Source organism: Streptomyces sp. P9(2023), assembly GCF_032436795.1.
GTDB lineage: Bacteria > Actinomycetota > Actinomycetes > Streptomycetales > Streptomycetaceae > Streptomyces.
Genome location: NZ_JAUPWM010000001.1, coordinates 453,391 through 565,974 on the forward strand (window position 1 = coordinate 453,391; position 112,584 = coordinate 565,974).

Genomic DNA, 112,584 nt, shown 5'->3' on the forward strand with positions numbered 1-112,584 from the left:
GAGGTGTGGAGTCACACCCGGCTGATCGTGGACGTCGTGCCGGGGCGGGGCAGCGGATTCTCCCTGGAGGCGCCGGAAGGCGTCCGTTTCCTCATCCGTTCCCGACTGGTCGATTCGTATCCGGATCGCCGTCACTGACGTCTGATCAACTCTGCCGAAACTGCGGAGAAGTGACGGGACGCCAGGGAGCAGACGTGCCGGTTCCGGTTTCGCGCGCACGCGTGTTGTGCACCGTCCTGCTGGCCTGGTGCGCCCTGCTCGCGGGCGCCACGCCCGGCGCGGCCGAGGCCACCTGGACCGAGGTCGCCCGGGGCGTCGCGTACCGCGCCTTCGACGTGCCGGGGGCCGCGGGTCCCGCCCGGGTCCATCTGGTCTCGGTGGATCTGAAGGCGCCGGGGGTCGGCGTCGACCTGCTCACGCCCGGAGCGGTCGCGGCGCGCGCCCGGCTGTCCGAGCTCGCCGACGCGCGCGGCGCGGTCGCCGGCGTCAACGGGGACTTCTTCAACATCACCGAGACCCAGCACCCGGGCGTCGAGCCGACCGGAGCGCCGGTGGGCCCGGCGATCGGCGGCGGGCGGGCACTGAAGGGGGCCGTGCCCACCGGTCAGCGGTTCGGGCCCGCGCTGCCGCCGGGCACCGGCACCCGCGAGGTCCTGGGCGTGGGCGTCGACCGGCGGGCCCGGCTCGGCCGGCTCACCCTGGACGGCACGGTGTCCACGCCCGACGGGCGGCTCCCGCTCGGCGGGCTCAACCAGTACGCGCTGCCCGTCGGCTCGGTCGGGGCGTTCACCGCCGACTGGGGCGCCGCCTCCCGCGTCCGCGCCACGTGCGGTACGGACACCGACCGGGCCGCGCCCTGCACCACCGAGACGTACGAGGTGACGGTGCGCGACGGGCGTGTCGTCGCGGTCGCCGACCCGCCCGGGCGCGGCCCGATCGCCGAGGGCACCGAGGTCCTGGTGGGGCGTGAGGCGGGCGCCCGGCGGCTGCGGGCGCTGGCCGTGGGCGACCGGGTCCGTGTGGGACACCGGCTGGTCGCCGAGGGTTCCCGTGTCCCGTACATCTTCGCGCTGGGCGGCTATCCGGTGCTGCGGGCGGGCGAGCCGCTGCCCGGCCTCGACACGCGCACCGCCGCCGTCCGCTCGGCTGCGGGCGTCGCGGACGGCGGACGCCGGCTCCTGCTGCTCGCCCTGGACGGGGGCCCCGGCTTCCGTACCGGGCTGACCATCGCCGAGCTGGCGGCGGTGCTCGACCAGGTGGGCGCGGTCGACGGCTTCAGCCTCGACGGCGGAGGCTCGTCGACGCTGGTCACCCGCGACCCGGACGCCCCGGCGGTCACCGTGCGCAACCACCCAGCCGGGGGTGTCGAGCGGCCGCTGCCGAACGGCATCGGGATCTTCGCCCGGTCCTGACCGCGACCGGCGCCCACGACGGACACGTTCCGTCACCGAGCGAGGGGCGCCCGCGCTGGCTAGCGTGGGTCACGGCACCCCATCGAGACCTCCATCGAAACCCCCATCGAGAACCCCATCGATCGGAAGAGAGTCACTGTCATGGCCGCACGACCTGAAGGCACACCGGTCTGGACCGACGCGATGTTCACCGACGTCGAAGGAGCCAAGACCTTCTACGGCGACGTGCTGGGCTGGACCTTCGGTGAAGCCTCCACGGAATTCGGCAACTACACCCAGGCGTACCGCGACGGCAAGGCGGTCGCGGCCGTCGTCCCGCCCATGCCGGGCCAGGACGGCGAACCGCAGTCGGCCTGGTGTCTGTACTTCTCCTCGCCCGACGTCGCCGCCACGGCCGAGAAGATCAAGAGCAGCGGCGGCACCGTCCTCATGGAGCCGATGGCCGTCGGCGACTTCGGCTCCATGTGCCTCGCGCAGGATCCGGCCGGGGTCACGTTCGGCATCTGGCAGCCCGGCAGCCACGAGGGCTTCGAGCTGGAGGGCGAGACCGGCTCCTACGTGTGGGCCGAGGTCTTCACCCGGGAGCCCGAGAAGTCGGACGCCTTCCTCACGTCGGTGTTCGGCTACAACGCCAAGAAGATGGCCGACGACACCATGGACTACAAGGTGTTCGACCTGGGCGGCGAGACGCCGGTCCTGGGGCGGATGAAGATGACGCCGGAGGAGTTCCCGGCCGAGGTCCCCTCGTACATCCAGATCTACTTCGCGGTCGACAACTGCGACCAGGCGGCCGACAAGGCCGTGAAGCTCGGCGGGCAGAAGGTCTTCGGCCCGATGGACAGCCCCTTCGGTCGGTTCGCGGCGATCATGGACCCGCAGGGTGCGGCGTTCGCGGTGATCGACACCAGGACGACCGTGGGAGAGATGCCCGAGATGATCTGAGCGGGACAGGACGGTGCCCGGGGCCGCGTACGCGCACCCCGGGCACCGTCGTACGTGCTCCCTCAGCCGCCGTCGCGGACGGCGACGATCCCGTTGAAGACACCGACGTACGCGGTGCCGTCGGGGCCGATGGTGATCGGCGCCCAGTTGTTGTCGTAGGCGGGGCCGGTGCCGGTGAGCCGACGCCAGGCGCGCTCGCCGGTGCGGAAGTCGACGGCCGTCAGGTACCAGGCGTCGACACCGAGGGGGTTCGGCTGCTTCTCGTAGAAATAGAGCAGGCCGTTGGCGGTGGAGAGCTTGGGGACGGTGGAGGGCGAGCGGACGTCGCTCTCCCAGACGGTGTCGCAGCCGCTGCCGTCGCGGCGGACGTCGATCCGGGTGGCGCCGCCGACCACGCTGCGGCCGAAGGTCAGCGTGGTGGGGTTCTCGTAGCCGTAGTTGTTCTCGACGACGAGGCTGTTGCCCCAGCTGATCAGGGAGTTGTCGGTGGTCGAGGCGCCGGATCCGAAGACCGGCACCGTGCAGACCAGGCGGTCGGCGGCGGGGACATCGGTACCGCGCCGGTAGACCAGGACGTTCATCCGGTCGTCGGCGTTGTCGGTGATCGCGACGTACTTCTCGCCGTCAGGCCCGGCGCCGAAGAGGTCGGGCGTGGTGCCCGAACCCTGGTTCACCGAGCCGGGTTTGGTGCCGGTACCCCGGTCGTACGTCTGGCGCCACTGGATCCGCGGCGTGCCGTCCGGCTCGGCGCGGAAGCTGTAGAGGGCGTGGTCGGAGACGATGGAGACACCGTCCGCGGCGACGGAGAACGAGTTCTGGATCTCCTCGCCGTCCAGCCGGATCGAGCGGAGCGTCCCGGTGGCGGGGTCGACGGTGCCGACCCGGCCGAGCCGGGTCACCCACCAGACGCGGCCGTCGTAGTCCGGCATGACGGAGGTGATGGGGTCGCAGACGCCGCTCGGGAAGAGGTTGGTCCAGCTGACGCAGTCGTGCGGGACGTGCGGGGTGAGGTCCCAGTCGTTCTCGACGACGAACTCCCAGGCACCATCGGCTTTCTGACGGTGTGCGATCCGCAGGACGTGCTGGCGGGAGTCGGCTAGGACGACCCGGTCCCGGTCGTCGAGGTAGAAGTAGGCACCGCCGGAGGTGTCCTTGAAGATCCTCGCGAAGTCGAGCCGGGTGATCGCCTCCACGGTCGAGGAGCGCTGCGGCAGTTGGTACTCGGCGAGCGTGTCCAGGGTCCGCGGGTCGAGCAGCTTGAGCAGGAAACCGGAGAACGTGCCGCAGACGGTGAGCAGCCGGCCGCCCGCGTCGAAGGTGGCCGTGGCGCACTCGCCGCCGACGGCCGCGATCTTCTCGCTGGAGACCCGCGGGTCGCGCCCGAGCGGACCGGAGAAGGGGTGCGTACCGCTGCCGGACCCGTCGGCGTGCATCCCGCTGCGCCCGTTGGGCGCGAGATACGGATGCTGGTCGGGCGCGTCGCCCGGCACCGGCCGCGCGGTCGCGGGCGCGCCCTCGTAACGGTCGACGAGCCGGTGGCCGGGCGCCAGGGGTATGTCGTCGGCCAGGGCGGCGGGGGTGACGAAGGCGAGGGCGATCACGCTGGACACGGCGAGCAGGGCGAGCGCGCGGGCTCGTCTCGTGGGGGTGGTCAATGCGGCTCCTCGGGTGCGTACGTCGGTCGCGCCGGCGGCCGACGTTAGGCCCGAGTCCGTGAGATGTACATGGAACTGCCGCTGGTTTCACGGCCACTTGACGCTGGTGAAACGTTCGCGCGGAGCGGTGCCGCGAAACGTTACGGCTTGAGGCTGCTGACCACGTTCGCGGTGGCGGCGACCCCGTTCTGGATGGTAGGCGCCATGCTCGTGCCCGCGAGGAAGAAGCCGAGCAGGGCGCAGACCACCGCGTGGGTGAACTTCAGGCCGCCGTTGCGGATGAAGATCACCGCGAGGACGAGCAAGAGAAGTACGACAGAAACGGACACGGCCATCGCCCACACCCTCCTTGCGCCGCGCCGGAATCGCGGCGTTCGGCGGCCAGTGTGGCGCAGCGGGGGCGCCGTCCGGCCGTACGGCATGTCGGCCGAACGGGTGAGATTCGCGGTCAGCGGTTCAGGAAGGACCGGAGCCCGGCGAGGTCGTCGGTGTTGATGTGGTCGACGCGGGCGGCGCGCAGTTCGCTCCAGAGCGCGTCACGGGCGGGTCCGGGCGCGTCCGGGGTGGCCCAGAAACGGACCCGCTGTCCACGCGCGTGGGCGGTCCGGACGATGGTGTGCAGCCTGGCCCGCTCGTCGGTGGGGAAGGGCCCTTCGCCCCTCCAGCCGAAGGACTGGGTCCAGTTGGAGCTGATGAGCGGGATGAAGGAGGCGGGCGCGGGGGTTTCGGCGGCGAGGTCGTCGAGCCGGCCGTCGTAGAAGGCGTGGCGCACCCGCTGGGCCGCCATGGGGACGCGAGCGGCACGGTCACCGGAGATGACGGGCATCACGGCACCGAGGTGCACGTGTCCGGCGGTGGCGGTAGACAACATCCGCCGGTACGACCGGAGTTGACGGTCGAGCTCCTCGTACGCGGCGACTCCGTCGGCCTTGATGTCGATGATCAGCTGCACGGGACGGCGGTAACCGCGGTACACGTGACCGTGGTTGGCACGCACGCGGGCGAACAGCGGGTCGAGGTAGAGGGAGCGAAGGGTGCGGCTCGGGTCGAGCTCGGCGGGCTCGTGGGCGACGAGCAGCTCCCCGTCCACGAGGAAGATGTCGGCCTCGACGCTGGTGAACCCGTGGGCGAGGGCGTCATGGAGGGGCCGCGCGTGCAGATAGTCGTTGTGCGCGTGCGCCTGCGGCAACGGACGTACGCGGGCGGCGACGGCGGTACCGGGCAGCGCGAGGCCGGCGGCTCCGGCGGCGAGGGCGACGACGGCGGTACGCCGGGACAGGTGCGCCATGGGGCGACTCCGGGGGGTGTCGGGACGAGTGACCCGTACGAGTATGGATACCTCGACACCTCAACGGACCTGCATGGACCAAGAGTTGGCCGCCCGGACGCCGCCCGGCGACCGTACCGCCGCCCGGGGTTCGCCGGGGCGGCGTGGGGGCGGCGGCGTCGGCGGGCGCGACAGAGGCCGGGCTGGGGAGCCCCGACGGACCTGTCCCGGCGGCGCGGCCACCGCGGACCTGTCCCCGGCGGCGCGGCCACCGCAGCCGGGGCCGCGGTGGCCGGAGCGGGCCTGGCTACTCGGCCGCGCCAACGCGCGGGCGGCGCACAGCGGACGCGTTCGACCACCGCGGCCGGGGCCGCGGTGGCCGGTGGCCTGGGGAGCGGCGGAGGCCGTCCAACCCCCGGACGGCGGCCGGGCCGGGAGCCGGTCGGTCCGTCCTCGGCCGGGCCGGCTAGCCCGCCCCGGTCGGCCCGTCCTCCGCCGGTGCGGGCTAGCCCGCTGCCCCGCCTGAGGGGACGGGGAGCCGGCCACTGGCACCTGCGCCGGACGCGCAGTCGGACCACTCGACCGTGCGGTCGCACCAGCGGGTCAGCAGAACGCGGTCGTGGGCTACGGCGAGGAGGCCCGCGCCCGATTCCGCGCGGTACGTCTCCACTGCCGCGACCAGGGCCGCCGTTGTCGAGGCGTCCAGCATCGCCGTCATCTCGTCGCAGATGAGCCAGCGCGGGCGCAGCACCAACGCGCGGGCCAGGCAGGCGCGTTGGAGCTGGCCGTCGCTGACCTCGTGGGGGCGGCGGGCCAACAGGTCGGCCGTCAGCCCCACCGTCGGGGCGAGTTCGGCGAGACGTGCCTCCGCCTCCGCGCGGCGGCCGGTGGCGCGCAGGGGTTCGGCGATCAGATCCCGCAGCCGCAGGCGCGGGTCGGCGGACATCCGGGGCTGCTGGAACACCACGCCCACCGCCGTGCGCAGCGACCGGGGCGCCCGGTGGCGCCAGCCCCGTACGCCCTCGCCGTCGATCGTGACCCGGCCCGCGTCCGGGCGGTGGAGCAGCGCGGCGACCTTCGCGAGGGTCGACTTGCCGCAGCCGCTGGGGCCGAGGAGGCCGACGGACTCGCCGGGTGCGACCGTGAGCGTGGCGCCACGGAAGACCGGGGTGCGGCGGTCGTATCCGGCGGTGATGGCGTCGAGTTCAAGCACGGGGGCCTCCGGGACGAAGAACATCTGTGCCTCCGGCGGGTGTCCGGGAGGCCGGGCGGCCGGCTCCGTCGCGGAGCACCGCCACCGCGCCGGACGCGGAGAGCGGGCCTGCGGCCGCGGCCTGGCCCCGGGCCAGGTCCGGTGTCCGGCCTCCCGGCCTCGGACTGGGCCACGGGCACGGGCACGCGGTCGCCCGCCCGACGGGAGCCGGGGAGGGGGCCGTGACCCGGACCAGCGGCCTCGTGCCCGCAGCCGACGCGACCCCCGTCGCACCGCTACGCATCGTCGCACCGCCCCTCCGGGTGGTGGCAGGCCACGCCCGCGAGCGGCTCCGGCAGCGTGTCGCACGCGTCCGTCGCGAGCGCGCAGCGCGGGGCGAACGCGCAGCCCGGAGGCAGGGCGGTCAGCTCGGGGGGCATGCCCGGGATCGGGGTGAACGCGCGGTCGGGCAGGGCGTTCAGGAGGCCCCGGGCGTACGGGTGCCGGGGGCCCGGCTCGCCGAAGAAACGGTGCGCGGGCGTGGACTCCACGATCCGGCCCGCGTACATCACGGCCACCCGGTCGGCGATCCGTTCCGCCGCCGCGAGGTCGTGGGTGATCAGGAGCAGCGCCCGGCCGTCGTCGGCGTGGCGGCGCAGCTCGTCCACGGTCCGCTCCACGAGGTCGCGGTCGAGGCCGGTGGTCGGCTCGTCGGCGAGGAGGAGCGGCGCGTCGCCGATCAGGGCGAGCGCGGTCGCGGCGCGCTGGGCGAGGCCGCCGGACAGCTCGTGCGGGTACCGGTCGAGGTGCCCGGCCGGGAACGCGGCCCGTTCCGCCGCCTTCTCGGCTGCCGCGCGGCGCTCCCGCCTCGGGACGCCCGTCAGTTCGCGGACGGTCTCCGCCAGCTGGGCGCGGACGGTCCGCACGGGGGTGAGGTGGGCGGCGGGGCTCTGCGGTACGAGGCCGACGCGCCGTCCCCGTACCGTACGGGCCAGGGCCTTCTCGTCGGCGGCGAGCAGGTCGACGCCGTCGAGCAGCGCCGTGCCGGACGTCTCGGCGTTGCCGGGCAGGAGGCCGAGGAGCGCGGAGGCGAGGACGGACTTGCCGCAGCCGCTCTCGCCGACGAGGGCGAGGCACTCCCCCGCCGCCAGGTCGAAGTCGGCGTCGGTGACGGCGGCGACATGGCGTCCGCCGCGCATCCGGAAGCGGACGGAGAGCCCGCGCACGCTGAGGACGGCCTCGTCGGCGCGTTCGGCGGTGACCGCCTGCAGGGCCCGTACGACACGCGAGTCCGGGGTCGGGGCGGTCACAGCATCAGCTCCGATCGGCGGCGCGGGTTCAGCCGGTCCCGCCACGCTCCCGCGAGCCCGGCGATCGCGAGCGTCGGCACGATGAGGAGCAGGCCGGGGAAGAGCGTCGGCCACCAGTCGCCGGCGAGCAGCGAGGAGCGCGCGGACTGGACCAGGTTGCCGAGGCTCGCCTGGTGGCTGGGCAGGCCCAGGCCGAGGAAGGAGAGCGCGGACTCGTGCCACATGGCGTGCGGCACCATCAGGACGGCGGCGAGTCCGGCCTGCGGCAGGACGGCGGGCAGCAGATGACGTACGGTCACCCGCCACCGCGAGGCCCCGCCGGAGATCGCCGCGTCCACGAACGGACGGGAGCGCAGCGAGAGGACCTCCGAGCGCACGATCCGGGCGGTCGACAGCCAGTGGGTGAGGGCGACGGAGACGATGACGGGCCATACGCCCGGCCGGAACATGGCCACGATGAAGATGCCGAGCAGCAGGTGCGGTACGGACGAGAAGGCGTCGACGATCCGCATCACGACCCGGTCGGTCCAGCCGCCCAGGGAGGCGGCCGCAGCGCCGACGGCGGTGCCGATGACGGTGGCGACGAGCGCGGCGACCAGGCCGACGAGGAGCGAGATCCGCAGCCCGTAGACGCACCGGAGCAGCAGGTCGCGGCCGACGTCGTCGGTGCCGAAGGGGTGCTCCCAGGACGGGGGCAGCAGCTTCAGGGAGAGGTCGACGGCCTGTTCGTCCAGCTGGACGATCGGCGGGACGAGGAGGACGGCGAGGAGGACCGCGCCGACGATCCCGGCCGAGGACCACAGGCGCAGCCGGCGGGTACGGAGTTCAGCCATCGAAGCCCACCCTCGGGTCGGCGAGCCCGTACAGCAGGTCGGAGAGGAGGTTGCCGAGGAGGACGGCGGCGGTCGCGAGCACGGTGAGCGCGGCGAGCAGCGGGAAGTCGACGGAGGTGGCGGCCTGGACGGTCGCGGCGGCGATCCCGGGCCAGCTGAAGACGGTCTCCACGAGCAGCGCCCCGGTGATGAGTTCGGGGACGCGGGAGCCGACGAGGGTGAGCATCGGGAGCATTCCGGAGCGCAGGGCGTGGCCGAGCAGGACCGTCCGGTCTCGCAGGCCACGCGCGCGTGCCCCGCGTACGGGGTCCTCTTCGAGGGCGTCGCCGACGCCCTGGCGGACGTACAGGAAGAACCAGGGCAGTTGGGAGATCCCGAGGACCAGGGCGGGCAGCACGAGGTGCGTGGCGACCTGGTCGAAGGTGACGGTGTCGCTGGCGGTGTCGGTGAGTCCGCCGGCGGGCAGGGCGCCGAGCTTCAGGGCGAAGAACCAGATGGCGAGCAGCCCGAGCCAGAAGGCGGGGGCGGCTTCCAGGGTGTACGCGGCGGAGCTGACGGTCCGGTCGAGGAGGCCGCCCCGGCGGCGCCCGGCGAGGACGCCGAGGCCGGTGCCGAGCACGATCGCGAGGAGGAAGGCGGTGGTCGCGAGCAGCACCGACCAGCCGATCCGTTCGGCGATGACGTCGGCGACGGGCCGGCGCATGACGCTGGAGTCGCCGAGGTCGCCGTGGAGCGCGGCGGTGAGCCACTCCCACCAGCGGGTGGTGAGCGGCAGGTCGACGCCGAGGTTGGCGCGGAGCTGGTCGAGGTTCTCCTGCGAGGAGGTCAGCCCGGCGGTGCCGGCGTAGGCCTTGACGGGGTCGAAGGGGGAGGCTTCGGCGACGGCGAAGACGGCGAAGGTGACCGCGAGGAGGACGGGGACGGCGAACAGGGCTCGCCGTCCCGTCATCCGGGCCATGGCCCCCCAGGGGAGGCGCCGGCTCACTTCTGCGCGCCCTTGGGGGTCCAGGCCTCGACGTTCCACCAGGGCCCGGACGCGAGGCCGTGGTCGTGCGGCTCGGTCTGGGTGGTCAGGCCGCCCCAGCTGTCGTTCACGACGTACAGGTGGTCGATGTGGGTGAGGAAGGTGTAGCCGGGGTTCTTCACCAGTTCGCGCTGGACGACGTCGTAGGCGGCGCGTCGCTTGAGGGGGTCGTCGGTGCGACGGCCGTCCTCCAGGGCCTTGTCGACGGCCTTGTTGTCGTACCAGGCCATGTTGTTGAAGCCGTCGCCGCCGAGGCTGGACATCAGCAGCAGGTACTGGTCGAAGTCGGGGTCGCCGGGCGATCCGCCGCCGGCGAGGACCGCGTCGGCCTTCATCCGGGGCTCGATGACCTCCCAGGTGCCGCCCTGGGTCTTGATGTCGATGCCGGCCTTCTTGGCGTCGGAGGCGTAGGCGAGGGCATGGTCCTGGCGGAGCTTGTCGCCGGACAGGTACCAGAGCGGGAACTCGGCCCGTACGCCGTCCTTCACGCGGATCCCGTCGGCGCCGGGCTTCCAGCCGGCCTCGTCGAGGATCTTCTTGGCGGCGTCGAGGTCGTGGCGGCGCTCGGTGCCCTTGGCGAACCACTCGCTGTCGGTGGGGACGGGCCCGTACGCGGGCTTCCCTGCGCCTTCGAGGATCTTGTCGACCATGGCCTGCCGGTCGACGGCGACGTCGAGGGCGCGGCGGACGGCGGTGTCCCCGGTGACCTTGTTGTGGGTGGGGAGGGTGACGGTCCGGTAGTCGTACGTATTGGCGGTGTACGTCTTCTTCGCCTTGTCGCCCTTGAACCCGGCGGCGAGGTTGGGCGGCAGGATGGCGCCGTCGAGGTCGCCGGCGCGCAGCCGGGTGGCGCGCACGTCGTCGTCCTTGATGATCGCCATGGTGAACTTCTTCACCTTCGGCTCGCCGCCCCAGTAGGTGGGGTTGGCCTTGAAGCTGAGCTTCTCGCCCTTGGACCAGTCGGTCAGGACGTACGGGCCGGTGCCGACGGGCTTGGTGGTGAAGGCGCCGGTGTTGACGTCCTGCTTCCCGGCGACGTGCTCGGGGGCGACGGCGAGGACGGTGCGCTCGGCGAAGGGCGCGTAGGGGTACTTCAGAGTGAAGACGACGGTGTCCTCGCCGACGGCCTTGACGTCCTTGAGGGCGTCCAGCTCGGTCTTGGAGGGGTTGTTGGTCTTCGGGTCGAGCACGGTCTTGTAGGTGAAGACGACGTCCTTGGCCGAGAAGGGCTTGCCGTCGCTGAACGTCACGCCCTTGCGGAGCTTGTACGTGTACGTCAGCCCGTCCACGCTGACCTGCGGCAGCTCGGCGGCGAGGGCGGGCCGCAGCTTCATGTCGGTGTCGAAGGCGAGGAGGCCGTCGAAGACCTTGGAGTTGCCGTCCTTGCCGTAGCCGAGGAGGGGGCTGAGGGTCTCGGGCTCGTACGCGATGCCGACGACCGCGGAGTCCTTCGGGCCGCCGGAACCCGCGGCGGTCCCGCCCGGGTTCGAACAGGCCGCCGCGGTGAGGGCCAGGGAGCCGGCCAGCGTCACGGCGGCCACGCCGCGTATGGATCGGGCCGTCATCGTGCCCACACCCCTCTTCAAGATCAACCGTTATTGCGAACAACTCGCAATTAAACAGTATGTAAAGGGGTGCGGGCACATGGGCCCCTTACCGCGCGGTCACGCGGGCGCCGGGAGACCGACCAGCGCGGCGATGGCGTCCTGGTGCCGCCCCGCCGAACCGAGGGCGATCTGGTCGGACTTGGCCCGCTTCAGGGCCAGGTGGGCGGGGTGCTCCCAGGTCATGCCGATGCCGCCGTGCAGTTGCACACACTCCTCGGCCGCATGGACGGCGACCTTCGAGCAGTACGCCTGGCCGACGGCGATGGTCAGCGGCGCCTCGGGGCTGCCGGTGGCGAGCGCGTCGGCGGCGGCGCGGGCCGCCGCCCGGGCGTTCACGATCTCCAGCCAGAGCTGCGCCATGCGGTGCTTGAGCGCCTGGAAGGAGCCGACGGGCCGGTTGAACTGATAGCGGGAGCGGGTGTGGCGGACGGTCTCCTCCAGGCACCACTCGGCGAGCCCGAGCTGCTCGGAGGCGAGCAGCCCGGCCCCGGCGAGCAGGCCCCGCTCGACGGCTGCGGTAGAGGCGGCCGCGTCGGCGAGGAGGGTGCCGGATCCGGAGCCCGTGGTCACCGCCGCGAGCGGGCGGGTCAGGTCGAGCGGGGACTGCGGCGCGATCGTGGCCTCGGTGGCCGGGACCGCGTACAGGCCGTCCGCGCGCGGGACGAGGATGACGTCGGCGGCGAGGGCGTCGGCGACGCCGGTCACCGTGTCGTTCAGAGCCGGTTCCGCGCCCGGCGCCGTGGACAGGGGCAGCGCGAGCACCGCGACCGTACGGCCGGCGGCGAGGTCCGCGAGCAGCTCGGCGACCGGGGCGCTCGCGGCGTCCAGGGCGAGCAGGGTCTCCGTCGCGATCACCCCGCTGGTGAGGTACGGCGCCGGGGTCACCGCGCGCCCCAGCTCCTCCAGGACCACGGCCGCCTCGCGGTGGCTCGCGCCCTGGCCGCCCAGCTCCTCGGGGACGAGGAGTCCGGCGGCGCCGATCTCGCCCGCGAGGGACTTCCAGAGGCCGGGGACGTACGGGTCGCCGGTCTCGATCCGGCCGAGCAGCACGCTCGGGTCGGCCCGGTCGGTGAGCAGGGAGCGGACCGCCGACCGCAGGTCGTCCTCGGTCTCGGAGTAGAGGAGGTCAGTCATCGCGCGAGGTCCTTCCAGGCGACGTCCTTGTCGTTGCGGGGCTCGGAGGGCAGGCCGAGGACGCGCTCGGCGACGATGTTGAGCAGGACCTCGGTCGTACCGCCCTCGATCGAGTTGCCCTTGGAGCGCAGATAGCGGTAGCCGGCGTCGCGCCCGGTGAAGTCGACCAGTTCGGGGCGGACCATCGTCCAGTCCCCGTACAACAGCCCTTCCTCTCCGAGGAGTTCGACCTCCAGACCGCTGATGGCCTGGTTGAGACGGGCGAAGCCCAGCTTCATCGCGCTGCCCTCGGGGCCGGGCTGTCCGGCGACCAACTGCTGGCGCAGCCGCTCGCCGGTGAGGCGGGCCACCTCCGAGTCCACCCAGAGGTCGAGCAGCCGCCGGTGGAGGTCGTGGGTGCGCAGCTCGGGGCGTTCGCGCCAGGTCGCGGCGATCGGGCCGATCATGCCGCCCTCGCGCGGGATGCGGGCGCCGCCGATCGAGACCCGCTCGTTCATCAGGGTGGTCTGGGCGACCCGCCAGCCGTCCCCGGTCTCGCCGAGCCGGTGGGCGTCGGGGATCCGGACGTCGGTGAGGAAGACCTCGTTGAACTCGGCCTCGCCGGTGATCTGGCGCAGCGGCCGCACCTCGACGCCCGGGTCGGTCATGTCGCAGATGAAGTACGTGATGCCCTTGTGCTTGGGCAGGTCGGGGGCGGTCCGGGCGATGAGGATGGCCCAGCGGGCGACGTGGGCGCTGGACGTCCACACCTTCTGGCCGTTCACCACCCAGTCGCCGGTCTCCTCGTCGCGGACGGCGCGGGTGCCGAGCGCGGCGAGGTCGGAGCCGGCGCCGGGCTCGCTGAAGAGCTGGCACCAGACCTCCTCGCCGACCCAGAGCGGCCGGAGGAAGCGCCGCTTGACCTCGTCGGAGCCGTACGCGAGGAGGGTCGGCGCGGCCATGCCGAGGCCGATGCCGATCCGGCGCGGGTCGTTGTCGGGGGCGTCTGCGGCGGCGAGTTCGGCGTCCACGACGGCCTGCAGGGAGCGCGGGGCGTCGAGTCCCCCGAGGCCCTCGGGGTAGTGGACCCAGGCGAGCCCGGCGTCGAAGCGGGCGCGCAGGAAGTCCGTACGGTCCGTGGAGGCGGGCGGGTGGTCGGCGAGCAACCGGCGGGTACGGGCGCGCAGTTCGTCGGCGTCGATAGCGTCGGCCATCACGCGGCCCCTTCCGGCAGGACGACCAGGCGGCCGGTGGTGACGCCTTCGCTGACGCGCTGCACGGCGTCGGCCGCGCCCTCGAACGGGACGCGCTCGCTGACCAGGGGCTTGATCAGGCCCTTGGCGGCGTACTCGGTGAGGGTCTCGTGGCAACGCAGGATCGCCGCCGGGTCCTTGAGGTTGTAGAGGCCCCAGTGGAGTCCGACGATCGAGTAGTTCTTGACCAGGGCGTGGTTGAGGGCCGGCGAGGGGATGGACCCGCTCGCGAAGCCGACGACCACGATCCGGCCCTCGAAGGCGACGACCTTCGCGGACTGGGCGTAGGCCGCGCCGCCGACGGGGTCGTAGATGACGTCGGCGCCCCGGCCTCCGGTGGCCTCCTTGACGGCGGCGATGACGTCCTCGGAGCGCCGGTCGACGACGACGTCGCAGCCGAGCGTCCGGGCGACCTCGGCCTTGTCCGCCCCGCCGACGACTCCGATGACGGTGGCGCCGGCCGCCTTGCCGAGCTGGACGGCGGCGCTGCCGACGCCGCCCGCGGCGGCGTGCACGAGCAGCGTCTCGCCCTCCTTGAGGGCGGCGCGCCGGTGCAGGCCGAACCAGCCGGTCTGATAGCCGATGTGGAGCGCGGCGGCCTCGGCGTCGTCGAGGGCCTCGGGGGCGGGCAGCACGGCCGCCGCGTCGGCCACCGCGTAGTCGGCGAAGCCGCCGTACGGGAGGGCGGGGGTGGCGATGACCCGCCGGCCGTCCTCGGTCTCACCGCAGATTTCCACCCCGGGGGTGAAGGGCAGCGGCGGCCGCACCTGGTACTGGCCCCGGCAGAGCAGGGCGTCGGGGAAGTTGACGTTGGCGGCGCGCACCTTGAGGAGGAGCTGCCCCGCGCCGGGCGTGGGCGGGTTGACCTCGTCGCGCTGCATCACCTCGCCCGGCTCGCCGTTCTCGTGCACTCGCCATGCCTGCATCGCGGTCCTCCACCAGCCGTCGTCCGTACTGCGCGGTCGGTCGCATACTAAGCGGTCGCTTGTCGGCCGCGGAACCACCTTCCCGGTACTTCTTCGACGCTCGGTACGTCTTCGATGCTCAGCACTTCTTCGATGCTCGGTACTTCTTCGACACTCAGGACTCCTTCGGCTCCGAGGACTGCTTCGGGCGGGCCCGTACGTGCATTCGTTCGCCCTGCGGCCCGAACAGGCTCAGGAACTCCACCGGCCCGTCGGACGTGGGCCCGAACCAGTGCGGTACGCGGGTGTCGAACTCGGCCGCCTCCCCCGCCCCCAGGACGACGTCGTGCTCTCCCAGGACGAGCCGGAGCTTCCCGGACAGCACGTAGAGCCATTCGTACCCCTCGTGGACGCGCGGGTCCGGCTGCTCGTACGGCTTCTCCTGCACCACCTTGTACGCCTGGAGGCCGCCCGGCTGGCGGGTGAGCGGGAACATCGTGCGGCCGTGCCGGACGATCGGTTTCCCGCGGACCCGGGGATCGCCGACCGGCGGCGCGCCGACCAGCTCGTCCAGCGGCACCTGGTGGGCGCGGGCGATGGGGAGCAGCAGCTCCAGGCTGGGCCTGCGCTGACCGGACTCCAGCCGGGAGAGCGTGCTCACCGAGATCCCGGTCGAGGCGGACAGGTCCCCCAGGGTGGCGCCGCGATCGCGGCGGATCCGGCGCAGCCGTGGGCCGACCTCGTTCAGCACGGTGTCGATGCGGTCGTCCCCGGTGCCCGGTGTCTCTGCTTCCGTCATACGTCCATCATGCCTCGCGTTGCGGAAACGGCAAGAATGTTTGTCATCCCGCCGACCCGGAGCGACGCTCCCGGGCATGAGCGAGAACACGAACGAAGCGCAGAAGTACGACGTCGTGGTGGTCGGCGGCGGCGCGGCGGGGCTGAGCGCGGCCCTCGTCCTCGGCCGGTCGCGGCGCCGAACGCTGGTGGTGGACGCAGGCGAGCCGCGCAACGCCCCGGCCGCCCACATGCAGGGCTACCTCTCCCGGGACGGGATGAGCCCGGCGGAGTTCCTGGCGACGGGCCGGCGCGAGATCGCCGCGTACGGGGTGGAGTGGACGGCGGGCCGGGTGACCGGGGCGGTACGGGACGGCGGCGACGCCGACGGTTTCGTGGTGACCGTGGACGACGGCCGCCGGGTCCTGGCGCGCCGGCTGATCGTCACCACCGGGCTCGTCGACGAGCCGCCCGCGATCGACGGGGTCGCCGAACGGTGGGGGCGGGAGGTGCTGCACTGCCCGTACTGCCACGGCTGGGAGGTCCGCGACCAGGCCTTCGGGGCGATCGCGCACCCCGTCTTCGGCGCGCATCAGGCGCTGATCGTCTCCCAGTGGTCCGCGGATGTGACCCTCTTCCCGCACACGTACGGGCCGCTCCCCGAGGAACAGAGCGCCCAGGTGGCGGCGGCCGGCATCGAGGTGGTGCCGGGCGAGGTGGCCGGGCTCGCTGTCGAGGACGACCGGTTCACCGGCGTACGGATGGCCGACGGCCGGTTCGTGGCGCGTGACGTGCTCTTCGTCGGCACCCGGACGACGCCCCGGGACGGACTGCTGACCGCGCTGGGCGCCGAGACCCGCGCGACACCGCTCGGCCCGTTCGTGGCGGTGGACGAGACGGGCCGGACGAGCGTGCCGGGCGTGTGGGCGGCGGGGAACGCGACCGGCGCCCACGAGCAGGTGATCAACGCGGCGAGCGGGGGCTACCGGGCCGGCGTGGCGATCAACATGGAGCTGATCATGGCGGACCTGGACCGCAAGGTCGCGGCGCTCACGGTGGCCGGCTGACAGGGGCTCGGTCTACGGCGCCCCCCCTCGCGGTCTGCTGACGGGGCTTCAGTTCTCTGCCGCATCACGCTATCGATGCGGCATGACGAACGCAGAGACCGAGACGGATCCGCCCGGACTGCCCGCCCCTCCCCCGCTCGGCGCGAGCGCGCTGCCGCCGGGGACGTACGAGGGGAGGGTGGTCCTGGTGACGGGCGGCGGGACGGGTCTCGGGAAGGCGATCGCGGCCGAATTCGCCCGGCTCGGCGCGGAGTTGATGATCGTCGGCCGGACGGCCGCCCGCCTTGAGGCCGCGCGGCGGGAGCTGACGGAGATCGCCGGGACCCGGGTGGCGACCGCCGTGTGCGACATCCGCGAACCCGGCGCGGTCGCCGGGGCCTTCGACGTCTGCGAGGCGGACCTCGGCTCCCGGCCGGACGTCCTGGTGAACAACGCGGCCGCCAACTTCCCCGTTCCGGCGGAGGAGTTGTCGCCGAACGGCTGGCGCGCGGTGGTCGACATCACGCTGACCGGGACCTGGTTCATGACCCGGGAGTTCGCCCGGCGCCACCTCGCCGCGCGGACCCCCGGGTCCGTCGTCAACGTCGGCGCCTCGTACGCCTGGACCGGCGGCCCCGGCTTCGCCCACTCGGCGGCGGCGAAGGCCGGCGTGAAGAACCTGGTGGAGACGCTGGCCGTGGAGTGGGGGCCGTACGGGATCCAGGTCAACGGTCTGGTCCCGGGGCTGATGCCGCACGAGGACATGACGGCCGACATCCGGGGCGCGCTGGCGCGGGCGCCGCTCCAGGATGCCCGGCAGCCGGCGCTGCGCGTCGGGTACCCGCGCGAGCTGGGCTGGGCGGCGACCTTCCTGGCCTCGCCGTACGCGCGGTTCGTCTCCGGGCACACCCTGGTGGTGGACGGCGCGAACTGGCAGCGCCGCCTCCTCGTCAACGACCCGGTGGTGCCGGTCCGCGAGCAGCTGGGGCGGGGCCGGTTCGGGGAGTGACGCGCGCTGGTCCACGCGGATGAACCCGCGCGACTGGGGCTGCGGGGGCGGTGGAGAGCGGCGAGGATCGGCGAGGGTTGGCCTCGGACGACCTCCGCCGAAGACGGCCTCCACGGACACGGAAAGGCAGGGCACAGCACATGCTCGGTACTGACTTCACCACGGGATCGCCCAGCTGGGTCGACCTGGGCAGCCCCGACACGGAGGCCGCCAGGGCGTTCTACACCGCCGTCTTCGGCTGGGAGTTCGCCTCGGCCGGGCCTGAGGCCGGCGGCTACGGGTTCTTCCAGCAGGACGGGAAGACGGTCGCCGCGCTGGGCCCGCTGACCGAGGAGGGGGCGGACAGCGCGTGGACGCTGTACTTCCAGACGCCCGACGCCGACGCCACGGCCAAGGCGACCGAGAGCGCGGGCGGAGCGGTACGGGCCGAGCCGATGGACGTCATGGACGCCGGGCGGATGGCCCAGCTGACCGACCCGGCGGGCGCACAGTTCGCTGTCTGGCAGCCGGGGACGACGAAGGGTCTGGAGAAGACCTCCGAGGACAACACGCTGTGCTGGGCCGAGCTGCACGTGCCCGACCCGCCGGCGGCGCTCGCGTTCTACCGGGCGCTGTTCGGCTGGCGCTCGCAGGAGATGGAGGCGCCGGGCATGACCTACCGGGTGCTGTCCACCGCCGAGGGCGACCAGCAGGACGCCTCCTTCGGCGGTGTCGCCGAGCTCCAGGAGGGCGGGGACCACGCCCGCTGGGTCCCGTACTTCGGGGTCGCGGACGCGGACGACATCGTCGCCCGGTCCCAGGGGAACGGCGGGTCGGTGATCATGCCGGCGGCGGACATCCCCGACGTGGGCCGTATCGCCTGGCTGGCCGACCCCTTCGGGGCCGCGTTCGCGGTCCTGAAGCCGGCGCCGCAGCAGTAAGCAGGTCAGCCGCCTTCGAAGCGTGGGTTCCGGCGGGCCGCCTTCGCCGCGTAGCCCTCGCGGGCGTCGTCGGAGGAGAGGGTCAGGGCGGCGGCGGCCGCCGTGCGGTCGAGCGCGGCGGCGAGGCCCTGGTCGGCGTAGGCGTCGATGTTGCGTTTGATCGCGCGGACCGCGAGCGGCGCGGCGGCCGCGATGGCGGCGGCCGTCTCGCGGGCGGTTCGGTCCAGCTCGTCGCGCGCTGTGACGAGCTGGACGAGCCCGAGCCGTTCGGCGGTGGCCGCGTCGATCCGGCGGCCGGTGAGCGCCAGGTACTTGGCCCAGCCCGCGCCCGCCTCCCGGGCGATCCGCAGATCGCCGCCCGCGTCGACGGCGACCCCGAGGCCCGCCTCGGGGAGCGCGAACACGGCGTCGTCGGCGGCGATCCGGATGTCCGCCATGAGGGCGAGCTCGAAGCCGAAGCCCAGGCAGAAGCCCTGGACGGCGGCCACGACCGGCTGCGGCAGCCGGGCGAGGACGGCGAAGCGCTCGTGGACCCAGCGGATGCCCTCGTCGTACCGCTGGATCTTCTCGGCGGTGGTACGGCCGGTGATGCCGCCGCCGGGGGCGGTGACGTCGATGCCGGCACAGAACGCCCGCCCTTCGGCCCGCAGCAGCACGGTCCGTACGCGCTCGTCGAAGCGGATCCGGTCGGCCATGACCCCGAGCTGCCGACTGGCCTCCCAGCTCCACCCGTTGAGCTTCTCGGGCCGGCAGAGGGTGAGCACGCCGATACCACCCTCGACGGCGAGCGCGAGCCGCGCCTCACCCTCCGGGATCTCCCTGTCGAGCGTGTCGATCACGCCGGCCCCTCCTGACACCTAACTGACGCACCGTCAGAGACGGGGTCAGGCTAGGGGGTCAGCACTGCCAGAGGAAGGCCGCGCGTCGGCATCCGTCGCTCCCGGCCGTCCACGGGCCCGAACGTGTCCTCCTCGCCGTACGCCTCGGTCATGACGGCAAGGCTGGGCGACACCGCTGACAGCGTCCCCGAGCGGTGTTCACCGGGAGAAGAGTTCGAAGGCGACGCTCGGCCGGCCGCCGTACCGGGCCGCGAAGCGCTGGTTGTTTCCGGCCAGGAAGGTACGGACGTACTCCTCCGGGTCCTGGTCCGTCAGTGCCTCGATGTACGCGCGGTGGGCGAGCAGGGACCGTACGGACCGCTCCTCGCCGGGGGCTGCGTCGACGGCGTGGGTGGGGGTGCTCGATCCGGCGACCGCCACCCAGCGGACGCCGTCCCAGGGCTCCAGGCCCTGCTCGGCCAGTTCGGGGAAGATCCAGCGGTTGCCCGCGTCGCCCGCCGCGTCGAGGGTGGCGCGGCCGACGGCGACGTGGTCCGGGGTGTTCCAGAACCCGCCGACGCCCGGGCCCCAGGTGTCGCGGTGGTTCAGGGTGAGGATCAGTTCGGGGCGGTGGCGGCGGATGGCCGCCGCGATGTCCCGGCGCAGACCGAGCCCGTACTCGATCACCCCGTCCCGGTGGTCCAGGAACTCCACCGCCGACACCCCGACGACCTCCGCGCTCGTCCGCTGCTCCCGCTCGCGCACCGGGCCGCAGGTGGCGGGATCGAGCGTGTCGATGCCTGCCTCGCCACGGGTGGCGAGGACGTAGACGACCTCCTTGCCGGCGTCCGTCCAGCCCGCGATGGCGGCGGCGCAGCCGTACTCCAGGTCGTCCGGGTGGGCGACGACGGCGAGTGCGCGCTGCCAGTCGTCGGGCATGTCGGCGAGGTCCGCCGTGGTGTTCGTGTCGCTCATGCGCGCAGGATACGGCCCCTCAGCCCCGGATCACTCCGGAAAGGATCACCGAGCGCGAGGCGTGGCGGGGCCGGTCCGGGTTCAGCCCACGTCGTGCCGCGAGCGTCACGGCGAGCCGCTGGGCGCGTACCAGAGCGGCCACCGGATCGATCGCGTCGGCGGCGAACAGCGCCCCGGTGGCCTCCACTTCGTCGCGCAGCCCGGCCGGCTCCGGTCCGAGGCAGCAGACCAGGCTGGTGCGGTCGCTGATGACGATCGGGCCGTGGCGGTACTCCATCGCCGCGTACGACTCCGCCCAGGCGCGGGCCACCCCGCGCAGCTTGTGCGCGGCCTCGTCGGCGAGTCCGACGGTCCAGCCGGTGCCGAGGAAGGTGAACTGGCGGCGCCGCTCCCAGGCGTCGGGCAGCGGTTCGTAGAGGGCGAGTTCGGCGTCGGCGATCGAGGGGCCGAGGTCGACACCCAGGCCCGCGCGCAGCAGTTGGAGCGCGGTGGTGGCGAACCGGGTCTGGGCGACGGAGCGTTCGTCGGCGAAGCCGAGGCCGATGACCCGGTCCGCGTGGTACGCGGCCGGGCTGTCGGGGACACCCGTCAGGACGAGCGTCGGGACGCGGCCCGCGGCGCGGGCGAGCAGGGTCGCCACCTCCGTGGTCGAACCGGAGCGGGTGAGCGCCACGATCCGGTCGTACCGCCGCCCGAGCGGGGTCTCGTCGGAGGCGGGGAACGCGTCGGTCTCGCCCGCGCCGAGGGACTCGCGCAGGGCGGCGTAGGCGCGGGCCATGAAGTACGAGGTGCCGCAGCCGACGACGGCGACCCGCTCCCCCTGTCGGGGTAGCAGCTCGGCGTGGTCGGCGGCGGTGTCGGCGGCCCGGCGCCAGCAGTCGGGCTGGCCGGCGATCTCGGCACTGACGTGGGTGGTCATGTCCGGGTCCTCTCCTCGGTGCGCACCGCTCCGGACGAGTTCTATCGTCCGGCGCGTGGCCGCGCCATGAGCAATCAGGACGTACTTCTTGGACTTTTGCGCGCGGCCTCGGCGGGCCGGTCCGCGCCGCAGGAGGCCCGGACGACCAGCCGGGGGCGCAGCTGCACCTGGTGCAGCGGGGAGGCGTCGCCGTCGGCGAGGCGGCGCAGCAGGATCTGCGCGGCGAGCCGGCCGACCTGGAACTTGGGCGGCGAGACGGCCGTGAGCGGGATCTCGGCCACGTCGGCGAACTCGTTGTCGTAGCTGATCAGGGCCAGGTCACGGGGCACGTTCAGGCCCGCGCGGCGGGCGGCGGCGAGGACGAGGGCGGCCTCGCGGTCGCCGAAGCAGAGCCCGGCGGTGGCGCCCGCCGCGCGGAGGGCGGCGACGGCCCGGTCGGCGCCCTCGGGGTTCCAGCCCTCGCGGGTGTCCCGTACGTGGAGGGGCTCGGGGAGGCCGAGGTCGGCGACGGCCCGGGCGAAGCCGGACTCGATGGGCGCCGTGGTGGGGGCGTCGGAGCGGACCAGGAGCGCGATCCGCTCGTGCCCCAGCGCGCGCAGATGGCGTACGGCGTCGTAGGCGCCGCCCTCGTGGTCGGTGCAGACGTGCTCGGTGGGGTCGCCGGGGCCGTACGCGGCGAGCCGGCGCTCGACCAGGACGGCGGGGACGGGCAGGGCGAGCAGGTCGTCGGCGCGGCGGCCCGGGTCGCTGGCGGTGTGCAGGGTGGGGACGAGGAGCAGCCCGTGGACACCGGCGGAGAGAAGCCGTTCGAGCGCGGCGTCCTCCTCGGCCGGGTCGTAGTGCGAGCAGGCGAGGACGAGCCGGGCGCCGGCGGCGGCGAGTTCCCGCTCGATGCCCTGGAGGACGCGCGGGTAGTAGAAGAAGGTGTCGGGGACGAGGACGCCGACGATCCGGCGGTCGGCGGCGCCCGTCGGCGGGTCCGCGGCGGGCTGGGCGGCGAAGGTGCCCGCGCCCTGGCGGCGTTCGACCAGGCCGAGGGCGACCAGGTCCTCGTACGCCCGGCGGACCGTGGTCACCGAGAGTCCGGTCTCGACGGCCAGGGCGCGTTCGGTGGGGAGTTTGGAGCCGGGGGGCCAGGTGCCGTCGAGGATGCCGCGCCGCAGTTCGGCCATCAGGGCCCGGAACTTCAGCTCGCGTCCCGACGCCGGAACCTCGCTCCGTACCAACCCGGCCCCCTCCGAACTCACCCCGATTGCTGACCGATCGCGCGGCGCATGCTACCCCCGGAGCCGCCTCGGGCAGCCCTGACGGTCAGAGGTCGCCCCGGGCGAGCGCGAGCAGCCGGTCCAGGACGCGGGGTCCGCCGGCCCGTACGCCGTCGTGCTCGAACTCGTCCGTCACCCAGGTCCGCAGGCCCCGGATCGCGCGGGCGGTCTCCAGCGAGTGGGCGGTGTCGACGTACATGTCGTCGTGGTAGACGGCGGCGGCCACCGGCACCTCGTTGGCGGCGAGCCGGGCCGGGTCGTAGAGCGGGGCCCAGTCCGTGCGTTCGGCGAGGAGGTGGGCGGTCTCGCGCAGCGGGCGGAGCGCGGGGTCGGTGTCGAAGTGCCAGGGGTGGACGGTCTCGCCGGTGAAGAGGAGCGGCCCGTCGCCCGCCAGGGTCTTCTCCGCGTCGAACTCGGGGAACTCGGCGCGGACCCGTTCGGCGGCCCAGCCGGTCGGCCCCTGCCCTTGGGCGTAGATGGCCTCGTGCAGAGCGGCGTAGAGCGGGTGCCCGGCGTACGAGAGCTGGGCCTGGACGTTCTCCAGGAAGGCGTCGGAGAGCGCGGGGCCGACGGGGGTGGGGACGAAGGCGTCCTCCAGGAGCAGATGGAGCTGGTGGGTGCCTTCGCCGCCGCCGAGGAGGATGCCGAGGGACTGGAAGGCCCTGGCGGTGAGCAGCCCGCCGTTGGGGAGGGCCGCCGGGCGGTCCAGGAGGTGGGCGGCGATCCGGCGGGCGCGGGCGACGTCCTGCGGGTAGCGGGCGTAGTGGGCCTGGACCTTGCGCCGGATCCGGGGGAAGGCGGCCCGGTACACCTCGTCGGCGCCGGCGTGCAGGGAGGGCAGCCCGCCGGTGACGAGCGCGGTGCTCAGGCCCTCGGGGGCGGTGGAGAGGTAGTGGGTGACGCAGAAGCCGCCGAAGCTCTGGCCGAGGACGGTCCAGGGGGCGCCGCCGGTGACGCGCTTCCGGACGAGCTCGCAGTCCTGGACGATCGCGTCGGCGCGGAAGTGCGCGAGGTAGTCGGCCTGCTGCCGGGGGGTGCCGCGCAGCGGCAGGGTCTGGCGGGTGGCGGGGGTGGAGTGGCCGGTGCCGCGCTGGTCGAGGAGGAGGACGCGGTACTCCTGGACTGCCCGGCCGAGCCAGGCCTGCGGGCCGATGAAGCGGCGGGCCCCGAAGCCGGGCCCGCCCTCCAGGTACACCAGCCACGGCAGGTCCGCCCCGGCCTTGTCCCGGGCGACGACCTCACGGCCGTACACCTCGATCCGCTCGCCGTCGGGGACCGCGTGGTCGAGCGGGACGGTGAAGCGGTGGTCGGTGAGGACGAGGCCGGGCTGGCGGTAGCTGGTCAATGCTGCTCCTGTTCGATGCGCCCCCGCCCGTCCAGTCCATCACAGGGGGCGGGGCGGGGGCGCGTCGAGGGCCAGGGGATCAGCGGATCACCGGACCGGTGGTCAGCAGGGCGGTCGGTCAGGAGGTCGGGAAGTTGTCGGCGGACTTGATCCGGTCGCGGATCCAGACGCCGGCCTCCTTCAGGGACGAGGTGCCGGTCCAGGGACCGTTGGCGTCGCACGTGCCGGTCTTGAAGACCGCGCCCGAGCGGTGGTCGTCGGAGAAGTTCCAGTTGGACCAGCTGATCTTCTTGCTGGCCATCAGGTCGATGTACTTCTGCGACATGGTGAAGTCGTTGGCTCCCTCGCCGGCGTAGTCCTGGGTGCCGAACTCGGTGACGAACATGGGGATCCGGTCGGCGGCCCGGGAGAGGGTGTTCAGGTACTCCTCCCGGTGCGACATCGCGTAGAAGTGGAACGTGTACATGACGTTGGTGGCGTTGACCGGGTTGTTCACGACCTCGGTCTCGCTGGCGCCGTCCGAGACGCCGAGGGAGGACCAGGCGCGGGTGCCGAGCAGGATCGGGGCGTTGCCGTCGATGTTCCGGATCACCGGGATGATCTGCTCGTGGTAGCTCTTGATCTTCGACCAGGTCACGCCGGACGGCTCGTTGGCGACCTCGTAGAAGACGTTGTTCTTGTTCTTGTGCTTGGTGGCGATGTCCGTGAAGAACCTCTTGGCGTTCGCCAGGTTGGCGTTCGGGTCGCCCGGGCTGAGCATGTGCCAGTCGACGATCACGTACATGCCGCGCGCGGTGGCCTGGTCGATCAGCGTGCTGGCGAGGTTGGTGAACTTGGTCGGGTCGGTCTCCCAGCCGTCCTCCTGGACGTAGGTGGAGACGCGCAGGACGTCGGCCTTCCAGTCCGTGGCGAGGGCGTCGAGGGACCCGTTGGTGAGGCACTGCGGGTACCACTGCGTGCCGTGGCTGGACATGCCGCGGAGCTGGATCGGGTTGCCGTACTGGTTGCAGAGCTTGACGCCGCAGACCGACAGCTGGCCGTTGACCTCGACGGGGGTGCCGGTGGCGGGCGGCGGGGTGGTGGCGGTGTCGACCTTGATGTGGTCGACGTTCGGACCGCCGTTCGCGGTCGTGGCGGTGGCGCGGATGGTGTTGGCGCCGGCCTTGAGGTTCACCGTGAGGGTGGTGGTGGCCCAGGTGGTCCAGGCGCCGGTGCCGGCGAAGGACTTGCCGGCGGCGGCCACGGTGCCGTTGACGGCGATGTCCATCGGGCGGCTGGTGGTGGTGCCGTTGGCGTGGCGCAGGGTCAGCGTCGCGGAGCCCGCCTGGGCGGCGTTGACGTTCCACTGCACGTAACTGCCGGTGACGTTGTCGTAGTTGACGAATCCCCCGCCGGTGAAGCCGGTGTGGTTGGACTCGACCACGCCCTGGGAGACGGTGGCGGTCTCCGCCTCGTGGGTGACGGGGGCCGCGACGGCGGCGGGAGGCGCGACGGCCAGACCGAGGAGGAGCGCGGCCGCGGCGGTGCCGGCGGCGGCCAGGGAACGCAGCCGGAGACGTGCCGTTCGGGGGGATGTCATGGGGGGCTCCCGGGACGGGTATTGGAAGGAAACTTTCCTAACGAAGGATGAATAGCAGCACTGCCGAACGGCCCGCAAGGGTCATGACAAGAGCGGGTGGCACGCGCCCCGAGTGGTCCCCGCCCCCGTGCGCCCGGCCCGCACGCCTCCTAGCGTGGATCCATGATCCGGTTCGAGCAGGTCAGCAAGGTGTACGCGGACGGCACGACGGCGGTCGACGGCCTGTCCTTCGAGGTCTCCGAAGGCGAACTGGTCACCCTGGTCGGCCCGTCCGGCTGCGGCAAGACGACCACGATGATGATGGTCAACCGGCTCATCGAGCCGACCTCGGGCCGGATCCTCGTCGCCGGGCAGGACATCGCCTCGGTCGACCCCGTCAAACTGCGCCGCGGCATCGGGTACGTGATCCAGCAGGTCGGGCTCTTCCCGCACCGCACGGTCCTCGACAACACCGCGACCGTGCCCGCGCTCACCGGCTGGAAGAAGGCGAAGGCCAGGGCCCGCGCGGCCGAGCTCCTCGACCTGGTCGGCCTCGACCCGAAGACGTACGGCAACCGGTACCCCGCACAGCTCTCCGGCGGCCAGCGCCAGCGCGTCGGCGTGGCCCGCGCGCTCGCCGCCGACCCGCCCGTGCTCCTGATGGACGAGCCCTTCGGCGCCGTCGACCCGGTGGTCCGCGAGCACCTCCAGAACGAGTTCCTGAACCTCCAGGCCACCGTCCGCAAGACCGTCCTCCTGGTCACCCACGACATCGAGGAGGCCGTCCGGATGGGCGACCGGATCGCCGTGTACGGAGCGGGCCGCATCGAGCAGTTCGACACCCCGGCGGCCGTGCTCGGCACGCCCGCCACGCCGTACGTCGCCCGGTTCGTCGGCGCCGACCGGGGACTGAAGCGGCTCTCGGTGACCGAGATCGAACCGGACGACCTGGAGCAGCCGCCGGTCGCCCGCCTCGACGAACCGGCACCGGAGGCGGCGGCCCGGCTGCGCGCCGATGAGGCCCGCTGGGCGGTCGTGCTCGGCCCGCACGGCGATCTGCACGGCTGGGTGTCCGCCGAGACCCTCTCGCTCGCGGGCGAGGAGGGCACGGTCGGCGACCTCGCCCGCCGGATGGAGGCCTGGGTGCCGCTCGGGGCCCCGCTGAAGCAGGCGTTCAGCGAGATGCTCCAGCACGACGCGGGCTGGGTCGCCGTCCTCGACGGGACGCGCTTCCTCGGCGTCCTCACCCCGGCCAAGCTCCACGAGGCGCTCCGCCGCTCGGTGGACGCCGACGCGCAGGGTGTGGCGCGGGACGAGGTGGAGTTCGACTCGGTCGCGGACGCGTGAGGGAGGGCGGAGGCTAGCCGGGGATGAGCTTCTTCTCCTGGAGGTAGGTCCGCGCGACGTCCTCCGGGAGCCGGCGCCAGTTGTCCACCCGCTCGTTCATGAGGGCCAGATCGGCCGTGGTCAGAACCTCGTTGAGGCGGCCGAGGGCGTTCGTCACGCCCTCGCTGCCGGCGCGGGAGCGGTTGACGACGGGGACGATGTAGTCGGCGTTCTGGAGGTGCTTGTCGTCGGCGAGCAGCACCAGGCCGAAGTCGTCGATGGTGGCGTCGGTGGTCGTCGTCAGGACCATCTGGTCCTGACCGCTCTGCACGGCCTGCTTGGCCTGGGTGGTGCCGACACCCTTCGGGTCGACGCCGGTGATGTCGATCCCGTACGTCTCGCGCAGCCCGGGCGCGCAGTACGGCCGCTGGACGCACTCGTCGCCCGCCGCAAGGCGCACGGGCAGCTTCGCCGCGCCCAGGTCGCTCAGGGTCCTGAGCCCGTGCTCCTCGGCGTAGGCGGCCGTGACGGCGAAGGCGTTCTGGTCGACGGCGCGCCCCGGGTCGAGGACGGTCAGCCCCCGGGGCGTGGCGAGCCCGCGCAGCGCGGTCATCGTCGCGGCCAGGTCGGGCGAGCCGACGGTCGGCGCCTCCGGCCCGTTGGCCTTGGCGTTCAGCCAGTCCGCGAAGGTGGCCGCGTACTCCGGTACGACGTCGATCTGACCGCTCTCCAGGGCCGGTTCGTAGATCTCCCGGTTGGTGACGGAGAGGATCTTCGTGCCGTATCCGGCCTGTTCGAGGAGCAGCGCGTACATCTGGGCCAGCAGGTCGCTCTCGGTGAAGCCCGCCGATCCGACGGTGAGATGGCGGCTGTCGCCGGGCGGTGCGGTGACCTCGCCCTGGTTCTCCAGGGAGGGCCCGGTGGCACAGCCGACGAGGGCGAAAAGTGCCATCGCCGCCGGGGCCGCCCGGCCCCTCATGCCGCGCTCCCCCGCGCCCAGTCCGGGGCGAGGCGCTGCGCGCCCTCGAAGACGCCCTCGACGACGAGCGCGAAGAGGGCGACGAGCACGGCGCCGGCGACGACCTGCGGGGTGGAGGCGAGGTTGAACCCGGCGGTGATGATCCGGCCGAGCCCGCCGCCGCCGGCGAGCGCCGCGACGGTCGCGGTGGCGACGAGCTGTACGGCGGCGATCCGGACGCCGGTGAGGATCAGCGGCAGCGCGAGCGGCAGTTCCACCCCGAAGAGCATCTGCCGGCCCGTCATGCCCATCCCCCGCGCGGCCCGTACGACATCGGCGTCGACGCCGCGCATCCCGACGTACGCGTTGGTGAGCAGCGGCGGGACCGCGAACAGGACCAGCGCGATGATCGTGGGCCAGCTCCCCCACGTGCCGATCGGGCTGAGCAGCAGGAGGACGAGGACGGCGAAGGTGGGGACGGCGCGGCCGATGTTGGAGAGGTTGACGGCGAGCGCCCCGCCCTTGCCGAGGTGGCCGAGGACCAGCGCGACCGGGAGCGCGATGGCGCAGCTGATCGCGAGGCAGACGACGGTCAGGTAGAGGTGCTCGGCGAGGCGGTGCCAGATGCCGTTGTCGCCGGACCAGTTGGCGGCGGTGGTGAGCCAGTCCCAGGTGGCGGTGAGCGTGTTCACGCGGCCTGCCTGCGGGTCCAGGGCGTGAGCAGCCGCTGCACGCCGAGGAGGAGCAGGTCGGCGGCGATGGCGATGATCACACAGAGGACGGAGGCGGTGAGGACCTGCGCCTTGAAGTAGGTGTTCATCCCGGAGTAGATGAGGTTCCCGAGGCCGCCGTGGCCGACGATCGCGCCGATCGTGACGAGGGAGACGGCGGAGACCGTGGCGATGCGCAGCCCGGCCATCGCGGCGGGCAGCGCGAGCGGCAGCTCGACGGTGAGCAGCAGCCGGACGGGACCGTAGCCCATGCCGCGCGCGGCCTGCCGGGTGTCCTCGGGGACGGCGCGGAGACCGGCGAGGATGTTCCGTACGAGCAGGGTGAGGGAGTAGAGCACGAGCCCGGCGATGACGAGCGCGGCGCTCAGCCCGTAGGCGGGCAGGAGCAGCGAGAACATGGCCAGGGACGGGATCGTGTAGAGGATCGTGGTGACCCCGAGGACGGGCCCGGCGGCCCAGCGCCAGCGGCGGGCGGCGACGGCGAGCGGGACGGCGAGGACCAGCGCGAGCACGACGGAGACGACGGTCAGCTGGAGGTGCTGGACGACGGCGTCGCCGAGGATCTCGCTCCGGGAGGACAGATAGTCGCCGCAGATCCACTCGTTGCGCGCGAGGCAGTCATCGGGAGACGCGGTCATCCCCCCATTCCAGGCCCCGCCCCAAAACGCTGCACCCCGACCGGGCCGTTCGGGGGCGGGGAGGCGGGCGGGGTTGCGGCGGGGCGCGAAGGCGGGGCGGGGGCCCGGGGCCGGGACCGGGCCGTTCGGGGGCGGGGTTGCGGCGGGGCGGGGCGGGGTTGGCGGGGCGCGTATGCCGGGCGGGGGCCCGGACCCGGGGCCGGGCCGTCGCGGGCGCGAAGGCGGGGCGGGGCCCGTCGCGGGGCGGTACGCCGGGCGGGGGGCGGACCGGGGCCGGTCGTCGCGGGGCGCGTACGCCGGGGGCCCGGAAGCGGGCGGCGTACGCCGAGCGGAGGCCGGACGCGGGCGCGTCGGGCGGAGGGCCGGATCCGGGCGGCGCAGGCCGACGACGACCCGGTCGGTCCGGACGCGGGCGGGGCATACACCGGGCGGGGACGGGCGGCCCAGACACGGGCCGCGCACACCGGACCGGGCCGGTCCGCCCAGCGCCGACCGCGCTCGCCCGGCGGAGCTGGTCTCCGCACGCGGCCGGCCCGGACGCGGGAGCGTCGGGCGGAGGGCCGGATCCGGGCGGCGCAGGCCGACGACGACCCGGTCGGTCCGGACGCGGGCGGGGCGTGCGCCGACGGGCCGTCCGCCCGGACTCGGGCCGCCCAGCGCCGACCGCGCACGCCCGACCGAGCTGGTCTCCGCGCGCGGTCGCCCCGCACCACGGCCGCCGGGCGCGTACCGCGCCCCGGCCGCGTCACCCTGGCGCCACCTGGCGCCGGTGGGTGTCATCCTGGCACCATCGGCTGCGTACGGGCTCAGTCGGGGTGGCGCTCCTGCTGGTCGTCGGGCCAGGGTTCATGTTCCTCGCGGAGGGCGCGTTCGCTGCGCTCCTTGAGGCGCTCGCCCTGGTCCCGGAGCCGGGCGGCCTCCGCGGGGTCGGTGCTGCGCCGGGCCCGCTGGAGGAGGTTCTCCGCCCGGTCGCGCTCGTACTGGGCGTGCGCGTGGGCCACCTCACCCTCCCGCCTGCTCTCCCGCCCCTCGTCGTCGCGCCCCCTGTCGGGCCGTCCCGTACCGCCGTGTCCGGACATCGCGCACCTCCTGGACCCGCGGCTTCCCGCGCCGCCGAAAGGGAAACCCGCCACCCGCCCCGCGCACCACCATGACACTTGCACTGGCGTCACCATGGTGCCACGATGGCGTCACGCGGCACCCTCGCCGTCCGCCGTTCCCGCCCCCCAACGAACCAGAGAGGCCCGCGCCTGCCATGACCGCCACCACCACCCTCATCGCGGCACTCACCGACCCGCCCGCCATCCAGGCCGTCGGACTGCGCAAGGCGTACGGGGAGAAGCGGGTCCTGGACGGGATCGACCTCCGGATCAGGCAGGGCACCGTCTTCGCGCTGCTCGGCCCGAACGGGGCCGGCAAGACCACGACCGTGGGGATCCTGTCCACGCTGATCGGCGCCGACGGCGGCCAGGCGAGCGTCGCCGGCCACGACCTGGTCCGCGACGCCGACGGCGTCCGCCGCTCCATCGGGGTCACCGGCCAGTTCTCGGCCGTCGACGGCCTGCTGACCGCCGAGGAGAACCTCCTCCTGATCGGGGACCTGAACCACCTCCACCGACGCGAGGCCCGCCGCCGGACCACCGCCCTCCTGGACCGCTTCGAGCTCACCGAAGCTGCCCGCGAGCCCGTTTCCACCTTCTCCGGGGGCATGCGCCGCAAACTCGACCTCGCCATGACCCTCGTCGGCGACCCGCGCGTCATCTTCCTCGACGAGCCCACCACCGGCCTCGACCCGCGCAGCCGCCGCACCATCTGGGAGATCGTCCGGAGCCTGGTCGCCGACCAGGGTGTGACGGTCTTCCTCACCACCCAGTACCTCGAAGAGGCCGACCAGCTCGCCGACCGCGTCGCCGTCCTCGACCGCGGCCGCCTCGTCGCCGAGGGCACCTCGGACGAACTCAAGCGCCGGATCCCCGGCGGTCACATCCGCCTCACGTTCGCCGACGACACCCGCCTCGACTCCGCCGCCGCGCTCTTCCCCGGCTCCGCCGCCGACCACCAGAACCTGACGCTCCGGATCGCCGGCGACGGCAGCCCGCTCACCCTGCGGGCGGTCCTCGACGTCATCGACCACGCCGGCATCACCGCCGGGAACGTCACCGTGCACACCCCCGACCTCGACGACGTCTTCCTCTCCCTCACCGGCGCGGCCCCGGCAGCGGCCTGACCGGCCACCTCCCCCGTACGGAACGACGACGACGGCCCGGCCCCCCCGCACGCGGGGGCCGGGCCGTCGTGATACGGCTCGCTACTCCTGAATGACGGACAGCACGTTGCCCGCCGGGTCGGTGAACCAGGCGATCGCCACCGGGCCGCCCTCGGGGCCCGGGCCCCTCACGATGCCCTTGGCGTCGTGCTCGAACTCGGGGTAGCGCTGCAGGGACACACCCCGCTTGGCCAGCTCGTCGGCGGCGGCCTCGACGTCGTCCACCGGGAAGTTCAGGATCGTGAACGACGCGGGCGTGTGGTTCTCCTTCGGGTAGACGAAGACCTGCGTGCCGCTCCCCAGCTTGAGGGTGAGCAGCTGCATGTCCCCCGATCCGCCGGCCTCGACCTGAAGGCCGAGGGTGTCGCCGTAGAACTGACGGGCCTTGTCGAGATCGTCGACCGAGAAGCCGCTGAACGCCTTCGACTGTCCGAACATGCCGTTGTCTCCTTCGCGTGTGCCGTTCGGGAATTCCGAGGGCACACCCAGCGGACCACCATCCGGACGCCGGACACGCGGGCTCGCGTCCGGATGGTCGCCGCCCGTCACTCTCAGGGAGCTCAGAGAGCTCAGAGCGCTCAGAGCGCTCAGGGAGCGATCGGCAGCCGGCGCTTGTGGTCGGTGAGCTCGTAGCGGCGGACGATCGAGGCGTACGCGGCCTCCCCGACCGGCTTGCCCTCCAGGAAGTCATCGATGTCGTCGTACGTGACACCCAGCGCGTCCTCGTCGGGCTTGCCCGGGTCGAGGGTCTCCAGGTCGGCCGTCGGGGTCTTCCACACCAACCCGGCGGGGGCACCCAGGGCCTCGGCGCAGGCCCGCACGCGGCGCTTGGTCAGGCCCGTCAGCGGGACGACGTCGGCGGCGCCGTCGCCGTACTTGGTGAAGAAGCCGGAGACCGCCTCCGCCGCGTGGTCGGTGCCGACGACCAGGCCGTCGTGGGCACCCGCGACCGCGTACTGCGCGATCATGCGCTGCCGTGCCTTGATGTTGCCCTGGACGAAATCCTGGTGGTGGGCGTCGCGGAAGGTCACCCCACCGGCCAGGCAGGCGTCCAGCGCGGCGTCGCTCGACGCCTTGACATCCACGGTCAGGATCCGGTCGGCGGCGATGAAGCCCAGGGCGAGCTGGGCGTCCTTCTCGTCGGCCTGGACACCGTAGGGCAGCCGCATGGCGTAGAAGGTGGCGTCGTGGCCCGCCGCACGGGCCCGCTCCACGGCGAGCTGGCAGAGCCGGCCGGCGGTGGTGGAGTCCACGCCTCCGCTGATGCCGAGGACCAGGCTGCGCAGCCCCGTCGAGGTGAGGCGCTCGGCGAGGAAGGCGACCCGGCGCTCGATCTCGACCAGCGGGTCGAAGGTCGGGGACACCTCGAGTTCCTCGGCGATCTGCTGCTGCAGGGCGGTGGACGCCGCGTCGGTCACGTCAAGCTCCTCGGGGGTGTTCGGCGGTTCGTAAAGGGCCAGGTCGACTCTATGCGGCCCGCCGCACGAGCCACGCACAGACCCTCATACGCACGGACGGGCCCCGGGCCCCGGGCACCGGGGAATCACGTCCGGACTCTTTACGCCCCTGTCATGCACGGGTAACTTTCGCTCTCGCAAGCGCTTGCTGCAAGTTACTGAGTGATCTTTCAGCATCTGCCGCGGCCCCCCGGCGTGGCCCTGCTCCGGAGAAGAGACGCATGCGACGCACTATCCATCGACGGTACGGACGCGCTCCGGCGGCGGCCCTGGCAGCCGCCTGCCTGCTCGGGATGCTCTCCGCCGCACCACCCCCGGCCGAGCCGGCCGCCGTACCCGCGGCGCCCGCCGCGGCCGAGGCGAACACCGCGACGGTCTTCTACTACACGAAGACGAAGAACTGGTCGGCCTACAACCTCCACTACGCGCCCGACGGCGGCGCCTGGACCACCGTCCCCGGCGTGGCGATGGAGCCGGCCTGCACGGACTGGGTGAAGAAGACCGTCACCCTGGGCTCCGCCGAGGGGCTTCGGGCCACCTTCACCAACGGCACCGGCACGTGGGACAACAACGGCGGCCAGAACTACGACCTGGGCACGGGCACCGTCACCGTCAAGGACGGGGTGGTGGCCCACTCCGACCCGTGCGCCGACGGGCCGACCGAGCCCGGCAACCAGGCCACCGTCTACTACTCCACCGCCGCCCTCGGCTGGACCACCGCCAATCTGCACCACGCCCCGGCCGGCGGCGCCTGGACCACCGTCCCCGGCATCGGCATGGACGCCGCCTGCACCGGCTGGTGGAAGCGGACCGTCGACCTGGGCACGGCCACCGCCATGAGCGCCGTCTTCAACAACGGCAACGGCGTCTGGGACAACAACAACGGCGCGAACTACTCGCTCCTCGCCGGCACCACGACGGTCAAGGACCGGGCCGTCACGAGCAACGCCGCGGACCCCTGCGCCGCCGAAGTCCCCGACACCCAGGCCCCGAGCGTCCCCACCGGGCTCGCCGCGAGCGCCGACGGCACCTCCGTCGTCCTCACCTGGCAACCCGCCGAAGACGACCGTGGGGTGACGGGGTATCAGGTGACCCGCACCGGCGGCACACGCGGCACGGTGGTCACCGATGTCGGCTCCACCGTCTTCTCCGACACCGGTCTGGAGGAGCGGACCGCCTATACGTACACGGTCAAGGCGCTCGACGCGGCCGGGAACGTCTCGACCGCCTCCGCCCCGGCGCAGGCGACGACCGGCGCCGCGCCGCCCGCGGCCGACCCGGGCCGCCCGCTCGGCACCGACCCGCGCAAGGACCCGATCTACTTCGTCCTGACCGCCCGGTTCAACGACGGCGACACGTCGAACAACAGGGGCGGCAGCCAGCACACGAAGTCGGGGAACGCGGCCAACGACGACCCCATGTTCCGGGGCGACTTCAAGGGCCTGGTGGACAAGCTCGACTACATCAAGGGCCTCGGCTTCTCCGCCGTGTGGATCACCCCGGTGGTGCTCAACCGGTCCGACTACGACTACCACGGGTACCACGGGTACGACTTCTACAAGGTCGACGCCCGTCTGGAGTCGGCCGGCGCCTCGTACCAGGATCTGATCAATGCCGCCCACGCCAAGGGCATGAAGATCTACCAGGACGTCGTCTACAACCACTCCTCCCGCTGGGGCGCCAAGGGCCTGTTCACGCCCAAGGCGTACGGCGTCCGCGACAGCCAGTGGAGCTGGTACTACGACGAGCCGAACTCCTCCTTCGAGTACGACGGCCTGACCGTGGAGCCGAAGTCCGGGAAGTCGTACTACAACGGCGACCTGTGGTCGACCGCCGAGCCGACCGGCAACACCTGCGTCAACTGGGGCAAACCGACGCAGTACACCTCCCCGGAGGGCTATCGGATCTATAACTGCCAGTGGCCGAACCCCACTTCGGGCATGTTCCCGAAATCGCTCTACCACCAGTGCTGGATCGGCAACTGGGAGGGCGAGGACTCCCGTTCCTGCTGGCTGCACGACGATCTGGCCGACTTCAATACCGAGTCCGCGCCCGTGCAGAACTACCTGATCGGCGCGTACGACAAGTACATCGACATGGGGGTCGACGGCTTCCGGATCGACACCGCCGTCCACATCCCGCGCACCACCTGGAACCGCCGATTCCTGCCCGCCATCCAGGAGCGGGTCACGCAGAAGTTCGGTGCGGAGGCCGCGAAGAACTTCTTCGTCTTCGGTGAGGTCGCCGCCTTCGTCAACGACAAGTGGAACCGTGGCTCGGTCAACCACTCCGCCCAGTTCTTCACGTGGAAGGAGCGCAAGGAGTACGCCGCCGACGACACCGCGGCCGCCCTGGAGATGTACGACTACGAACAGCAGCAGGGCACGGCGAACCAGCCGACGTCGAACAACGCCTTCCTGAGCGGCAACAGCTACCACGAGCCGGACCGCAGCCGGTTCTCCGGGATGAACGTCATCGACATGCGCATGCACATGAACTTCGGTGACGCGCAGAACGCCTTCGGCAACGGCAAGGACTCCGACGACAGCTACAACGACGCCACCTACAACGTCGTGTACGTCGACAGCCACGACTACGGGCCCAACAAGAGCAGCGAACGGTACGCGGGCGGCACGGACGCCTGGGCCGAGAACATGTCGCTGATGTGGACCTTCCGCGGCATCCCGACGCTGTACTACGGCTCCGAGATCGAGTTCCAGAAGGGGAAGAAGATCGACTGCGGTCCCACCTGCCCGCTGTCGACCACGGGCCGCGCCTACTTCGGCGACCATCTCGCCGGGGACGTGAAGGCGTCCGGGTTCTCCACCGTCGAGTCGGCGAGCGGCGCCGTCGCGCAGACGCTCGCCCAGCCGCTGGCCCAGCACCTCCAGCGGCTCAACCAGATCCGCCGGGCGGTCCCGGCCCTCCAGATGGGCCAGTACTCCACCGAGGGCATCAGCGGGTCGATGGCGTACAAGCGCCGGTACACCTCCGGCGGTACGGACAGCTTCGCGCTCGTCACCGTCACCGGTGGCGCGACGTACACGGGCATCCCGAACGGCACGTACACCGACGCCGTCACGGGCGACCGGCGCGTCGTCACCGACGGCACCCTGACTGTCGCCGCGCCGGGGAAGGGCAACCTGCGGGTGTACGTACTGAACGGGCCCGGCCGGATCGGAACCGCGGGACCGTATCTGAAGTAGCGGCCACACGGCCGGACACGGAAGCAGTAGACGAAGGCCGTACGCGAAGGCCGTACGCGAAGGCCGTACGCGAAGGCCGTCACTTGTCGGCGTCGGACGGACCGAGGTGCTCGCCCGGGCGGGCGAGCTCCTCCACCGCGTCGGCGCCGACCACCGCGCCCGTCGACTTCTTGGCGCGCCGCAGCCGGCGCTCCAGCCAGCCGGCGAAGGTGGTGAGCGCGAAGTTCAGGATGACGAAGATGACGGCGACGATCGTGAAGCTCGCGATCGTGTTGGCGCCGTAGTTCGCGCTCATCGGGCGTACGGAGGCGAGGAGTTCCGAGAAGCCGAGCATCGCGCCGCCGAGCGCGGTGTCCTTGACGATGACGACGAGCTGGCTGACGAGCGCCGGGAGCATCGCGGTGACCGACTGCGGCAGCAGCACGTTCGTCATGGTCTGGCCCTTGCGCATGCCGATCGCCTTGGCGGCGTCGGTCTGGCCCCTGGGCAGCGAGAGGATCCCGGCCCGGACCACCTCGGCGAGGACCGACGCGTTGTAGAGGACGAGTCCGGTGACGACCGCGTAGAGGGGGCGGTTCTCCGGGCTGATGTCGGTGAACTCGGAGTAGGCGGCGTTGGCGAAGAGCATCAGGATCAGCACCGGGATGGCGCGGAAGAACTCCACGACCGTGCCGGCGGCGCCGCGGATCCAGAGGTGCTCGGAGAGGCGCCCGATACCGAGGATGGCCCCCACCGGCAGGGCGATGACCACGGCGAGCGCGGCGGCGATGAGGGTGTTCTTCAGGGCGGGCAGGAGGAACGTCGTCCAGGTGCGGGAGTCCGTGAAGAACGGGGACCATTTGGCCCATTCGAGCTGGCCCTGATCGGCGAGGGTCGCCAGGACCCACCAGATCAGGCCGGCGACGGCGAGCAGGAACAGCAGGGTGTAGAGGAGGTTGCGCCGCCTCGCGCGCGGGCCGGGGACGTCGTAGAGGACGGTGGGCTTCTCCTTCATCGCTTCACCGCCACCTTCTTGCTCACCCAGCCGAGGAAGAGCCCCATGGGGAGCGTGAGGCAGATGAAGCCCACCGCGAAGATCAGCGAGATGAGGATGAGCTGGGCCTCGTTCTCGATCATCTCCCGCATCAGCAGGGCGGCTTCGGCGACGCCGATGGCAGCCGCCACGGTGGTGTTCTTGGTGAGGGCGATCAGGACGTTGGCCAGCGGTCCGACGACCGAGCGGAACGCCTGGGGCAGCACGATCAGGCGCAGGATCTGGGGGAAGTTGAGGCCGATGGCACGGGCGGCCTCGACCTGGCCGAGGGGGACGGTGTTGATGCCGGAGCGCAAGGCCTCACAGACGAAGGCCGAGGTGTAGGCGATCAGTCCGAGGACCGCGAGCCGGAAGTTGATGGTGGTGAAGTCGTCGGCGCCCATGTTGACGCCGAGGGTCTGGAACAGGCCGAGCGAGGTGAAGACGATGATGACCGTGAGGGGGATGTTGCGGACGATGTTGACGTAGGCGGTGCCGAAGCCCCGCATCAGGGGGACGGGGCTGACGCGCATGGCTGCCAGCAACGTCCCCCAGATCAGGGAGCCGATCGCGGAGTAGACGGTGAGCTGCACCGTCACCCAGAACGCTCCCAGCAGGTCGTAGCCTTCGAGGAAGTCGAACACGGCGCCCCGCTTACTTGACGACGACGCCGATCTCCGGCGCGGGCTCGTTCTGGTACTCGGCCGGGCCGAAGTTCTTCTTCACGGCCTCGTCCCAGGCACCGTCGGCGACCATCTTCTCCAGGGCGTCGTTGATCTGCTGCTTCAGTTCACTGCCCTCCTGGACACCGATTCCGTAGTTCTCGTTGCTCATCTCGAAGCCGGCGAGCTTGAACTTGCCTTCGAACTCGGGCTGCGAGGCGTAGCCGGCGAGAATCGCGTCGTCGGTGGTCAGCGCGTCGATCACACCGTTCTCCAGGCCGGTGAGGCACTCCGAGTAGCCGCCGTACTCCTGGAGCTGTGCGTCGGGGGCGATCCTCTCCTTGACGTTCTGCGCGGACGTGGAGCCGCTGACCGAGCAGAGCTTCTTGTTGTTCAGGTCCTCGGGCTTGGTGATGGAGTTGTCGTCCGCGCGGATCAGCACGTCCTGGTGGGCCAGGAGGTACGGACCGGCGAAGTCGACCTTCTCCTCCCGCTGGTCGTTGATCGAGTAGGAGGCCGCGATGAAGTCGACATCGCCGCGCTGGAGCATCGTCTCCCGGTCGGCGCTCTTGGCCTCCTTCCACTCGATGTCACCGGGATCGCGGCCGAGCTGCTGGGCGACGTACGTCGCCACGTCGACGTCGAAGCCGGTGTAGTTTCCATCGGGGGTCTTGAGCCCGAGGCCTGGCTGGTCGAACTTGATTCCGACGGTGATCTTGTCGCCGCCGGAGGCGGATCCGCCTCCCCCACCGTCGTCGCCGCAGGCGGCCAGGGAGAAGGAGAGGGCGAGCGCGGCGGCCGCGGCTACGCCGGCCTTGGTGAGCTTGCGAGCGTTCATGGGGTCACCCCTGGGGGCTGCTGGGCGCGGGGCGGCCGCGGTCAGTGGTGCAGGATCTTCGAGAGGAAGTCCTTGGCGCGGTCGCTGCTGGGATTGCTGAAGAACTGCTCGGGTGTCGTCTCCTCCACGATCCGGCCGTCCGCCATGAACACCACTCGGTTGGCGGCCGAACGGGCGAAGCCCATCTCGTGGGTGACGACGACCATGGTCATTCCGTCACGGGCGAGCTGCTGCATGACCTCCAGGACCTCGTTGATCATCTCGGGGTCGAGGGCGGAGGTCGGCTCGTCGAAGAGCATCACCTTGGGATCCATCGCGAGGGCGCGGGCGATCGCGACGCGCTGCTGCTGGCCGCCGGAGAGCTGCGCGGGGTACTTGTCGGCCTGGTTCGCGACCCCGACCCGGTCGAGGAGCTCCCGGGCGCGCTGCTCGGCGGCCTTCTTGTCCTTCTTACGGACCTTGATCTGGCCGAGGGTGACGTTCTCGAGCACGGTCTTGTGCGCGAACAGGTTGAAGGACTGGAACACCATGCCGACATCGGCACGGAGCGCGGCGAGCTCACGGCCCTCGGCGGGCAGCGGCTTGCCGTCGACGACGATCTCGCCGGAGTCGATGGCCTCCAGCCGGTTGATGGCCCGGCAGAGGGTCGACTTGCCGCCGCCGGACGGGCCGATGACGACGACGACCTCACCCCGGCCGACGGTCATGTCGATGGATTGGAGCACATGGAGCTCGCCGAAATGCTTGTCGACGTTCTTCAACACGACGAGCGCGTCGGGCATGGCAGCCTCCTGGTCGCCGTACTGGGCCACCCTCCTCACGTTCATGCTCCGCCCTCGGCGGATCCGCCGCACTCCGGAAGCGCCGGGCGGGGCCCTGGAGTCCGTAATGAAAACGGTTGTCAGTCGACCGCGATCAGCCGGGCGAGGTGGGTGAGGGCGAGGGCGTAGCCGTGGGCGCCCGCTCCGCAGATCACGGCGTCGGCGACACCGGAGACGTAGCTGTGGTGCCGGAACTCCTCGCGCCGGTGGATGTTCGAGAGGTGCACCTCGACGACGGGCAGTCCGACGGCGGCGAGGGCGTCGCGCAGGGCGACGGAGGTGTGGCTGTAACCGGCGGGGTTGATCACGATGCCGCGGTGGGCGGTACGGGCCTCCTGGACGGCGTCGATGAGGACGCCCTCGTGGTTGGACTGCCGGCACTCGACGCGGAGGCCGAGGCCCTTGCCGGTGTCGTGGCAGAGGCGCTCGATCGTGTCGAGGGTGTCCGTGCCGTAGATCGCGGGCTCGCGCAGGCCCAGCAGATTGAGGTTGGGCCCGTTGAGGACGAGGACGGGGGCGGCGGGGGTGACCATGGCGGTGCTCCTCTTGTACGAACTGGTGGGTTCAGTACATCGGACCCACGGGGCCCGTCGGGGGCTCCTCCGCAAGGACGCGCTGGGCCACGGCGAAGGCCGCGACCGCGGTCTGGAGCAGGACGGCGCCGATCTCCTCGCGAGAGGGTCGGGTCGGTCCACACCTCGCCCCAGGCGTAGCGGGTGATGAAGTCCTGGAACGGGGCGGTGAAGGCCGTCTGGCGCGCCTGCGCGCGGTCCACGTGGGCATCGCCGAGCACCTCACGGCGGACCGCCATGCCCCGCTTCGGGCCGCCGTCGGTGAGGTGGCCGCGCAGCGCGGCGAGGACGGCCTCGCGACGACGGGCGTGGGCGCGGTGATCGTCGCGAGCCGGTCCCTCAGGTCGAAGGCGGCGAGCGCGTCGCAGCAGGCGGCGTACGCGTCGGGGTCCGCCCGGCGGTGGTCGTCCACCAGCCTCGGCACGGTGAAGCCGGGGGTGAACCAGCGGGCGTCGGCGCCCGCCGCCAGCGCGGCGAGCCCTTCGCGGCGCACGGTCGCGGCCCGCTCCCGCCAAGGCGCGGAGCCGCCGAAGTGGGCGGAGGAGCACAGGACGGCGAGCCGTTCCACCCCTTCGGGGTGGTGGGCGGCGAGGTGCAGACCGATCGCGCCGCCGAGCGAGACCCCGGCGTACGGGAAGCGCTCGGCGCCGAGCGCGTCGGCGAGGCCGAGGACGAGCGCGGCCAGGTCCGCGACGGTCGCCGATGAGGGAGGCCGGGGAGCCGCCGTGGCCGGGCAGGTCCCAGCGGACCACCCGGTGGGTGGCCGACAGCTCGGGTGCGACGGCGTCCCAGAGGCCGGTGGAGGTGCCTTCGACGCGGTGGTGCGGTCCTTCGTACGGCGGCGGGGCGGGGGTGGTGGTCACGGTCGCTCCAGGGCGCGGTCCGTCGGGGCTCGGGCGGAGCTGGTGCAGCGGGTGGCATCGGTGAGCTCGCCGCGATCGACGTCCTTCAACTTCCCTGTCGCCGCCAGGAGTTCGGCGAGCGGGCGCGCCTCCGCGCGGGCGTGCCCCGCTCACCGCCGAGGACCAGACCCAGTCCATGAGCCTGCTGCTACGGGTCTCGGACGCGGCGGGGCGCCTGCGGGACCCGGCGGAGCCGCTCGCGTCGTGACGTTGCCCGGGAGGCTCAGACCTCCGGTACGCGGGCGAAGCGGCCCGCCGTGCGCAGGTCGTCCTCGATCCGGGCGACCGCGGCGCGCAGCTCGGGCAGGACCTCGCCGACGCACTGCTCGACGGTACGGCGGCTGCCGTGCATGGCCACGTTGACGGCCGCGACGACCGTGCCGGCACGGTCGCGCACCGGTACGGCGATCGAGCGGAGGCCCTGCTCCAGCTCCTCGTCGACGAGGGCGTACCCCTGTTCCCGTACGCGCTCCAGGACGGCGGCGAGCTCCGCGCCGGAGGTGACGGTGTACGGGGTGAGGGCCCGCGGCTCGATGTCGGCGAGCCACGCGGCGCGGGCGTCCGGCGGGAGGTCGGCGAGCATGACCCGGCCGAGCGAGGTGGCGTGGGCGGGGAAGCGGGTGCCGACGGTGATGTGGACGCTCATGATCCGGCGGGTGGCGACCCGGGCGGTGTAGCGGACGTCGTGGCCGGCGAGGACCGCGAGGGACGCCGAGTCGTGGACGCGCCGGGACAGTTCGGCCAGGTGCGGCCCGGCGATCTGCGGGAGCGGCAGCCGGGAGAGGTACGGGAAGCCGAGCGCGAGGACCTGGGGGGTGAGCCGGAAGAGCCGTCCCTCGACGGCGACGTACCCCAGGTGCTCCAGGGTGATCAGGGCGCGGCGGGCGGTGGCCCGGGCGAGCCCGGTGGCCTCGGCGACCCCGCTCAGCGTCAGGGCGGCCCGGCCCTCGCCGAAGGCGGTGAGGACGGTCAGCCCACGGGCGAGCGACTCGATGAACCCGCGCCCGAGCTCCTGCTTCGAGACCCGCGTCCAGTCGGCGAGCCCGGGGGCGGGCGCCGGGGCGGCGGGCGGCGCATCGGTCGCCGCCGCTCGCCTCAGCGACTCCTCCCACTCGGCCGTCGCGGCGCGCAGGCGCGGAAGCACGGTCTCGCGGAGGGAGTCGGCGGTGTGGCGGCTGGTGTGGCTGACCACGCTCGCCACGCAGACGACGGCGCCGACGGCGTCCCGTACGGGGAGGGCGAGGGCGACCAGTCCGGGTTCGATGAGCTCGTCGTCCAGCGCCCAGCCGCGCTCGCCGGCCCGCGCCGCACGGGCGGCGAACTCCGCCTCGTCCGGCCCGGCACCGGGCGGCACGGCGGGGAACGCGGCGTTACGGGGGTCGGCGGCCCGGCGCGCCCGCCAGCGGTCCCACTCCGCCACCGTCCAGTGGGCGGCGAACAGGGCCCCCGGGGCGGTCCGTTCGGCCGGTAGCGGGTCGCCGATACGGAAACTGAGCGACATCGCGCGCCGCCGGGTGGCCTGGTGGACGAACCGGATGCCGTCACCGTCGGCCACCGCCAGCGAGACCGACTCGTCGAGCGCGTCGGCCAGCGCGTCCGCCGGGCCGCCGAGCAGCCCGGGGAGCCCGAGGGCCGCCAGACAGGCGTTGCCGAGCTCCATCAGCCGGGGGGCGAGGAAGACGTCACGGCCGTCGAGGCGTACGTACCCCATGCGGGCGAGCGTGCCGGTCACCCGGTCGACGGTGGAGCGGGCGAGGCCGGTGGTGCGTTCCAGCTCGCTCAGGCTGAGGGCGCCGTCGGCATCGGTGAGCCGGCGCAGCACCGTGATCCCGCGCATCAGCGGCGCGACGGCTTCCTGCGGCACGATTTCGGTCGGCGGCATGGCCCTCCTTGGACGGATCTCACCGGACGGATCGCGCCGTTGACAGCCGGGCACGGTCGGCGCACACTCACCCCACTCCGAGGTGAAGTTTTCTTCACTATACGAACATGAGGTCGGATGGGCCAGATGCACACCACCGTCGGCATCGTCGGCGGCGGCCCCGCCGGGCTGCTGCTCGCCCGCCTGCTGCACGTCGCGGGTATCGACAGCGTGGTCCTGGAGTCCCGCGACCGCGCCTACGTCGAGCAGCGGCAGCGCGCCGGAATCCTGGAGCAGGCGACCGTGGACGCGCTGCGCGCCGCGGGCGCGGGGGCCCGGCTGGACGCCGAGGGACTCCCCCACGACGGCGTAGAGCTGCGCTTCGCCGGGCGGGCCCACCGGGTGGACTTCCCCTCGCTGACCGACGGCCGCCGGGTCTGGGCGTACGCCCAGACCGAGGTGGTAAGGGATCTGATAGCCCTTCACCTCACCGACGGCGGGCCGCTGTTGTTCGGCTCGGAGGTGAGGTCGGTGGAGGGCGTGGACACGGACCACCCGGTGATCCGGTATGTGCACGAGGGTCGAGAGCAGATTCTGACCTGCGACTACGTGGTCGGCTGCGACGGTTTCCACGGGGTCGCCCGCACGGCCGTGCCGGAGCGGGAGCGGACGACGTACGAGCGGACGCATCCGTACTCCTGGCTCGGCATCCTCGCCGAAGCCCCGCCCGTGTACGAGGAGTTGATCTACGCGCACTCCGAGCGGGGCTTCGCGCTGGCGAGCATGCGCTCGCCCGCCGTGAGCCGGCTCTACCTCCAGGTGGCGAACGGCACCGACCCGGCCGACTGGTCCGACGAGCGGATCTGGGACGAGCTCGACGCCCGCTTCGCGCTCCGGGAGGCGCCCGGGTGGCGGCTGGAGCGCGGTCGGGATCACCCAGAAGTCGGTGCTGCCGATGCGGAGTTCGGTGACGGAGCCGATGCGGTACGGGCGGCTGTTCCTCGCCGGGGACGCGGCGCACATCGTGCCGCCGACCGGCGCGAAAGGGCTCAACCTGGCGGCCGCCGATGTGATCGTCCTGGCGCGGGCGTTCGCCGACCGGGCCGCCACGGGTTCGACCGAGCTGCTCGACGCGTACTCCGACACGTGCCTGCGCCGAGTGTGGCGCGCCGAGCACTTCTCGTACTTCATGACGACGACGCTGCACCGCGATCCCGCCCAGTCCGGGTTCGACACCCGGCTGCAGCTGTCCCAGCTGGAGCGGATCGCGGGCTCCGGGCACGCGGCCGCCGAACTGGCCCAGAACTACGTGGGGTTGCCGCTCGACGCGCCGGCGTGAGCCGGGATAGGCGAGGTCGTCCGCAGCGCAGAGGCGTAGATCTCGTCGGGGTCGAGCCTGCGCAGCTCCTCGGCGATCAGCTCGGCCGTCGTACGGACCTTGAGGGCGAGGACGCGGCTGGGCTGGCCGGGGATGGACAGCCGCGCGACCGGGCCCTCGGGCCGGTCGATGCGGATCTCGCCGTCCGGTGTGCCGAGGCGCACGGCGGTGACGACCGGACCGGCCGTCGCGACCCGCTCGACCGGGACCCGCAGCCGGTCCTCCAGCCAGCGCGCGAGGAGTTCGGCGCTCGGGTTGTCCGGCTCGCTCTCCACCGCGGCGGAGACGACCGTCACCGGGGCCTGGTCGAGGGCGGCGGCGAGCATCGAGCGCCACGGGGTGAGCCGGGTCCAGGCGAGGTCGGTGTCGCCGGGGGCGTAGGAGGCGGCGCGGACGTCCACCGCGGCGAGCGGGTCCTCGACGGCGTACGCGTCGGTGATGCGGCGCAGGGCGAGCGAGCCGAGCGGGTCCTTGGAAGGGACGGCCGGGGCGTCGACGGGCCACCAGACGACCACGGGCGCGTCGGGGAGCAGCAGCGGCAGGACCACGGAGTCGGCGCGGGCGCCGAGTTCGCCGTACATCCTGAGCAGCACGGTCTCCCCCGAACCGGCGTCGCTGCCGACCCGGACCTCCGCGTCGAGCCGGGCCTCGTGGCGGTGCCGGGGCGAGCGGGCATGGCGCTTGATGGCGACGAGCGTGCGGGACGGGTGCTCGCGGGAGGCCTCGGTGGCGGCCTTCAGGGCGTCGTAGGCGTTCTCCTCGTCGGTGACGATGACGAGCGTCAGCACCATGCCGACGGCGGGGGTGCCGACGGCCCGGCGGCCCTCGACGATCGCTTTGTTGATCTTGCTGGATGTGGTGTCCGTGAGATCGATCTTCATGGCCCGCGCCCGTTCCCTCCGTCGCGTGCGATCGCCGTGGCGCTTTTCCCCGAGCCTACGCGCGCGGCGGCGTTCCCGCTGGCGCCGGGGGGTCACGCAGGGTGCGCACGCTCCGACGACCGGGGTCGCGACGCCGCCGAGGTGGAGCACGAACAGGGCTGCCGTACCGGCGAGTTCGCCGCCGTCTGGGCGCCGCCTCGCGTCCGGGGAGAGGACCGCGCACACAGCGCCCGGGCGCACCGTCACGAGAATGAACGCACCAGGAGGCCCAGGCGAACTGGCGTGCGAGGCCCCTGCCGGGAGATCATCACCGGCATGACGACAGAGATCATCACCGCCGCCACCTCGGGCACCTGGACGCTCGGAGACCTCACGGTCAACCGGATCGGGTTCGGTGCGATGCGCCTGCCGCAGACCGGGGAGGCCCTGGTCGAGGACGCCGTGCCGCGCGACCGGGACCAGGCGGTCGCCGTCCTGCGCCGGGCGGTCGAGCTGGGCGTCAACCACATCGACACCGCCGCGTTCTACTTCTCACCCCTGCGTTCCGCCAACGAGCTGATCAACCGCGCCCTCGCCCCCTACGGGGACGACCTGGTCATCGCCACCAAGGTCGGGCCGGGCCGCGACCCGGCGGGCCGGTGGCTCCCGCACGCCACCGCCGGGGAGCTGCGCGGGCAGGTGGAGGAGAACCTGCGCCAGCTCGGCCGCGACCACCTGGACGTGGTGAACCTGCGCGTCGTCGGCACCGATTCGATCGCCGAGCGGTTCGGCGCGCTGGCCGACCTCCGGGCGGCCGGTCTCATCCGCCACCTGGGCCTCTCCAACGTCCACCCGCACCAGGTGGCCGAGGCCCGCGCGATCGCCCCGGTGGTCTGCGTACAGAACCAGTACGGGATCGGGGTACGGCCCGACCACGACGCCTTCGTCCGCGAGTGCGGCGAACAGGGCATCGCGTACGTGCCCTTCTACTCCATCGCCGGCACGGGCCGCGAGAGCGGCGCGGCGGGCGCGGCGGACGAGGAGGTGCTGGCCGTCGCCCGGGCGCACGGGGCGAGTCCCGCGCAGGTCCGGCTCGCGTGGACGCTGCACCGGGGTCCGCATGTGCTCGCCATCCCCGGCACCGGCGACCCGGACCACCTGGCCGCCAACGTCGCGGCCGGCGCGCTGCGCCTCACCGCGGACGAACTGGCCTCCCTGGACGCCCTGCACGCGCGCGGCGCATAAGTACAGGCGGCGACGACAGCGCTCACGCGCGCCCCGCGGCCTTCTGGCTACGGCGGGACAGGGAGTCGACGACCACGGCGGCCAGCAGCACCGCTCCGGTGATCATGAACTGGACGGCGTTGCTGACGCCCATGATGTTCATGCCCGACTGGATCGACCCGATCACCAGCGCGCCGAGCAGGGCGGACCAGACCGAGCCGCGCCCGCCGAACAGGCTGGTGCCGCCGATGACGGCGGCGGCGATCACGTTCATCAGGAGGTTGCCGCCGCCGGAGGTCTGGCTGGCGGACTGGATCTGACCGGCCAGGAAGATGCCGCCGACCGCCGCCATCGCGCCGGCGATCGAGAAGACGGACATCCGGACGAAGGGCACGCTGATGCCCGCCCGGCGCGCACCCTCGATGTTGCCGCCGACGGCGAAAATCTGCCGCCCGTAGGAGGTGCGGCGCAGCACGAAGTCCACGACGACCAGCAGGATCAGGAAGATCAGCAGCGCCAGCGGCAGCCCCTGGTACTGGTTGAGGATGTAGGCGGCGACGAAGGCTATCGCGGCGATGACGACCGTACGGATGACGATCTCGGCGATCGGCCGGAACGGCACCCTGGCGCGCTGGCGCCGCCGGGCGTCGAGGAGCGAGGCGGCCAGGAAGAGCCCGACGCCGACGGCCGCCGTGATGTAGGCGGCGGCCGGGCTGTGGAAGATCGTCGAGTACAGCTCGGAGACGATGCTCTCGCTGGGGATGTTGACGGTGCCGCTCGTGCCCAGCACCTGGAGCATGAGGCCGTTCCAGAAGAGGTTGCCCGCCAGGGTCACGACGAACGCGGGCACGCCGACTTTCGCGAAGAAGAAGCCCTGGATGAGGCCGACGGCGGCTCCGCCCGCGAGGGCGACGAGCAGCGCCAGCCACTGGTTCATACCGTTCAGGACGTTGAGGACGGCGAAGATCGCGGCGCACAGGCCGCTCACGGATCCGACGGAGAGGTCGATCTCGCCGAGCAGCAGGACGAAGACGATGCCGATGGCGATCATCCCCGTGCCGACGATCTGCTGGCTGAGGTCGGAGAGGTTCTGCGCCGAGAGGAACGTGCTGTCCAGCGTGCCGAACACCGTCCAGATGATGATCACGGCGACGACGACGGGCAGCGAGCCCAGCTCGCCGCTGCGCAGCTTGCGCTTGAACTCACCCAGGTACCCCTTGAAGCCCTCCTCGCGGACGATCAGCCGGGTGTCGACGGCGGGTACGGCGTCATGGGCCGGCTCCTGGGCGGCGCCGTCGCCGGGTCCGGGGGCGGAGGGGTCATGGCGGCCTCGGTCACGCCTCATTGCTCCTCCTCCCGCTTACGGGCCTGGCGGCGCGTGACCGCGCTGTCGCTGGCCCCGGTGATGGCGGAGATGATCTCCTCGGTGGTGGTGGAGCGTCTGTCGAAGAAGCCGTTGTTCCGGCCGAGGCGCAGGACGGCGATACGGTCCGCGACGGCCATCACGTCCACCATGTTGTGGCTGATCAGGATGGTGCCCAGGCGCTGTTCGCGGAGCCGCTCGACGAGGTCGAGGACCTGGGCGGTCTGCTCCACGCCCAGCGCGGCGGTGGGCTCGTCCAGGATGACGACCTTCGGTGCGCCGATCAGGGAGCGGGCGATCGCCACGGTCTGGCGCTGGCCGCCGGAGAGGGAGGCGACGGGGATCCGGACGCTGGGGATCCGGATGGAGAGGGTGTCGAGCAGTTCGCGCGAGCGCTGCTCCATGCCGACCTCGTCGAGCACGCCCCAGCTCTTCAGCTCGCGGCCGAGGAAGAGGTTGCCGACGACGTCGAGGTTGTCGCAGAGCGCCAGGTCCTGGTAGACGGTGGCGATGCCGAGGTTCTGGGCGTCATGGGGCCGGTGGATGGTGACCGGCCGGCCCTCCCAGGCGATGACGCCCTCGTCCGGCGGGTTCACCCCGGCGATCGCCTTGACGGCGGTCGACTTGCCGGCGCCGTTGTCGCCGACGAGCGCGACGACCTCACCGGAGTGGACCTCCAGATCGAACTCCGAGAGGGCCTGCACGGCGCCGAACCTCTTGGAGATCCCCCGCAGACTGAGCACAGGTGTTTCCGGCACGGTCAACCGCCTCCTACCCGGCCCCCGTTGGGCTACGGCTGGGACTCGTACGGCTGGGACTCGTACGGCTGGGACTCGTACGGCTGGGACTCGTACGGCTGGGACAGGTCTCCAGGACCCGAGGCTTCCTACTCCAGACCTGCCTGCTCGCAGGCGGCCGCGTAGGTGGGTGTGCAGATTTCCTGGACCGTGTACAGACCGTCCTTGACGACCGTGTCCTTGATGTTGTTCTTGTCGACCACGATCGGGGTCAGCAGGTTGGCCGGGACCTTCTCGCCGCTTCCGCTGGTGACCGTGGTGGGCGTCAGGGACTCGGGGAGTTCCTTGCCCTCGGCGAGATCGACGGCCATGGTGGCGGCGATGTCGGCCTCAGGCTTGTACGGCTTCTCGACCGTGATGGTCTGGGTGCCGAGCAGAATCCGCTGGATGGCGTCCAGTTGGGCGTCCTGACCGGTCAACGGCACGTTGATGCCGGCCGACTTGAGTGCGGTGGCGATACCGGCGGCGAGACCGTCGTTGGCGGAGTACACGCCGACGATGTTGTCCTTGCCCAGTGCGCTGATCGCGCCCGACATCTGCTGGTTGGCGTTGTTCGGGTCCCAGTTGGGGGTGTCGTACTCCTTGCCGATCTTCACCTTGCCGTCGAGGACGGAGTGCGCACCGGCCTTGAACTCGGCGGCGTTGGGGTCGGTGGGCGAGCCGTTGTGCATCACGATCTGGCCGGTGTCGGCCTTGTCACCGAGTGCGTCGAGCAGCGCCTGGCCCTGCAACTCGCCGACCTTGCGGTTGTCGTACGAGACGTAGGCGTCGACGGGACCCTGCGCGAGGCGGTCGTACGCGACGACCTTGACGCCCGCGTCGTTGGCCTTCTGCACCGAGGACTGGATGGACTTGGAGTCCACGGCGTCCAGGATCAGCACCTTGTTGCCCTTGGCGAGCGCGGTGTTGACCTGCTGTTGCTGGGTGGTGGCGCTCTCGGCGGCGTTGTAGTAGTCGATCTGCGCGTCGGGCGCCAGCTCCTTGATCTTCTGCTCGATGTACGGCCGGTCGAACTTCTCGTAGCGCGTGGTCTTGCTCTCGGGGAGCAGCAGGCCGATCTTCACCTCGCCCTGCGCCGCGGTGGCCGCGCCGGGCTGGGCGGCGCCGCTCATCGAGACCGCGCCCAGGGACAGAGCCGCGGCTCCGGCCAGGGCTATCGCGCCACGCAATGTGCGGGTCATGGGGGGCTCCTTCCGTACGCCCCCTTCCCTTCACAGGTGTGCGCAGGAGACACAGGGGGTGCACATGTGGCCTTAATACGACATTAGCCGCAACTGGAAGACCGGCAAGCGGGTGACGGGTACGGGCCGCGCGGGCCGACGTTCTCGCAGTTCAGCGGGGCACCGCAGCGCGGGCGGCCGGTACGGGCAGCTGGGCCGCGACGATCGCGGCGAGACAGAGCCCGAACCCGAGGACCTGGACCGGGCCCAGGGTCTGGCCGAGCAGGGCGGCGCCGAGGACCGCGGCGACCAGTGGCGAGAGCAGCACGAGCACCGCGACCGAGGCGACGGGGAGCGCGGTGACCCCGCGGAACCACAGGACGAAGGCGATCAGACCGCCGACCAGGCCGAGCCAGAGGTAGCCGAGGGCGGCGCGCAGGTCGATCGCGGGCGGCGCCCCCTCCACGAGGAAGGTGAGGGGCAGCAGGAACAGGCCGCCCGCGGTGAGTTGCCAGCCGGCGAACGCGGTGGCGCTCACCCCGTCGGGGCGGCCCCAGCGCCTGGTGAGCGTCACGCCGAGCGCCATCGTGGCCGCGCTGCCGAGGCCCGCGAGGATCCCGACCAGGTCGAACGCCGCGCTCGGCCCGATCACCACCAGGCCGACACCGACGACACCGACCGCTCCCCAGGCCAGGCGCCAGGCGGAGAGGCGCTCGCGGAGGACGGCCACGGCAAGGACGGCGACGGCCAGCGGCTGGGCCGCCGCCAGGGTCGCCGCCACGCCGCCGGGCAGCCGCTCGGCGGCGACGGTCAGCAGGGGGAAGAGGAGCCCGATGTTCAGGACGCCGAGCGCGGCGGCCTTCCCCCACCATGCTCCGCGCGGCAGCGTCCGGCCTATCGCCAGGGCGATCAGCCCGGCGGGCAGCGCCCGCAGGAGCCCCGCGAACAGGGGGTGCGCGGGCGGGAGGAGTTCGGTGGTGACGACGTAGAAGGTGCCCCAGGAGGCGGGCGCGAGCGCCGTCAGGAGGGTGCGGGACAGGGCGGAACTTGTCATGACCGCAGTCTCGGACGGCGGCGATCAATGAGTCCAACACATGTTTGTCACGTGATCGATCGTGATTCACGATGGATCGGTGGACCTCCAACAGATGCGGTACGTCGTCGCCGTCGCCGAGACGAACAGCTTCACCCGGGCCGCCGAGCGGTGCCTGGTCGTCCAGTCCGCCCTCAGCCACCAGATCGCCCGGCTGGAACGCGAGCTGGGCGCACGGCTCTTCGACCGGACGAGCCGCCGGGTGCGGCTGACCCCGGCCGGGGCCGCGTTCCTGTCCGCGGCCCGCCAGTGCCTGGAGGCAGCCGAGCGGGCGGCGGCCGAGGTCGCGGCGGCCGTCGGAGAGGTACGGGGGCGGCTCGCCGTGGGGCTGATCCCCACCGTCGCGGCGGTCGACGTCCCCGGCGCGCTGCGCACCTTCCGGCGGCGGTACCCGGAGGTGCGCGTCGGTCTGAAGGTGGGTGCGAGCGAGGATCTGGCCGACCAGGTCCGGGACGGCGGCCTCGACGTGGCGTTCCTGGGTCTGCCGACGACGGCGCCGGCGCCGCGCGGGGTCGCCGCCCGCGCACTCGCCCGCGACCGGCTCGTCGCCGTGGTCGCCCCGGACCATCCCCTCGCGGGCGAGCCGACGTTGGACCTGCGGCGGCTCTCCTCGGAGGTGTTCGTGGACCTGCCCGTCGGAACGGCGGGACGCGCCCAGTCCGACCTCGCCTTCGCCGCCGCCGGCCTCACCCGCGACGTGGCCTTCGAGGTGACCACGGCCGACCTCTTCATGGCCCGGCTGGTCGCCCAGGGCCTGGCGATCGCCCTGCTGCCGTCGCTGTACGTGCCCCAGCTCACCGGGGTCGTCACGATCGAGGTCACGGACGCGCCGGCCCGGGTCGAGTACGCCGTCTGGAACGCCACCGGCCGCACCCCCGCGGCGACCGCCTTCCTCGCCGTACTCGGCCTCGATCCGGGCGCGCCCGAACCGGTCAGGAATCGAGAAGCGCCGTCCCCGCGCCGCACGTAGCGTGGCTGAGGCGGGCGATCGGAGGAGCCGATGCCCGCGCGGAAGACACCGGGCCCCGTGGCCCACGTATCTCAGGAGCGATCATGACCGGCACCCCCACCCAGGGCATCAAGACCGTGCTGCACCCCGTGTCCGACCTGGCGAAGGCCAAGGACGTGTACGCCGCGCTGCTCGGCATCCAGCCGCAGACCGACAGCGAGTACTACGTCGGCTTCGACGCCGAGGGCCAGCACATCGGGCTCGTGCCGAGCGGCGGCCCGCAGGGCATGAACTCGCCGGTTGCCTACTGGCACGTCACGGACATCGAGGCGAAGCTCGCCGAGGTCACGGCCGCCGGTGCGACCGTGAAGGACGCGCCGAAGAACGTGGGCGGCGGCCGGCTCGTGGCCACCTTCACGGACGCCGACGGCAACGTGCTGGGACTGGTTCAGGACCAGTGAGCGCGGGCGACGCGCCGGTAGGCCGTTGCCGCCGACCTCCCCGGCGACGTAGAACCGGGAAGTAGAGGACGTGGAAGCAGGAATCGGAGAAGGATGAAGACGGCGGCCGCGGTCTCGCGGCCCCGCCTCACGGATGGAGAGCGCGATCAGCATGGCCACGAGGAAGGGCGCCCAGCCGCCCGCGCCGCACGGTGCCGACAGCCACGACGTGATCCGCGTGCACGGCGCGCGCGAGAACAATCTCAAGGACGTCAGCATCGAGATCCCGAAGCGCCGTCTGACGGTCTTCACCGGAGTCTCAGGTTCGGGCAAGAGCTCGCTGGTGTTCAACACGATCGCGGCCGAGTCGCAGCGGCTGATCAACGAGACGTACAGCACCTTCGTCCAGGGCTTCATGCCGACGCTGGCCCGCCCCGAGGTCGACGTCCTCGAAGGCCTGACGACGGTGATCACCGTCGACCAGCAGCGGATCGGCGCCGACCCTCGCTCCACCGTCGGCACCGCCACCGACGCCAACGCGATGCTGCGGATCCTGTTCAGCCGGCTCGGGAAGCCGCACATCGGCCCGCCGAGCGCGTATTCCTTCAACACGGCGTCGGTCAGGGCGAGCGGCGGGATCACCGTCGAGCGCGGTGCCGCCAAGACCAAGACGGTGAAGGCGACCTTCCAGCGCACCGGCGGCATGTGCACGCGCTGCGAAGGCCGGGGCAAGGTCACCGACATCGACCTCACGCAGCTCTACGACGACACCAAGTCGCTGTCCGAGGGCGCGTTCACCATCCCCGGCTGGAAGTCGGACAGCCAGTGGACCGTGCAGCTCTACGCCCAGTCCGGCTTCGTGGACCCGGACAAGCCGATCCGCAGGTACACCAAGAAGGAGATGCAGGCCTTCCTCTACGGGGAGCCGACCAAGATCAAGGTCAACGGCATCAACCTCACCTACGAAGGGCTGATCCCCAAGATCCAGAAGTCGTTCCTGTCCAAGGACAAGGAATCGATGCAGCCGCACATCCGGGCGTTCGTGGAGCGGGCGGTCACCTTCACCACGTGCCCCGAGTGCGACGGGACCCGGCTCAGCGAGGGCGCCCGGTCCTCCAAGATCAAGCGCATCTCCATCGCCGACGCCTGCGCGATGGAGATCAGGGACCTCGCCGAGTGGATCCGCGGCCTCAAGGAGCCCTCGGTGGCGCCGCTGCTCGATGCGCTCGGGCGGACGCTGGACTCCTTCGTGGAGATCGGCCTCGGTTATCTCTCGCTCGACCGGCCGGCGGGCACGCTGTCGGGCGGCGAGGCGCAGCGCGTCAAGATGATCCGCCACCTCGGCTCCTCGCTCACCGACGTCACCTACGTCTTCGACGAGCCGACGATCGGTCTGCACCCGCACGACATCCAGCGGATGAACGAACTGCTGCTGAGGCTGCGCGACAAGGGCAACACGGTCCTTGTGGTGGAGCACAAGCCCGAGGCGATCGCGATCGCCGACCACGTCGTCGACCTCGGTCCTGGCGCCGGTACGGGGGGCGGCACGGTCTGCTTCGAGGGGACCGTCGAGGGGCTGCGGGCCGGGGGCACGATCACCGGCCGGCACCTGGACGACCGGGCCTCTCTCAAGGAGTCGGTGCGTACGCCCGGCGGCGCCCTGGAGATCCGCGGCGCGACGGCCAACAACCTGCGCGAAGTCGACGTCGACATCCCGCTCGGGGCGCTGGTCGTCATCACCGGTGTCGCGGGCTCGGGCAAGAGCTCGCTGGTCCACGGTTCGATCCCGGTCGGCGAGACCGTGGTGTCGGTGGACCAGACGCCGATCCGCGGCTCGCGGCGGAGCAACCCGGCCACGTACACGGGGCTGCTCGACCCGATCCGTAAGGCGTTCGCGAAGGCCAACGACGTGAAGCCGGCGCTCTTCAGCGCCAACTCCGAGGGCGCCTGCCCGACCTGCAACGGCGCCGGGGTCATCTACACGGACCTGGCGATGATGGCGGGCGTCGCGACCCCCTGCGAGGACTGCGAGGGGAAGCGGTTCCAGGCGGAGGTGCTCGAATACAAGCTGGGCGGCCGGGACATCAGCGAGGTGCTCGCGATGTCGGTGACGGAGGCGGAGGAGTTCTTCGGCGAGGGCGAGGCGAAGACCCCCGCCGCGCACAAGATCCTCGAACGGCTCGCGGACGTCGGGCTCGGCTACCTGACCCTCGGCCAGCCGCTGACCACGCTGTCCGGCGGCGAGCGGCAGCGGCTCAAGCTGGCCACCCACATGGCCGACAAGGGCGGCGTCTACATCCTCGACGAGCCGACGACCGGTCTCCACCTCGCCGACGTGGAGCAACTGCTCGGGCTCCTCGACCGGCTGGTGGACTCCGGGAAGTCGGTCATCGTCATCGAGCACCACCAGGCCGTGATGGCGCACGCCGACTGGATCATCGACCTCGGCCCGGGCGCCGGTCACGACGGCGGCAAGGTCGTCTTCGAGGGCACGCCCGCGAAGCTGGTGGCCGACCGCTCCACGCTCACCGGCGAGCACCTCGCGGCCTACGTCGGCGGCTGAACCGGCAGTCGTACGCGAGAGCCCCGCCGGGTTGTCTCCGGCGGGGCTCTCGTGCTGCTGTCGTCAGCTCTGGCGGCGACTGCGTACCAACAGGTAGAGGAAGTACGGCGTGCCGATCACCGCGGTCATCAGACCGGCGCCGAGCTGGGCGGGTGCGATGACGGTTCGGCCCAACAGGTCGGCCATGCAGACGAGTACGGCGCCGAGGAGGACCGCGACCGGGACCACGCGCGCGTGCTGCCGGCCCACGAGGGCGCGGGCCGCGTGCGGGGCGACGAGGCCCACGAAGCCGATCGTGCCCGCGGCGGCGACGGCGGTGGCGCTGAGCAGCACGCTCAGCGCGAGGAAGCCGAGCCTGCCCCGCCCCAGGCTCAGGCCCAGGAGGCGCGGGGTGTCCTCGTCGAGGGAGACGAGGTCGAGCTCCGTACGCCGGGCGAACGCGGCGGCCACGCCGACGGCGAGGACGGCGGCGAGCGGCAGGACGTCGGGCATGGTCCGCCCGTAGGTCGAACCGGACAGCCAGGTGAGGGCCTTGGTCGCGTTGAACGGGTCGGTGAGCACGATGAGCAGGCTGATCAGCGCGGCCGATCCGGTGGCGACGCCGAAGCCGACGAGCACGAGCCGGTTCTGCTGGAATCCGCCGCGCGCCGCCAGTCCGAAGACGATGAGGGAGCTGACGGCGGCGCCCGCGAACGCGGCACCGGCCACGCCCCACGATCCGGCGAGCGGCACCGAGGTGACGAGGAGGACGGCGCCGAACGCCGCTCCGCCGGACACGCCGAGGGTGGCGGGCTCGGCGAGCGGGTTACGGGTCACGGCCTGGACCAGCGTGCCCGCGAGGGCGAGTGCCGCGCCCGCGAGGAGCGCCGCGAGGACCCGGGGGACGCGGGTGTCGAGGACGAAGGAGACGGTCCTGCCGGCGTTGCCCTGCGCCCAGTTCATGACGTCGCCGAGGAGCAGCTTGCTGTCGCCGAGGAGGACGGCGGCGATCATCACGCCGACGAGGCCCACCACCAGGACGGTCGTGGTGGTCAGGAAGACGGCCCGGCTCCTGATGCGCAGCTTGTCGACCGCGGCGGCTCCCGCGGTGTCGCGGACCCGGGTCGCCATGACGATCAGGAAGACGGCGCCGACCAGGCTGGTGACGACGCCGGTCGGCACGGCGACCGCCGTGTCCGCCGGGATGACGGCGCGCAGCAGTACGTCCGAGCCGAGGACGAGGGCGGCGCCGGCCAGACCGGCGATCGGCAGGGCGGCACGCGCGCGTGAGTAGGCGCGGAACCGGCGGACGAGGGGCCGGACGAGGGCGGGGGCGCACAGGCCGACGAAGCCGATCGGGCCGGCCAGCGTGACCGCCGCCGCGGAGAGCAGCGCGGCCAGCGCGACGGCCGTGACGCGGGTGGTCCGCACCGGGACGCCGAGGCCGCGGGCGGCGTCGTCGCCGAGCGCCAGGGCGTCGACCTTGCGGGAGACCAACAGCAGTCCGACCAGGCCGAGGAGGGCGATCGGCGCCATCTGCAGCACGCCGTCGAAGCCGTTCTGGGAGATGCTGCCCTGGTTCCAGGTGTAGAGGCCTTCCGTCTCCCGGGGGAAGAGCAGGAGCAGTCCCTCGGTGACGGCGGTGAGGCCGAGGGTGAGGGCGCTGCCGGCGAGCACGAGCCGGACGGTGCCTGCGCCGAGTCCGGAGAGTCCGAGGACGACGGCCGCCGCGGCGAGTCCGCCGGCGAAGGCGACGCCGGAGGAGGCGAGCAGCGGCAGGGAGAGCCCGCTCGCGGAGACGAGGCCGAGGGCCAGGTAGGAACCCGCGTTCACGCTGAGGGTGTCGGGCGAGGCGAGCACGTTGCGGCTGACGGCCTGGAGGGCGGCGCCCGCGAGGCCGAGCACGGCTCCGACGAGCAGGCCCGCGGTCATCCTCGGCAGGCGGGAGGCGACGACGACGGACGCGTCGGCCGGGTCGGCCTGCCCCGTGAACGCCTTCCAGACCTCGGACGCGCCGACGGCGGCGGTGCCCTGGGCGATGTCGACGAGCGCGAGGCCCGCGACGAGGAGGAGCAGGAGGGCCGTCACCGCGGCCGCGCCCGTCCGGGACGCGGCCGCCGACGGAAGGGTGGCGGAAGAAGGTGCGGTGACGGCCATCGGGGTTACTTCGTCAGCGCCTTGACGACGGAGTCGACGTACTGGTTCATCGACTCGGGGCCGCCGAACATCCAGATGCCGTCGGGCAGTCGGTGGACGTCGCCCTTCTTGACGAACGGCAGCGAGGTCCACACCTTGTCCTTGGCGAGGGCGCCCTGGAAGGGGTTGCTGCTCTCGTCGCCGTCGTTGCTGATGTGCGCGAACTGCACACCCTCGCCGAGCTTGGTGAGGCCCTCGACGTCGATTGTGCCGAGGCCGTAGGCCGGGTCGCCCTTGACCGTCCAGGCGTTCTTCAGACCGAGCTTCTCGTTGACGGCGCCGATGAGCGAACCGCTGGTGAAGGGCCGGATCTGGACCTGGTTGGAGACGAGGTAGCCGTCGGCGAAGGCGTACTTCGCGCCGCCGAGACCGGCGTCGGCGAGCGCCTTCCTGCCTTCCGCGAGCTTCGCCTCGAAGCCCTTCTTGAGCTCGTCGGCCTGCACGGTGGTGCCGGTGGCCTTGGCGATCGCGTCGAGGTTCTTCGTCATGCGGCCGATCGGGTCGGCGGCGTCCGCGGCCGTGAGGCTCAGGACCGGGGCGATCCCGCGCAGCTGCTTGACGGCGGCCGGCGGCAGGTCGCTGGTGGCGACGATGAGGTCGGGCTTGAGACCGGCGATGGTCTCGACGCTCGGCTCACCGCGGGTGCCGATGTCCTTGGGGTCGTTCTTCAGCGGAACCGCGCTGTCCCAGGTCTTGTAGCCCTTGACGTCGGCGACGCCGACGGGGTCGACACCGAGCGAGATGAGGCTCTCGACCACGTTCCACTCGGTTCCGACGACCTTCTTGGCGGGACCGTCGAGCTCCACCTTGGCGCCGGTGTCGTCGGTGAGCGTGATGGGCTCGGCCGACTTCTTGGCGTCGTCCTCGGCGGGTTCGGTCGTACCGCAGGCGGTCAGGGTGAGCGCCGCCGCGGTGGCGACCGCGGCGGTCAGGAGGAGGCGTCTCATGAGGTGGTGCTGAGCCTTTCGCTTCGCGTGTGGTGGCGGCCGATGGCGCGGGTGCGCAGCCGGCCTGTCGAGGGGTCGGTGTCGACCTCTATGCGGATGCCGTAGGTGTCCGTCAGGCGTTCCGCGGTGAGGACGTCCTCGGGGCGGCCCTCGGCGATGATCCGTCCCGCCCGGAGCAGGACGATCCGGTCGGCGACGGCCGCGGCCTGGTCGAGGTCGTGCAGGACGACGCCGACGGCGATGCCGTGGTCGTCGGCCAGGTCGCGGATCAGGTCGAGGAGTTCGATCTGGTACCGCAGGTCGAGGTAGGTGGTGGGTTCGTCGAGGAGGAGCACGCCGGTCTCCTGGGCGAGGCAGCCCGCGAGCCAGACGCGCTGGAGCTGGCCTCCGGAGAGGTGCTCGGCGCCTCGGTCGGCGAACTCCGCGACGCCCGTCATGGCGAGCGCACGGTCCACGGCGGCCCGGCCGCCCGGGTCCGCCTTGCCCCAGCGGCCCCGGTACGGGTAGCGGCCGAACTCGACCACGTCCCGTACGGTCAGCCCGCTGGGCGTGGGGCGACCCTGCGTCAGCAGGGCGACGTGCCGCGAGAACTCGCGGGGCGTCAGGGCCAGGCCGTCCGTGTCGGCGTCGAGGGTCAGGGTGGCGCTGCGGGGCCGCTGCAGCCGCGCGATCGTCCGCAGGAGCGTGGACTTCCCGCTGCCGTTCGGCCCGACCAGCACGGTCACGTCGCCGGGGCGCAGCGTCACGGACGCGCCGTGGACGACATCGACACCGTCGTAGGCGACGGTGACGTCTGTGGCCGACAGCGCATGACCGCGTACGGCCGACAGCGCCTGCCCGGGTACGGGCGAGGGCGCATGGCCGGCTACGGGCGACGGCGCATGGCGGGCTACGGGCGTGGCCTGCGGGCTCTCTTCACCAACTCTCACGTGGCGCAGGTTGGCCTAACCTAATTTCAGCTTGAACCAGGGCCCCAGACCAGACAGGGTCGGTCAATCCGCCCAGCTATCCGATCAGTTCCGGCGCGTTGTGGTCATCGGGGGGAGAACCCGCCGTCGCGGGCCGTCTGTGAGGCGAGGGCGCGTTCCCGCGTCCTTCTCGGAGCAGATGGAGAACGACTCAGATGACGGCGCCCTTCGAGTGGGCCGGGCTCGCCCCGGTTTTGACGAGCGTGGTGATCCCCGGACTCGCCGCCGCTGTGCACCTGTACCTGGACCGGCGACGGTCCCGGGGAGGCACCGAGCGGCCCGCCAGCCCCGCCACCGACCAGCGGGACGCGCCGGGTTCCTCGGAGAAGGAGCGCGCCCCGTGGTAGACGGCGAGACGCGGGAGGCACCGCGGGAAACAGCGCTCGCGGTGGACGACGGGGTCGGGCAGCGGCTCTACGACCACTACCCGGAGTTCCTGGACCGGGAGCCGCGCCTCCTGCGGCGCAAGAGCGACGACAAGCTGTCGCTGCAGGCCTGTCAGGACGTGGCGCAGGAGGCGTTCCTCCGGGTGGCGCGGAAGGCGGCGAAGGGGGAGCTGGACGAGAAGGTGAACGTCCAGGCCTATCTGCGGGCCGCCGCCTGGAACCTGGCCCGGGACCGGCTCCGCAGCGAGGGGAAGCTGGAGCTCGCGGGCGACGGGCTGACGGTCTCGTTGTCCTCGTTGTCCTCGTTGCCCTCGTTGCCCGAACAGCGGCAGGTGGTGGGCGAGTTCGATCCGCTGGAGGACCTGGTGCGGCCCGCCATCGAGGCGATGCCGCCGAGCCGGCGGCGCCAGATCGTACGGCTGCAGAGCCAGGGGCTCAGCGACGTCCAGATCGCGGCCTCGCTCGGCATGCGGGCCGACCGACTCCACCGGGAGCGACACAAGGCGGTGCGCGAACTGCGGGACGCGCTGGACGCGTTCATCCGCGACGAGCACCGGAAGACGACACGATGCTTGAAGAAGGACAGGTGACGGTTGTGAGCCGCTTCAACGAGGTCAGCGGCGGCCGCCCGGCGCCGGACGTCCCGGCCGGGCTCGTGGAACTGATGAACCGGCTCGCCGGGCCCCCGGACTTCTGGGACCGGCCCGACGGGGAGTTCGGCCCGCTCGCCGAGTCCTACGAGACGGGCCGGGAGGAACGTGAGCGGGCGAACTCGCTCTACCGGCTGGGCTCGAAGGCCCTCGGCCGGGACGAGCTGGCCAGTGCGGCGCAGTGGCTGGGCGAGGCCGCGGCCGTCGGCCACCCGGGGGCCCTGTTCCGGCTCGCCGTGGTCGCGCTGCGGGCCGGCGGGCAGTGGGCCGACGACGCGAGCTATCTCGTCGCCGAGGCCGCCCGGCACGGACACGGGGACGCGGGCCGGCTGCTGAGCGCGCTCGGCAACCGACGCCCCGCTGACGGCACGGCGACGCCCCGGTGCGAGGACCCCGAGTTCTTCGAGGAGGTCCGCACCCGGCTCGGCGTGCCCGAGCACCTGCTCGACGCGCGGACCGAGCCCCAGGCCACGCCCGAGGTTCCGGAGGAGCCGACCGTGGACCGAGGGGGCGGTGAACTGGACGAGCAGCCCCAGCTCTTCCTCGTACGCGCGCCCCAGGTACCGAGCGAGTACCGGCACGCACCCGAGGACGGCGCCGGGGCCGCGAGCAGCCGGCCACGGCTGACCGCGCTGCCGGGAGGGCAGGAGTCCGGCCTGGTGCTCCCGATCCCGCTGCTGCCCGCCGATGCCCCCACCCCCTCCACACCGCTGCCCGGCCGGCGCGGGGAGGAGCCCTGGTGGTCGGCGAACGCCCTGCGGCCCGCGATCCTCAACAACATGGCCAGGCGCCAGCTGTCCCCCGCCGTGATCCCGGCCCGCTGGCAGGCCACCCAGCGGGCCAGGGACCTGCTCCACCTGATCATGGGCGCGGGCGGCACGGACACCCGCACTCTCGCGCAGCGCGGCGGCATGTCCCTGAACGGCACGGCGCTGCTCCTGGAATGGCTCCGGGCCCAGGGTCTGGTCGTCACCGTCGTCGGCGTCCACCACCCCGGACCGGTCCTGGACCTGGTCACCCGACCCGACCCCGACCGGCTGCTGCTCAAGAACACCCTGGCCGGTCTGCGCGACGAGCTCGACGCCGCCGTCTATCTCAGCAGCTACACCGACGGCGAGATCCGTATCCACGAGGCCGCGCACAGCCCGACCGCCCCGCCCGTCGACGAGTGGGCGCCCTTCACCGACACCGGCCACGCCAGCGCCGTCGGCAAGAGCCTGCTCGCCCAGCTCGACTTCGACTCCCGCATGGACCACCTCACCCGCTACCCCTCGATCCAGCTGACCGACCGCACCATCACCAACCCCCGGGCCCTGATCGAGACCCTCGACGGACAGGGCCCGCACGCCGCCCAGTTCGACCTGCTCGAATACTCCAGGACGGAGGTGTGCGTCGCGTACTCGCTCGGACTGCCCGGCCGGGCGACGAGCGTCGCCCTGTCCCTGCCCGCGTACCGGCATCCCCGCCTCATCGCCGCCGCCCACTCCCTGAGCCGCCGTGCCACCGGCCTTCTCCTCGCCCAGCTCCTCACCGACGACCACCACCCCGCTGCCGACACCACGACCCCATGGACCGACACGACACCGGAACCACGCCGGGCCCTGCCCTGAGATTCGGCCGCTCCGGGCACGGGGAGGTACGCCATGCCCGGAGCGGCAACCGGTTGCCGGCGAGCCGGCAGCCGGTCAGGCGGTGTGGAGGGCCTTGCGGAGCGCGTCCACGGCCAGGGTGATCGCGGCCTCGGCGCCCTGCGTGCCGCGCAGCGCGTTGAGCATGACGAAGTCGTGGATGACGCCCTGGACACGGACGGCCGTGACCGGGACGCCGGCCGCGCGCAGCTTGTCCGCGTACGCCTCGCCCTCGTCGCGCAGCACGTCGGCCTCGGCGGTGATGACGACCGCCGGCGGCAGCCCGGTGAGCTGCTCGGTGGTGGCGCGGAGCGGGGACGCGGTGATCTGCGCGCGCTCCTCCTCGCTCGTCGTGTACTGGTCCCAGAACCACTTCATGCCGTCGCGGCGCAGGAAGTAGCCCTCGGCGAACTGGTGGTACGACACGGTGTCGAAGGCCGCGTCCGTCACCGGGTAGAACAGCACCTGCGCGGCCAGGTTCACGTCACCGCGGTCTTTCGCCATGAGCGTCAGCGCGGCCGACATGTTTCCGCCCACCGAGTCCCCTGCGACGGCGATCCGGGTCGCGTCGAGGCCGTGGTCCGCGCCCTGGCTCACGACCCACCGGGCCACCAGGTAGTTCTGCTCGATGGCGACCGGGTAGCGGACCTCGGGCGACAGGTCGTACTCGGGGAAGACGACAGCCGCGCGGGCGCCGACGGCCAGCTCGCGCACCAGGCGGTCGTGGGTGTGGGCGTTGCCGAAGACCCAGCCGGCGCCGTGGATGTAGACGACGACCGGCAGCGGGCCCTCCTGCCCGGCCGGGCGGACGATCCGGGCCCGGACGCGGCCCGTAGGCCCGCCCTCGACCGTCACCCACTCCTCGTCCACCTCCGGTTTCGCGACGTCGCCGGACTGCACCTCGTCGACCGCCTTGCGGCCCTCGCTCACCGGAAGTTGGTACAGGTACGGCCCCTGGGCCGTACCCACGGCCACCTCCGCCGCGGCCGGCTCCAGCACGGGCCGCTTCCTGCTCTGCTCGTCGTCCATCCCGAACTGCCTTTCCTCGTACGGACCCCACAACCGGGATCCTCGCGCGCTTCCTCGCCCACCTCACCGTCGGACACGCGGGCGATGACGTCGCATCCCCGGCGCGACGGGACCGGGCGGGGGCGGCCGACTGCCGTCCCCGCCCGGTCGTGTGTCGTTCGCGGGTGTCGCGTGTCGCTCCTAGCAGGGGCTCAGCCAGTAGACCCAGCCCCAGGGCGCGTGACGGTCCTCGCTGTAGCCGCCGGGCGAGGTCCAGCCGAGGTATCCGTTGACGTCGTAGAACTTCGCGTACAGGGTGGAGCGCTGGTTGTTGATCCAGGAGCCGGTACCCGACCAGTAGATGGGGACGGCGTAGTTGCAGGTGTAGAGGCGCAGCTCGTCGCCGGTGAAGTTCTCGCCCTTGTACGCGCACACATAGGTGTACGGGCAGCCGGCCGCCGCGGCACGGCTCGCGTTCTCGGCGCCGAGCTCACGCGCCTGCTTCTCCCCCGGCAGCGTGAGCAGCAGCGTGCCGCCGCCGGCCAGGGCGATCTCGTTCGCGGCCACCTGCGTTCCGGGCGTCTTGGCCAGGTAGGTGTCGACCCGGCCCTGCAGGCTCTTGGCCTGGGAGTTGCTCAGTCCGGCCGCCGTGGCCTGCGCCGAGAAGTCCGTACGGGCGCTCCCGCCGCCCGGGCCGGTGGTGGCGCCGGCCGCACTCGTGGTGGCCACGAGGGCGAGGAGCGCCATCATCAGCGCGATGACGGCCTTGCCGAGCGCGCTGGATCTGAACGTTTCCTGCTGTATCACTGAGTCACCTCTCCACATCTCTCTCCATCGACTTCTGGCACGGCCTCCGCACCGTGCCGAGCTCACTGTCCCGGGCGCGAGGGACCGAAGTCGTTGGCAGAGCGTGCTCGTTCCCTTGGCATCGAGCGCCGTCGGCGCGGCGCGGCCCACCGGAAGGGGTGTCGCGAGCGCCTGCGAGGCTGACCGACAAGGCGCTTCCCGGCGGGACTCCCCACGACCGAGCATGAGCGTGTCCATTTCAAACCGGGGGGTTCATGGTGCGCACGGGGGCAGTTGTCGCGAGTGCGGCGGGCGGAAGAGCGGACATGGAGGCGGTGGTCTCGGTCTCCACCCGCGCCGTCAGCGCGCGGGACGGTTTCGAGTGGTGGACCGGGATGGTCAGCGATGCGGTCATGCCGGTGTCGATCACCAGCGATCACGCCGACCGCTTCCGTGGCGCGGCGACCTCGCTGCGCCTGGGCCGCACCGAGGTGTCGGCGTTCGCCTTCTCGCCCATGTCGGCGCGGCGGTCCCCCGTCCAGATCCGGCGCGCGGACCCGGAGGACTACTTCCTCTTCCTCGTGCACGGCAGCCCGATCGCCCTGGAGCAGCGCCGTGGCACGGCCCTGCTCCACGCCGGGGACATGGCGCTCTTCGACTCCTCCCACCCCCTGGCCTGCGAGTTCCAGGACCATGGCAGACAGTCGCGGGTGACGCTGATACGGCTGCCGAGGGCGGCGCTGCCGTTACCCACGGACCGGGCGGACGGCCTGCTGGGCGCGGTCCTGTCCACCCGTACCGGCTCCGGGGCGCTGCTCAGGTCGTACCTGGCGGGGCTGCGGACGAACGCGGCAAACTGCTCCACGGACGAGTTACGGCGCCTGGGCGAGATCGGGCTCGACCTCTCCGTGGCGTTCCTGGCCGCGCGGCTCGACACCCCGGCCGCTCTGCTGCCGGCCGAGACCCGTCAGCAGGTGCTCCTGGCCCGGATCAACGCCTTCATCGACCACCATCTGTCCGACCCGGACCTGAGCCCCATCACGATCGCGGCGCACCACCACATCTCCGTACGCCACCTCCACACGCTCTTCCGGCAGCAGCCGGCGAGCGTCGGCGCCACGATCCACCGGCTCCGCCTCGAACGCGGCAGGGCCGACCTCGCCGACCCGAGGCTCCGTCACCGGCGGATCGGAGAGACCTCGGCGCGCTGGGGATTCCGGCATCCGGCGGACTTCAGCCGCGCCTTCCGCCGGGCGTACGGCATATCCCCCAGCGACTACCGCCACCTGGCCCTGCTCGCCCCGGGCCCGGCGCCGTTCCCGCGTTGACGGTCGGGCACAGGCTCCTCACCGGACCCCTGGCAGTCCGGGCAGCGCGTACCGAGGCAACACTCCGAGCACACCCGGCTGTTCACGAGAGCCCAGGCCCTCACAGGTGCGGCACGTGCCCCAGCCGTCACACGTGCCGCACAGCTGACGGCCGGTCCGCACGGTCCCCGACGTGGCCACGGGCGAGGGACGTTGCCATCGGGAGTGAATCCAGACATCGGGGGCCCTCCCCGAGATCCGTAGCGTGCGGCCCTCGGCGCCGACGCTCACCTCGTAGGGAACGCACCGACAGGCCTTCGCGGCTCACCCCCACCACCGAACCGGATACATCATCCGCATCTGCTATCGTCACCCCGAACGCCAAGCGGATGAACTATCCACATCAACGGAACGGCCCACGGAATGAATGCGACTGACACCCCGAAGCGGACAGCGGTGGTCACGGCGGGAACAGCCGGAATCGGTCTGGAGACCGCCCTGGGGCTGGCCGCGTCCGGGCTCGCGGTGACCGTCGTCGGACGGAACGCCGAGCGCGGCGCCCGCGCGGTCGAGCGGATCAACGCCACGGCACCGGCGTACCCGGCCCGGTTCCTGGCCACCGACCTCGCCTCGCTCGACGCGGTCCGCGCGCTCGCCGAGCGGATCGCCGCCGACGGCCCACTGGCGGTACTGGTCAACAACGTCGGGGCGATGTTCCCGGACCGGCGGGACTCGGTCGACGGGATCGAGGCGACCTTCGCCGTCAACCACCTCTCGCCGTACCTCCTGACCGAACTCCTGCTGCCCGCGCTGCGAGCCGGCGCGCCGAGCCGGATCGTCAACGTCACTTCGGGCGCGATCGGGGTCGCCAAGCGCGTCTTCGACACGGTCGAGCCGCCCGGCGGCTACTACGGCTTCCACTGGTACGGCCGCGCCAAGCTCGCCAACCTCGCCTACACGCTGGAGCTGGCCGACCGGCTCGACGGCTCGGGCGTCTCGGTCTTCGCGGCTGACCCGGGCGGCGCCGCGACCGACATGACCGACGGCACGTTGAACGACCCGAAGATCGTCTCACCGGGGCTGCGGCTGATCTGGCCGCTGGTCCGGCGGAGGTTCGAGCGCTCGACCTCGGGTCCGGCGTCGGTGGCGGCCAGGCCGTCGGTCTTCGCGGCGACCGACGGCTCGCTGACCGGCCGTACGGGCGTCATGGTCGGCCCACGGGCGCAACCCGTCGCCCCCTTCCGCGCGGCGACGGATCCCCGCGTCGCCGAAGCCGTGCGCCGCCTCAGCGAGCACCTCGCACCGCTCACGGCCGTGTGACGGCACCGAGGAAGCGGCAGGCTCATCCGGCGTGCCCGTCGCACCCGTCACCCCGGCAAGCCGGATGAGCTATCCAGTTAGACTTCTCCCATGTCGACCGCTCCCCTGCGCAAGGACGCCGCCCGCAACTGGGAACGGATCGTCGCCGTGGCCCGCGACCTCGTCGACGAGGGCATCCCCCTCCAGCTCAACGACGTCGCGCGCCGCGCCGGCATGGGCGTGGGCACGGTCTACCGTCACTTCCCCACCCCCGAGGCGCTCCTGGAGACCGTCGCCACGCCCGCCCTGGAGGCGCTGACCGCCCACGGCGAACAGGCGCTGACCGAGGACGATCCGTGGCGCGCGCTCACCGGCTTTCTGACCCGCACGATCGAGGCGCAGGTCACCGACGCGTCCCTGACCACGGTCACGGCCGCGCACACGGACGCCCTGGCACGCACCACCGAGCTGAAGGGGACGCTGCGGTCGGTCGGCGGCCGCCTGTTCGAACGGGCCCGTGCGGCCGGGGTCGTACGCCCCGACCTGACCTCCGGCGACCTCGTCCCGCTCATGTGCGGAGTCGCCTACGCCGCGAACGTCCACAGCGCTCCCGCCGCCCGCACCGAGACCGCCCGCCGCTATCTGACCACGCTCCTTGAGGGCGTACGCGCCCGCTCGGGCGCCGACGCCACGTAGCCGAGCACGCGTGATCGTTCCGGACAGAGGGGGCGGCGGGCACCGGCCGGTGGGGATGCGCGAGCGCGTGATGATGTACGGCGGGACTTCGACGACCGGTCCCCGCACCGGCGCCGGATTCCGTGTAGCGGCCCGCCTCCGGCCGAACCCGCGCACACCATGGCCATGAGCCGGAAGGAGACGCCCGCGTGACCGAACCGATCCGGGTCCTCGTCGCCGACGACCAGCCTCTGCTCCGAGGCGGTTTCCGGGTGCTCATCGACGCGTACGTGTACGGGCCGCTGCGGGCCGGCGCGGCGGGGTTCCTCCTCAAGGACGCCTCGTGAACGCCGACAGCGGGAGTACGACAGGTACCGCACGCACGGCAAGTACCGCACGCGGGCGGAAGCTGGGGCCGCGGTTCGGGCGGTTGTGGGCCGCGTACGCCGTCAGCACGTACGGCACCTCGCTCGGGTTCGGCCCGGTGGCGACCGTGCTGACCGACGCCGTCAGCTATCTGCTCTCGGCCCTGGGCGTCCGCTCGATCGGCGGGACGGAACCGGAACCGCCACGTCCCACCGGCCCGAAGCTGTGCGGACGCGATCTGTTCGAGGGGTGGCGGCACATCCGTGGCCACCCCACGCTGCGCCCGCTGTTCCTCAACGCGATCACGGTCAACGGCCTGATCATGGCCACCGAGCCGCTGCTCGCCCTCCTCCTGCTGCGCGATCTCGGCTTGGCGCCCTGGCAGTACGGTCTCGTGTTCGCGGTCCCCTGCATCGGCGGCCTCGTCGGCTCACGTCTCGCGCACCGGCTCGTGACCCGGTTCGGGCGGCACAGGGTGCTCCGCACCGCCGGAACGCTGCGCGCGTGCTGGCCGCTGGGGCTGGCCTTCGCCCAGCCCGGCGTCCCGGGGATCGTCCTCATCATGGTCCTCCAGTTCGGCCTGGTGACCTGCTGCGGTCTGTTCAACCCGGTCCTTGCCACCTACCGGCTCACCCACAGCGACCCCGACCGGCTCGCCCGCACCCTTGCCGCCTGGTCGGTCAGCGGCAGCGCCGCCATCGCGGCCCTGACCGCCGGCTGGGGTCTGCTGGCCGCCCTCACCGGTCCCCGCATCGCGCTCGCGGCCGCCGGGGTCCTCCTCCTGGCCACTCCCCTGCTCCTCCCGCGCCGCGAGATCGCGCCGCCGCGGACGGGCGAAGAGGTGCCGGGCTCGGGGAGCGCGCTGTCACGGTGAGCGGTCCCCTCGCCGTCAGCCGGTGCTGCCCTTCCAGAACCCGCAGTTCTGCTCCCAGGCCCCGAGACCTCTACGTCAACAGGTTGCCCTGACATCCATCTGGAGAGTGGTCCCGGTTGCCCCCAAGATCCGCCGCGCTCGAGGGTTCTGACCGTTCTGACCTGCTACAACACCATGCGCCCCTCCTGCGGGGCCGGTTGACCGCACATCATCTGCGGCCCGGAACAGAAGGACGCCATCATGGCTGCCGACCGGCCTGACGACGAGGAACCGGCCCGCGCGTTGGGCCGTGCGCCGCGCGACCTCCAGCGGCGCTCGGGATGCACACTGCGCTCTCTCGAAACGAGTGTGCGCATCAGCGACTCGTCGCTGTCCCGGTACTTCCGCGGCACCACCGTGCCCCCGTGGGCGACGGTGCGCGACCTGTGCAAGGCCCTCGACGGCGACCCGGCCGACTTCCGGCATCTGTGGGAGGCCGCGGACCGGAGCCAGCGGGGGCCGGTCCAGGGCACCGGCCTCAAGGAGGTGAACCCGGAGGTGACGGAGCCCCGCCGCGCCGTCACCTCCTGACCGGCTGTCACACGGTCTGGGCCGTGGCAGGCTCGGCGCTCGGCTTCGTCCTCGGAGCCACGACCGTCGCTCTCCTCCAGCCGTGGTCCCCGGCCCCCGGCGCCGCGACTCCGACGCCCCGTGCGCGGCGCGTCCGCCGCGAGCACCAACCCCAGGGAGAACCCCCACGCGGGCGGCATCCACTGCAAGTGGGACACGGAGAACGCCAACTGGGCCGGCTGCCGCAACAAGGTCTCGGACATCTGGAACAACGGATACCCGGGCCCCGAAGAGGACGTGAAGGTCTTCTACGGCGTGGACTGGACCGGCTCGTGGGTCTGCCTCCACCAGGGCCACTCCATTCACGACCTCGGCCTCTCCGGCCTGAGGTTCTTCGGCGAAGGCGCGGGCAAGGGCGAACTCGTCAACGACAAGGTCTCGTCGCACCAGTGGGTCGACGCCTGCTGACGTCACCCCCATCGGCGCCGGCCCGACGGGCCACCCCCACCGGGCCGGCGCCCTCGTCCGCCGGGGACGGTCGAATCGGCGGGCGGCCACCCGAAGGTGTCCTCCCTCCTGCATTCGCCGGACCCCCGTCCGTTCGGCGGTCTACCGTGCGGCGGACAGGCCGCGCCGTCCGCCGCGCGGTCACGTGAGGAGGCAATCTGTGTCATCGCCCTGCGACCCCCGGTACGCCCCCGTCGGCGACGTGGATGCGGCGCTCATGATGATCGACTCCCGGCTCAAGGCCATCTACGACGGCAGAACCAAGAGCGACCCCGAAGCGCAGGAGTTGGTCGACCAGTTCGCCGCGTCCCTGGGCCCCAAGGGAGCCCGCGACGTGCTCGACGGCGCGTGCACGCTCGTCTTCATGTTCATGAGCTGGTTGCGTGCGGCGTACGAGGACCACGAGAGGGACGTCATCGAGTACGTGGTGCCCGACCTCGTGGCCATGCTGCGCGCGATGCCCAAGAGCGTCCGCCCCGAGGCCATCCCGACCATGGCGGCCCTGGTCATCGCGGCGGGCACCGGCCTGAGCCCCAGCCTGTGGCGCAAGCAGTACGGGAGCTGGACCAGCACCGAGATGAACCCCCTGGAAGCCACGGTCTTCCTGCTCGCGGAGCACATCAACAGACTCACCGACGACCAGGACTTCGCCACCCGCCTGATCACCACAGCCCTGGCCGGCGCGGGGGACGACGACTGATCACCGGTCGGCCCGGGCACCGTCAGGCGTGACGGTGCCCGGTGCCCGGACCAGGGCCCGGACGGAGCTACGCGGCGGGCTGCTGCTGGGTGACGCAGTGGATGCCGCCGCCGCCCGTGCCCAGGCGGTCGATGTCGAGCTGTTCGATGACGCGGTCCGGGTAGAGGCGGGCCAGGGTCGCCCTCGCCGCCGCGTCCGCCTTCGTATCGCCGAAGTGGGCGCTGATGACGGCGTCGTTGCAGAGGTAGAAGTTGGCGTAGGAGGCCAGGAAGTCCCGGTTGGTGGAGCGGATCCTGTCGTAGTCCGGGCCCTGGAGGCGCATCGCGTCCATGGGGAGACCGGTGGCGGTCGTCGGGGTGGACAGGATGCTGTACTGCTGGCGGGCGTCTCGGGCATAGGCGTCCGTGTCCGTGGCGAGGGGCATCTGGACCAGCGCCTCCCCCGGGGCCAGGAAGCGGGACGTGGCGTCCACGTGGTCGTCGGTGATGTCCTGGCCGCGGACGCCGTCGAACCAGATCACCTTGGAGGCGCCGTACGCGGCGCACATCGCCGCCTCGATCTGACGCTCCGACATTCCGGGGTTCCGGTTGCGGTTCACCAGGCTGCTGCGGGTGGCCATCAGCGTTCCGGCGCCGTCCTGCTCCACCGCGCCTCCCTCGCCCACCAGGTCGGCGCGGCTGAACGGGACGCCGACCCAGGCGGCGATCCGCCCGGCCACCAGGGCGTCCTTGGCGTGGGCCTGCTTGTTGCCCCAGCCGTTGAAGTTGAGGCCCACGGCGTCCAGGCCGCCGGCACCGTCGGTACGGAAGACCGGCCCGCTGTCACGCGTCCAGCAGTCGTCGACGGGGATGGACGTGATGACAGTGACCGACGAGCCGCACATCGAGCGGGCCTTGGCGGCGCTGCCGGGGTTGGCGCACATGACGACAGGTTCGTACTTCGCGACCGTACGGGCGATCAGGGCGATGTCCGCCTGGACTCCGCTCAGTTTGCCGCCCCAGATGGACGTGCTGTCCGGCCAGGCCATCCACGTACGGGTGTGGCGGACGTCCTCGACCGGGACGCGGAACGTACCGGCGGCGGCGGATGCACGGGCGAAACCCTGGGTGGTGGTGGCCAGGGCGGCGCCTGCGGCGGTCACTCCGGCCGCGACCAGGAAACCTCGTCTGTTCAGGGCTCGGGTCACTTCTGCCTCCTGTGTGGGGGTTCCTGCGAGGACTGCGCGGACGACAGCTCCTGGCGGGCCGCCGCGATCCGGTCCGGGTTCCAGCCGGGGCGCGGTACGGAGTCCGGGGCCGCAAGCCGCGTCCCGTAGGCGGCGGCCCGGTCGAAGTCGAGCCGGGGGTTGGCCTCGAAGAAGTGGAAGTGCGAGGTGACGCTGACCGGGACCGTGGCCGTGTTGTGCACTCTGAGCGTGACGACCGGTTCGGGCCCTGGATCGACCTCCGGGCCGGGCAGTACGGCGCCGGGGGCGTCGTCGTTCCGGTCCTGGGCCGCCCCGAAGGGCTCGGCGATGGCGGCGAGCCGGGTGCCGTCGTCGAAGACGGCCTCGACCTGGATCTCGGTGACCACGTCGACGACGCCGGGCAGCACGTCGTCCGGGCTCAGGACCGACCGGCCCCGCTCGATCGCGGCGGCCAGGCGGAGCCCGTCACGGGCGGCCTCGCAGACCGTGTCCGCGATGAACGCGGTCGCCTCGGCGACGTTGAGCCGTAGACCGCGCGCATGGCGGGCCCGGGCGAGTTCGGCGGCGGTGAACAGCAACAGGCGGTCCCGCTCGGTGGGTGTCAGCGGCATGGGTGCTTCCTTCTCCCCTGCGATGGTGGCCACACTGTGGCGCTGACTGAAATTTCAGTCAACAGATGGGGCGCGCCTCACCGTGGCTCTGCGCAGGGGAGAGAGCGGCGGGGCTCCCGGAACGCTCCCGGAACCTGACCTACGGCTGCCGCAGCCGGGCCAGCTCCACCTCGACGGCTTCCGACATGAGCGTGCGCGCGTGGTCGATCGCGAGGCCGCCACTCAGCCAGCGCATGCTCAGGCCCTCCAGCAGAGCCGTGAGCCGTTCGGCCGCCGCGGCGAGCGCGACCGCCGGCGCCATCGGCTGCACCTGGCCCAGGAGCGCGGCCACCTCCTGCACCCACACCAGGGTCGCCCGGGCGAGGTCCTCGCGCAGGACGGGATCGAAGACGGCACTCGCCCGCAGCTCGCCCCAGGCCGTGCTGTTCTCCCGTACCTCCGGGGTCTCCTGGAGCTCCAGGAGCAGAACCTGGTCGAGCTCCTCGCGGGGGCTCGGCGGCTCCGCCTCGCCGCCCTGCGCCGTGGTGTACCGCTCGGCGCGGTCGTTGATGAACTCCAACGTGTGGCGGAGGATGCCGGTGCGGTCCTTGAAGTGGTAGTAGATCAGACCGGTGGAGACCCCGGCCTCTTCGGCCAGTTCCTCCACGCGGAGCCCGCGGACCCCGCGCCGGGCGATCACCCGGGCTGCCGCTTCCAGGATCTGAGTACTGCGAGATGCCATGTCACGAACCCTATCCGGATCGTCGGCCGCGCCGTCGGCCAGACTGCGTGTTGACTGAAGTTTCAGTCAATATGCGTGCGTGCATGCGAGTCAGCCGAGGAGCAGAGGAGTGCAGGTGAAGGACCGAAAGACGGCGATCCTCAAGGCCGCCGCGCGAGTGATCGCCCACCACGGGGTACGCGGCCTGCGGGTGGAGGAGCTGGCCGCCGAGGCGCACGTCTCCAAGCCCCTCGTCTACTACCACTTCGGCGACCGCGCCGGCCTGCTGCGCCACACACTGCGCTTCATCGGCGACCGCGCGGAGCGGTACACCGCAGCGCAGGATGCGGCTGCCGAGGACCCGGCCCAGGAGCTTCAGCACAGGCTCCTCCTCGAACTGCGCGACACCCCCGAGGTGCGCGAGAACAGCACGGCCTGGGGCGAGCTGCGGGCCAGTGCCGTCTTCGAACCGGAGCTACGGGAGGAGCTGGCACGGGCGAGCCATGAATGGGTCCGGGAGATCGCGGACCTGCTCGGCCGCGTCGATCCGACGGCCCCCGCCCCGGCCCTCGTCTGCGCGGCCGAGCGACTGACCGTCCTCCTGGAGGGCCTCAGCACCCGCTGGCTCATCGGGCTGGTGCCCGCGGGACACGCCGCGGAGCTGATGCGGGGCGCGATCGAGGCGGAGGTTGAGGGCCTGGACCTGGGCTCGCTGGAGCCGCGCACCGCGTGCGCCGTGACTGTCGTAGCCGTATGAGTCACCGAGCAGCTTGACTGAAACTTCAGTCAGTGTCACAGTGATATCCACGGCCACCCCCACTCACGCCACCGGCCTCCGCCGTCTCCACGGCCGCCACCCGCGTGAAGCCACGGCCCGCGATTTCGCCCGCGCCGCGTCACCGCGATCCGCCTGCCGCCTGCCGCCTGCCGCCTGCCGCCTGCCGCCTGCCGCCGCCGGATAGTCTCGCCAGCCCACGATCGGAGCACACTGTGTCCCACCTCCTCCCCTCCCGCCGTACCGCCTTGCGCGCCTTCGCCGGAATCGGCGCCGCCCTCGGCCTCGGCGCCACCGCCTGCGGACCCCAGCAGTCCGCCGCCGGGGGGACGGCCACCGCCCCCGCCCGCACCGCGGCCCCGGACGGCGAGCGCCGCCTCGGCGCCGAGTGGGAGAGCCACACCCGTACGTTCATGTCCTGGCCCGCGCTCGCTTCCGTCTGGGAGGACGACCTGCCCTACGTACGGGAGGACATCGCCCGCATCGCACGGGCCGTCGGGGAGTACGAGGCGGTCGTGATGATGGCCCGCCCGGAACAGGTGGCGGCGGCCCAGCGGGCCTGCGGCAGTCAGGTCGAGGTCATCCCGCTCGCCGTCGACGACCTGTGGACCCGCGACACCGTCCCCGTCTTCGTCGAGGAGGGCGGTGAGGTGGTCGGAGTCGACTTCAACTTCAACGGCTGGGGCAACAAGCAGGAGCACACCAACGACGCCCAGGTGGGCCGCAAGCTGCTCGCCAAGTACGGCGTCCCCCGCGAACAGGCACCGCTCGTCGCCGAGGGAGGCTCCTTCGAGACCGACGGCGAGGGCACTCTCCTCATCACCGAGAGCTCGATCGTCAACGACAACCGGAACCGCGGGAAGAGCCGGGACCAGATCGAGGACGAGCTCGTCGAGACCCTCGGCATGGAGAAGGTGATCTGGCTGGCGGGCGTCCGCGGCGAGGACATCACGGACGCGCACGTGGACAGCCTCGTGCGCTTCGTCGCGCCCGGCGTGGTCCTGCTCGACCAGGCGTTCCCCGGTACGCCCCCGGACTCCTGGTCCCGCTCGGCCGACCAGGCCCGGTCGGTGCTCGGCAAGGCGACCGACGCGCGGGGCCGGCGCTTCGAGATCATCGACCTGTCTCAGCCCGACCCCGACCGGATCACCGGCGAGGGCGACGACTTCCTGTCCACGTACGCCAACTTCTACGTCGCCAACGACTCGGTGTTCCTGCCGAAGTTCGGCGACCGGAAGTCCGACGCGCGGGCGAAGGCCATCCTCCAGGAGCACTTCCCGCAGCGGGACATCGTCCAGGTGCAGATCGACACCATCGCCTCGGGCGGCGGCGGAATCCACTGCGCCACCCACGATCAGCCCGGCAAGCCCGCCGCCTGACCGCGCCGAGCACACACCCCAAGTCAGAACCGCACGGGTAGCGCGACCATCCCACGAGCCCGCATCGACGGCCGCCACCGGTGGTCCTCACGACGATGCCGACAACTTTGCGACGTTCGCGGCCGGCGGCAGCCCGGTGAGGAAGGTGCGGATCTCGTCGGCCTCGGGGACGGCGAGGGCGGTGTAGAGGTCAAGAGCCTGTCGGGCGTGGTCGTGGGCGAGGTCGATGCGGCCGAGGTCGCGGTGGACGCGCGCCAGGCCGTCATGGGCGCGGGCCTGCTCGGGGCGGTAGCTGAACTCGCGGGCGAGGGTCAGAGCGCTGTCGTGTTCGGTCGCGGCCTGGGTGAGGTCGCCCATGGAACGGGCGGCTTCCGCAAGGGCGTTGAGAGACTCGGCCTCGTCTCCGGGGAAGTCGAACCTGCGGCTCAGCTCCAGGGCCTGGTGGTGATGGCGCCGGGCCTCGTCGTAGCGGCCCTGCCGTTGGTACAGCAGCCCGATGTTGTTCAGCACGACGGTCTCGCCGATGCGGGATCCCGTCTCGCGGTGCACGTGCAGCGCTTGCCGGTGGTGCTCGTGGGCGTCCTCGTACCGTCCTTGGCGTTCGTGGACGATGCCGAGGTCGGTCATGCATCTTGCTTCGCCACCGCGGTCGCCGAGCTCGCGGAAGAGTACGAGGGCCTGCGCGCAGTGGTCGTGGGCCTGGTCGTATTCCCGTCGCCGTGTGGAGACGGCGCCGAGGGCCTGCAGTGCGCCGGCCGCTGCGCCCTGGTCGCCGATCCCCCGCGAAAGGTCCAGGGCGTGCCGGTAGTGCTCGGCCGCCTGCTCGTAGGCGCCGTGCCACCAGAAGTGCACCTGGCCGAGATCGATGAGCGTGCGGGCTTCGGCGGCTGTGTCGCCGCTCCGGCGAGCGGCTCGTAGTGCCAGGCCGCTGAGGACCAGCGCGTCGGCCTGGTGGGCGTGGCCCAGCAGATAGCGGTGCAAGGTGGCGGCCAGTTGGCTGGTGTGCGGGAGCCAGTCGTGCTCGGCCGCGTACTGGCCGGTCGCCATGAGGTTCGCGCGTTCGCTGTCCAGCCAGGTGATCGCCTCGGCCTCGTCCTGTGGGGGCGACGAGGCCGGGGTGTCCGGCGCGGGGATGCGTGGCCTGCGGCCCTTGCCCTGGGGGTAGAGGTGGTCGATGGCCGTGCTCGCGGTGTGGAGATAGTGGTGGAACAGTCGGCCGAGGGCCTCGCGCCGGGCGTTGGGGGGTTCCTCGGCGGCCGCGGTGGCGAGGGCGTGTTCGCGCAGCAGGTCGTGGAAGGTGTAGCGACCGAGCTGGTGCTGGGACAGGACGTGGGCGTCCAGGAGGTCTTCCAGGAGCGTCTCGGCCTCGTCGAGCGGAAGGTCGGCCAGCGCCGATGCCGCCTCGGGGCTGACATCGCGGCCCGGTTGGAGCCCCAGGAGCCGGAACATGCGTTGCTGATCCGGAGTCAGCTGCTCGTAGGACAGCGTGAACGCCGCTGCCACTCCTCGCTCCGAGGTGGCCAGCTCGGAGAGTCTGCGGCGCTGGTCGCGGAGCCTGTCGGCCAGATACGCGACGGTCCACCGGGGGCGATGGTGCAGGCGGGCGGCGGCGATGCGGACGGCCAGCGGCAGGAATCCGCACAACTGCAGGACATCGAGGACGGCCAGGGGTTCGGCGGCCGCCCGTTCGCCGACGATCGCCGTGAACAACTCCACGGCGTCCGCGGCGGGCAGCACGTCCAGGGAGAGGGCGTGGGCCCCGTCCAGGTCGGTCAGCCGTCGGCGACTGGTGATCAGGACGAGGGCGCGGGAGGCCCCGGGCAACAACGGGCGTACCTGGTCGGCGCCGAGGGCGTTGTCCAGTACGGCCAGCACCCGACGGCCGGAGAGTTCGGACCGCCACAGCGCCGCGCGATCGGCGACCGACGCGGGTATCTGCTGGGCGGGCAGGCCGAGTTGGCCCAGGAGGATCTCGAGCGCGGCACCGGCGTCGAGCGGTGCCTGACCGGCGGTGTGCGCCTGCAGGTCGACGAAGAGCTGTCCGTCCGGGAACTGGTCCGCGAGGCGGTGCCCCGCGTGGACCGCGAGCGTCGTCTTGCCGACCCCGGCCATCCCGTCGATCGCCGAAATCGTCACGACACCGCCGTTGTTGCCCGACCACAGGCGGATCAGCCCGTCGAGCTCACCTTCGCGTCCGGTGAAGTCCGGGACGTCGTAAGGCAGGAAGTTGCTCCCCTGCGGCTTCGTCGGCGCGGTGACCGGCGGCCGCAGATCGGGGGCGTCCCGCAGGATGTCCTGTTCGAGCTTGCTGAACGCGTGGCCGGGGTCCAGTCCCTGCTGTTCGGCCAGGGTCGCCCGCAAGGTTCTTGCCACGTCCAACGCGTCGGTCTGGCGTCCGGCGCGGTGCAGGGCGAGCATCAGCTGGCAGCAGAGCCGTTCCCGCAAGGGGTTGGCCGCCGCGTGTGCGGACAGCTCGTCGATGAGGTCGTCGTGCCGTCCCCGGGCCAGTTCCAGCTCGGCCAGCCGCTCGACGGCGGTCAGCAGCTGCCCGTTCAGACGTGCTCTGGCGCTCTGGACGTAATGGGCGGTGATGTCGGCCAGCGGCTCTCCCCGCCACAGCGCCAGCGCGGCACGTATCTGGTCCGCGCTGTCCCCCGGGTCGTCAGAGACGGCCGGTGCCTTGGCGATCAGGCTGGTGAACTCGTCCAGATCGAGTTGTCCTGGCTCGGGGTTGATCACGTACCCGGCCGGCCGCGTGGCCAGCATCCGGTCGGCTTCTGAAGCGCGCAGCATCCGTCGGATCGCGGCGATCGTGGTCTGGATCTGCGCGCGGGCGGAATCCGGCGGCAGCGGCCCCCACATCGCGTCGATCAGGCGGTCCGTACTGATCACGACCCCGGCATGCAGCAACAGGTAGGCGAGCACCGCGCGATGACGGGGCGCCAGGCCGGGCGCGTCCGAACCGGGAGCCACGGCCTCCACCGGGCCGAGGATCGTGAACCGCATGCCGTCACTCCAGGGGTCGCCATCGCGTGCATCGAAGAAGCATCGGGAATGTATCAAGATCAACCTGCATGGTTACCGGCATGTCAGCACTCCACACCGTTGAACCGGAGATCGCGAGCGGTGAAGCCGCCGCTCTGTTCACCGCCACGCACCAGGCCCTGGGGGTCATCCCCAACCTGGCCAGGGTGATGGCCAACAGCCCGGCCGTACTGAAGGGTTACGTGGGCGTCGTCACCGCCCTGAGCGCGGAGGGAACCCTGTCGGCGGACGTGCGCGAGAGCATCGCGTTGCTGGTGGCGCAGGAGAACGGGTCCGACTACTGCCTGTCCGTACATGCGTTCCGCGGGACCAAGATGGCCGGGCTGAGTACGGCCGAGGCCACCCGCGCACGCCGGGGCAAGGCCGACGACCCCTGGGCCGCCGCAGTCCTGGATCTGGCCGCCGTGATGGTCCGTGACCGCGGAACCGTTACCGACGAGCTGCTGGCCGCGACCCGGCGCGCCGGCCTGTCCGACGGGCAGATCGTCGAGGTCGTCGCCCATGTCGCCCTCAACGTGTTCACCAACTACCTCGCCACGGCCGCCCGTGTCGACATCGACTGGCCGCTCGTGCGGCACACCGACTGAAAGAACGACGAGTGCACGCCCTCGCGCCATCCCGACGTACGACCGACTCGACCACGAAGGCCAACACCGTGCCCACATCAGTACACCTCAATCCGCTCCAGGACGTTTCGGCCGCCGAGGCCCTCGCGTGGCATCAGGTGGTCGCCGCCTCGACGGCCCACGACCTGCCCGGCTCACCGACCCCCGACCCCGGACAGATCCACGCCCAGCTCACCAAGCCCGCTCTGGGCAGCCGCCGGCTGACCTGGCTGGCCACCGGTGCGGACGGCGTCCCGGTCGGCGTCGCCGGCCTGCGGCTGTTCACCTCCGCGGGCCAGGAACACCTGGCCGAACTGGAACTCCACGTCGACCCCGCGCACCGCCGCCTGGGCACCGGCTCCCGCCTGCTGTCGGCGGTCGTGGCAGCCTGCCGCGCCGAGGGCCGGCGCAGCCTGATCGTCGCGGCCGCGGCCGACAGCCCGGGCGAGGCCTTCAGCGAACGGTCGGGCTTCCGCAGGGCACTGACCCTGGATCACCTCATGCTGCGCTTCGACGAGATGGACGCGGCCGGTCTGCGCCGGATCGCCGACGCCGAGCACCCCGGCTACCGGCTGACCGGCTGGACCGGAACGGTGCCCGACGACCTCGCCGACGCCTTCGCCGCGGCCAAGAACGCGATGAACGACATGCCCGTCGGAGACCTGGACTACGGCAACGTGGCCTGGGACGCCGACCGCGTCCGCGCCATGGGCAAGGTGGTCGCCGACCGCGGGGACACCCTGCTGACCATCGCCGCCGTCCACGACGACGGCACCATGGCCGGCTACACCGAGATCCTGCTCCCCCGGGGCGCGGCGCCGCGCGCCCAGCAGTACGACACGGCGGTCGTGCCCGGACACCGCGGCCACGGGCTGGGGTTGTGGGTCAAGGCCGCCATGGTGCGGCGGCTGCGCGCCGAGCACGCCGGTGTCGTCGAGATCGAGACGGACAACGCCGACGACAACGTCCACATGCTGGCCGTCAACCACCAACTGGGGTTCCGCTCCTACCGGCGCACGCGCGAGTTCCAGCTCGACGTGCCCGCCGCCTGATCCCCGTTCCCGCACTCATTTCCCTGTCCAAGGAGCACGGCCCCTTCACTCCGACAGTCTTCGCCCCCGTCAGCACACGATCCTTCGACTCCGGACTCGGCATCACCCACTTCGAAAAGGTGCTCTCATGAACGTCTCCGCCTCCACCCTCTCCCTGACCGTCGCCGACGTGGACGCCTCCCGCGACTTCCTCCGCACCCACCTCGGCTACCAGGTGGCCATGGCCGACGACGGCTTCGCCTCCCTGACCCGCGGGGACGCCGCCGTCGACGTCGTCCTGCTCCGCCGAGGTACGGACGTCCTCCCGCCCGAGCAGCGCGACCAGCGGGCGGCCGGCCTGATCCTGGCCCTCACCGTCACCGACCTCGCGGCGGAGGAGGCCCGGCTGCGCGCGGCCGGCGCCCCCATCACCATGCCCCTGCGCGAAGAGCCCTGGGGCGAGCGGCTGTTCCAGATGACCGACCCCAACGGAGTCGTCGTCCAGCTCGTCGAATGGGCGGCAGCCCCCGACGCCGATCCGGCCGACAACGACGAGAGCGCCGCCGTGGTCGTGATCACTCCCTCCACCGAACACGTCACCGCCTCCCCGAACGCAACCATGACCGGCCTGGCCGCCCCCAGCCGCGGCAGCACCGAACTCAGCACCTGGACGGTCACGATGGACGCCGGAGCCACCGGCCCCGAGCACTCCATCAGCCGCGAACAGGTCTGGACGGTCACGGCAGGCTCGCTCGACGTGACCTGCGACGGCCGTACGGAGAAGGTCGTGGCCGGTCAGACCCTGATCCTGCCGCCGGACCTGGTCCGCCGGATCCACGCCCCGGAACAGGCCGAGGCCCACGTCTCCATGCGCGCCGACGGGGTCGCCTCCGTTCCCGGCACCCAGGGCACCCGTGAACTGCCCTGGGCTCAGTGACTCAGGAGACACAGCTGATCGCTCCCACTGGATCCTTCGCCACGGGGTCGTACCTGAGGACGGTCGGCCTGGCCAAGAAACCACGGAATCAGGAGATTCACGAAATGCGTGTGCTGTTGATGGCCTACGGATCGCGCGGCGACATCGCGCCGCTGGCAGGACTCGCGGCGCAGTTGCGGAATCTGGGCGCGGAGGTACGCGTGTGCGCACCGCCGGACGAGGAGTTCGCGGAACTGCTGGCCGGTGTCGGCGCGGAACTGGTGCCCTTCGGACGGGACGTGCGCGCGCTGCGGACGGGAGCGCCGCCGTCGGACGCGGCCGCGTTCGCGGCCGAGCTGGTCGCCGCGCACTTCGAAACGGTCGGCAAGGCGGCCGAGGGCTGTGACGTGCTGGTGGCGAGCGGTCTGATGCCGGCCGGCGCGCGCTCGGTGGCCGAGAAGCTGGGCATCCGCTACGTGTACGCGGGCTTCCACCCGTTCGAGATGCCCTCCGCGCACTACCGACCGTCGCCGCGGCCCGGCCCGCCGGTTCCGCCCGACATGACCGACAACCAGGCCCTGTGGGACCTGGACGCCCAGAAGGTCAACGCCCTTTACCTCCAGCCCCTCAACGCCCACCGCGCGGCGATCGGCCTCGCGCCGGTGGACGACGTCCGCGACCACGTCTTCACCGAACGGCCGTGGCTGGCGGTGGACCCGGTCCTGGGCCCGTGGCAGCAACTGACCAACCTCGACCTCGTGCAGACCGGCGCGTGGATCCTGCCCGACGAACGCCCCCTGCCCGCCGATCTGGAGGCGTTCCTGGACGCCGGCACCCCACCGGTGTACGTGGGCTTCGGCAGCATGCCCATGAGCACAGCCGCCGACGTCGCCCGGACAACCGTCGAGGCGGCCCGCGCGCAGAACCGCCGCGTGCTCGTCTCCCGCGGGTGGGCAGACCTTGGCCTGGTGGACGACGCGGAGGACTGCTTCGCCGTCGGCGACGTCAACCACCAGTTCCTGTTCCGCCGGGTCGCGGCCGTCGTGCACCACGGCGGCGCGGGCACCACGACCACCGCCGCCCGAGCCGGTGCACCCCAGGTGGTGGTGCCCCAGTTCGTGGACCAGCCGCACTGGGCCACCCGCGTGGCCGAACTGGGCATCGGCGCGGCGCACGACGGCCCGACCCCGACCTTCGAGTCCCTGTCGGCCGCACTCAGGACGGCACTGACCCCCGAGACGGAGGCACGGGCGAAGGCCGTGGCCGGCACGATCCGCACCGACGGGACGGCGGTGGCCGCGAAGCTGCTCCTCGACACGGACCATGCTGCGCCGATGAGCCGCGAACAGATATCCGTGATCGCCCATGCCGACCACCCCATAAAGTCTCCGCTCGACGACGACTCCGTCAGCCGGCTGCTCGAACGCGGCCTCCCGCGGGGCGACGAGCGAGTGCTCGACCTCGGATGCGGCACGGCGGAGTGGCTTCTGCGTGCCCTGGCGACCCGCCCGCACCTGCACGCCGAGGGCGTCGATGTCTCCGAAGTCGCCCTGACCCAGGCCCGCCGGGCAGCGAGCGAACTCGGAGTCGACGAGCGTCTGGTCCTCCACCGGCAGGAGGCCGCGGACTTCGGCTCTCCACACCCGTTCGACCTGGTGATCAGCGTCGGCGCCACGCATGCCTTCGGCGGTCTTCTCCCCACCCTCGCGGCAGCCCGCAAGCACCTGGCTCCCGGAGGCCGCGTTCTGATCGGTGAGTCGTTCTGGGACGGTGCCCCTTCGCCGGCGGCCGTCGAGATGTTCGGTGACCTCGCCGACCTGGCGACCACGGTGGACCGCGTCGTCGCCGACGGATGGACCCCTGTCCACGGCCATGTCAGCACCCGCAGTGAGCTGGACGCCTACGAGTGGGCCTGCTGGGGCTCGCTGGCCTCATGGGCTCTGGACCACCCTGCCGATCCGGCTAGCGCACAGGTACGGGAGACGGCCACCGCCCAGCGTTCGCAGTGGCTGCACGGATACCGGGACAGCTTCGGCTTCCTCTGCCTGGTCCTGCGCCGGACATCGGACCGATCCGTAGGGCTGCCTGCAAGCCCGTTTCCGCCACACCATGTGAATCCTTGGACGTCATGGCCGACGCCGAACCGCGGCGGCCGGAAAGTGAGTACACAGATGCAGCCGACTTTCGTACTGGTTCACGGAGCCTTCGCGAACTCCTTCTCCTTCGCGCCCCTTCAGGCCGAACTCGGGCTCCTCGGGCACCGTTCGGTCGCCGTCGACCTGCCCGGGCACGGGTTCCAGGCGACTTTCACGAGCGCCTATCAGTCACCGCAGGACCCCGCTGGGCTCGCCGGCGCGCCCGGCTCGATCAAGGGCGTCACGCTCGCCGACAACGTCGCACACCTGATCGGGATCCTCGAACGGGCCAAGCGGAACGGACCCGTGATCCTGGTCGCCCACAGCCGGGGCGGAATCACGGTCACGGCCGCGGCCAACGCGCGCCCGGATCTGATCGACCGCATCGTCTACGTCTCGGCCTGGTGCCCGGTCCACCTCGATGCCAACGACTACTACGCCGAGCCGGAGATGGCCACGGTCGACCCCGCCGCCTTCGCTTCGGCGCTGGCCGGGAACCCCGCCGACCTCGGCCTGCTCCGCGTCAACTTCCGCACCGCGGAACCGGAATCGCTCGCGGCGTTCAAGGCGGCCTTCCTCGCCGACGGCACCGACGAGCAGTTCCTCACCTTCCTCAACACCTTCCAGCCCGACGAGAACCTGGACGTCGGCGGCTCCGCCGACCGGGCGCAGGCCACGACGTGGGGCCGCATCCCGAAGACCTACATCCGCCTGACCGACGACACGAGCCTGCCTCTCGCCATCCAGGACCGCCTGATCCGCGAAGGCAACGAGCTGACGCCTGACAACCCGTACGACGTCCGCACACTGGCGGGCAGCCACCTGATGTGGCTGGTCGACCCCGCGCCGGCGGCCCGCGTCCTGAGCGAACTTGCCACGCTCCCGGCCTCGTCCGCTCAGGCGTGAGCGGAATGGCGTGAGCGGTTCGGTGTCGACGGGACGAGGAACGAGCGTGCCCGTGTGGGCGCACCCACGACTGCCCCGGCACTGAGATCGGACGCCGCTACCGGGTGACGGCCTTCGCCGACGCCGTCACCCGGGCTCCGCGCCGGCCCACGTCCTGTCAACATCCGGCAGCGGTCACCTGTACCTCGCCCCGGGCTCCGTAGCACGAGAACCAGCAGGTCAGCGCACCCTTCCGCGTGCCTTCAGCGGGGTCGCCGGGAGTCCCGGGGCCGGGAGGGGGTCGCCGTCGTAGCCCTTCACCTCGCCGAATCTGGTGCCGTTCATCCACCCCTCGCGGGCCTCTTCGATGTCCTGCTGGGAGCGGCCGATCCAGTTCCAGAACATGACGATCTCCTCCTCGAACGGCTCGCCGCCCAGGAGCATGAGGCCCGCGTCCGAGGCCGCGCGCAGAGGGAGTTCCGTGCGGCCGCAGCCGAGGTAGAGCATCGAGCCGGGGAGGACCGGGACGCCGTCGACGTGGGCCTCGCCCGACATCGACAGGACCGCGTACTCGAAGTCCGGCTCCAGCGGGAGGGTCGTCTCCGTGCCCGCCGTCAGGGCGAGGTCCGCGCCGATCAGGGGGCTGTACGTGGTGCCGGGCGAGGCGGCGCCGTCGAGTTCGCCCAGGATGACCGTGGCCGTGAGGCCGGCGGCGGTGACCTGCGGGAGGTCCGCGTGGTGCTGGAAGTGCGGCTCGACGTGGCGGTGGGCGTCGGGGAGCGCCACCCAGAGCTGGGCGCCGTGCAGGTAGCGCGCGTGGGACTTCGGGCTCTCCTCGGAGTGCGAGATCGCCCGGCCCGAGGTCATCAGGCCCAGCTCGCGGGGACGGATCGTCTCCAGGCTGCCCGTGCTGTCGCGGTGCAGGACCTCACCCTCGTGGAGCCAGCTCACCGTCTGGAGCCCCATGTGCGGGTGCGGCGGGACCTGCATGCCGGGCTCGTCCGCGATGTCGTCGGGGCCGTAATGGTCGACGAAGGCCCAGGCGCCCACCATGCGGCGGCCGAGGTTGGGGAGCAGGCGACGGACCTCGGTCGACTCGCCGAGCTGCACATGGCGGGGGCTGAGGAGTTCCCGGACCGGCTCGGCGACGACGAAGCCGCGGCCGCCGCAGACGGTGAGGGCGGCCTGACGATCAAGATTGCTCATGACGCTCAACCTATTCCTGTCGGAGGACGAGGTGGGGGTGTCTCCGGTGTCTCCACACGGAAATAGTAGTGGAATGTTCAACTACTCTCGCGTGTTGACCGGAGTGCCGCCCCTACGGGTGGCAGGGTAGGGATGCGACGAGGGAGTGCAAGTGAACGACACGTACTACGAGTTCGGCACGGCCGGCGAGCGCTGGGACCGCGCCCAGCTGTTCTTCGAGGCCAAGGAGTACCAGACCGCGGCCCGCATCCTGCGCGGCCTGGTCGCCGAGCACCCGGAGCAGACCGCCCAGCGGCTGCTGCTCGCCCGCGCCTACTACCACTCCGCCCAGCTCTCCCGCGCCGAGACCGAGCTCCGCGCCGTCCTCGACCGCGACCCGGTGGAGTACTACGCCCGGCTGATGCTCGGCCGCACGCTGGAGCGCCAGGGCCGCCCCGCCGAGGCCGCCCCGCACCTGCGGCTCGCCGCCGCGATGGGTGGCGATCTTCTGGAGTGACGCGGTAGGGACTCATCGGACTCCCGTGGTCCGGCGACCCTGCCTCGGCAGGCGTTCCGCTCCTCGCGGGAGGTTCACGTCATGCGTACGAGCGGGATGAGAGTGGGGGTGCCCTCGCGCACCTGCTGCTCGTCGTCGTGCTCGCCCTCGGCGTCTTCGTGATGCACGCCGTCGGCCATCCGGACAGCTCCTCGGGGACCGGGACGGACGGCATGACGCACGCCTCCGCTCCTGCCCCCGCGCACCACTCCGGGGCCCAGGAACCGGCTGCCTCGCGCGCCTCCTCCGACGACTCCCGTACGCACGGGGACATGGCCACGCTCTGCGTGGCCGTGCTCGGCGTATGGGCCCTCGCCCGGGTCGTCCTCGCCGCCCTCGGGCGGCGCCCCGACTGGCTGGTCCGGCTGCTCGGCACGCTCCTGACGGCACGGGGCCCGAACGCCCCGCCGCCCAGACCTCCCGACCTCGCTCAGCTGTCCGTCCTGCGGATCTAGGCCGAATCGCCGCCGCGGGCCGCCTCGCGCTGCCCGCAGACGCCTTCCTTCAGCCTTTCCGACAGCACACACAGCACACGAGGTGTGACACACATGCGTACGTTCAACCACCCCACCGCCCCGAAGCTCGCGCTCACCGGAGCCGTTCTCGTCGCCGGTCTCCTGCTCTCCGGCTGCGGTACGGACTCCTCGGAGGCAACCCCCGCCTCCGCCCCGAGCGCCTCCTCCGCCTCCCCGACGGCCGCCCCCACGGCCGCCGCCTTCAACGACGCGGACGTCGCGTTCGCGCAGGCGATGATCCCGCACCACGAGCAGGCCCTGGAGATGGCGAAGCTCGCCGACGGCCGGGCCGAGGACGCCGGCGTCAAGAAGATCGTCGCCGACGTCGAGAAGGCACAGGACCCCGAGATCCGGACCATGAAGGCCTGGGTCAAGGCCTGGGGCAAGCCCGAGACCGCCGGTGACGGCGGCGGACACAGCAGCGGACACGGCGGCGGCGACGCCATGGCCGGGATGATGTCCGAGCAGGACATGAAGGACCTGGGGACCCTCCGGGGCAAGGCCTTCGACCGGAAGTTCGCCGAGCTGATGATCGCCCACCACGAAGGCGCGGTCGAGATGGCGGAGACCGAGCGGAAGAACGGCCGCGACGCGAAGGCGCGCAAGCTCGCCGATGACGTCGTACGCACCCAGTCCGCCGAGATCGCCGAGCTGAGGAAGATCCTCGAGCGGCTCTGACCGGCTGACCGGCCCTGACCGGCTCTGACCCGTGGCGCGCCGGCGGCCCCTCGTCTCCGAGGGGCCGCCGGCCTCGCGTCACCTCAGGGGCACGGGTGCGTGTGGACGATCTCGCCGCCCACCACGACCGTCTCGGCGACCGTGCCCGGGATGTCCTCCGGGTCGATCCTGAGGATGTCGCGGGACAGGACGACGAAGTCGGCGAGCTTCCCGACCGTGAGTGAACCCCGCTCTTGCTCAAGGAAGTTGGCGTACGCCGACCCCATGGTGTAGCCCTCGACGGCGGTGGCGACATCGATCGCCTCCCCCGCCGTCCAGGGCTCGCCCGCACCGTCCAGGGCGCGGCGGGTGACGGCGGTGTAGATGCCGACCATGGGGTCCATCTCGGCGACGTTCCAGTCGCTGGAGAGGGCGAGGACCGCCCCGGCGGCGTGCAGGCTGCGCAGCGGCCAGGCCTTGTGCCAGCGGTCGGGGCCGATGTTCTCGGCCCAGTCCTGGCCGGGGCCCGCGATGTCGGGTGCGGCGTGGCGGGGCTGCATGCAGGCGACGACGCCGAGTTCGGCGAAGCGCGGGGTGTCGGCCGGGTCGAGGCACTCGACGTGGACGACCTGGTGGCGGGCGTCGCGCGGCCCGTTGGCCGTGCGGGCGGCGGCGACGGCGTCGAGGACCGTACGGATGCCCCGGTCGCCGGTGGCGTGCACGAAGCACTGGAAGCCGCGCGCGTCGAGGCCGGTGAGCAGGTCGGCGAACTCCTCCGGCGGGTAGAAGGTGTCGCCGCGGTGGTGGCCGCAGCCGGCGTACGGCTCCAGGAGCGCGGCCGTACGGGGTTCGACGACGTCGTCGATGTACAGCTTGAGCGGTCCGACCCGCAGCCGGTCATCGGCGAACTCCTTTGCCGCCGCGGCGAATTCGTCGAGTTCGACGTCGGTGGTGCCGCGCGGGTGGAAGAGCGCGGCAACGATCCGGGACCTGAGTCGGCCCTCGGCGCGGGCCCGCCTGAACAGGGCAAGGTCGTCGAGGGAGTTCTGCGGTTCGACCACCGTCGTGATGCCGTACGCGATGGCGTCGTCCAGGCTCTTGGCGAGCCTGCCGTACTGGCGGTCCGGCGAGGCCCACGGCACACCGAGCTCGCGCAGGGCGCGGTGGCCCGCGCGGGAGAGGCCCTTGACGGCGAAGTCCTTGACGAATCCGGTGGGTTCGCCGGTCCCGGGGTCGGTCACGGCGGTACCGAAGGGCAGGTCGGTACGGTCCCGGGTGACGTCGAGGGCGCGCAGGGCAGCGGTGTTGAGCCAGGCGGTGTGCACGTCGTAGCTGAGCACGATCGCGGGGGTGTCGCCGGTGACCGGGTCGAGGTCGGCGGCGGTGGGCATACGTCCGCCGGGTATCGCCGAGTAGTCGAAGGCCTCGGCCTCGATCCAGCGGGCGCCGGGGTGGGCCGCCCGCCAGGTGGCGATCCGCTCGTGGATCGCGTCGAGGGTGCGGGCACCCGCGAGTTGGACGCAGGCGTCGTCCGATCCGAGGCGTACGTGGTTGTGGGCGTCGATGAAGCCGGGCAGGACCAGCCGGCCGCCCGCGTCGACGACCGTCGTGTCGGGGCCGGTCCAGCGTGCGGCGTCGGCGTCCGCGCCGATCCAGACGATCCGTCCGTCGCGTACGGCGAGCGCCTCGGCCTCGGGCAGGTCGGGGTCGACGGTGTGGATCCGGGCCCCGGTGAGGACGAGGCCGGCGGGGGCGGTGCGGCTCATGGTCTGTCGAACTCCGGTTTCTGACAGGGGTGTTGATTGTGGCGGCGGTGGAGGGTCACGGCTGTACGGGGGCGGCTGTGCGGCGCGCGAGGACGGCGTACACCAGCGCGGAGACGAGGGCGCCGAGGAGGGTGAGGTCGGCGCCGCCGAGCGGGGCGACGAGCGGGCCGGTCCAGAGCTCGGAGTCGCAGGTCAGGGCGGCGAAGGCCATGCCCGCGAGCAGTGCGGTGACCCCGGCGGGATGCCACCCGGCGCGGTACCAGTAGGCGCCGTGCTCGCCGGCGTGCAGGGCGGCGGAGTCGTAGGTGCAGCGGCGCAGCACCATGTCGGCGAGGAAGACGCCGCCCCAGGGGGCGAAGACGATGATCAGGAGGGAGAGGAAGGCGAGGAGGGAGGTGGTGAAGTCGGTGAGGAAGAGGGCGCCGAGCGAGCCGAGGGCGGTGACGGCGGCGCTGATCACGATGGCGCGGGCGCGGCTCCAGGGGATGCCGAGGACCTGGAGGTTCAGGCTGGAGGAGTAGAGCGTGATGATCGAGTTGGTGACCGAGCCGCCGAGGACCAGGGCGAGGAAGAGCGGCTGGAACCAGCCGGGGAGCAGCCCTTCCGCACCGGCGACCGCGTCGGTCATGTCGGCCTGGGTCGCCGCGGCGACTCCTGCCACACCGAGGGCGACGGAGGAGAGGAACCCGCCGAGCCCGCCGCTCCAGGTGAGGGCCTTGAGCGAGGTGGTGCGCGGCAGGTAGCGGGTGTAGTCGGCGGGCATCGGGACGTACGAGAAGGGGCCCGCGAGCATGACGACGAAGGCGAGGCTCCAGGCGGAGGCGCCGGGGAGTCCGGCGGCGTCGGCGGGGGCGGCGGAGGTGTCGGCGCCGGGCAGGACGAAGACGAGCAGGGCGGCGAAGCCGACGGCGAGGGCGTAGGCCATCCAGCGTTCGGCGAACTGGACGGTGGCGTGGCCCCACAGGGCTACGGCGAAGGTCAGCGTGAGGGTGACGAGCAGGGCGAGAGTGCGGGCGGTGTGGCCGCCGGCCCAGCCGAGGTCGGCGAAGAAGGCTTCGAGGGCGAGGGTTCCGACGACCGTGTTGACGATGGTGTAGCCGATGCTGACGATCCAGTTGAGCAGTCCGGCGGGCCAGTTGCCGCGGACGCCGAAGGCGGCGCGGGAGATGACGAGGGTGGCGGTGCCGGTGCGGACGCCGCTGAGTCCTGCGGCGCTGATCGCGAAGAAGGAGAGTCCGCCGATCACGACGACGGCGGTGGCCTGCCAGAAGGAGAGGCCGAAGGCGACGGCGAGGGCGCCGTTGATCACGTAGGTGAAGGTGAGGTTGGAGCCGAACCAGAGCCAGAAGAGGTCCTTGGCGCTGCCGTGGCGCTCGACGTCGGGGATCGGGTCGATGCCGTGGCCTTCGACCTGGAAGACCTCGTCGCGGAGGGCCTCGCCCTGGAATGCCTCGTCGCGGCCGGCGTCCGCCGTTCTCTCCTCGTGCAGCATGCCACTCCCCAGACTTTGAATGGTGTTCTAGAACTTAGAACAGCATTCAAGATGTGGGAGAGGTGACGGCCGCGTCAATACCTCGGCGAGCTGCGGTTAAAGTCGTGACCTGGCGGGGTCACGGGGAGGAAGGCGGAGCGGGTGGCAGGGGCAGCACGGCGGCGGGACGGGCACATCACCCAGGAGCGGATGCTCGAAGAGGCCATGACGGCCATCGCCGAGGGCGGCCTCGCGGCGCTCACCATGTCGGCCCTGGCCGAACGCCTCGGCACCAGCGGCGGCCACATCCTGTACTACTTCGGCAGCAAGGACCTGCTGCTCCTCGCCGCGCTGCGCTGGAGCGAGGCCGCCCTCGCCGACGAGCGCCGGGCACTGCTGGCCCGCCGGCTGACCGCGGAACGCAAGCTGGATCTCTTCCTGCGGCTCTATCTTCCGCACGGTCCGCGCGACCCGCGCTGGATGCTCTGGATCGAGCTCTGGGCACGCACCCCGGCGAACGAGGCCCTGCGCGAGGCGCAGCAGGAACTGGACCGGGGCTGGCAGGAGGATCTGGAGGCCCTGCTCACCAAGGGCGTCGCCCAGTCCCGCTTCGCACCGATGGACCCGGCCGAGGTCACGGCGCGCGCCTCCGAGCTCCTCGCGCTCCTCGACGGCCTGAGCACCCGCGTGGTCCTCGGCCACGAGGCAGGCCAGGACGCCCGCCCCGCGCTCGACGCGGCGCGGGCGGCGGCGAGGCTCCTGATCCCGCGAGGCTGACGGGCCTCAGCGAGCACGCCGCCCCGCTCCGGCACGACGCTCCGCCTGCCGCACGAGCACGCTTCCACCACGTCGGCCGAGGTTCATGCCCCTGTCAGGACGTCGGCGAGGTTCGCGGCGGGACAGCCCAGGATCCCTGTCAGCACGCGACGCTGACGACTGGTCAGCGGTGTGAGGAAGACGGCCGCGTCGGCTCCGGTCCGCTCACAGAGCGCGGCCGCTTGGCGCACCTTTCCGTAGCTGAGAAGGGTCCGCGAGGAGTACGGCAGGTTCATCTTCCGAGCCCCACCCGACGAAACGCCCCGCCGTTGCACGATCTGGCCGACGGCCCGTGCACCGCGCGCCGCCATCTCCCGCACCGCCGCGTCCATCTGCGCGGCGAAGTCCTTCTGCTTGGCGGAGAAACAGCCGACGATCACGACATCCGCCTCCTTGACCGTCACCACCGGAGCCGGGTCGTGGTGGCGGGCCTGGACCGTCCCCGAGCGACGAGCCGGCCGCCGGTCATGCCTGCTGGTTCGGCGCATGGCCGACAGGCTAGATGTGATGCCGCCTGCGGCGACAGACGTTATTCCCCCGGCGGGGGCTGCCAGGGTTCGGGGGCGGCGGCGGCGAACGGCCAGGCCGGGGCATCGGGGTGGCGTCGCATCTGGTCGGCGTACCAGCGGATCTGCTCGGTGTGCAGCGCGGGCCGGGACAGCCGGGCGAGGGCGGGGTACGAGTCCGCGATCACCCGGGCGAGTGTGAGGGCTGCATCGGCGTCCGACGCCGCGTCTCCGGGGTGGGCGTGCGGGACGCCGTACCACTCGGCGACGGCGCGCAGAGAACGGCGGCCGGGACGGTACCGGTCGGCGTGGCGGTCCAGGACGAGGGGGTCGCAGACCGGGGCCACGCCGTGCGGGAGCCGCTCGGTCAGGGGCGCCAGGCCGTGACGCAGGAGTTCGGCGTGGAGCGTGGTCAGGACGTACGGGGCGAACCAGACGACGAGCACCTCGTTCGAGGCGAGGTGGTCGGTGAGGACGGTCGCGAGCTCGTCGAGGGCGCGGGGCGCGGGGGCGCCGCCGGCGCGGGCCCGTTCGACGGCGGCGCCGAGCGCCTCACCGGATACCGGAGAAGGGAGATTGGATCCAGGATCCATGATCCAATCTCCGGTATACCCGTCGCTGCCCCGTACCGACGCGGCGAGGATCCGATCCACGGCCGTCCGGTAGCCGGTGGACACGATGTCCACCGACAGCAGTCGTCGGTGATGCCAGCCGGGCAGGTCCTGCCGGGCCGGCGGCCCCGGATCGGGTGGCACGTGCGCCGGATGGAAGACCTGCCAGCCGTCCTTCGGGCCGTGGCCGTGCCGGAGGACCCCCGTCCCCGCCGGTACGACGGCCCCGCAGACCGCGCAGGGGCCGTCGTACTCGTTGGTGAGGCCGGGGGCCCCGGAACTCATGCCGTCCCCGCACCGTCCCGGTACGCCTCAAGGAGGCGCAACCAGGCCTCGCTCAGCGTCGGATACGCCGGTACGGCGTGCCAGAGGCGGTCGATCGGCACCTCGCCGACGACGGCGACGGTCGCCGAGTGGAGGAGTTCGCCGATGCCCGGCCCGACGAACGTGACGCCGAGGACGATCTCGCGGTCCAGGTCGACGACCATCCGGGCGTGGCCCCGGTAGCCGTGGGCGTAGAGGCCGGCGCCCGACACCGACGTGAGGTCCAGATCGACGCCGCGGACCCGGTGCCCGGCGCCCTCCGCCTCGGCGAGGGAGAGCCCGACGGCCGCGGCCTCGGGGTCGGTGAAGACGACCTGCGGCACCGCGGCGTGGTCGGCGGTGGCCGCGTGCGGGCTCCAACGCCCGGCCTCCGGGAGGGAGTCGCCGTTCGCGCGGGCGGCGATGGCCGCACCGGCGATCCGGGCCTGGTACTTGCCCTGATGCGTCAACAACGCCCGGCGGTTGACGTCTCCCACGGCGTAGAGCCAGTCGTTGCCGGTGACCCGCAGGGTGTCGTCCACCGGCAGCCAGGAGCCGGGCTCCAGGCCGACGGTCTCCAGGCCGATGTCGTCGGTGCGCGGGCTGCGTCCGGTGGCGAACAGGACCTCGTCGCCCTCGACCCGGTCGCCGCCCTCCAGCACCACCGTGACCGGCCCGGTGCCCCCGTCGCGTACGACCGCGGCGACGGAGACGCCCGTACGGACGTCGGCGCCGCCCTCGGTGAGCGCGTCGGCGACGTGGTCGCCGACGAAGGGCTCCATGCGGGGCAGCAGCCCCTTGCCCCGTACCAGGACCGTCACACGGGAGCCGAGTGCCTGCCAGGCGGTCGCCATCTCGGCGGCGACCACTCCCCCGCCGACCACGATCAGCCGGCCCGGCACGTGCTTGGAGCTGGTCGCCTCGCGGCTGGTCCAGGGCCTGGCCCCGGTCAGCCCCGGCAGATCGGGCAGGGAGGCACGGCTGCCGGTGCACACGGCGACGGCGTGCCGGGCGGAGAGGATATGGCGGTCGCCCTCGGGGCCTTCGACGGTGACCTTCCGTTCGCCGCTCAGCCGGCCGTGGCCCCGGTAGAGGCGGGCACCCGTGGAGTCGAGCCATCGGACGGCGCCGTCGTCCGTCCAGTCGGAGACGTAGTAGTCGCGGTGGGCGAGCACCGCCGAGGCGTCCAGCGGCCCCTGCACCAGCTGCCGCAGACCGGGGACCTTACGGGCGTCCGAGCGGGCGATGGCCGGACGGAGCAGCGCCTTGCTCGGCATGCAGGCCCAGTACGAGCACTCGCCGCCCACGAGTTCGCTCTCCACCACCGCCACGCTCAGGCCCGCCGCCCGGGCCCGGTCCACCACGTTCTCGCCCACCGGTCCCGCGCCCAGGACCACCACGTCGTACTCGTGCTCCGCCTCGTGTGTCATGGGCCCCAGTCTGCTGGCAGGTGTGCGGCCCGGCCACAGGGGAAGGGGTGCCGTGCACGCGCGGAACACCCACCGTGCACCCGTGGAACGGGCGCCCTGCCCGCGCGGGGCGGCGCGGAATAGCGCGGCTCGATACGCGGTTGTGCGGGTCGAGTCCCCAGGGGACCGTGAGGACATCCGCCAGGAGACCCGGAGAGGTAGAAAACATGAGCACTGTCGAGCTCACCAAGGACAACTTCGATCAGATCGTGAGTGACAACGACTTCGTTCTGATCGATTTCTGGGCTTCATGGTGCGGTCCGTGCCGCCAGTTCGCGCCCGTCTTCGAGGCTGCCTCCGAGCGCCACGAGGACCTGGTCTTCGCCAAGGTGGACACCGAGGCGCAGCAGGAGCTGGCCGCCGCGTTCGAGATCCGTTCGATCCCGACCCTGATGATCGTCCGCGACAACGTGGCCGTCTTCGCCCAGCCGGGGGCGCTGCCCGAAGCGGCCCTGGAGGACGTGATCGGTCAGGCGCGCAAGCTGGACATGGACGAGGTCCGCAAGTCCATCGAGGACGCGAAGCAGCAGCAGTAACGGCGACACGGCAGGTGCGGCGGGGGCGGTACGGGAGATTCCGTACCGCCCCCGCCGCGTCGGTCGGACTTCCGCCGGTCGAGCGTTCCCTCGGTCAGCGTTCCAGGACGAGCGCGAGCCCCTGTCCCACGCCGATGCACAGGGCCGCGAGACCCGTTCCCGAGCCGGCCGCCGCCAACTGGTGGGCCACCGCGCCGGCGAGCCGTGCACCGGAGGCGCCCAGCGGGTGGCCGATGGCGATGGCGCCGCCGCGCGGGTTGACGATCTCGGGGTCGAGTTCCGGCCACTCCGCGAGGCAGCCGAGGGACTGGGCGGCGAACGCCTCGTTCAGCTCGAAGGTGGTCAGATCGGCGAAGGACCGGCCGGCCTTCTCCAGCGCGCGCCGGACCGCCTCGACGGGCCCGAGCCCGAAGAGCTGCGGCTCGATGCCGGTGACGGCGGAGGCGCGGATCCGGGCGAGCGGCTCGCGGCCGGTCTCCCGGAGGCCCTCCTCGTCGACGAGGAGCAGGGCCGCGGCGCCGTCGTTGAGCGGCGAGGCGTTGCCGGCGGTGACGGTGCCCCCCTCGCTCCGGAACGAGGGCTTCAGCTTGGCGAGGGCCTCCATGGAGGTGGTGTCGCGGATGCACTCGTCGCGGGCCAGGTCCACCCCCGGGTAGGGCACGACCTCGCCGTCGTAGAGCCCCTTGCCCCACGCCTCGGCCGCCTTGCGGTGGCTGGCCAGGGCGAACGCGTCCTGCTGCTCACGCGTCAGGGCGTGCTTGTCGGCGACGAGCTCCGCGCCCTCGCCGAGCGAGACCGTCCACTCGGCGGGCATCCGCGGGTTGGTCATGCGCCAGCCCAGCGTCGTGGAGTGCAGCTGCTGATGGGCGGCCGGGAAGGCGCGTTCGGGCTTCTGCAGGACCCAGGGCGCGCGGGACATCGACTCGACGCCGCCGGCCACGGCCACGGAGGCGTCGCCGACCGCGATGGCGCGCGCGGCCTGGATCACCGCCTCAAGACCGGAGCCGCAGAGGCGGTTGACGGTCACCCCGGGCACGGAGGTGGGGAGCCCCGCGAGCAGGACGGCCATGCGGGCGACGTCGCGGTTGTCCTCGCCCGCGCCGTTGGCATCGCCGAAGTACACGTCGTCGATCCGGGCGGGGTCGAGCGCGGGCACGCGGTCCACGAGCGCCCTGACCACGTGGGCGGCGAGGTCGTCGGGGCGTACGGCGGAGAGCGCGCCTCCGAACCTGCCGATCGGGGTGCGGACGGCGTCGACGATGTAGACGTCGCGGATGCTCATCGGTTCTCTCCCACGTGACCTTCGGGCGGTCGGCGCCGGGCCGCGCCGCCTTCGCGTGCGTTCGCCTGGTGAATTTTCCTTCGTTGATGCGCGCGCAGAGTCTCCGCCCGGTGAGGTTTCCTGTCAACGGCCGCAGGGGGGGCACGACGTGGCCCACCACGTGAACCCCGGCGATCAGGCCCCGACCCGGCACCCCGCGATCAGGCCCGCGGCGCCGGCCGGACCAGAGCCGTGAGGCCGTAGTCGAGTTCACGGCCGTCGACCAGGAGCGCCTCGACCGTGCGGGTCGCGGGGTCGATGTCGGCGGCGAGGCCGTGACCCTCGTAGCGCGGGTAGCCCGACGAGCCGGTCCGGCCCGTGGCCTCCACCACCGCCGTCCGGACCGCGCTGTCCTCCACGGACGCGCCGCCCCGGTCCTCCACGTGCTCGGGAACGAGCAGGATCTCGAAACGCCGCGGAACTGTGCTCATGCTTCGACGCTAAGCCGCTTCACCCCACCGCGCCCGGCCGGACCCCCGGCCCCCGCTCAGTCAGGTCCCGCGGGCCCCGCTCAGCCCGGACCCCCGGCCCCCGCTCAGCCGGGACCCGCGGTCCACCGCTCAGCCGGGTCCCGCGATCCCGCCCTCAGCCGGGACCCGCGACCCCGCGCTCAGCTGGACTCCCGGGGGACGACGTGCGAGGCCATCAGGTCCTGGGTGCCCGGGGTCGCGTCGGGGTCGCGCACCGTACTGTCGACGAGTTCGGCCAGGTGCCGGCCGATGACCATGTCGATCCGTACGGTCGTCAGCCGGGGCCGCAGCAGCCGCCCGAGCAGCAGATCGTCCGAGCCCACGATCGCCGTCTCCGCGGGGACGTCGATCCCCGCGTCCTGCAGCGCGCGCATCAGCAGCATCGCGTACTCGTCGTTGTACGCGAACACCGCGTCGAGGCCCAGCTCGCGCCAGCGCCCGGCGAGCTCGTCCGCCGCCTCCTCCTCGTAGCGCAGCGGCAGGGGTACGACGGTGGCGCCGGTCCCCGCCACCGCCTGCCGGGCGCCTTCGAGCCGGGGACCGGAGAACATCTCCAGGCCCGGCTCCTCCGGGACCACCACACCGATCCGGCGCCGCCCCCGCTCCAGCAGGTGGGCGGCGGCCACGCGGCCCACCCGCCCCTGGTCCATGACCAGGGCGTGCGCGCCCTCGACCCGGTGCGGGCCGAGGGTGATGACGGCCTTGGCCCCGGAGCGCTTGAGGATCTCGACCCCGCTCGGGGTGAGCTGGACCTCGCCGAGCGAGACCACGGCGACCGGACGGAGCTCGGCCCATGCGCGCGCCGCCTCGTCCCCCTCCAGGCCGAGGCTGCCGTACTGCACGACGGTGTAGTCGAGCCGGCGCAGGGCCCACTGCAGCTCGTTGAAGAACTGGCTGTACAGCGGGCCGATGGGCACGTGCGCGGTGGGGAGCAGGACCATCCGGCTGTGTCCTGCGCGCAGACTGCGGGCGGCGGCGTGCGGGACGTACCCCAGCTCCTCGGCCGCCTCCCGCACCCGCTGCCGGGTCGGCTCGCTGATCCGTACGGCCGCGGTGTTGTTCAGGACGTACGAGACGGTCGCTCTGGACACGCCCGCGAGCCGCGCCACATCGGCGCTCGTCGGGACGGGACGTTCGGCGGACTGTTTGGGTGACTGACTCATCGCTTCGGCATCTTTCCAGAACGATCCGGCCCCGGGTCTGGCGGATGGCCGGATTCGAGTGCTACACAGTGCTGACGCGTGTCACTGACACGTGTAACCCTGTCGAATCTTCCGCTCCTCGCCCCCGCATCGGGCGATCTTCACCAGGAGGGCACTGTGGCCCTTTCCTCCCGCGAATCCGGATCCAGAACCGGAGTCGACTCCCCCTCGGGGCCCCGGCCCACTCGCGGTCTGCTCTCCCTGCTGCTCGCCGGGAACACGGCGATGTACGCGCTCTACATCGGCGTGCCCGGCCTGCTGCTGGCGTTGCAGATCGAGTCCATCGACCCCGCGAACAAGGTGGCCAACTTCGGCCTGGTCTCCGGCGTCTCGGCGATCTTCGCGACGGTCTTCAACCCGGTCGCCGGCGCGCTGTCGGACCGCTCGGGCCGCCGCAACCCGTGGATCCTGGCGGGCGGACTGCTCGCGATACCGGTGATGTTCCTGCTCGGCAGCGTGGACACAATCCTGCTCGTGCTGATCGCCTGGTGTCTCGGCCAGGCCGTGATGAACATCTACCAGGCCGCGATCACCTCCGTCGTACCCGACCGGGTCCCGCTCGCCGCGCGCGGCAAGGCCTCGGCGGCCGTCGGCCTCGGCCTGCCGATCGGCTCCACCATCGGCGCGCTGGTCGGCGCCGCGTTCTCGGACGACTACCGCACCGGATACCTGGTCTTCGGCGTGATCGTGGCGGCCACGGCCGTCCTGTTCACCACCTGCGCCCGCGAACAGCGGATGCCCGCGAAGGCCCCGCTGCCGGTGAAGCGGCAGATCGCCGCGTTCGGCAGCGCGCTCAAGGACCATGACTTCCGCTGGGCGTTCATCGGCCGCGCGCTGCTCATCCTCGGGTACTTCGCGGTCGCCGGCTTCCAGCTGTACATCCTCAAGGACCACACCGACCTGCCGGCCGGGCTCAGCCCCGAGGAGGCGGTGGCCATCCTGATGCCGCTCAACTCCGTGGCCATGGTGGTCTCCACGGTCCTGGGCGGCTGGCTCTCCGACCGCTTCGACCGCCGCAAGCTGTTCGTCGGCGCGTCGGCCGCGCTCGCCGCCGTCGCGCTGGTCATCCCGGCCGTCTCGACGAGCTGGACCGCGATGCTGGCCTTCTCCGTCGTCAACGGCCTTGGTTTCGGCTGCTACATGGCGGTGGACACCGCGCTCGTCACCATGGTGCTGCCGAAGGCGGAGGACGCGGCCCGTGACATGGGCGTGCTCAACGTCGCGAACGCCGGGCCGCAGATCGTCGCCCCGTTCGTCGCCTCGCTCATCGTCTCGTTGAGTGGCGGGTACACGGCCCTCTTCCTGATCGCGGCCGTACTGTCGGTCCTCGGGGCACTCGCCGTGCGCCCGATCCGCAGCGTGCGCTGAGTCCGTACGCTCACCCCACCCGCCGTACGCTCGCCCCACCCGCACAACGCCCGTACCCTGTACGCCCGTACGGGGGTACGGGCCGTACGCCCGATCCGCGAGAGGCATCGACGTGCTGCTGAACACCTGCACCTGGGGATCCGGTGACCGGATCGCGCTCCTCGTCCACGGGATCATGTCCGATCACCGGACCTGGCGCCGGGTCGGGCCGGCGCTGGCCGAGCGCGGGTACCGGGTGGTCGCGGTGGATCTGCGCGGCCATGGCGCGAGCGGCAGGGCGGCCGGTGCCGAGGGGTACTCCCCGGAGCGGTACGCCGACGATCTCGTCGAAACCCTGCCCGTCGGGGCCGAGTTGGCCATCGGGCACTCGCTCGGCGGGCTGGTCCTGGCCGCCGCCGTGCGGCGGCTCGCCCCGCGTCGCGCGGTCTACGTCGACCCGGCCTGGCGCCTGCCCGCCGAAGTCGTCGACCTCCGGGGGGAGTTGTTCGCGCGGGCCAAGTCCCTCGGGCGGGGGCCCGTCGCGATGCTCAACCCCCGCTGGGAGGAGGAGGACCTCGACATCGAGATGGCGACCAGGACGGTCTGGGACGAGCGCTCGGCGCACGGGCTCGCGGACTCCGTAGGAGAGCGACTGTGGCCCGCGGAGCCCGTCGTACCCTCGCTGGTCGCCCTCGCCGACCCGAGCTTCCTGGTCTCGCCGGAGGACGCGCGACAGCTCAAGGAGCGCGGCTTCGAGGTACGGACGGTGATCGGCGCCGGACACACGATCCACCGCGACGACTTCGACGGGTTCATGGCCGCTCTGGAGGAGTGGATCTGACGTACCGTGTGGTCATGGACGATGTCTCGATGGTGGGCATGCTCGGCCGCGTCACCGGCACCGTCGGGCCGGGCCTCGTCGGCGAGGTGATCGTCCGGATCCGGGGCGGTGCCGAGCACTTCCTCGCCTACGCGGCCGACGCCAGGGAACGGATCAGTACCGGAACGGTCGTGATGGTCGTGGAACATCTCCCTCCGCGCACCGTCTATGTCACAGCCGCGTACGATGGTTGACCGATCCATTGAGCGCCCGTCCCCCGAGGCGCACACTCCCTTCACCGGATCCGCACGGCTCCGGTGAAGGGGGAGCTGCCCATGGGCATCGGCATCCTGGCGGGCGGCGTGGTCGTCGCCGTCCTCGTCCTCATCGCACTGTTCAAACTCATGTGGCGCGTCGCGGAACCCAACGAGGCGCTGATCATCTCCGGTTCCAACCACAGGATGGAGGGTCTCGGCGAGGGCATGGGCTTCCGGATCGTCACCGGGCGCGGCACGCTGGTGCTGCCGGGCGTCCAGGCCGTACGGAAGCTGTCGCTCGATCTCAACGAGACGCAGCTGCAGGTGGAGTGCGTGACGCACCAGGGCATTCCGCTCAAGGTTCGTGGTGTGGTGATCTTCAAGGTGGGTGACGACTTCGTGTCGATCGCCAACGCAGCCCGCCGTTTCCTCGACCAGCAGAAGCTGATGTCGGAGCGGGTGCACATCGTCTTCGCCGGTCATCTCCGCGCCATCGTCGGCGGGTTGACGGTCGAGGACATGATCCGTGACCGGGAGAAGCTGACCGGGCAGGCTCGTTCGGCCTGTGGCACGGAGATGGAGAAGCTCGGTCTGATCGTCGACTCGCTGCAGATCCACGAGATCGAGGATCCGACGGGGTACATCAAGAACCTGGCCGCCCCGCACGCCGCGGCGGTCCAGCGCGACGCCCGGATCGCGCAGGCGGAGGCCAACCGGCGGGCCACCGAGGCGGAGCAGCAGGCCGCGGCCCGGATGTCGGAGGCCACCCGGGACAGCGAGATCCTGCAGGCCGGCTACCAGGCCGAGCGGGACCAGGCGTCCGCGAAGGCCCGGCAGGCCGGCCCGCTGGCCGAGGCCGGGGCGCGTCAGGAGGTCGTCGTCCAGGAGACCCGGGTCGCCGAGCTGGAGGCGCACCGCAAGGAGCAGCAGCTCCAGGCGGAGGTCCGTAAGCCCGCGGACGCGCAGGCGTACGAGACCCGGACCCGGGCCGACGCCGAGCGTGACGCCAGGATCTCGGCGGCGCAGGCCGAGGCGAAGGAGACCGAGCTCGCCAGCGCCGCGCAGGCGACGGCGACCCGGCTGACCGGTGAGGCGGAGGCGGCGGCCCAGCAGGCGCGGGGTCTGGCCGTGGCCGAGGCGACCCGGGCGAAGGGTCTCGCCGAGGCCGAGTCGATCAAGGCGCGGGCGGCGGCCCTGGCCGAGAACCAGGAGGCCGTGGTCGCGCAGCAGCTGGCCGAGAAGTGGCCGGAGATCGTCGAGGCCGGGGCGTCGGCCTTCGGCAACGTGGACCAGATGGTCCTGCTGAACGGCGCGGACGGCATGGCGGAGATGTTCGCCAAGGCCATGACCATGGGCGGGACGGGTCTGGGGCTCGCCCGTCAGCTGCTCTCGACGATGAATCCGGGCGCCCCGGCGGCGGCCGCGCCCGTACTGAACGGCGCGGTACGGGCCGGTGAGACTCCGCCCGCTCCCCGGGCGGAGACGATCCCGGTCGGCGACGACCAGGAGTAGCCGTACGGAAGCGCAGGGGAGCGCGGGGGAGCGAGACAGGCCGGGCCCGGCGCCGTCATGGCGTCGGGCCCCGGTCGTGGCCTGCGGAAGGTCGGTCTGTCGGTCAGTCAGTCAGTTGTGACCGAACTTCCGTTCCTTCTTGTGAGAGACCTGTTCGATGATCGGCCGGGGTGTCTCCCGCACGGCCGTTGTCTGTTCCTTCGCCGCCGCCTCGGTCCGGTGTTCGTGGCCGCCCGTTCGGGCGCCCTTGTTCACCCGGGTCTGTTTCTTGCCCACGATGGTGCCTCCTGACAGCGGTACTCGGACGCTGGGGCCGTTTTCAGCCTCGCACGCGAGTACGGACACCGCATGTCAGGAAAATCGGCCCACTCAGGCGCCGAGAACGCGCTGGAACGCGCCGAGCGTCTCCCGGCCGGCCGTACGGTCGAGGATCGCGAAGACGATCTCGTCGAAGTGGCCGGCGAACCGGCCGTCACCGGTGAGGAGGGTCCGGAAGGCGCCCGCGACGTCGGCCGGGTCGTTCTGGAAGACGCCGCAGCCCCAGGCACCGAGGACGAGCCGGCGGTAGCCGCCCGCCACGGCGGTCTCCAGGACGCGTTCGGCGCGGGAGGCGAGGGCTGCCGGGATCCGGTCGGCCCGCTCGGGGGTCTGTCGCCGGACGACGCCCGCGTTCGGGGCGGGCGAGGTGAGGAAGCCGACCGTGAACGGCTCGTCGAGGAGTGCGCCGCGATGGTCGCGGAAGACGGGGACTCCGGGCGAGAGGATCACCCGGTCCGTGTAGAGGGCATCCCGCTCGGCCCGGTGGTGGGCGTAGTACTCGGGGACCCGCAGCAGCGTGGTGTAGAGGGCGGAATCGCGGCAGACGGCCTCTTCCTGGGCCTGGGCGCCGTTCAGATAGCCGCCGCCGGGGTTGCGGGCCGAGGCGAAGTTCAGGACGGCGACCGGGGAGCCGGGATCCGCCCTGGTGAGACGCCTGGCGGCGACCAGGCTGCTCTCGTCGGTGACCTCGACCGTGGTGGCGCGGTCGGTGTCGGGGGTGACGGGGACCGGCTCGGGGCCGTACAGCCTGGTTCCGGCCAGTGCGGCGCTCAGCTGCTCCTCGATGGAGACCGTCCGGCCGCCCGGGGCCCGGTAGCGGCCCGCTTCGACGATCTCTTCGGTCCGCTTCGCGATCTCCCGCAGTCGTGCGCTCATGCCCGAAAGCATGATCGACTCCGTACTCCCGGGGCAACGGGTTATTCACCCTGAGGCCGGTGAGGCGCCCTTGCACGCCCGTCGGCGGTGGCTTTAGGTGGAATCAGCGCCTATGGGAACAGGAGGAAACGACATGTCGCCGAGCGGTATACCGCGGAGCGGTCCGGTCATCAGCGAGACCGAGGCCGAGGACCTGCTGCGATGTATCTGCTTCAAGACGGGCCCACCCCGCACGGTCGGGGTGGAAGTGGAATGGCTCGTCCACGAGCTGCGTGACCCGCGGCTCCCCGTCCCACCCGAACGGCTGACCCAGGCCGTCGACACCGTACGGTCCCTACCACTGGCCTCGGCCATCACCCTCGAACCCGGCGGGCAGCTGGAGCTCAGCTCGCCTCCCGCCGACTCCCTCATGAGCTGCGTCGACACCCTCTCGGCCGATCTGCGCATGGTGCGCGGCGCCCTCTCCCCTCTCGGACTCTCTCTCAGCGGTTACGGGGTCGACCCCTGGAACGCGCCGCGCCAGCGGCTGCTGCGCGAGCCCCGCTACGACGCGATGGAGACCGCTCTCGACCGTACGGGCCCGGCCGGCCGGGCCATGATGCGCGACTCGGCGTCGGTGCAGGTCTGTCTCGACGCGGGCCACGAGGAGCCGGGGCCGCTCGGCTATCACCGGCGCTGGCAGTTGGCCCATCTGCTGGGCGCGGTGCTTGTGGCCGCCTTCGCCAACTCCCCCGTCCACGGCGGGCGCCGGACCGGCTGGCGCTCGACCCGGCAGGCCCTGTGGACGGACCTCGACCCCGCACGGGCGCTCGCCCCGGACCCGGACGGTGAGCCGCGGGGCGCCTGGGCGGCGCACGTGCTCGACACCCCGGTGATGTGCGTACGCGGCGAGGGCGACGCACCGTGGCACGTTCCGGAGGGGCTGACCTTCCGGGAGTGGCTGCGTACGGGAAGTCCCCGGCCGGCCGACGAGGAGGATCTGCACTATCACATGACCACGCTCTTCCCGCCGGTGCGGCCCCGCGGGCATCTGGAGTTGCGGATGATCGACGCTCAGCCCGGACCCGACGGATGGATCGTGCCGGCGGCCGTGACCACGGCGCTCTTCGACGATCCCGAGGCGGCCGAGACCGTCTACCGGGCCGTCAAACCCCTTGCGGAACGCGCGGGTTCGTTGGCCGCTCCGCGCAATCCGCTCTGGCTCGCGGCGGCCCGGGACGGGCTGAAGGACCCCGAACTGCACGCCGCCGCCCTGGTTTCCTTCGCGGCCGCGCTGGAGGCACTGCCCCGGATCGGGGCGAGCCCGGCCGTCGTCGGAGCGGTGGCCGCCTTCCACGAGCGCTATGTCCTGCCCGGCAGCTGTCCCGCCGACGACCTTCTGGAGGTGGCGTCATGACCGTGACCGACGACCCCACGGCTCTGCGGCGGCGGGCGCTGGAGGCGCTCACCACCGCGCGGGCCCGTACCGCACTCCTCACCTCCTGTGTCGAGGACGACGAACTCACCGCACAGCACTCTCCGTTGATGTCTCCGCTGGTATGGGACCTGGCCCATATCGGCAACCAGGAGGAGCAGTGGCTGTGGCGGGCGGTCGCGGGGCGTGCCGCGCTGCGGCCGGAGATCGACTCGATCTACGACGCCTTCGAGCACCCGCGCGCCTCGCGTCCGACGCTTCCACTGCTGCCGCCTGCCGAGGCCCGCGCGTACGCCTCGGACGTACGGGGCCGGGTCCTGGACGTCCTGGAGCGGACCCCGTTGGAGGGGCGGCCGCTGGTGGAGGCCGCGTTCGCCTTCGGGATGATCGCCCAGCACGAACAGCAGCACGACGAGACCATGTTGATCACCCATCAGCTGCGGAAGGGTCCGAAGGCGCTGACGGCTCCCCCGCCGCCGGCCACGAACACCGACCCGCTGCCGGACGAAGTCCTGGTTCCCGGCGGCGCGTTCACGATGGGCACCTCGGACGAGGCGTGGGCGCTGGACAACGAACGGCCCGCGCACACCCGGGTCGTCCCGTCGTTCTTCATCGACACCGTGCCGGTCACCAACGGCGCGTACATGGCGTTCCTGGCCGACGGCGGCTACGCGGACGAGCGCTGGTGGCAGGCGGAGGGCTGGGAGCAGATCCGCAGGCACGAGATCGGCGCGCCGCTGTTCTGGCGGCGGGACGGCGGACAGTGGCTGCGCCGGCGGTTCGGGGTGACGGAGCCGGTGCCCGAGGACGAGCCGGTGGTGCACGTCAGCTGGTACGAGGCGGACGCCTACGCCCGCTGGGCCGGGCGCAGGCTGCCCACGGAGGCCGAGTGGGAGAAGGCGGCCCGGCACGACCCGACGTCGGGTCGCTCGCGCCGCTATCCCTGGGGCGACGCCGATCCCGCGCCCGAGCACGCCAACCTCGGGCAGCGGCATCTGCGGCCCGCCCCGGCCGGCAGCTATCCCGAGGGCGCTTCACCGCTCGGGGTACGGCAGTTGATCGGGGACGTATGGGAGTGGACGTCCAGCGACTTCCTGCCGTACCCGGGGTTCACGGCCTTCCCGTACAAGGAGTACTCGGAGGTGTTCTTCGGCCCGGCCCACAAGGTGCTGCGCGGCGGGTCGTTCGCGGTGGACCAGGTGGCCTGCCGGGGCACGTTCCGTAACTGGGACCTGCCGGTGCGCCGGCAGATATTCTCCGGATTCCGGACCGCACGAGATGCGGAGCTGGCCTGATGTGCCGTCATCTCGCTTATGTCGGACCGTCGGTGGCGCTCGGCGAGCTGCTGACGCAGCAGCCGCACGCGCTGTACCGGCAGTCCTGGGAACCGCGCCGGCAGCGGTACGGAACGGTCAACGCGGACGGGTTCGGGATCGGCTGGTACGCCGAAGGGGACCCTGTTCCGGCCCGCTACCGGCGGGCGGTGCCGATCTGGGCCGACCCCTCGTTCGCCGATCTCGCGCGCGTGGTGCGCGCCGAGGCGTTCCTCGCGGCCGTACGGGACGCGACGGTGCCTGGGGCGGACGGGGAGGCCGCAGCGGCCCCGTTCGCCTCCGGGCCGTGGCTGTTCAGCCACAACGGGGCGGTACGGGGCTGGCCCGGCTCCCTCGCCCCGGTGACGGCGACGCTGCCGGCCGCCGAGCTGCTCGCCCTGGAGGCTCGTACCGACTCGGCCCTGGTGTGGGCGCTGGTGCTGCACCGGCTGCGGGCGGGCGACGGCCTGGACCGGGCGCTCGCCGACACCGTGGCGGAGGTCGCCGCGGCGGCCCCCGGCTCGCGGCTGAACCTGCTGCTCACCGACGGGGCCACCGTCGCGGCGACCACCTGGGGCGACTCCCTCTGGTACCGGACGGAGCCCGGTCCGCCCGGCGCCGCCCGGACGGTCGTCGCCTCCGAACCGTACGACGACGATCCGCGCTGGCACGAGGTGCCGGACCGCACGCTGCTGACCGCCACCCGTACTGACGTCACCCTCACCTCGCTCAAGGAGCCGTCCCCGTGAGCCCGTTCCAGCTGACCCGCACCCTCCCCGAGGACGCCACGGAGGCGGCTCTGCGCGCCGATGTGCTCCACGGTCTGACCCGTACGCCGAAGGAGCTGCCGCCGAAGTGGTTCTACGACGCGCGCGGCAGTGAACTGTTCGAAGAGATCACCCGGCTGCCCGAGTACTACCCGACCCGGGCCGAGCGGGAGATCCTGATCGCCCGGGCGCCCGAGATCGCGGCGGCGACGGGGGCACGGACCCTGGTCGAGCTGGGGTCGGGATCGTCGGAGAAGACCCGCTATCTGATCGACGCCCTGCTGCCGGAGCTGGACAGCTACGTTCCGGTGGACGTGAGCGAGTCGGCGCTGCACGGGGCGGCCGAGGCGCTGCTCGCGGAACGGCCGGGGCTGCACATCCACGCGCTGGTCGCCGACTTCACCCGGGGCCTGGCGCTGCCCGGGACGCCGGGTCCTCGTCTGGTGGCGTTCCTCGGCGGCACGGTCGGCAATCTGCTGCCCGCCGAGCGCGAGGTGTTCCTGCGCTCGGTGCGGGCGATGCTGGCGCCGGGCGACGCCCTGCTGCTAGGCACGGACCTGGTGAAGGACGAGGCGACGCTAGTCGCCGCGTACGACGACGCCGCGGGGGTGACGGCGGCGTTCAACAAGAACGTCCTCGCCGTGATCGCCCGGGAGCTGGAGGCGGACGTCGATCCGGCCGACTTCGACCATGTCGCGTTCTGGGACCGGGACCGGGAGTGGATCGAGATGCGGCTGCGGGCGCGTCACGCGCTGACGGTGAAGATCCCGCAGCTGGATCTCGTGGTGCCGTTCGAGGCGGGTGAGGAGATGCGTACGGAGGTGTCGGCGAAGTTCCGTCAGGCCGGGGTGCGCGCGGAGCTGGCCGGGGCCGGACTCGAACTGACCCGCTGGTGGACGGACAAGGAGGGTCGCTTCGCGCTGTCGCTCTCGACGGCTCGCTGAGCCGCCTGAGCCAGCGCACGACGGTTCGGATACTGGATCGTGGATATCGGATCCAGTATCCGGATCTCGGCGGTGAGTCCGCGGGCCGCCACGATCCGCCAGAGCGAGGCCGCCAGCGGATCCTCCCCGACGAACGCGGCGGGCCCCACCGGCCGGTACACCAGCCGAACCGGAAGCACCGGCGCGGACGCGTCGAGGGCGGCCTGGAAGGCGGCGTGCCGGAAGGCTCCCCCGCCCCGCCCGCACCAGGTCGACCCCTCAGGGAAGACGACCACCCGGCCGCCGCCCGCCATCGCCCCGGCCATCGTCCGGACGGTGTCGGGCAGGGCGCGGAGCCGGTCACGGTCGATGAAGAGAGTGCCGCCCCGCGCCGCGACCGGGCCGAGCACCGGCCAGCCCCGGATCTCCCGCTTGGCGAGCATGCGCCCGGGAACGACGGTCGCGACGAGCGGGACGTCCAGCCAGGAGATGTGATTGGCGACGACGAGGAGCGGCCCGTCGGCCGGGGCCGGGACCCCGGTGACCTTGATCCGGACGCCGAAGGCCCGGATGACCAGCCGGCACCACACCCGTACGAGCGCCCGCCGGCCGGCCGCCGGCAGCAGCGCCGCCAGGGGTGCGCACAGCAGCCCGGCGAGGACGGTCGCGATGCCCGCGACCAGCCGGGCCACGGCCAGGACGGAGCCGGTGGCCGGGCCGGAGTGCCGTGCGCAGGGATCGGGCGCGCACGGCGCCGTCGGCAGCCAGGGAGAGACGGGGCCGGCGGTGGTCACTGCGCCGGGGCGAGGGAGAGGAAGTGGCGCAGGTAGCGGGGGTTGGTGTTGCGCAGCGACAGCAGGACGTACAGGTCGGCGACGCCGAAGTCCACGTCGTGCGCGGGCGCTCCGCAGACCCAGGCGCCGAGCCGGATGTAGCCGCGCAGCAGCGGCGGGAGCTCGACGCGGCCCTCGGGGCGGGTGATCCCGTCGGGGGTCCACAGCTTGTGCGGGGTGACCCAGTACTCCTCGGGGGCGAGGTGCTTGACCTTCACGTTGTCCCAGGTGGCGGCGGCGAGCCCGCCCCCGTCGGCCAGCGGTATCGAGCAGCACCCGGCGAGCCAGTTGTGGCCGGTACGGGTCATGTAGCGGGCGAGCCCGGCCCAGATGAGGGCGATGACGGCGCCGTTGCGGTGCGCGGGGTGCACGCAGGAGCGGCCGACCTCGACCAGGTCGTCCCGGATGGGCCCGAGGCGCCCGAGGTCGAACTCGCTCTCGGAGTAGAGCCGCCCGGCGATCTTGGCACGGTCCGGCGGCAGTACGCGGTAGGTGCCGACGACCTCGCCGGTCGACTCCTCGCGGACGAGCAGGTGGTCGCAGTACGCGTCGAAGGCGTCGATGTCGAGGCCCGGCTCGGGTCCGTCGAGGTGGGCACCCATCTCGCCGGCGAAGACCTGGTGGCGCAGGCGCTGGGCGGCGCGCACGTCGTCCTGGTCCCGGGCGAGGCAGACGATGTAGCGGGGCTGCTCCTCCGTGGGCCGGTCCGCGGCCACCGGCTGCGGCTGCGCCGGGACCCCCACGAGGGGGGCGGCTCCGACGAGCCGGGCGGCGGGGGCGCTCGCGAGGGGAACACCGGCGGGGACGGGGACAGCGGGTGCGACAGTGGCTGCGGGTGACGGTGCGGGCATGTCGGGCCTCCGGCGTACGGAAGGGGGACGGTGAGGGCCGGACCGGGTGAGCGGTGGTCCGGCTCCTTACTTCTTCCGTGGCCGATTGGATTCGACATGACCGTTCGGCGGATCGTGGGTGTGTAAGCGCTGAATGCTGGTCGGCGGAGCCGGCCGTTCGATGCTGCTCCCGGCCACTTCAGCGCGGCTCCGGTTACTCGGCGAGGACCTCGCTGATCCGCTCCGAGGCCGTCCGGGCGGCCTTCTTCGGGTCCTCGCCCTGGAGCACGGCCGTCATGTAGGGCTTGATCGGGTTGGCGGCCTCGACGTCGGCCCACTGCGGCGAGTTGGGTGTGGCCCTGCCGCGCGCGGCGCCGACGGCCATGACGGCGGTGGCCTCCTGGCCCTGGACGACGGAGGCGAGGGCACTCTTGTTGGGGACGTAGTTCATGGCGCGGGCCAGTTCCGTCTGCCACTGTTCGCCGGCCAGGGCCTTGACGACGTCGATCGCGGCGTTCCGCTCGGGCGCGTTCTCCGGGACGATCAGGTCGGAGCCGCCGGTGAAGACCGCACAGGGCTGTCCGGCCTTCTTGCCGGGTATCGGGAAGAAGCCGATCTTGTCCTTGAGTTCCGGGCTCGCCTTGGTGATGGCGGCGACGGCGCTCGGGGTGGCGATGATCTGGGCGACGTCGCCCTGGGCGAAGACCTCGGCCTGCGGCGGGGTCTGCTCGTCCGCGTCCTTGGGTCCGGAGCCGAGGGACTGCAGGTCCTTGTAGAAGTCCATGCCGCGCAGGGCGGCGGGGCTGTCCAGGGCGCCGGTCCAGTCGCCGCCCTTGTCCTCGGCGAGCTCGCCGCCCTCGTCCCAGATGAACCCGGCGAGCGTGTACCAGTCCTGGCCCGCGAGGTAGATGCCCTGGGAGCCGTTGCGGTTGAGCTTCTCGGTGTCGTCGAGCCACTGGGCCCGGGTGGCGGGGGGCTTGGTGAGGCCGGCCTGCGCGAAGAGGTCCTTGTGGTAGATCACCACACGGTTGGCCGCGTACCAGGGGATGCCGTACTGGGACCCGCCGATGCGGCCGGGTTCGGCGAGGCCGGGCAGCCAGTCCTCGCTGCCGAGGTCGCGTACGGACTCCAGGGTGAGGTCGTAGAGCTTGTCGGTGTCGGCGTACTGGGCGACCTGGGTGTTGCCGACCTCGATGACGTCGGGGCCGCCCTCGCCGCGGATCGCCTCGGTGACCTTCTTGCCGATCCCGGTCCACTCCTGGAACGTGAACTCCAGCTCGACGCCCTTGTGCTCGGCCTCGTACGCGGTGGTGAACCGCTGGAGGAAGTCCTCGCTGACGCTGTCGCGCATCAGCCAGACGTTCACCGTTCGGGTCCCGTCGGCGGAGCCGGGAAGGAGCCCGCAGCCCGCCAGGGCGAGAGCGGTAGCGGCTGCCAGCGGACAGACCAGGTGGCGGTTCTTCACGTAGGTCACCTTCTGCGTTCCATGAATGGAGGACGGCATGGGGAGCTGACCCGTCGTGGGGGGACCGAACGGCGTGTTCGTGCGGGTTGCGTGGGCTGGATTCTGGTCTGGACCAACGGAGGCGGTCAAGCCCGTGACGATCCGGTTCCGGGCGGGCGTGCGGGGCACGCCCGCCCGTTACCGAGGGTAGGAACGCGGATCCGAGCGCTACGGGGTCGGGACCGAGTCCTCGAAGGCCGTGCCCGCCGTGCGGTAGGCCGCGACCTTGGCGGCCACCTGCGCCGGGGTCAGGACCTGGTCCTTCACGTGCAGGACGTAGTCGACCTTCTGGTCGTAGGAGCGCGGAGTGGTGGAGGTCTGACCGGCCAGGTCGATGATCCACTGGTTGAAGTTGATGGACATCGGGCGTTCGGGCAGGAAGCGGGCGTCGTGCCGGGCGAACTCCTGGCCGTCGACGTAGTAGACGATGGTGTTGTCGTCGATGGTGAGCACGAGGTCGTGCCAGCCGGCGTAGCTCGTGCGCACCTCGGTGTGCTGGGTGACCGACTCCCAGGGGTCGGGCCGGTAGGTCTCCCACGAGGTGGTGTAGAGGATGTTCGCGGGCTCGCCCCAGCCGCCGTTGGGCAGGTACTCGAAGTCGTACTCCGCGTAGTCGTCCGCCATCGGGGCCTTGAGGTCGTTGATGGTGAAGAAGGTCTGGACGATCCTGTCCCCGTCCGGGCCGGACAGCGGGGCGTCGGAGAACCGGACCCGGGCGGCGTACGTGCCGTTCCGGAACTTCATGGACCGGGTGAGGATCTCGGTCTGCCGGGTGGATTCGGCCGTGCCCGCGGTCGAGGTCCGCAAGTTCATGATCGAGTTCGTACCCTCCTTGGCGAAGGTGACGTTCTCGGGGGCCCAGCCCGCGCCGGGGACGCCAGGGCCGCCGGAGTTGGAGCGCACGCTCCAGCCGTGGGCGGCGATCGCCGGGTCGGTGTGCGCGGTGTAGTCGAAGTCGTCGAACAGGGCCGGGCCGTTGGCGGGCGGCGGGGTGGTGGGAGGGTCGGTCGGCTCGTTCCCGGCGGGGGCGGTGCCCCAGACCTGGACGCCGCCGACGGTGGCGGTGACCTTGCTCCAGTTCGCGTAGGTGGTCTGGGTCGGGCCGAAGGAGTAGTCGTCGCTCTGGTCGAGCTGCGCCCAGTTGGAACGGTTGAAGCGCAGCTGCATGTCGCCCGTGTCGGCGCCGGGGGCGAGACTGCCCGCGCCGGCGGTGAAGCCGACCTCCAGGTAGCGGTCCGCGGTGGCGGTGGGGTTGGCGAGGGTGCCGAAGGTGCCGGTGAGGTTCGCGCAGCCCTTCACCGCCCAGGAACAGGCGTAGCTGTACGAGGCTCCCGCGTCGGCCTTGAAGTAGTACCGCAGCTTCACCTGGCTCAACGGGACGCCGGCCGAACCGGTGTTGACCACCTTGAACCAGGGCTCGACCTGGTCACCCCCGGTGGCGCTCTGCCGGTACTGGACGGTCACGGCCTCGCCGGCCGCGGCGGCCGGGAGGGCGGTCAGCGCGGTGGCGCCGAGCCCGGTCACGGCGGCGACGGCGAGCGCGGCGCGCATCCGCAGGCCGCTGACGGCCCGTCGGTCACCCGTCGGCGCGGGGTTCGTCGACGCGGGGTTCGTCTCTTCGGTACTCATGAGTTGTCCTCTCCTTGGGCGGAGGTGGGGGAAGGGCGGCGCGGCACCCGGAGGGTGTCGAGCCGGGTCCGGTGGTGGCGCAGCCGTGCCTCGAAGCCGGGCCAGTCCCGGCGCCCGGTCCACGCGGTCTCGGCCAGGGCGCAGAGCCGGGGGAAGGCCAGGTACTCGGCGTGGGCGCCGGTGGGGACGTACTCGGTCCACAGCTGGGCCTGGGTGCCCAGGACCCGCGCGGACTCGTCGGGGCTCCAGTGGGCGGGCGCGGGGTCGGTGCCGAGCACGGCCCGCAGGTCGACGACGGCTCCGGGCTGGCCGGGCGGCTCGTCGGGGCTCGCCGACTGGGGGTAGTCGAGGTAGGTGGAGCGGTAGGGAGCCATCACGACCTGGTGGCCGCGGCGGGCGGCGGTGCGGCCGTGGGCGGTGTCGCGCCAGGGCATGACGGTGAAGTACGGCGGGAGGTCGGCGCCGGTCTCGGTCCAGCCGAGCGGGTGGCGGCCGGCCTTGACGAGATGGCTGCCGATCCGCTCCATGAACCAGCCGTGCAGGGCGTCGGGCCCGTCGAGTCCCTCCTCGGCGGCGCGGCGGCGCGCGGCGGGCGAGGCGTGCCACTCGGTGGTGGGGCACTCCTCGCCGCCGACGTGGACGTACGGCGAGGGGAAGACGTCCATGACCTCGTCGAGAACGTCGCGGCAGAAGTCCAGGGCCTCGTCGTGGACCCCGAGGACGGTGTCGCACACGCCCCAGCGGTCCCAGACGGGGAGCGTACGGTCCGGCCGGTTGCCGAGCGCGGGGTAGGCGGCGAGCGCGGCCCTGACATGGCCGGGCATCTCGACCTCGGGCACGACGGTCACCCCGCGTTCGGCCGCGTGCCGGACCAGGGCGGCCAGTTCGGCGCGGGTGTAGGCGCCGCCGTGCGGATGGCCGCCGATCTCGGTGAGCCGGGGGTGGGCGGCCACCGGCATGCGCCAGCCCTGGTCGTCGGTGAGGTGGAGGTGGAGGACGTTGAGTTTGTGGAGGGCGAGCAGGTCGACGTATCTCCGGAGGAAGGAGACGGGCCGGAAGTGGCGGGAGACGTCGAGCATGGCCCCGCGCCAGGGGAACCGGGGGACGTCGGTGATCTGGACGCAGGGCACGGACCACTCGACGCCGGGGGCGGGATGGTCGAGAAGGACTTCCACGGGCAGGAGTTGACGGAGCGTCTGGACGCCGGCGAGCAGACCGCGCGGGTCGGCGGCCCGTAACAGGACCCCGTGGGCGCCGACGGTCAGGCCGTATCCCTCGTCGCCCAGGCCGGTGAGGGCGGGGTCGACCGCGAGGACGACGGGACCGTCGGGACGCTCGGACAGCGGCAGTCCGGTGGCGGGAGCGAGCAGGGTGCGCAGCAGCTCGGCGGCGCCGTGGGCGCCGGGGCCGACCCTGAGCGCGGTTCCCTGGTCGAAGGTGAACCTGCCGGGCAGCTGGGTGAGTTGGCTGGGCTCGGGCACGAGTGGGGGTGGGGGCATGGTGGCTCGTTATCCCTTCACGGCTCCGCCTGTCATCCCGGCGGCGACCCGGCCCTGGAGGACCAGGAAGAGGACGAGGACGGGCAGGGCGAAGAGGGTGGAGGCGGCCATGGTGGCGCCCCAGTCGGTACCGAAGACGTTGGAGAAGGAGGAGAGCCAGACCGGCAGGGTCCGGTCGTCCTGGTTCTTGATGATGAGCATGTTGGCGAAGGCGAACTCGTTCCAGGCGGTGATGAATCCGAAGAGCGAGGTGGCGAGCAGCCCGGGGGCGAGGAGCGGCAGCGTCACCCGGCGGAACGCCTCGGCGCGGGTGCAGCCGTCGACCTGGGCGGCCTCCTCGAGTTCGGCTGGTACGGCGGCGAGGAAGGAGCGCAGGGTCACGATGGTGAAGGGCAGGGTGATCATGAAGTAGATCAGCGTGAGGGTCGCCAGCCGGTCGAGCAGGCCGGCGTCCCGGGCGATGACGTACATGGGGATCAACAGCGCTTCCCACGGCGCCATTTGGGCGATGAAGACCATCAGTACGAAGCCCCGGCGGCCGCGCCAGCGCAGCCGGGCGACGGCGAAGGCCGCGCCGAGCGCCACGACGAGCGCGAGGAGTACGCAACCGACCGTGACGATCAGGCTGTTGCGCCAGAAGAGCCAGAACCCGTCCGCCTCGACGGCGTGTGCGAAGTGCTCCAGGGTGAGCGAGGAGGGGAGGAAGACGGGCGTCTCCGCCTGGATGTCGGGGGTGGGTTTGAAGGCGGTGAGGACCATCCAGTAGACGGGGAAGACGGCGAGGACGAAGACGATCGACGCGGCCGTGTTCAGGGGAAGTCGGCGCAGGGCGCGGGGAGTCACCGGTCGGCCTCCTGCCGGAGCAGCTGACGGAAGTAGGCGATCAGTACGGCGACCAGGATGAGCACGGTCAGGGTGGAGACGGCCGAGCCGAGGTCGTAGCGGTGCAGGGACTGGGCGACCCGGTACGCGTAGACGGGCAGCGTGGTGGTGGCGTCACCCGGGCCGCCGCGGGTGACGGCCCATATCTGGGCGAAGCAGCG

105 protein-coding genes and 5 pseudogenes (2 of these 110 cut by a window edge) are annotated in these 112,584 nt (G+C 72.2%); 46 read left to right on the top strand and 64 right to left on the bottom strand.

Features of this window, described 5'->3' with window-relative positions; all coding sequences use genetic code 11:
- The 3 genes from Q5762_RS02020 to Q5762_RS02030 form a co-directional block, all read left to right on the top strand.
- Positions 1-138 carry the 3' portion of a DUF779 domain-containing protein gene (locus Q5762_RS02020; protein WP_315890122.1) on the top strand. 243 nt of this gene lie to the left of the window's left edge, so 138 of the gene's 381 nt are visible here — the last part of the coding sequence; the start codon falls outside the window, past its left edge; its stop codon occupies positions 136-138.
- 56 nt (positions 139-194) lie between these two features.
- Complete coding sequence (locus Q5762_RS02025) at positions 195-1,412, top strand: phosphodiester glycosidase family protein (RefSeq protein ID WP_399494214.1); 1,218 nt, start codon at positions 195-197, stop codon at positions 1,410-1,412.
- Positions 1,413-1,553: 141 nt separating this feature from the next.
- Positions 1,554-2,354 (top strand): VOC family protein, encoded by an 801-nt coding sequence (locus Q5762_RS02030; RefSeq protein ID WP_315890123.1) that lies wholly within the window; start codon positions 1,554-1,556, stop codon positions 2,352-2,354.
- Positions 2,355-2,416: 62 nt separating this feature from the next.
- Here Q5762_RS02030 and Q5762_RS02035 read toward each other — a convergent pair whose 3' ends face one another.
- From Q5762_RS02035 to Q5762_RS02090, 12 genes are all read right to left on the bottom strand, one after another.
- A complete protein-coding gene (locus Q5762_RS02035) occupies positions 2,417-4,009 on the bottom strand; it encodes a hypothetical protein (protein ID WP_315890124.1) in 1,593 nt (530 codons plus the stop codon).
- 140 nt (positions 4,010-4,149) lie between these two features.
- Positions 4,150-4,344, bottom strand: a complete 195-nt coding sequence (locus Q5762_RS02040; RefSeq protein ID WP_315890125.1) for a hypothetical protein — start codon at positions 4,342-4,344, stop codon at positions 4,150-4,152.
- Positions 4,345-4,457: 113 nt separating this feature from the next.
- Positions 4,458-5,297 carry a phosphatidylinositol-specific phospholipase C/glycerophosphodiester phosphodiesterase family protein gene (locus tag Q5762_RS02045; RefSeq protein WP_315890126.1) on the bottom strand — a complete coding sequence of 280 codons (840 nt, stop codon included), beginning with the start codon at positions 5,295-5,297 and terminating at the stop codon, positions 4,458-4,460.
- A 484-nt stretch (positions 5,298-5,781) separates the two neighbouring features.
- The gene (locus tag Q5762_RS02050; protein ID WP_315890253.1) at positions 5,782-6,489 is read right to left on the bottom strand and encodes an ATP-binding cassette domain-containing protein; all 708 of its coding nucleotides are present in this window, start codon (positions 6,487-6,489) and stop codon (positions 5,782-5,784) included.
- A 275-nt stretch (positions 6,490-6,764) separates the two neighbouring features.
- On the bottom strand, positions 6,765-7,778 hold the full coding sequence (locus Q5762_RS02055; RefSeq protein WP_399494217.1) for an ABC transporter ATP-binding protein: 1,014 nt from the start codon (positions 7,776-7,778) through the stop codon (positions 6,765-6,767).
- Positions 7,775-8,611: an ABC transporter permease gene (locus Q5762_RS02060; protein WP_315890127.1), complete on the bottom strand. Its 837-nt coding sequence runs from the start codon at positions 8,609-8,611 to the stop codon at positions 7,775-7,777. The genes Q5762_RS02055 and Q5762_RS02060 overlap by 4 nt, the downstream gene beginning before the upstream one ends.
- A complete protein-coding gene (locus tag Q5762_RS02065) occupies positions 8,604-9,569 on the bottom strand; it encodes an ABC transporter permease (protein WP_315890128.1) in 966 nt (321 codons plus the stop codon). Before Q5762_RS02065 ends, Q5762_RS02060 begins: the two co-directional genes overlap by 8 nt.
- 23 nt (positions 9,570-9,592) lie before the next feature.
- Complete coding sequence (locus Q5762_RS02070) at positions 9,593-11,200, bottom strand: ABC transporter substrate-binding protein (RefSeq protein WP_315890129.1); 1,608 nt, start codon at positions 11,198-11,200, stop codon at positions 9,593-9,595.
- 99 nt (positions 11,201-11,299) lie between these two features.
- The gene (locus Q5762_RS02075; protein WP_315890130.1) at positions 11,300-12,376 is read right to left on the bottom strand and encodes an acyl-CoA dehydrogenase family protein; all 1,077 of its coding nucleotides are present in this window, start codon (positions 12,374-12,376) and stop codon (positions 11,300-11,302) included.
- Positions 12,373-13,569: an acyl-CoA dehydrogenase family protein gene (locus Q5762_RS02080; RefSeq protein WP_315890131.1), complete on the bottom strand. Its 1,197-nt coding sequence runs from the start codon at positions 13,567-13,569 to the stop codon at positions 12,373-12,375. Before Q5762_RS02080 ends, Q5762_RS02075 begins: the two co-directional genes overlap by 4 nt.
- Complete coding sequence (locus tag Q5762_RS02085; RefSeq protein WP_315890132.1) at positions 13,569-14,534, bottom strand: NADPH:quinone oxidoreductase family protein; 966 nt, start codon at positions 14,532-14,534, stop codon at positions 13,569-13,571. Before Q5762_RS02085 ends, Q5762_RS02080 begins: the two co-directional genes overlap by 1 nt.
- Positions 14,535-14,688: 154 nt before the next feature.
- Positions 14,689-15,312 (bottom strand): XRE family transcriptional regulator, encoded by a 624-nt coding sequence (locus Q5762_RS02090; RefSeq protein WP_315890133.1) that lies wholly within the window; start codon positions 15,310-15,312, stop codon positions 14,689-14,691.
- A gap of 76 nt (positions 15,313-15,388) precedes the next feature.
- On the opposite strand from Q5762_RS02090, the gene Q5762_RS02095 reads away from it, so the two are divergent.
- From Q5762_RS02095 to Q5762_RS02105, 3 genes are all read left to right on the top strand, one after another.
- Complete coding sequence (locus tag Q5762_RS02095; protein ID WP_315890134.1) at positions 15,389-16,357, top strand: NAD(P)/FAD-dependent oxidoreductase; 969 nt, start codon at positions 15,389-15,391, stop codon at positions 16,355-16,357.
- Positions 16,358-16,439: 82 nt separating this feature from the next.
- Positions 16,440-17,345, top strand: coding sequence for an SDR family oxidoreductase (locus tag Q5762_RS02100; RefSeq protein WP_315890135.1), 906 nt, complete (start codon positions 16,440-16,442; stop codon positions 17,343-17,345).
- Positions 17,346-17,485: 140 nt separating this feature from the next.
- On the top strand, positions 17,486-18,265 hold the full coding sequence (locus Q5762_RS02105; protein ID WP_315890136.1) for a VOC family protein: 780 nt from the start codon (positions 17,486-17,488) through the stop codon (positions 18,263-18,265).
- Positions 18,266-18,270: 5 nt separating this feature from the next.
- Here Q5762_RS02105 and Q5762_RS02110 read toward each other — a convergent pair whose 3' ends face one another.
- The 7 genes from Q5762_RS02110 to Q5762_RS02140 form a co-directional block, all read right to left on the bottom strand.
- Positions 18,271-19,104, bottom strand: coding sequence for an enoyl-CoA hydratase/isomerase family protein (locus Q5762_RS02110; protein WP_315890137.1), 834 nt, complete (start codon positions 19,102-19,104; stop codon positions 18,271-18,273).
- A 50-nt stretch (positions 19,105-19,154) separates the two neighbouring features.
- Positions 19,155-19,277, bottom strand: a complete 123-nt coding sequence (locus Q5762_RS02115; RefSeq protein WP_315890138.1) for a hypothetical protein — start codon at positions 19,275-19,277, stop codon at positions 19,155-19,157.
- Positions 19,278-19,302: 25 nt separating this feature from the next.
- Positions 19,303-20,058 carry a PIG-L deacetylase family protein gene (locus Q5762_RS02120; RefSeq protein WP_315890139.1) on the bottom strand — a complete coding sequence of 252 codons (756 nt, stop codon included), beginning with the start codon at positions 20,056-20,058 and terminating at the stop codon, positions 19,303-19,305.
- Between the two features lie 19 nt (positions 20,059-20,077).
- Complete coding sequence (locus Q5762_RS02125; protein ID WP_315890140.1) at positions 20,078-20,977, bottom strand: SIS domain-containing protein; 900 nt, start codon at positions 20,975-20,977, stop codon at positions 20,078-20,080.
- Between the two features lie 74 nt (positions 20,978-21,051).
- Positions 21,052-22,224, bottom strand: coding sequence for a substrate-binding domain-containing protein (locus tag Q5762_RS02130; RefSeq protein WP_315890141.1), 1,173 nt, complete (start codon positions 22,222-22,224; stop codon positions 21,052-21,054).
- 64 nt (positions 22,225-22,288) lie between these two features.
- Positions 22,289-23,587: an alpha/beta fold hydrolase gene (locus Q5762_RS02135; protein ID WP_315890142.1), complete on the bottom strand. Its 1,299-nt coding sequence runs from the start codon at positions 23,585-23,587 to the stop codon at positions 22,289-22,291.
- A 118-nt stretch (positions 23,588-23,705) separates the two neighbouring features.
- A complete protein-coding gene (locus Q5762_RS02140) occupies positions 23,706-25,166 on the bottom strand; it encodes a cellulase family glycosylhydrolase (protein WP_315890143.1) in 1,461 nt (486 codons plus the stop codon).
- Positions 25,167-25,328: 162 nt separating this feature from the next.
- Between Q5762_RS02140 and Q5762_RS02145 the strand changes: the two genes are divergently transcribed.
- A complete protein-coding gene (locus Q5762_RS02145) occupies positions 25,329-26,492 on the top strand; it encodes a betaine/proline/choline family ABC transporter ATP-binding protein (protein WP_315890144.1) in 1,164 nt (387 codons plus the stop codon).
- Positions 26,493-26,505: 13 nt separating this feature from the next.
- Here the strand turns inward: Q5762_RS02145 and Q5762_RS02150 are convergent, their stop codons facing one another.
- From Q5762_RS02150 to Q5762_RS02165, 4 genes are all read right to left on the bottom strand, one after another.
- Positions 26,506-27,450: an ABC transporter substrate-binding protein gene (locus Q5762_RS02150; RefSeq protein WP_315890145.1), complete on the bottom strand. Its 945-nt coding sequence runs from the start codon at positions 27,448-27,450 to the stop codon at positions 26,506-26,508.
- Positions 27,447-28,121, bottom strand: coding sequence for an ABC transporter permease (locus Q5762_RS02155; RefSeq protein WP_315890146.1), 675 nt, complete (start codon positions 28,119-28,121; stop codon positions 27,447-27,449). Before Q5762_RS02155 ends, Q5762_RS02150 begins: the two co-directional genes overlap by 4 nt.
- Positions 28,118-28,798 carry an ABC transporter permease gene (locus Q5762_RS02160; RefSeq protein WP_315890147.1) on the bottom strand — a complete coding sequence of 227 codons (681 nt, stop codon included), beginning with the start codon at positions 28,796-28,798 and terminating at the stop codon, positions 28,118-28,120. Before Q5762_RS02160 ends, Q5762_RS02155 begins: the two co-directional genes overlap by 4 nt.
- A gap of 806 nt (positions 28,799-29,604) precedes the next feature.
- Complete coding sequence (locus Q5762_RS02165) at positions 29,605-29,877, bottom strand: DUF6381 family protein (protein ID WP_315890148.1); 273 nt, start codon at positions 29,875-29,877, stop codon at positions 29,605-29,607.
- 176 nt (positions 29,878-30,053) lie between these two features.
- On the opposite strand from Q5762_RS02165, the gene Q5762_RS02170 reads away from it, so the two are divergent.
- Positions 30,054-31,025 (top strand): ATP-binding cassette domain-containing protein, encoded by a 972-nt coding sequence (locus Q5762_RS02170; RefSeq protein ID WP_315890149.1) that lies wholly within the window; start codon positions 30,054-30,056, stop codon positions 31,023-31,025.
- A gap of 81 nt (positions 31,026-31,106) precedes the next feature.
- On the opposite strand, the gene Q5762_RS02175 is transcribed toward Q5762_RS02170, so the two are convergent.
- A complete protein-coding gene (locus Q5762_RS02175) occupies positions 31,107-31,502 on the bottom strand; it encodes a VOC family protein (protein ID WP_315890150.1) in 396 nt (131 codons plus the stop codon).
- A 149-nt stretch (positions 31,503-31,651) separates the two neighbouring features.
- The gene (gene nadE, locus Q5762_RS02180; RefSeq protein ID WP_315890151.1) at positions 31,652-32,482 is read right to left on the bottom strand and encodes an ammonia-dependent NAD(+) synthetase; all 831 of its coding nucleotides are present in this window, start codon (positions 32,480-32,482) and stop codon (positions 31,652-31,654) included.
- Between the two features lie 260 nt (positions 32,483-32,742).
- On the opposite strand from nadE, the gene Q5762_RS02185 reads away from it, so the two are divergent.
- Positions 32,743-35,727 (top strand): carbohydrate binding domain-containing protein, encoded by a 2,985-nt coding sequence (locus Q5762_RS02185; RefSeq protein WP_315890152.1) that lies wholly within the window; start codon positions 32,743-32,745, stop codon positions 35,725-35,727.
- Between the two features lie 79 nt (positions 35,728-35,806).
- Here Q5762_RS02185 and Q5762_RS02190 read toward each other — a convergent pair whose 3' ends face one another.
- The 7 genes and pseudogenes from Q5762_RS02190 to Q5762_RS02225 all read right to left on the bottom strand — a co-directional run bounded on the left by Q5762_RS02190 (position 35,807) and on the right by Q5762_RS02225 (position 42,416).
- Positions 35,807-36,721 carry an amino acid ABC transporter permease gene (locus Q5762_RS02190; RefSeq protein WP_315890153.1) on the bottom strand — a complete coding sequence of 305 codons (915 nt, stop codon included), beginning with the start codon at positions 36,719-36,721 and terminating at the stop codon, positions 35,807-35,809.
- The gene (locus tag Q5762_RS02195) at positions 36,718-37,383 is read right to left on the bottom strand and encodes an amino acid ABC transporter permease (RefSeq protein ID WP_315890154.1); all 666 of its coding nucleotides are present in this window, start codon (positions 37,381-37,383) and stop codon (positions 36,718-36,720) included. The genes Q5762_RS02190 and Q5762_RS02195 overlap by 4 nt, the downstream gene beginning before the upstream one ends.
- 10 nt (positions 37,384-37,393) lie before the next feature.
- On the bottom strand, positions 37,394-38,239 hold the full coding sequence (locus Q5762_RS02200) for a glutamate ABC transporter substrate-binding protein (protein ID WP_315890155.1): 846 nt from the start codon (positions 38,237-38,239) through the stop codon (positions 37,394-37,396).
- A 41-nt stretch (positions 38,240-38,280) separates the two neighbouring features.
- Positions 38,281-39,066: an amino acid ABC transporter ATP-binding protein gene (locus Q5762_RS02205; RefSeq protein WP_315890156.1), complete on the bottom strand. Its 786-nt coding sequence runs from the start codon at positions 39,064-39,066 to the stop codon at positions 38,281-38,283.
- A 74-nt stretch (positions 39,067-39,140) separates the two neighbouring features.
- A complete protein-coding gene (aroQ, locus tag Q5762_RS02210) occupies positions 39,141-39,593 on the bottom strand; it encodes a type II 3-dehydroquinate dehydratase (protein WP_315890157.1) in 453 nt (150 codons plus the stop codon).
- 31 nt (positions 39,594-39,624) lie between these two features.
- Positions 39,625-40,495 (bottom strand): annotated as a pseudogene (locus Q5762_RS02215) (alpha/beta fold hydrolase).
- A 262-nt stretch (positions 40,496-40,757) separates the two neighbouring features.
- A complete protein-coding gene (locus Q5762_RS02225; protein WP_315890158.1) occupies positions 40,758-42,416 on the bottom strand; it encodes an IclR family transcriptional regulator C-terminal domain-containing protein in 1,659 nt (552 codons plus the stop codon).
- A 126-nt stretch (positions 42,417-42,542) separates the two neighbouring features.
- Between Q5762_RS02225 and Q5762_RS02230 the strand changes: the two are divergent.
- A pseudogene (locus tag Q5762_RS02230) lies at positions 42,543-43,734 on the top strand (4-hydroxybenzoate 3-monooxygenase).
- Here Q5762_RS02230 and opcA read toward each other — a convergent pair.
- Entirely contained in the window at positions 43,701-44,654 is a 954-nt protein-coding gene (opcA, locus tag Q5762_RS02235) for a glucose-6-phosphate dehydrogenase assembly protein OpcA (protein WP_315890159.1), read from the bottom strand. The pseudogene Q5762_RS02230 and the gene opcA overlap by 34 nt on opposite strands.
- Before the next feature lie 315 nt (positions 44,655-44,969).
- Here opcA and Q5762_RS02240 point away from each other — a divergent pair, with 315 nt between their 5' ends.
- Positions 44,970-45,878, top strand: coding sequence for an oxidoreductase (locus tag Q5762_RS02240; protein WP_315890160.1), 909 nt, complete (start codon positions 44,970-44,972; stop codon positions 45,876-45,878).
- Between the two features lie 22 nt (positions 45,879-45,900).
- On the opposite strand, the gene Q5762_RS02245 is transcribed toward Q5762_RS02240, so the two are convergent.
- The 4 genes from Q5762_RS02245 to Q5762_RS02260 form a co-directional block, all read right to left on the bottom strand.
- Complete coding sequence (locus Q5762_RS02245; protein ID WP_315890161.1) at positions 45,901-47,202, bottom strand: ABC transporter permease subunit; 1,302 nt, start codon at positions 47,200-47,202, stop codon at positions 45,901-45,903.
- Entirely contained in the window at positions 47,199-47,978 is a 780-nt protein-coding gene (locus Q5762_RS02250; protein ID WP_315890162.1) for an ATP-binding cassette domain-containing protein, read from the bottom strand. Before Q5762_RS02250 ends, Q5762_RS02245 begins: the two co-directional genes overlap by 4 nt.
- Before the next feature lie 128 nt (positions 47,979-48,106).
- Positions 48,107-49,198, bottom strand: coding sequence for a sugar ABC transporter substrate-binding protein (locus tag Q5762_RS02255; RefSeq protein WP_315890163.1), 1,092 nt, complete (start codon positions 49,196-49,198; stop codon positions 48,107-48,109).
- Positions 49,199-49,349: 151 nt separating this feature from the next.
- The gene (locus Q5762_RS02260; protein WP_315890164.1) at positions 49,350-50,231 is read right to left on the bottom strand and encodes an EamA family transporter; all 882 of its coding nucleotides are present in this window, start codon (positions 50,229-50,231) and stop codon (positions 49,350-49,352) included.
- Positions 50,232-50,310: 79 nt separating this feature from the next.
- On the opposite strand from Q5762_RS02260, the gene Q5762_RS02265 reads away from it, so the two are divergent.
- The 3 genes from Q5762_RS02265 to Q5762_RS02275 all read left to right on the top strand — a co-directional run bounded on the left by Q5762_RS02265 (position 50,311) and on the right by Q5762_RS02275 (position 54,222).
- Positions 50,311-51,240 (top strand): LysR family transcriptional regulator, encoded by a 930-nt coding sequence (locus Q5762_RS02265; RefSeq protein ID WP_315890165.1) that lies wholly within the window; start codon positions 50,311-50,313, stop codon positions 51,238-51,240.
- A gap of 83 nt (positions 51,241-51,323) precedes the next feature.
- Complete coding sequence (locus Q5762_RS02270; RefSeq protein ID WP_315890166.1) at positions 51,324-51,680, top strand: VOC family protein; 357 nt, start codon at positions 51,324-51,326, stop codon at positions 51,678-51,680.
- A gap of 145 nt (positions 51,681-51,825) precedes the next feature.
- A complete protein-coding gene (locus tag Q5762_RS02275; RefSeq protein WP_399494271.1) occupies positions 51,826-54,222 on the top strand; it encodes an ATP-binding cassette domain-containing protein in 2,397 nt (798 codons plus the stop codon).
- Between the two features lie 63 nt (positions 54,223-54,285).
- Here the strand turns inward: Q5762_RS02275 and Q5762_RS02280 are convergent, their stop codons facing one another.
- From Q5762_RS02280 to Q5762_RS02290, 3 genes are read right to left on the bottom strand one after another with little or no spacing between them, the layout of a single operon-like run.
- Positions 54,286-56,358: an iron ABC transporter permease gene (locus Q5762_RS02280; RefSeq protein WP_315890168.1), complete on the bottom strand. Its 2,073-nt coding sequence runs from the start codon at positions 56,356-56,358 to the stop codon at positions 54,286-54,288.
- 5 nt (positions 56,359-56,363) lie between these two features.
- A complete protein-coding gene (locus Q5762_RS02285) occupies positions 56,364-57,344 on the bottom strand; it encodes an iron-siderophore ABC transporter substrate-binding protein (RefSeq protein WP_315890169.1) in 981 nt (326 codons plus the stop codon).
- Positions 57,341-58,174, bottom strand: a complete 834-nt coding sequence (locus Q5762_RS02290; protein ID WP_315890255.1) for an ABC transporter ATP-binding protein — start codon at positions 58,172-58,174, stop codon at positions 57,341-57,343. The genes Q5762_RS02285 and Q5762_RS02290 overlap by 4 nt, the downstream gene beginning before the upstream one ends.
- A gap of 293 nt (positions 58,175-58,467) precedes the next feature.
- Between Q5762_RS02290 and Q5762_RS02295 the strand changes: the two genes are divergently transcribed.
- The 3 genes from Q5762_RS02295 to Q5762_RS02305 are packed head-to-tail and all read left to right on the top strand — an operon-like array spanning position 58,468 to position 60,958.
- Positions 58,468-58,659 (top strand): hypothetical protein, encoded by a 192-nt coding sequence (locus Q5762_RS02295; RefSeq protein ID WP_315890170.1) that lies wholly within the window; start codon positions 58,468-58,470, stop codon positions 58,657-58,659.
- Positions 58,653-59,288 carry a sigma-70 family RNA polymerase sigma factor gene (locus tag Q5762_RS02300; protein WP_315890171.1) on the top strand — a complete coding sequence of 212 codons (636 nt, stop codon included), beginning with the start codon at positions 58,653-58,655 and terminating at the stop codon, positions 59,286-59,288. Before Q5762_RS02295 ends, Q5762_RS02300 begins: the two co-directional genes overlap by 7 nt.
- The gene (locus Q5762_RS02305; RefSeq protein ID WP_315890172.1) at positions 59,285-60,958 is read left to right on the top strand and encodes an IclR family transcriptional regulator C-terminal domain-containing protein; all 1,674 of its coding nucleotides are present in this window, start codon (positions 59,285-59,287) and stop codon (positions 60,956-60,958) included. Before Q5762_RS02300 ends, Q5762_RS02305 begins: the two co-directional genes overlap by 4 nt.
- 75 nt (positions 60,959-61,033) lie before the next feature.
- On the opposite strand, the gene Q5762_RS02310 is transcribed toward Q5762_RS02305, so the two are convergent.
- Entirely contained in the window at positions 61,034-62,005 is a 972-nt protein-coding gene (locus Q5762_RS02310; protein WP_315890173.1) for an alpha/beta hydrolase, read from the bottom strand.
- Between the two features lie 180 nt (positions 62,006-62,185).
- A complete protein-coding gene (locus Q5762_RS02315; protein WP_315890174.1) occupies positions 62,186-62,791 on the bottom strand; it encodes a peptidase inhibitor family I36 protein in 606 nt (201 codons plus the stop codon).
- A 305-nt stretch (positions 62,792-63,096) separates the two neighbouring features.
- On the opposite strand from Q5762_RS02315, the gene Q5762_RS02320 reads away from it, so the two are divergent.
- The 8 genes and pseudogenes from Q5762_RS02320 (at position 63,097) to Q5762_RS02360 (ending at position 69,047) form a co-directional block, all read left to right on the top strand.
- The gene (locus Q5762_RS02320; RefSeq protein WP_315890175.1) at positions 63,097-64,098 is read left to right on the top strand and encodes a helix-turn-helix domain-containing protein; all 1,002 of its coding nucleotides are present in this window, start codon (positions 63,097-63,099) and stop codon (positions 64,096-64,098) included.
- A gap of 402 nt (positions 64,099-64,500) precedes the next feature.
- Entirely contained in the window at positions 64,501-65,397 is an 897-nt protein-coding gene (locus Q5762_RS02325) for an SDR family NAD(P)-dependent oxidoreductase (protein ID WP_315890176.1), read from the top strand.
- A 90-nt stretch (positions 65,398-65,487) separates the two neighbouring features.
- The gene (locus Q5762_RS02330; RefSeq protein WP_315890177.1) at positions 65,488-66,072 is read left to right on the top strand and encodes a helix-turn-helix domain-containing protein; all 585 of its coding nucleotides are present in this window, start codon (positions 65,488-65,490) and stop codon (positions 66,070-66,072) included.
- A 188-nt stretch (positions 66,073-66,260) separates the two neighbouring features.
- Positions 66,261-66,398, top strand: coding sequence for a hypothetical protein (locus Q5762_RS02340; RefSeq protein ID WP_315890178.1), 138 nt, complete (start codon positions 66,261-66,263; stop codon positions 66,396-66,398).
- Positions 66,338-67,291, top strand: a pseudogene (locus Q5762_RS02345) (MFS transporter); the annotation flags it as partial. The gene Q5762_RS02340 and the pseudogene Q5762_RS02345, both read left to right, overlap by 61 nt.
- 240 nt (positions 67,292-67,531) lie before the next feature.
- Positions 67,532-67,861, top strand: a complete 330-nt coding sequence (locus Q5762_RS02350) for a helix-turn-helix transcriptional regulator (protein ID WP_315890179.1) — start codon at positions 67,532-67,534, stop codon at positions 67,859-67,861.
- A 120-nt stretch (positions 67,862-67,981) separates the two neighbouring features.
- Positions 67,982-68,308 (top strand): hypothetical protein, encoded by a 327-nt coding sequence (locus tag Q5762_RS02355; RefSeq protein ID WP_315890180.1) that lies wholly within the window; start codon positions 67,982-67,984, stop codon positions 68,306-68,308.
- Positions 68,309-68,507: 199 nt separating this feature from the next.
- Entirely contained in the window at positions 68,508-69,047 is a 540-nt protein-coding gene (locus tag Q5762_RS02360; protein ID WP_315890181.1) for a hypothetical protein, read from the top strand.
- A 67-nt stretch (positions 69,048-69,114) separates the two neighbouring features.
- Here Q5762_RS02360 and Q5762_RS02365 read toward each other — a convergent pair whose 3' ends face one another.
- The 3 genes from Q5762_RS02365 to Q5762_RS02375 all read right to left on the bottom strand — a co-directional run bounded on the left by Q5762_RS02365 (position 69,115) and on the right by Q5762_RS02375 (position 71,565).
- Positions 69,115-70,233 (bottom strand): agmatine deiminase family protein, encoded by a 1,119-nt coding sequence (locus Q5762_RS02365; protein ID WP_315890182.1) that lies wholly within the window; start codon positions 70,231-70,233, stop codon positions 69,115-69,117.
- Entirely contained in the window at positions 70,230-70,844 is a 615-nt protein-coding gene (gene ureA / locus Q5762_RS02370) for an urease subunit gamma (RefSeq protein WP_315890183.1), read from the bottom strand. Before ureA ends, Q5762_RS02365 begins: the two co-directional genes overlap by 4 nt.
- A gap of 139 nt (positions 70,845-70,983) precedes the next feature.
- Entirely contained in the window at positions 70,984-71,565 is a 582-nt protein-coding gene (locus tag Q5762_RS02375) for a helix-turn-helix domain-containing protein (RefSeq protein WP_315890184.1), read from the bottom strand.
- A gap of 115 nt (positions 71,566-71,680) precedes the next feature.
- On the opposite strand from Q5762_RS02375, the gene Q5762_RS02380 reads away from it, so the two are divergent.
- Together Q5762_RS02380 and Q5762_RS02385 are read left to right on the top strand one after the other, a co-directional pair.
- Positions 71,681-72,301 (top strand): TetR/AcrR family transcriptional regulator, encoded by a 621-nt coding sequence (locus tag Q5762_RS02380; RefSeq protein ID WP_315890185.1) that lies wholly within the window; start codon positions 71,681-71,683, stop codon positions 72,299-72,301.
- Between the two features lie 233 nt (positions 72,302-72,534).
- Positions 72,535-73,698, top strand: coding sequence for an agmatine deiminase family protein (locus Q5762_RS02385; protein ID WP_315890186.1), 1,164 nt, complete (start codon positions 72,535-72,537; stop codon positions 73,696-73,698).
- 87 nt (positions 73,699-73,785) lie between these two features.
- On the opposite strand, the gene Q5762_RS02390 is transcribed toward Q5762_RS02385, so the two are convergent.
- Entirely contained in the window at positions 73,786-76,704 is a 2,919-nt protein-coding gene (locus tag Q5762_RS02390) for a BTAD domain-containing putative transcriptional regulator (protein WP_315890187.1), read from the bottom strand.
- Between the two features lie 80 nt (positions 76,705-76,784).
- On the opposite strand from Q5762_RS02390, the gene Q5762_RS02395 reads away from it, so the two are divergent.
- The 6 genes and pseudogenes from Q5762_RS02395 (at position 76,785) to Q5762_RS02420 (ending at position 82,336) form a co-directional block, all read left to right on the top strand.
- Positions 76,785-77,330: a carboxymuconolactone decarboxylase family protein gene (locus Q5762_RS02395; RefSeq protein WP_315890188.1), complete on the top strand. Its 546-nt coding sequence runs from the start codon at positions 76,785-76,787 to the stop codon at positions 77,328-77,330.
- Between the two features lie 68 nt (positions 77,331-77,398).
- Positions 77,399-78,400: a GNAT family N-acetyltransferase gene (locus tag Q5762_RS02400; protein WP_315890189.1), complete on the top strand. Its 1,002-nt coding sequence runs from the start codon at positions 77,399-77,401 to the stop codon at positions 78,398-78,400.
- A 127-nt stretch (positions 78,401-78,527) separates the two neighbouring features.
- A complete protein-coding gene (locus Q5762_RS02405; RefSeq protein ID WP_315890190.1) occupies positions 78,528-79,316 on the top strand; it encodes a VOC family protein in 789 nt (262 codons plus the stop codon).
- 104 nt (positions 79,317-79,420) lie between these two features.
- Positions 79,421-80,611, top strand: a pseudogene (locus Q5762_RS02410) (glycosyltransferase); the annotation flags it as partial.
- A 96-nt stretch (positions 80,612-80,707) separates the two neighbouring features.
- Positions 80,708-81,043: pseudogene (locus Q5762_RS02415) on the top strand (SAM-dependent methyltransferase); the annotation flags it as partial.
- A gap of 423 nt (positions 81,044-81,466) precedes the next feature.
- Positions 81,467-82,336: an alpha/beta fold hydrolase gene (locus Q5762_RS02420; RefSeq protein ID WP_315890256.1), complete on the top strand. Its 870-nt coding sequence runs from the start codon at positions 81,467-81,469 to the stop codon at positions 82,334-82,336.
- A gap of 219 nt (positions 82,337-82,555) precedes the next feature.
- Here the strand turns inward: Q5762_RS02420 and Q5762_RS02425 are convergent, their stop codons facing one another.
- A complete protein-coding gene (locus tag Q5762_RS02425; RefSeq protein ID WP_315890191.1) occupies positions 82,556-83,521 on the bottom strand; it encodes a pirin family protein in 966 nt (321 codons plus the stop codon).
- 151 nt (positions 83,522-83,672) lie between these two features.
- Between Q5762_RS02425 and Q5762_RS02430 the strand changes: the two genes are divergently transcribed.
- The 3 genes from Q5762_RS02430 (at position 83,673) to Q5762_RS02440 (ending at position 85,249) form a co-directional block, all read left to right on the top strand.
- Complete coding sequence (locus tag Q5762_RS02430; protein ID WP_315890192.1) at positions 83,673-84,017, top strand: tetratricopeptide repeat protein; 345 nt, start codon at positions 83,673-83,675, stop codon at positions 84,015-84,017.
- A gap of 161 nt (positions 84,018-84,178) precedes the next feature.
- A complete protein-coding gene (locus Q5762_RS02435) occupies positions 84,179-84,511 on the top strand; it encodes a DUF6153 family protein (RefSeq protein WP_315890257.1) in 333 nt (110 codons plus the stop codon).
- Between the two features lie 93 nt (positions 84,512-84,604).
- Positions 84,605-85,249: a DUF305 domain-containing protein gene (locus Q5762_RS02440; protein ID WP_315890193.1), complete on the top strand. Its 645-nt coding sequence runs from the start codon at positions 84,605-84,607 to the stop codon at positions 85,247-85,249.
- A gap of 83 nt (positions 85,250-85,332) precedes the next feature.
- On the opposite strand, the gene Q5762_RS02445 is transcribed toward Q5762_RS02440, so the two are convergent.
- On the bottom strand, positions 85,333-86,994 hold the full coding sequence (locus Q5762_RS02445; RefSeq protein WP_315890194.1) for an amidohydrolase: 1,662 nt from the start codon (positions 86,992-86,994) through the stop codon (positions 85,333-85,335).
- A 55-nt stretch (positions 86,995-87,049) separates the two neighbouring features.
- Positions 87,050-88,486, bottom strand: coding sequence for a cytosine permease (locus tag Q5762_RS02450; RefSeq protein WP_315890195.1), 1,437 nt, complete (start codon positions 88,484-88,486; stop codon positions 87,050-87,052).
- 141 nt (positions 88,487-88,627) lie between these two features.
- On the opposite strand from Q5762_RS02450, the gene Q5762_RS02455 reads away from it, so the two are divergent.
- Positions 88,628-89,242 carry a TetR/AcrR family transcriptional regulator gene (locus Q5762_RS02455; protein WP_315890196.1) on the top strand — a complete coding sequence of 205 codons (615 nt, stop codon included), beginning with the start codon at positions 88,628-88,630 and terminating at the stop codon, positions 89,240-89,242.
- A gap of 83 nt (positions 89,243-89,325) precedes the next feature.
- Here Q5762_RS02455 and Q5762_RS02460 read toward each other — a convergent pair whose 3' ends face one another.
- Genes Q5762_RS02460 through Q5762_RS02470 form a run of 3 tightly spaced genes read right to left on the bottom strand, consistent with a single transcriptional unit; the run spans position 89,326 to position 92,131 of the window.
- Positions 89,326-89,769, bottom strand: a complete 444-nt coding sequence (locus tag Q5762_RS02460) for a hypothetical protein (protein WP_315890197.1) — start codon at positions 89,767-89,769, stop codon at positions 89,326-89,328.
- 41 nt (positions 89,770-89,810) lie between these two features.
- Positions 89,811-90,683, bottom strand: coding sequence for a 3'-5' exonuclease (locus tag Q5762_RS02465; RefSeq protein WP_315890198.1), 873 nt, complete (start codon positions 90,681-90,683; stop codon positions 89,811-89,813).
- Entirely contained in the window at positions 90,680-92,131 is a 1,452-nt protein-coding gene (locus Q5762_RS02470; RefSeq protein ID WP_315890199.1) for an NAD(P)/FAD-dependent oxidoreductase, read from the bottom strand. The genes Q5762_RS02465 and Q5762_RS02470 overlap by 4 nt, the downstream gene beginning before the upstream one ends.
- 206 nt (positions 92,132-92,337) lie before the next feature.
- Here Q5762_RS02470 and trxA point away from each other — a divergent pair, with 206 nt between their 5' ends.
- Entirely contained in the window at positions 92,338-92,706 is a 369-nt protein-coding gene (trxA, locus tag Q5762_RS02475) for a thioredoxin (RefSeq protein WP_315890200.1), read from the top strand.
- Between the two features lie 94 nt (positions 92,707-92,800).
- Here the strand turns inward: trxA and Q5762_RS02480 are convergent, their stop codons facing one another.
- From Q5762_RS02480 to Q5762_RS02490, 3 genes are all read right to left on the bottom strand, one after another.
- The gene (locus tag Q5762_RS02480; protein WP_315890201.1) at positions 92,801-93,988 is read right to left on the bottom strand and encodes a thiolase family protein; all 1,188 of its coding nucleotides are present in this window, start codon (positions 93,986-93,988) and stop codon (positions 92,801-92,803) included.
- A 200-nt stretch (positions 93,989-94,188) separates the two neighbouring features.
- Complete coding sequence (locus Q5762_RS02485; RefSeq protein ID WP_315890202.1) at positions 94,189-94,458, bottom strand: hypothetical protein; 270 nt, start codon at positions 94,456-94,458, stop codon at positions 94,189-94,191.
- Between the two features lie 179 nt (positions 94,459-94,637).
- On the bottom strand, positions 94,638-95,660 hold the full coding sequence (locus Q5762_RS02490) for a LacI family DNA-binding transcriptional regulator (RefSeq protein ID WP_315890203.1): 1,023 nt from the start codon (positions 95,658-95,660) through the stop codon (positions 94,638-94,640).
- Positions 95,661-95,816: 156 nt separating this feature from the next.
- Between Q5762_RS02490 and Q5762_RS02495 the strand changes: the two genes are divergently transcribed.
- From Q5762_RS02495 to Q5762_RS02510, 4 genes are all read left to right on the top strand, one after another.
- Positions 95,817-97,067, top strand: a complete 1,251-nt coding sequence (locus tag Q5762_RS02495) for an MFS transporter (protein WP_315890204.1) — start codon at positions 95,817-95,819, stop codon at positions 97,065-97,067.
- A gap of 112 nt (positions 97,068-97,179) precedes the next feature.
- On the top strand, positions 97,180-97,887 hold the full coding sequence (locus Q5762_RS02500; protein WP_315890205.1) for an alpha/beta fold hydrolase: 708 nt from the start codon (positions 97,180-97,182) through the stop codon (positions 97,885-97,887).
- A 14-nt stretch (positions 97,888-97,901) separates the two neighbouring features.
- Positions 97,902-98,120: a hypothetical protein gene (locus Q5762_RS02505; RefSeq protein ID WP_315890206.1), complete on the top strand. Its 219-nt coding sequence runs from the start codon at positions 97,902-97,904 to the stop codon at positions 98,118-98,120.
- Positions 98,121-98,201: 81 nt separating this feature from the next.
- Complete coding sequence (locus tag Q5762_RS02510; RefSeq protein WP_315890207.1) at positions 98,202-99,635, top strand: SPFH domain-containing protein; 1,434 nt, start codon at positions 98,202-98,204, stop codon at positions 99,633-99,635.
- A 111-nt stretch (positions 99,636-99,746) separates the two neighbouring features.
- Here Q5762_RS02510 and Q5762_RS02515 read toward each other — a convergent pair whose 3' ends face one another.
- Together Q5762_RS02515 and Q5762_RS02520 are read right to left on the bottom strand one after the other, a co-directional pair.
- A complete protein-coding gene (locus Q5762_RS02515; protein WP_315890208.1) occupies positions 99,747-99,911 on the bottom strand; it encodes a hypothetical protein in 165 nt (54 codons plus the stop codon).
- Between the two features lie 93 nt (positions 99,912-100,004).
- Entirely contained in the window at positions 100,005-100,829 is an 825-nt protein-coding gene (locus Q5762_RS02520; RefSeq protein ID WP_315890209.1) for a TIGR02452 family protein, read from the bottom strand.
- A 133-nt stretch (positions 100,830-100,962) separates the two neighbouring features.
- Here Q5762_RS02520 and egtA point away from each other — a divergent pair, with 133 nt between their 5' ends.
- Genes egtA through egtD form a run of 4 tightly spaced genes read left to right on the top strand, consistent with a single transcriptional unit; the run spans position 100,963 to position 105,267 of the window.
- Positions 100,963-102,225, top strand: a complete 1,263-nt coding sequence (gene egtA, locus Q5762_RS02525) for an ergothioneine biosynthesis glutamate--cysteine ligase EgtA (RefSeq protein WP_315890210.1) — start codon at positions 100,963-100,965, stop codon at positions 102,223-102,225.
- Entirely contained in the window at positions 102,222-103,538 is a 1,317-nt protein-coding gene (gene egtB, locus Q5762_RS02530) for an ergothioneine biosynthesis protein EgtB (protein WP_315890211.1), read from the top strand. Before egtA ends, egtB begins: the two co-directional genes overlap by 4 nt.
- Positions 103,538-104,305: an ergothioneine biosynthesis protein EgtC gene (egtC, locus tag Q5762_RS02535; RefSeq protein WP_315890212.1), complete on the top strand. Its 768-nt coding sequence runs from the start codon at positions 103,538-103,540 to the stop codon at positions 104,303-104,305. The genes egtB and egtC overlap by 1 nt, the downstream gene beginning before the upstream one ends.
- Positions 104,302-105,267 carry an L-histidine N(alpha)-methyltransferase gene (gene egtD, locus Q5762_RS02540; protein WP_315890213.1) on the top strand — a complete coding sequence of 322 codons (966 nt, stop codon included), beginning with the start codon at positions 104,302-104,304 and terminating at the stop codon, positions 105,265-105,267. The genes egtC and egtD overlap by 4 nt, the downstream gene beginning before the upstream one ends.
- Here the strand turns inward: egtD and Q5762_RS02545 are convergent.
- The 7 genes from Q5762_RS02545 to Q5762_RS02575 form a co-directional block, all read right to left on the bottom strand.
- Positions 105,162-106,040, bottom strand: a complete 879-nt coding sequence (locus tag Q5762_RS02545) for a lysophospholipid acyltransferase family protein (protein WP_315890214.1) — start codon at positions 106,038-106,040, stop codon at positions 105,162-105,164. The two genes, egtD and Q5762_RS02545, sit on opposite strands and share 106 nt — an antisense overlap.
- Entirely contained in the window at positions 106,037-106,930 is an 894-nt protein-coding gene (locus Q5762_RS02550; protein ID WP_315890215.1) for a GNAT family N-acyltransferase, read from the bottom strand. The genes Q5762_RS02545 and Q5762_RS02550 overlap by 4 nt, the downstream gene beginning before the upstream one ends.
- A gap of 193 nt (positions 106,931-107,123) precedes the next feature.
- Positions 107,124-108,374 (bottom strand): extracellular solute-binding protein, encoded by a 1,251-nt coding sequence (locus Q5762_RS02555; RefSeq protein WP_315890216.1) that lies wholly within the window; start codon positions 108,372-108,374, stop codon positions 107,124-107,126.
- Between the two features lie 207 nt (positions 108,375-108,581).
- Positions 108,582-109,964: a cellulose binding domain-containing protein gene (locus tag Q5762_RS02560; RefSeq protein WP_315890258.1), complete on the bottom strand. Its 1,383-nt coding sequence runs from the start codon at positions 109,962-109,964 to the stop codon at positions 108,582-108,584.
- A 74-nt stretch (positions 109,965-110,038) separates the two neighbouring features.
- Positions 110,039-111,541: a beta-N-acetylhexosaminidase gene (locus Q5762_RS02565; RefSeq protein ID WP_315890217.1), complete on the bottom strand. Its 1,503-nt coding sequence runs from the start codon at positions 111,539-111,541 to the stop codon at positions 110,039-110,041.
- Between the two features lie 9 nt (positions 111,542-111,550).
- Positions 111,551-112,384, bottom strand: coding sequence for a carbohydrate ABC transporter permease (locus Q5762_RS02570; RefSeq protein WP_315890218.1), 834 nt, complete (start codon positions 112,382-112,384; stop codon positions 111,551-111,553).
- Positions 112,381-112,584: the 3' end of a sugar ABC transporter permease gene (locus tag Q5762_RS02575; protein ID WP_315890219.1), read on the bottom strand. 696 nt of this gene lie beyond the right edge of the window; 204 of the gene's 900 nt are visible here — the last part of the coding sequence; its start codon lies off the right edge, out of view — the gene reads right to left on this strand; its stop codon occupies positions 112,381-112,383. Before Q5762_RS02575 ends, Q5762_RS02570 begins: the two co-directional genes overlap by 4 nt.

Bases quoted from the DNA above. Each gene is read 5' to 3' on its own strand.
- Q5762_RS02190 (WP_315890153.1), bottom strand. From the start codon at position 36,721: ATGAAGGAGAAGCCCACCGTCCTCTACGACGTCCCCGGCCCGCGCGCG.
- Q5762_RS02170 (WP_315890149.1), top strand. From the start codon at position 30,054: ATGACCGCCACCACCACCCTCATCGCGGCACTCACCGACCCGCCCGCC.
- Q5762_RS02445 (WP_315890194.1), bottom strand. From the start codon at position 86,994: ATGAGCCGCACCGCCCCCGCCGGCCTCGTCCTCACCGGGGCCCGGATC.
- Q5762_RS02095 (WP_315890134.1), top strand. From the start codon at position 15,389: ATGAGCGAGAACACGAACGAAGCGCAGAAGTACGACGTCGTGGTGGTC.
- Q5762_RS02390 (WP_315890187.1), bottom strand. From the start codon at position 76,704: ATGCGGTTCACGATCCTCGGCCCGGTGGAGGCCGTGGCTCCCGGTTCG.
- Q5762_RS02310 (WP_315890173.1), bottom strand. From the start codon at position 62,005: ATGGACGACGAGCAGAGCAGGAAGCGGCCCGTGCTGGAGCCGGCCGCG.
- Q5762_RS02120 (WP_315890139.1), bottom strand. From the start codon at position 20,058: ATGAGCGACACGAACACCACGGCGGACCTCGCCGACATGCCCGACGAC.
- Q5762_RS02490 (WP_315890203.1), bottom strand. From the start codon at position 95,660: ATGAGTCAGTCACCCAAACAGTCCGCCGAACGTCCCGTCCCGACGAGC.
- trxA (WP_315890200.1), top strand. From the start codon at position 92,338: ATGAGCACTGTCGAGCTCACCAAGGACAACTTCGATCAGATCGTGAGT.
- Q5762_RS02100 (WP_315890135.1), top strand. From the start codon at position 16,440: ATGACGAACGCAGAGACCGAGACGGATCCGCCCGGACTGCCCGCCCCT.
- Q5762_RS02450 (WP_315890195.1), bottom strand. From the start codon at position 88,486: ATGCTGCACGAGGAGAGAACGGCGGACGCCGGCCGCGACGAGGCATTC.
- Q5762_RS02045 (WP_315890126.1), bottom strand. From the start codon at position 5,297: ATGGCGCACCTGTCCCGGCGTACCGCCGTCGTCGCCCTCGCCGCCGGA.
- Q5762_RS02395 (WP_315890188.1), top strand. From the start codon at position 76,785: ATGTCAGCACTCCACACCGTTGAACCGGAGATCGCGAGCGGTGAAGCC.
- Q5762_RS02480 (WP_315890201.1), bottom strand. From the start codon at position 93,988: ATGAGCATCCGCGACGTCTACATCGTCGACGCCGTCCGCACCCCGATC.
- Q5762_RS02435 (WP_315890257.1), top strand. From the start codon at position 84,179: ATGCACGCCGTCGGCCATCCGGACAGCTCCTCGGGGACCGGGACGGAC.
- Q5762_RS02160 (WP_315890147.1), bottom strand. From the start codon at position 28,798: ATGACCGCGTCTCCCGATGACTGCCTCGCGCGCAACGAGTGGATCTGC.
- Q5762_RS02105 (WP_315890136.1), top strand. From the start codon at position 17,486: ATGCTCGGTACTGACTTCACCACGGGATCGCCCAGCTGGGTCGACCTG.
- Q5762_RS02225 (WP_315890158.1), bottom strand. From the start codon at position 42,416: ATGCCGCCGACCGAAATCGTGCCGCAGGAAGCCGTCGCGCCGCTGATG.
- Q5762_RS02330 (WP_315890177.1), top strand. From the start codon at position 65,488: ATGTCGACCGCTCCCCTGCGCAAGGACGCCGCCCGCAACTGGGAACGG.
- Q5762_RS02460 (WP_315890197.1), bottom strand. From the start codon at position 89,769: ATGCGCCGAACCAGCAGGCATGACCGGCGGCCGGCTCGTCGCTCGGGG.
- aroQ (WP_315890157.1), bottom strand. From the start codon at position 39,593: ATGGTCACCCCCGCCGCCCCCGTCCTCGTCCTCAACGGGCCCAACCTC.
- egtA (WP_315890210.1), top strand. From the start codon at position 100,963: ATGTCGCCGAGCGGTATACCGCGGAGCGGTCCGGTCATCAGCGAGACC.
- Q5762_RS02165 (WP_315890148.1), bottom strand. From the start codon at position 29,877: ATGTCCGGACACGGCGGTACGGGACGGCCCGACAGGGGGCGCGACGAC.
- Q5762_RS02260 (WP_315890164.1), bottom strand. From the start codon at position 50,231: ATGACAAGTTCCGCCCTGTCCCGCACCCTCCTGACGGCGCTCGCGCCC.
- Q5762_RS02140 (WP_315890143.1), bottom strand. From the start codon at position 25,166: ATGACATCCCCCCGAACGGCACGTCTCCGGCTGCGTTCCCTGGCCGCC.
- Q5762_RS02295 (WP_315890170.1), top strand. From the start codon at position 58,468: ATGACGGCGCCCTTCGAGTGGGCCGGGCTCGCCCCGGTTTTGACGAGC.
- Q5762_RS02375 (WP_315890184.1), bottom strand. From the start codon at position 71,565: ATGGCATCTCGCAGTACTCAGATCCTGGAAGCGGCAGCCCGGGTGATC.
- Q5762_RS02510 (WP_315890207.1), top strand. From the start codon at position 98,202: ATGGGCATCGGCATCCTGGCGGGCGGCGTGGTCGTCGCCGTCCTCGTC.
- Q5762_RS02465 (WP_315890198.1), bottom strand. From the start codon at position 90,683: ATGAGTTCCGGGGCCCCCGGCCTCACCAACGAGTACGACGGCCCCTGC.
- Q5762_RS02420 (WP_315890256.1), top strand. From the start codon at position 81,467: ATGCAGCCGACTTTCGTACTGGTTCACGGAGCCTTCGCGAACTCCTTC.
- Q5762_RS02080 (WP_315890131.1), bottom strand. From the start codon at position 13,569: ATGGCCGACGCTATCGACGCCGACGAACTGCGCGCCCGTACCCGCCGG.
- Q5762_RS02075 (WP_315890130.1), bottom strand. From the start codon at position 12,376: ATGACTGACCTCCTCTACTCCGAGACCGAGGACGACCTGCGGTCGGCG.
- Q5762_RS02320 (WP_315890175.1), top strand. From the start codon at position 63,097: ATGGAGGCGGTGGTCTCGGTCTCCACCCGCGCCGTCAGCGCGCGGGAC.
- Q5762_RS02285 (WP_315890169.1), bottom strand. From the start codon at position 57,344: ATGAGACGCCTCCTCCTGACCGCCGCGGTCGCCACCGCGGCGGCGCTC.
- opcA (WP_315890159.1), bottom strand. From the start codon at position 44,654: ATGAAGATCGATCTCACGGACACCACATCCAGCAAGATCAACAAAGCG.
- Q5762_RS02505 (WP_315890206.1), top strand. From the start codon at position 97,902: ATGGACGATGTCTCGATGGTGGGCATGCTCGGCCGCGTCACCGGCACC.
- Q5762_RS02325 (WP_315890176.1), top strand. From the start codon at position 64,501: ATGAATGCGACTGACACCCCGAAGCGGACAGCGGTGGTCACGGCGGGA.
- Q5762_RS02350 (WP_315890179.1), top strand. From the start codon at position 67,532: ATGGCTGCCGACCGGCCTGACGACGAGGAACCGGCCCGCGCGTTGGGC.
- Q5762_RS02070 (WP_315890129.1), bottom strand. From the start codon at position 11,200: ATGACGGCCCGATCCATACGCGGCGTGGCCGCCGTGACGCTGGCCGGC.
- egtC (WP_315890212.1), top strand. From the start codon at position 103,538: ATGTGCCGTCATCTCGCTTATGTCGGACCGTCGGTGGCGCTCGGCGAG.
- Q5762_RS02425 (WP_315890191.1), bottom strand. From the start codon at position 83,521: ATGAGCAATCTTGATCGTCAGGCCGCCCTCACCGTCTGCGGCGGCCGC.
- Q5762_RS02150 (WP_315890145.1), bottom strand. From the start codon at position 27,450: ATGAGGGGCCGGGCGGCCCCGGCGGCGATGGCACTTTTCGCCCTCGTC.
- Q5762_RS02440 (WP_315890193.1), top strand. From the start codon at position 84,605: ATGCGTACGTTCAACCACCCCACCGCCCCGAAGCTCGCGCTCACCGGA.
- Q5762_RS02030 (WP_315890123.1), top strand. From the start codon at position 1,554: ATGGCCGCACGACCTGAAGGCACACCGGTCTGGACCGACGCGATGTTC.
- Q5762_RS02185 (WP_315890152.1), top strand. From the start codon at position 32,743: ATGCGACGCACTATCCATCGACGGTACGGACGCGCTCCGGCGGCGGCC.
- Q5762_RS02065 (WP_315890128.1), bottom strand. From the start codon at position 9,569: ATGGCCCGGATGACGGGACGGCGAGCCCTGTTCGCCGTCCCCGTCCTC.
- Q5762_RS02175 (WP_315890150.1), bottom strand. From the start codon at position 31,502: ATGTTCGGACAGTCGAAGGCGTTCAGCGGCTTCTCGGTCGACGATCTC.
- Q5762_RS02485 (WP_315890202.1), bottom strand. From the start codon at position 94,458: ATGAGCACAGTTCCGCGGCGTTTCGAGATCCTGCTCGTTCCCGAGCAC.
- Q5762_RS02550 (WP_315890215.1), bottom strand. From the start codon at position 106,930: ATGCCCGCACCGTCACCCGCAGCCACTGTCGCACCCGCTGTCCCCGTC.
- ureA (WP_315890183.1), bottom strand. From the start codon at position 70,844: ATGCCGCTGACACCCACCGAGCGGGACCGCCTGTTGCTGTTCACCGCC.
- Q5762_RS02060 (WP_315890127.1), bottom strand. From the start codon at position 8,611: ATGGCTGAACTCCGTACCCGCCGGCTGCGCCTGTGGTCCTCGGCCGGG.
- Q5762_RS02245 (WP_315890161.1), bottom strand. From the start codon at position 47,202: ATGAGGCGTGACCGAGGCCGCCATGACCCCTCCGCCCCCGGACCCGGC.
- Q5762_RS02040 (WP_315890125.1), bottom strand. From the start codon at position 4,344: ATGGCCGTGTCCGTTTCTGTCGTACTTCTCTTGCTCGTCCTCGCGGTG.
- Q5762_RS02560 (WP_315890258.1), bottom strand. From the start codon at position 109,964: ATGCGCGCCGCGCTCGCCGTCGCCGCCGTGACCGGGCTCGGCGCCACC.
- Q5762_RS02520 (WP_315890209.1), bottom strand. From the start codon at position 100,829: ATGAGCGCACGACTGCGGGAGATCGCGAAGCGGACCGAAGAGATCGTC.
- Q5762_RS02200 (WP_315890155.1), bottom strand. From the start codon at position 38,239: ATGAACGCTCGCAAGCTCACCAAGGCCGGCGTAGCCGCGGCCGCCGCG.
- Q5762_RS02085 (WP_315890132.1), bottom strand. From the start codon at position 14,534: ATGCAGGCATGGCGAGTGCACGAGAACGGCGAGCCGGGCGAGGTGATG.
- Q5762_RS02145 (WP_315890144.1), top strand. From the start codon at position 25,329: ATGATCCGGTTCGAGCAGGTCAGCAAGGTGTACGCGGACGGCACGACG.
- Q5762_RS02255 (WP_315890163.1), bottom strand. From the start codon at position 49,198: ATGACCCGCACATTGCGTGGCGCGATAGCCCTGGCCGGAGCCGCGGCT.
- Q5762_RS02090 (WP_315890133.1), bottom strand. From the start codon at position 15,312: ATGACGGAAGCAGAGACACCGGGCACCGGGGACGACCGCATCGACACC.
- Q5762_RS02240 (WP_315890160.1), top strand. From the start codon at position 44,970: ATGACGACAGAGATCATCACCGCCGCCACCTCGGGCACCTGGACGCTC.
- Q5762_RS02405 (WP_315890190.1), top strand. From the start codon at position 78,528: ATGAACGTCTCCGCCTCCACCCTCTCCCTGACCGTCGCCGACGTGGAC.
- Q5762_RS02270 (WP_315890166.1), top strand. From the start codon at position 51,324: ATGACCGGCACCCCCACCCAGGGCATCAAGACCGTGCTGCACCCCGTG.
- Q5762_RS02125 (WP_315890140.1), bottom strand. From the start codon at position 20,977: ATGACCACCCACGTCAGTGCCGAGATCGCCGGCCAGCCCGACTGCTGG.
- Q5762_RS02205 (WP_315890156.1), bottom strand. From the start codon at position 39,066: ATGAACGTGAGGAGGGTGGCCCAGTACGGCGACCAGGAGGCTGCCATG.
- Q5762_RS02470 (WP_315890199.1), bottom strand. From the start codon at position 92,131: ATGACACACGAGGCGGAGCACGAGTACGACGTGGTGGTCCTGGGCGCG.
- Q5762_RS02565 (WP_315890217.1), bottom strand. From the start codon at position 111,541: ATGCCCCCACCCCCACTCGTGCCCGAGCCCAGCCAACTCACCCAGCTG.
- egtB (WP_315890211.1), top strand. From the start codon at position 102,222: ATGACCGTGACCGACGACCCCACGGCTCTGCGGCGGCGGGCGCTGGAG.
- Q5762_RS02280 (WP_315890168.1), bottom strand. From the start codon at position 56,358: ATGGCCGTCACCGCACCTTCTTCCGCCACCCTTCCGTCGGCGGCCGCG.